Raw genomic sequence first — 90,781 nt, 5'->3', positions numbered from 1 at the left:
ATTTAAAAAAGATGACCCCTGTTCAATACAGAGATCATCTTCTAGAGGCAGCCTAACCTCTTTTTTTAAATGTCCTTTACAAAGGGGATAGATTAGGACTGTCCTTCGCCTTTTAATTTATCCATTATTGATTAGAGAACGCTTATCGTAAAGCTTCTGTAAGTGACTCTATCATTTTTTGATAATTTACTTTCTGACCCGTCCATTTTTCAATTGAAAGGGCATTTTGAGAGGCCAGCATTTTTATACCGTTCTGTGTATTCGCTCCATTTTTGCGAGCTTGTTTTAATATTTGCGTTTCTAGAGGGTTATAAATGATATCCGAAACAAATGCACCTTTTTTTAATTGAGTGATGTTAATAGGTGATTGATCTACGTCCGGCCACATCCCAATAGAGGTTGTTTGAATAATGATATCGTACTGATCCTGGTTAATTTCTGCTTCTTCAAGAGAGATAACTCTTGTATGTCTATGATTTGCCCCTAACTCTTTTAGTGCTTCAGCTTTCTCAAGCGTCCTATTAGCAAGATCTATATGTACATCTTCAAATTGAGATAGCGTATAAAAAATGGATTGGGCAGCACCGCCTGCGCCTAAAATAAGTATATGTTCCTTCTGTAAGCTTGGTCTGTTCATGTCTTCTAATAAAGCTTTAAGACAGGCTTCTCCATCAAAGTTGAACCCAACATATTTTCCGTCTATGAGTTGTACAACATTGACTGCCTTCTTTTTTTCGGCTATCGGGTCAACTTCATCGAGAAAAGGGATAACTTTTGCTTTAAAGGGTACCGTTACCATAAACCCTTTGATGCCAATCGCTTTCATGCCTTTAATAGCGGTCTCTAAATCTTCATGCTCTACGTGAAAAGCTTGAAAATGCGCATTGATTTCATGTAATGCATAAGCTTCATTTTGAATTAAGGGTGACAAAGAGTGCGCTATCGGATTTCCTATTACCCCAAATAATTCCTTCATTTATATCCCTCGCAATCAAAGTAATCGTTCCTTAAAATTCTTCTTGATTCCAAACAACCAATTTCATTTCCGTCATTTCTTCAATCGTATATTTTAACCCTTCACGTGCATTACCGCTTTCTTTCACTCCCCCATAGGGCATTTGATCTACTCGATATGTTGGAATATCATTAATCATAACCCCACCTACTTCAAGTCGCTTAGAAGCCTGCATGGCCGTATGGATATCCTTTGTAAAAATTCCCGCCTGTAGTCCAAATCTTGAATCATTGATGTAGTCGATTCCTTCAGATACATTTTTAATAGGATTAATCGTGACAATCGGCGCAAACACTTCTTGGCAGGATACTTTTGAATCGGATGCTACACCAACTATGGCAGTCGGTAACAAAACATTATTCTCAATCCGACCACCCGAAATGATCTGTCCACCATCACTAACCGCTTCATCAATCCAAGTTTTTGCTCGTTCCTGTTCTTTTCTGGAAATGAGAGATGATAAATCTGTGTTTTCATCTAACGGATCTCCCAATACAAGTTTCTCTGTCGCCGCTTTGAATTTTTCCGTGAATGCCTCAAATGAATTTTCATGAATATAAATCCTTTGAAGGGAGATACAAATTTGTCCTTGGTTAGAGAAAGCTCCTATTACGCATCTGGGAATTATTTCATCCAGATTCACTCCCTCATCGATTATAAGACCGGCATTAGAGCCCAGTTCTAATGCCACCTTCTTTAAACCAGCCTTCGTCCTGATACCAATTCCCACTTCTGGACTACCAGTAAAAGTAACCATATTGACCTTATCACTCGTTACTAATCTCTCTCCAACTAAACTTCCACTGCCACTCACCACATTAAAGGAACCCTTTGGTATGCCCGCTTCTTCCAATAACTCAGCAAGAAAATAAGCTGACAAAGGCGTTTGAGAAGCTGGCTTTAATACAATCGTATTACCAGCTGCAATGGCAGGGCCCACTTTATGAGCAACTAAATTCATCGGAAAATTGAATGGTGTAATGGCAGCGACGACACCGATAGGCACCCTTAATGTATATCCCAGTCTGTTTGCGCCATTTCTAGCAGCATCCAAAGGAATCATTTCACCATGAATGCGTTTGGCTTCTTCTGCTGCGAATTTATACGTTTCAATCGTTCTGTCTACTTCTCCTAAAGAGAATTTTAATGGTTTTGAAGATTCCAAGGAAATGATTTGAGCGGCCTTTAATCTATTTTCCTTCAACAAGCCAACTAATTTTTCTAGTATGTCAGCTTTTTCATAAGCTGTTAACTTTGCCATCACTTCTCGATTATTATAAGCAGCATCGATAGCTGCATCCACTTCTTTTTCTGATGCTTGAGGGATCTCGGCAATTTTCTCTTGTGAATAAGGAGAAACCAAATCTGCATATTGTTCAGATTCGATCCATTCACCATTGATAAATAGTTTCTTTTTCAATCCAGCTCACACTCCTTCTCTTTTTCACTTACCTTCCTAAAACCCCACCGTCTACAGGAATTAATGTGCCTGTCACATAATCAGAAGCAGGAGCCGCTAAAAATAAGGCTACACCAGCAACATCCTCAGGTGTTCCCCATCTTTTAGCAGGAATTCTTGCTTCTACTTGTGCCCCTCTCACTGGATCATTCATTAAATCCGTATTCATCGTAGTTAACATATAGCCAGGTGCGATGGCATTCACTTGAATCCCATACTCAGCCCACTCGTTTGATAGGGACTTTGTTAATTGTAAAACGGCACCCTTGCTAGTAGAATACGCAGCCGCATTAAAACCACCTATTACAGAAAGAATGGATCCCATATTAACGATTTTTCCTGAACCCTGCTTCTTCATTTCTAATGCAGCTAATCTAGATAATTCAAAAACGGCCGTTACATTCAGACCCAGAATTCTATTCCAACTTTCGAGCGAAAACTCAAAAGCGGGTTTTCTTTCAATTAATCCAGCACTGTTAATTAAAATATCAACTGTTCCGCCTAATTTCTCTAAGGCTTCTTTAAACGACTCTCTTAAACTTTCCAAGTCTAATAAATTCCCTTTAATAGCATGGATTTGACCTTGATTGGCTTCTAATTTGCTAGAAATAAGAGATAGCTCATCAGAAATATCTATTACTGCAATTTCTACACCCGCATTGTGAAAAGCTTCTACCATTGAAAATCCTAAGCCTTGAGCCCCACCAGTTATAATGGCTTTTTTACCCTTTAAATCAAACATATGCTCACCTTCCCATTAAGAATGAATTCCTTTTCCAATTAGTATATTTGCGGATTCCATTAATACCTCTGAGAGAGAGGGATGCGGTTGTACCATTTGTGCAAGTTCATCCACTGTTCCTTCTAAATACATAAAAGCTGATGATTGGCTAATCATTTCAGTGACATGAGCGCCTACCATAACAACGCCTACTATTTCCCCATATTTCTCATCAATCATCACTTTAGAAAATCCTTCTGTTTCACCCATTGCGAGAGCCTTTCCATTTCCTGAAAAGGAATATTTATTTACCTTATACGAGATATTTTTTTCTTTAAGTTCAACTTCACTCATTCCAACACTAGCTACTTGCGGGTTTGTATAAATACAACGAGGCATCACTTTATCATTCATTTTTACTTTTTCTTCATCTAAATTTTCAACAGCCGTTATTCCTTCAGCACTCGCTACATGCGCTAATTGCAGACCTCCGATAACATCTCCTACAGCAAAATAACCTTTTTTGCTCGTTTCCAGATAATCATTTACTGCGATATGTTCACCATTCATTGTAAGATTCAGTTCAGAAACACTTGAAAGATTAGGTTTACGGCCAACCGCTAGAAGTATTTCATCTGCTATTAAGGTCTCTGTTTTACCTTGTGGTGTGACAATGGATAATGTTTTTTGGTTAGTACTTTCTTTAATCGATGTCACTTGATATTTCGTTAAAACCTTAATGCCTTTCTTCTTTAAACTCTTGTGTAAAGTTTTCGCAGCATCTTCATCTTCTGTTGATATGATTCTTTCACCGAGTTCAACAATCGTGACCTTCGTTTTCAAACTAGCAAATATATTAGCAAACTCAACCCCTATGACACCTCCACCTACGATCACAATGGATTGAGGGATCTCTGTAATATCAAAAATAGTATCTGTTGTGTGAAAATCAACGGAATGAAGGCCATCAATTGGCGGTACGAAAGGATGGCTGCCTGTTGCAATAATGATTTTTTCCCCAGTAATTTGTTTCGTTTCATTTTCTGTTTGAATCGTTACTTTTTTTTCAGCGTGAATGGTCCCATATCCGTTGTATACATCGATTTTCCCCATACTTAATAAATGTTCGATTCCACTTCTCAGGGTTGTAATCACCTGATCTTTACGCGCAAACATTTCTTTCAATGAAAAGCTTACATTTTCCGTTTTAATTCCCCAGTTTTTTGCTTTTTCAATTTCTTCTATAATTTGTGCATGTTTTAATAAAGTTTTTGAAGGAATACAGCCTCTATTCAAACATGTACCACCTAAATGACCGGCTTCCACAAGTGCTGTCCGTTTACCCTTTTTGGCAGCTCTAATTGCGGCAACATATCCGCCTGGACCACCACCAACAATTACTACATCGTAAGAAGTCATTCTGACACCACCTTATATCATTAATTTGAATGGATTTTCTAGTACATCTTTTAAATCAGTCAAGAATGCTGCTGCAGGAGCGCCATCAATAATTCGGTGGTCAAAAGATAAGCTTAAGCTCATCATTGATCGAATGGCTATTTCCCCATTCACGATGACTGGCTTTTTCTGAATGCGCCCTACCCCTAGAATAGCTGCATTGGGACTATTAATAATCGGTGTGAATCCATCAACGGCATACATGCCTAAATTGCTGATTGTAAAAGTGCTACCTTGCATATCATCAAGAGAAAGTTGTCCCTCCCGGGCTTGTTTTCCAATACTTTTAGCTTCTTTTGTAAGAGTGGCTAGTCCTTTTTTATCAACATCTCTAAGAACGGGAACGACTAAACCATCTGGAACTGCCACAGCCATGCCGATATTTATATGTGAATGGTAGACAATCTCTTTTTCCTCTAAAGATATATTGATGCTTGGATTTTGTTTTAAAGCAAATGCTGTTGCTTTAATTAAGATTTCATTGAAAGATATTCTTAAACCTTCCGATTTTTCAATAACTGGCAATAAGTCTTGACGAAGAGATACACTATTACTCATATCAATTTCTGATAAGAGGGTTACATGTGGATATGTATAGGCACTTTCAGAAATTCTATCCGCTATGACTTTACGCATGCCTTTAAATGGCACTCGTTTATCGATCAGATTTGTATTCGAAATCTCAACCTTTTCACTTGCCCCATTTGATGAAACTAGATCTTCTTTGAGGATTTTTCCATGTAAACCTGATCCAGTCATATCGGTATAATTAATCCCCTGATCAATAGCGATTTTCTTCGCTAATGGTGTGATTTTCTTAGCCTGCTTCTCTATGAATCTTTCAACGTCCATTTTATGAATACGTCCAAGCTGACCTGATCCCACAATGTCCTTTAAATTTACTTGATGTTCGATCGCAAGCTTTCTTGCTGCAGGCGTTCTTCTGATTTTATTTTCATGGATGGACTGCTCTTCTTTAATCGTTTCTTTTTCAGGGGACATATGTTTCTCTTCTACAGGTTGATGAGAATCATGTGGCGACTGTTTTTCTAATCCTTCTACGCTCTCGCCTTCTTCACCTATATAAGAAATGATTTCATGTACCTTTACGACTGAGCCAGCATCATATAATGTTTTCAACAAAACACCCGTTGTCTCTGCTTCAATCTCCATCACTATTTTATCCGTTTGAATCTCAGCAATGGGATCTCCTTCTTCAATCATTTCTCCAATTTGGACTAACCAAGAGACAATTGTTCCTTCTTCCATTGTTGCGCCAAGTTTAGGCATGACTACTTCTGATGCCATCATGACACCTCCTTACTTATTCATTAATTTTCTGCACTCTTGAACAATGTCATTTACCTGTGGAACCGCTGCCTTTTCTAATTCTGGATTATATGGAATAGGCGTAGCAACACCACCTAAGCGTCTAATTGGAGCATCCAAGAAATCAAATGCATCACTTTCCGCAATCATACTCGCAATTTCCGCACCATATCCGCCTCTTTTTACCGCTTCATATACCACCAAGACTCGACTTGTTTTCTTAACGGAGTTTAAAATGGTTTCTGTGTCTAACGGCACTAAAGTACGAGGGTCAATCACTTCCACGTTAATCCCCTCTTTTTCAAGTTCTTCAGCTGCTTCAAGTGCTCGATTGACCATGATAGCTGTCGCTACGATTGTGATATCCGTACCTTCCTTTTTGATATCCGCTTGTCCTAATGGGATTTCATAGTTTTCTTCTGGCACGTCTCCTTTGGTATTGTAAAGAAGTTTATGCTCATAGAATAGAACGGGATTATCATCTTTAATCGCTGCCTTCATTAGCCCTTTTGCATCATAAGCATTTGAAGGCTGAACAACCTTTAAGCCGGGAACATGTGTCATCCACGCTTCTAAACTTTGTGAATGTTGTGCAGCAAATCCCGCACCAGAACCACCTGGGAGCCTAATAACCACAGGAACTTTAGCTTTTCCCCCAAACATATATCGCGTTTTAGCAGCTTGGTTAACAATATTATCAGTAGCTATCATAATGAAATCAGAAAACTGAAGTTCTAAAATAGGCCTCATTCCTGTCATAGCTGCACCAACCGCACATCCACTAATGGCGGCCTCAGAAATAGGGGTATTTCTTACCCGTTCCGGACCAAATTCCTCGATCATACCATTAGTCAATCCGAAAGCTCCTCCATAAATCCCGATATCTTCTCCCATAATAAAAACATCATTATCTTTGCGCATTTCTTGACTCATTGATTCTCTAATCGCTTCTAAATAAGTAATTTCTCTCACACTATTCATCACCTTTCTATTATGCATAAATGTCTGTTACTAACGTATCTAAACCTGGCTCCTTACTACTCTCAGCAAATTCAACCGCTTCATCCATTTCAGCTTGAACTTTTTTATCCAACTCGATAAATTCTTCTTCTGTCAGCATGTTTTCTTCGATTAATCGCTCTTTAAATAAAGCAATGGGATCTCTCGTTTTCTTCCATTCTTTTTCTTCGTCCCTTGTTCTATATTTCCTTGCATCACTTCGTGAATGACCTCTCCATCTATAAGTGTGGGCTTCAATTAACGTCGGACCTTCGCCCTTTCTTGCTCTTTCAACTGCTTTCTCTGTTGCTTTCACAACTTCTAATACATCGTTTCCATCAATCGTCTCGCTAGGGATTCCATAGGCTGTGCCTCGGTCTGCAATATTTTCAATATTCGTCATTTCTTTAATCGATCCTGACATACCATATAAGTTATTTTCACAGAAAAAAACAACGGGTAGGTTCCATATTGACGCTAGGTTAAGTGATTCATGGAACGCTCCTTCATTTGTCGAACCGTCTCCAAAGAAACACACGACCACATAGCCTAAATCTTTCATTTTTGAGGTTAACGCTGCACCTGTCGCTAAAGGTAGACCCGCTGCAACAATACCATTCGCACCTAAATTACCTACATCTAAGTCAGCAATGTGCATCGAACCTCCCTTTCCTTTACAATAGCCTGTTTCTTTTCCAAGTAATTCAGCCATCATTCCTTTGACTTTTGTTCCTTTTGCAATACTGTGGCCATGACCACGGTGAGTACTTGTGATTTTATCTTCGTCTGTCAACGGTACACATGCACCCACCGCTGTCGCTTCTTGCCCAATACATAAATGCATCGTTCCATGGATCTTTCCTTGTTGAAATAATTTTTCAACTGTTTCTTCAAAACTTCTTATTACCATCATGTCGTATAACATCGTTTTCAACTTAACTGGTGAAAAAGAAGTTTTCTCTATTAATTTAGACATATACTTACCTCCTAGATTTTTAAGAAAGTACTCTCACTATTATTAATGCAAGTTACGTGCCAACTTTAAAACGCTTTCTTTTTCATATTATTTCTATTTTTCTATTATAAAATGATGTATAATCGATTAAATCGATGCAATATGTCATCGTTTTAGTTGCTAACGATGCAAGGAGGTAGGTTTATGGAGAACATTCTGTCTAAAATCAACATCATCGGTGTCCTTATATTAAATAAACAAGGCGAAATATTATTTTCAAATTCAATAGCCAAAAAATACAACTACTATTTCGATACGATTATCGAGTCAACTTTGAAAGGTGCTGAATCCTTCAGCTTGATTCATTACCCAGCTGAAATTACTACTTTTATAAACAACAAACAACTTATTGTTTTAATTAATCCCATGAATGAGTTGGTGAGATTAAAAAAAGAAAAAGAATCTTTACAGGATTTAAGAAATGAATTAAATGAGGTTATTAATTCCTCTTTTGATGGGATAGTTATAAGCGATAAAGACGGAATCATCATTCATCAAAATCCCTCTTATGAACAAATTACAGGTTTATCCGCAAAAGATTGTATTGGTAGAAGTTTAAAAGAACTTGAAGATGAAGGAATCATCGATGTTTCTGCTTCTTTAAAAGCTTTAAGAGATGATAAAGAGGCCACCATTATCCAGAAAATCAGTACAGGAGCCACCGTTCTGGTGTCGGCGGCGCCGATTCGAAATCATAAAGGTGAAATTGAGAAAGTCGTCAACAATGTAAGAGACTTAACCCATCTAAATGCGCTTGAATCTGAAATCCAGCAATTAGAACAACAAAACCAGCAAATTCACGAAGAATTAGAGTTATTAAAAGAACAAAATGATCCGAAACTTTCCATTATTGCTCATTCAGATATCATGAAAGATGTATTAGATCGAGCATTAAGAGTCGCTCATATAGATTCCGGAGTTCTTATTCAAGGTGCCTCAGGGGTAGGTAAGGAGAAGGTCGTTGAATTAATCCATCGCCATAGTTTTAGAAAAGATTATCCTCTAATCAAAATTAATTGTGGGGCGCTACCAGAAGCATTATTAGAATCGGAATTGTTCGGCTATGAATCTGGTTCTTTCACAGGTGCCAACCAAAAAGGAAAAGCGGGGTTATTTGAAGCAGGTAATCACGGAACTATCTTTTTGGATGAGATCGGTGAAATGCCACTCCTATTACAGGTGAAATTATTACGAGTTTTACAAGAACATGAAATCACACGTGTAGGGGGAACAAAACCAATCCCTGTTGATATTCGAATTATTGCGGCAACACATCGTGATCTATCCAAAATGATAACTAATGGTCAATTTAGAGAAGATTTATATTATCGGTTAAATGTCATCCCTATTAAAATACCTTCTTTGAAAGAAAGAAAAGCAGACATTATTCCACTAATTTATCATTTCTTACATACCATTAACCATAAGTATGGCATTAACCGCAAATTCTCCAACGATACTTTAAATGCCTTCATAAATTATGACTGGCCAGGAAATGTACGTGAATTACAAAATTTAATCGAGAGAATTGCCTTAATGAGTATGAATCCCGAAATAACTATTGATGATTTACAAAAAGAATTACAGTTTAATGATGGTTTACAATTCAATGTAGATCCTGCACCTTTTGAGTCGACTTCGGACAGTCAAGATCAGGAGCCATTAAAGAATCGCTTAGAAGCCTATGAAACAGAGATCATTAGAAACGCCATCAATCGTTTCCCAAGCATTCGAAAAGCGGCAACCGCATTGAAAGTTGACCAATCAACGCTAGTAAGAAAAATGCAAAAATATAAGATTGATAAAACCGAATAGTTTGCATCCCTCTTCATTGAGCACCTAAAAAAACGAGAATCGTCATTAAGACGATTCTCGTTTTTTTAACCTCCTAATAAATTCGGAAGAAATAACGTAATGGAAGGCACGTAAGTAATGATCAGCAAGACAATGAGTAAGGCCCCAAAAATGGGTGCTACATATTTAAACGTTCTTTCAAATGGAACTTTAGCGATATTACTTCCTATGAACAAATTAATTCCTAATGGTGGTGTAATTAATCCTAAACTTAAATTCAAACATACAATCATACCAAAATGAATCGGATCAATACCTAAAGGAATGACAATTGGAAGCAATAATGGCACAAAAATTAATACAGCTGCTACTGTTTCCATAAACATACCAACAATAAGTAAGAAAATATTAATTAATAGTAAAATGATTAATGGACTCGTCGTCCAACTTGCTAATGTATCAGCTAAAAATTGCGGTATTCTCTCAATCGATAATATTTGGCCAAAAAATGATGCAGCACTTACAAAGATTAAAACGGAACCCGATGTATGAGCTGATTTTAAAAATATCCCAATAAAATCATTGAATTTTATTTCTTTATAGAAGAAAATACAGATAATCAAACTATAGACAACGGCAACAACCGCTGCTTCAGTAGGCGTTACTATCCCTCCGTAAATGCCACCCAATATTAAAATGGGTGCTAGCAGGGCCCACTTCGCTTCATTTAGTGCTTTCCAAAATCCTACCTTTTCTTTTGCCACTAAAGCAACTTTTAAAGAACCGAAACCTTCTTTTTTACAAATAAAATAGTTAACTATTAATAATGCAATCGCAACTAAAATACCAGGAACAATACCCGAAATAAATAGATCGCTTATTGAAGTATTCGACATGACTGCATAGAGAATGAAGACAATACTAGGTGGAACAATCGGCCCCAATGCGCCTGCACTTGCAGAAATAGAAGCTGCATACCCAGGTGCGTATCCGCTTTTTAACATATAAGGTATAAGAATGGCACCGATACTTGCTACAGTAGCCGCTCCAGATCCAGAAATAGCGGCAAATATAAAACTAGCGATTATTGTAATAATGCCTAAGCTCCCCGTTAATGATCCAACAATACTTTGAATGAAATCTACTAACCTTCTTGCCATGCCTCCCCTGCTCATAATATCACCTGCTAGAATGAAAAATGGGATGGCGATTAACGGAAATGAATCCATGGAACTAAACGAAGTCTGAATAAATAATGATAATGGAACAGACCCTTCAATTAATACGACCAAAAGACTTGCAGCCGCTAATGCGATTGCAATTGGCACATTAAATAAAACGAGAATCACCAATATGCCAAATAGCATTAATGTTACTGTACCCATCGAGCCCACCCCTTTCTACTGTTCAATATCTTGAACCTCTGGATTAGTAATCTCTTTAAATAACTGAATGATTAACCTTAGGCTCATGAGCAAATATCCTATTGGAATACCTAAATAGACAATCCCTTTCGCCAATCCCAATGAAGGTGAATTTCCGCCAACATCCAACATTGTAAAGGAATAGTTAAACCCTACATAGGTAATCACAATCGAGAATATTAACCAAATAAGCAGTCCGATTTTTTTAATCGTTGGTTGTGCCTTTTTAGGAAATATGGTTAATGCCACCTCAACCTTAATATGAGATTGGGTAGCCGTTACATAGGCTGCACTAATAAATGTAAGCCAAATAAATAAATATCTCGTTAATTCTTCTATCCAGATAAATGAAGAACCAAAAATGTATCTTGCCACAACTTCTGTAAACATCAGTACCGTCATAATGACCAGTAATAACACACAAAATAATCCCTCTAACGAATAATCCACTTTCTCTTCATTCATAATCTCACCTCAAATTTCTATTATTGAGTTCTACTATTAGTTGATAACTAATTTTTCCCCAAAATATTTCGAGCCATTTCATAGTTTTCAATACCGACTTTATCAATATTATTATCGATAGCTGGCTGAACAGCTTCTTTGAATGCTTCCAGCTCTTTTGGCGTCAACTCCACGACTTCAACACCATCTTCTTGCATCCCGATGATCGCATTCTTTTCAGCTTCCACAGCCAGTTCTCTCGCATATTTAATTTGCTCTTCTGCCGCTTTATTGACAACCGCCTTCATTTCATCAGTTAAGCCATCGTAAAACTCCTTATTCATCATCATGATATGTGGCAATGGGAAATGTCTTGTTAGGGTCAAATGATTCGCCACTTCATAAAACTTATCACCGTAAATTAAAGGTGTGGTAGTCTGCACACCATCAATCGTTCCTTGCTGCAAAGAAGTGAAGATTTCACCATATGAAATGGGTGTAGGGTTCGCTCCCATTGCTGCTATCGTTCCTGATTGAAGTGGCGTTGTTGTACTTCTGATTTTTAATCCCTTTAAATCTGAAGGTTTACGTACCTTATGGTTGTCATTTGCAATGGCAAATGAACCGATACTAAATGCACCCAGATAATAAGCATTTGAATTCTCTTCTAGACTGCTTTTTAAAATATCCCCATACTTACCATCTACTAACGTATACATTTCATCTTCATTAGAAAATAAGAATGGTACATCAAAAATATTATAGGCAGGTATTTGAGCATTGCTCGCTACTACGAACGCTGCATTTGTTACAATATCCAATACACCAGTTTGAAGCATTTCATACTCAATATCTTCTGAAGTCGTTAAGGTGCCACTGTTATAAATTTGAACTTCAATTTGCCCATTACTTTCTGCTTCAGCAACCTCTTTAAATTTTTCATAGCCAATATTCAAAAAATTGTCGGCTGCTACTAAATTCGCCATTCTGATCACTACTTTTTCGCCTTCAGAACCGACTGTCCCATCTACTGCCTGGGCGTTACATCCTGAAAGAATCAACATAATAGCAACCAACGATAGAAAGATTGATTTCACCTTCAAATTCATCACAATTACCTCCTTTATCTACCTAAAAATCCGCCATCAACCGGAATGATAACACCGTTAATATAATCTGATTTACTTGAAGCAAGAAATTGTACGATTCCTGCAAGTTCTTCTGGGTTGCCAAATCGACCTGCAGGAATACGACTTACTAATGATGCAAGTCTTTCTTCATCCTCCAGAATGAACTTATTTAATTCTGTATTGTAATAGCCCGGTGCAATGGCATTCACATTAATCCCCTCTTTTGCCCACTCATTTGATAAGGATTTAGTCATTTGTGCGACCGCTCCTTTACTAGTGGAATAAGCAGATGCATTAAAACCTCCTTGTGTTGCTAATACGGATGCTATATTGATGATTTTCCCTTTTCCTTTCTTTTTCATAATCTGACCTGAAAGTTTGCATAGTTGGAAGACAGCCGTTACGTTGACATCCATCACCCGCTGAAAATCTTCCACTAATAAGTCGGCTGCTGGCATTGGTTTATGAATGCCGGCATTATTGACTAAAATATCTAATTCTTCATCTAACCTTTCAATAGCTTGATTAAAAACATCAAGAATTTGATTTTGCTGAGATAAATCCACATGTAATCCTTCTACTTGATAGCCTTTCTGCCTCAAATCTTCTACCACTTGATTCAAATTCGGTGAAATATCCAAGATACATACTTTTACTCCATATTCACATAGCCCTTCAGCTATCGCTAAACCTAAACCTTGTGCTGCTCCCGTTACAATGGCCTTTTTATTGTTCAACCCTTTCATTGCTTTTTCCTCCCCTATGTATTCGCTTACAATTAAGACCTAACATCTCAGTTGCGTTTTTCCATTAACTCAATGATATAGCCATCTGGATCAAACATATAAACAGCCTTTGAGCCTTTATTTGCACCGGCTGTAATCGTAGCCACCTTTTTAGACTTGAATTTAATCCCTATCGCCTTCAATTCTTCAAACATCTCTTCCAAATTTTCAACACGTAAACAAATATGCCCTGTTCCATAATCACACGGTCGTGCACTGCCTGAATAAGTATCAATGCCCACATATTCTAAAATTTCAATGACTTGGCCTCCGGGAATTTGAACGAAAGCGATCTTAATCTCTTTTAATCCAGGAATTTCAACAATATCAAATATATAGTCACTATTCGCAACTTGAGTTGATAAAAGTTCAAAGCCTAATGTGTCCACATAAAAATCAAGAGCATTTTCTAAGTTTTTTACAGTGATACCACTATGAATAAATCCAACTATCTTACCTTTATTCATTTTCACCCTCCTCTTTATTCGTTTTCTAAATTATACATAATGCAAAATCCGTGCCAACTTTTCTCTATTGATAAAACACTATTAAAACACTTTCTTATATATTTTTTGATGCGTTTTTACAATAGTGATGCAATAATAACACGAAAAAACTGCTGAATTTTAATCATTTTGCAGTTTTTTCATTAGCGATAGACTTGTATGTACGAAATCCATTTCTGATGTTGGTACTAAAAAGCAAAGTAACGTTCTGCACTGTCACATTCTCAATAAATTTGATACTCTCAATACCATATCATTCCAAACATAGACCTTTCCTACCCATTACTTTCTATAAGACTCCCAATATATTTGAGAACAAATCTTTTTCCATACGTTGTATAAGGTGTAAAAGCTTTTACAAAAAAATAAGGGGAATCATTACATGAAGTCTACTGATGAAAATTTTATACAACGCCTGCAGCGACAAGAAGAAGAAGCATTAGAATTTATAATTGATACCTATTTGCCATTGATCAAGGGGGTCACATATAAAATTCTCTCCCCCCTCAAGAACGACGGAATTATTGAAGAATGTATCAATGATATTTTCCTTTCAATCTGGAATCATTCGAAAAAATTCCATGGAGATAAAACGGATTTCAGAAAATGGATTTGTGCGATTGCTAAGTTTAAATCGATTGATTACTACAGAAAAGCTACGAAGAAAATGGAGCATACATCAAGTTATACCGAAGTAGATTCAGAAAAATCTGCAGAAGACGAACTGATTATTTTGGAAGACAGAAAAGAACTACTTCAGTTAATCGATCTTTTAGAGCCTGTAGATCGGGATATTTTTATCATGAAGTACTTTCTAGGTTTGAAAAGTGAGGATATATCAATAAAACTCGGGTTGACCAAAGCCTCGATAGACAATCGAATTTATAGAGGGAAAAAGAAGCTGAGTCAAAAAGCTACGAATCTTAAAGTAGGAGGCAGCATAGTATGAAGGATATTTATGAACTGTTAAATGATATAGACATAGATGAAACAGAATTTGAGGAAATGGAAGTCACAGAGCTAGAAAAAGCTAAAGTTAAAAGAACTCTCAAAAAATCAATAAGCAAGAAGAAGAAAATGAAGGCTTGGCAAAAGAAAGTGGTTGCCGCTTCGATTATATTCGGATTATCCACCGCTACGATTGGATTCTCGTTCACAGCATCTGCTAAAGGCATTCCTTTGATAGGAGATATTTTTAGCTTCTTAAGTAATGGGAAAACTGGTCTCTATGATGAAATAGATACAAAGAATAGTGGAAAGGGTCTTTATGGAGATTATAAGGCCTACTCCACCGAAATTGGCCTTACCGAAGAAAGCAATGGCCTTACTTTCACGATAAATGACGCCATTTATGATGGAAAAACAGTAACCATCACTTATACTATTGAAAGCGAAGAAGATTTAGGTGACGGATCACTCTATATTCCCGGCCCGAATATAAAAGAAATGAAAGCCCAAGCAGGGTCGGATGGAATTACAAAAGTAGCTGATAAAAAATATGTAGGCTTATTAACGGCTAGTAACTTAGAAGATCTTAAAGAAGATAAGGTAAATATAGACTGGGATATAAACAGCATTAGTATTACCGACATGAATAAAGAGATAAAAGGAAATTGGAACTTTGCCTTCTCTTTACAGGCAACCGAAAGTAACGAGAAGGTTATCAATAAAAGTGTAGATCAATATGGAGTTAAGGTCTCCGTTGAAAAAATCGCGATATCACCGATGTCATTTGTCGTTCATTACAATCAAGAAGTTTCCGACTTGGTTAAAAACAAGTGGGATGAGGTTTATGTTGAATTGACCATTAAAGATGACTTAGGAAATGTGTATGCTGGTGAAGGCAACGGAGGAATGGGTTTCGGTTCTTATAATATGAGCTGGAGTAAAACCTTCCAAAAAATTGATCAGAACGCTACGAAACTGATTGCAACTCCTCATTTGTCGTTACGTAATTTCATTTCAGAGAACCATGGGGAAGTAACCATAACAGAAGATGGTGAAGAAAAGGTGTCATCCTTCCCATCAAAACCAAGTAGTGCTCCCAAAGAGTTGGTATTGGATGATATCGTGATTGATTTGAAGAAGTAATAATTTTATCTATGAGAGGCATACTTAACCCTTAATCCGAGAGTGGAGAAAGGTTATGTATACCTCTCTTTTTTGTGACCTCTTATTCAGGGCGTGAATATGGATAAATACATAATTCATTCTCCAAGTCAAAAATAAATAATTTTCTTCTGGTAAATTAATAAAAGATGAGGTATTATAATTTCAGATATCAATTAATCTTATTTGGTTAATCGGAATTAGGGAGGGAAATATATGATTGGTTATGTATTTTTAAATCTTGCCATTATGCTCGTTCTTTTAGGCGTTTTATTTTATATGAATAAGAAACATGTTTCTTTTACAAAAAGGGTCTTTACTGGACTTGGATTAGGGGTTGTATTCGGTCTTCTTTTGCAGTATTTTTATGAACCTCAGTCAGAAGCGATTATTAAATCAGTCGATTGGTTTAACATTGTAGGTTCAGGCTATGTTAAGTTTCTGCAAATGATTGTTATGCCGCTTGTTTTCATCTCTATCTTGTCCGCATTTACAAGATTGAAACTAACTAGCAATATTGGAAAAATCAGTGTCTTGATTATCGGAATCCTGCTTGGAACGACTGCGATTGCAGCAGCCGTGGGGATTACATCAGCAACTGTGTTCAATTTAGAAGCCGTTCAAATTGAGCAAGGAGATGCAGAGTTAAGCCGTGGGGATCAAATAACGGAAACATACGGTACCATTCAAGATAAAACGATGCCGCAACAAATCCTTGAATTGATTCCGTCAAATCCGTTTCTGGATTTAACGGGAGCCCGTCCGACTTCAACTATTTCTGTTGTGATTTTTGCTGCATTTCTTGGGATTGCCTATTTAGGGGTCAAAAGAAAGCAGCCTGAACATGCTGAATTTTTTGCTAAAATAGTAGATACATTGCACAGCATCATCATGCGCGTGGTAACGTTAATTCTACGTTTAACACCTTACGGAATCTTAGCGATCATGACTAAGACGGTAGCGACAAGTGATCTGGAGGCTATCCTGAAATTAGGGAAATTTGTAGGAGCCTCTTATGCCGCCCTAATTGTCATGTTCATTATTCATTTATTATTGCTGATGCTTGCCGGACTGAGTCCAGTGGTATATTTGAGAAAAGCTTTCCCAGTATTATCGTTTGCCTTTACTTCAAGAACAAGTGCAGGAGCTCTGCCATTGAACATCCAAACACAGAAACAATTAGGGGTGTCTGAAGGAATTGCCAACTTTGCTGGATCGTTCGGTTTGTCGATTGGTCAAAACGGCTGTGCCGGCATCTATCCGGCCATGTTAGCGGTCATGATCGCTCCGACAGTGGGAATCGACCCACTTACGCCATCCTTTATAGCCATGTTAATTGCCATTGTAGCTATCAGCTCTTTCGGGGTTGCAGGCGTAGGTGGAGGAGCAACCTTTGCTGCTATTCTAGTATTGTCAGCGATGAACTTGCCGATTGCCTTGGCGGGACTTTTGATTTCCGTTGAGCCATTGATCGATATGGGAAGAACTGCTGTGAATGTCAGCGGAAGCATGACTTCAGGTATACTGACAAGTAAAATAACGGGTGACCTGGATAAGGAAAAATTCAGCGAAGAATCGTTAAAAGTAGAAGCTGAAATGTAAAAGCCAAAGCATCAATCTTCCTATTACAGTGAAGATTGATGCTTTTTTCATTAGCTGTAAAATGATTTTACTTAAGAAGCCTATATAAAATGCCACTGTAAGATATACTCTCCTAAGAGCTGATATCTTACAGTGGCATTTTTCTTGTAAACGGATCAAGGTATTTTCTCAAAAGACCTATAAATCCGTATTTTTTATTTCTTTTTTTATTTGTCTCCCTGCATAATGATTATTTTGATAGGCTGATAGCGCTTGGAACATATACTGTATCGAAACATACACCCCACATGCAAGGAGTATTCCTGCTAGTACATCTAAAACAGCATGCTGTTTCGTAAATAGCGTGGATAAGATAATCAGTATTCCAAATGAAGTGACACTAGCATACTCCCATTTATGCTGGTCTTTCCGTTTATACACAACGATCATCATAATAACTGTTGTCAGTACATGAATACTTGGTAAACAGTTAACAGGTTGATCATGACTATAAACAAATCGAACTAAATTGGCAAAGATATCGTTCCCCACCACTTCTGGACGTGGTACGGTCGTTTGCCAAAAACAATATACAATAAAACAGAGAAGTTTTCCGCTAATCAAACTACCTAATGCAACAAAATATTGCTTGAGGTCAACAAAACAGTAATAAATCATCAATCCATATATATACGGTTGCCAAAGTAAATAAGGAACGACAAATTCTTTAATGAAGGGAATCTCCCCATCTATTAGAGTCGTAACTTCGACAGCATGACCTGTTGATTGATTGATGATCGAGTAAATAGAACTAGTAAGTACCAAAAGTAATAAATAACATAATGGGTGAATAGAGAAAATAGAATTGTTTTTCATGCCCGCTCCAGCTTTCAATATATTGGTTATTTCCCAAAGATTATTATACAACATATAGCACTCAATTGGACTCATAACATGCTAGATTTAATGATTCCCAGGAACTATTAAATGGATATCTTTTACTCCTTCTAATAATAGACCTTCTCAAGATAAAAAAAGCCATGGTATGTGAATATATACCACGGCTCAGTTTGTAGACAAAAGATGTTCTATCTAAATTTTATAACAAAGTTGATTGGAGCGGAAGGTGCGAGACTCCTGCGGGAAAAGCACGTCTAGGGGAGACCCCGCAGGCGCAAGCCGAGGAGGCTCCCGGACCGCCCGCGGAAAGCGAGTGCCCTACGTTCCAATCAACGTTCAAATTGTACAAGCCATAAAAAAACTGTAGGCAAACTCGATTTTCATCGAGTTTGCCTACAGTCTGAACCATGGTATATGAATATATACCACGGCTTAAAATTGCTTAATCCCACTCTCTCATTCGTTCGATAATACTTTTCTTGACCATATGAAACTGGAACTATACCTATGAGAGAAAGAGGGTTATCCCTCTTCCTTCTAGATTCTATTAAATCGTTTTTTCCATACATAGGTTAAGGTAATGAAAATGTAGATGCAAAGTGTAATGATCGTTACGATTATGGATGTCGTGAAAATGACTCCGATCAGGATCGTTATTAAAGCGATGATCGCAGCCCATGTTGTATACGGGAACCATTTAACCGAATAGGCACTTGTTTTTCCGGTCTGTTGTTTACGTGATTTCAAATGGGCGAATGCAATGATCAACCAGATGAATAATACGGTATATCCCAGCGATCCCATTAGGAAATCGAAGGTCTTGCTTCCAGCAAATAAGGAAATCAGTACTCCGCCGTATAAAGCGGACGTACACATTAATATTGCGAAAACAGGAACTTTTTTCTTGGATAAACGTGAAAAGATTTTCGGAATGCGACCGTCCACGGCTTGTGTATACAGAACGCGGGATGAACCATACAATCCAGAGTTCATCGATGAAATGATCGCCAGTAGAACGACAGCGTTCATAATATGGTCTGCACCTGGAATCCCGATCATTTGAAAGACCATCACAAACGGACTTTCCGGCACACCGTTTACTTCATTCCAAGGAATTAAGCTAACGATGATGAAAAATGGAATGATATAGAAAGAAATGATCCTTACCAATGTACTGCGAACGGCTTTTGGAACCACTTTTTCAGGATTTTTCGTTTCAGCCAATGTGACCCCGATAATTTCCGTTCCGCCATATGAATAGATTACCACCAGCATCGCCGTGATTAAACCTGTTGATCCATTTGGAAAGAAACCCCCATGCTCAGTCAAGTTAGAGAAACCGACGGCTGTATGATCACCAAAAGTCACGAGCAATAACAATAATCCAGCCATGATGAACACAATGATGACGGTAATTTTAATTAAAGCAAGCCAGTACTCCGTTTCAGCAAAAACCTTTACCGACAGCAGGTTAACTGCAGTAACTAACACCGAAACAGCTAATGCCAGTATCCAGATTGGGTATCCTGGCAGCCAATATTGTATGAAAATCGCTGCAACCACCGATTCGGCCGTTATGTTCAATACCCACATTTTCCAATAGATCCAATCCAGGAAATAGGCAGGATACTTTCCTAGGATCGACTGAACTAAGTCCCTGAATGTTCGTGCACCACTATTGCGGACCGCCATTTCAGCTAAACCTTGCATAATGAATAATAGGATGATGCCTCCTATCAAGTACGCAATGATTACGGATGGTCCTGCCATATCAATGGCTGAACTGCTTCCTTTAAATAAACCTGCCCCGATGGCACCGCCTAATGCCATCATCGTAATATGCCGTGAAGTCATTGTCCTCTGTAAATTCCGTTTGTCCGTTTCCATATCATTACCTCCCAAAAAATCAAAAAAGGCATATCGTCTCTTCCTTCATAATCAAATGAAGAAAGAGACGATATGCCTTAAGCTTACCGCGGTACCACTCTTATTGGTTCTTTTGAACCCTGCTTTAAAAACCTTGTAACGAAGGTTAATCGTTAAAACAAAGAGAATAGGTTTGATCTAATCTTTTGCTTTACCACTCCCAGGCAAGTTCAAAGTATTATTGGACTGCGTTACACCACCCCGCAGCTCTCTTTACCGAATAATGAGCTTTTACTACTCCTGATCTTTGCGTTTCGAAAATTATATCTGAATATTTTTAATAATATCCAATACTATACGGATTCGATGTGAATTTGTCAATAATTTTTTCAGAATAATATATTAATAGTAACAAAACTTAGTGAATTGTGGTGAGCTAGCTATATAAAATCAGTAAAATACTATTTAGAATAAAGTATGATTCGTGATCACGGAAACCTTTATAAATTTTGTTGCCCAAAGGATCGTATAAATGAAAGGGTCTCCGCTATAACTCAAGCACTGAACAATGAATTTGGTATACCAGTAGAAACGATCTCCTTATTCTCTAATCTTAAGTGTGAAGATATCGAAAAATTCATGAAAGAAAATGATTCTCTTTCAATCGAGAAAAGATACAAACTTGCAGTAACAGTCCTTTTTTTGCATTATATATTTAAATGATTTGTTCATAACTTTATCCTAATTCTTCCGAAAAGAGGATATACCGCCGAATAGTTAGGGGCACCCTCTTTTCTTTATTAAAATTAGCAAATCATTAGCTCATTTAGTAAGTATGATACTCAGAAACCAGTAAAGCCTCCAAATACATAATTTGTTAGGAAAGAAGTCATGTTAGTCATCCAATCAAAAAACAAGAAAACACCCATAACAATCGTGAAATACCCGCCAATTTTAGTGATACTATGATTATACTTTCTTATCCAGCCTGATTTCCCGATAAAAAATGACATGATAAAGAAAGGTATAGAAAATCCAAGGATATAAGCAATCATATATAATAAACCTTGTCCCGTATATAACCCAATGGCCATTACGGCACCTAATATCGGACCCACACAAGGAGTCCATCCAGCTGCATATCCTATTCCGATCAAAACAGAACCTAAATAGCCAGATGGACGGCTTTTAAAAGTTATTTTCCTATCCATCATTAAAAATTTCGGCTGAAAAACTCCGACAATGATTAGTCCAAACATAACGATTAAAATGGCTCCCGCTTGTCTAATAAAATCAATATATTCATAAAATAGTTCATAAAAAAACGATGTCGAAAGCCCTAGCACCACAAAAATGATGGAAAATCCGACCAAAAAGAAAAAGGTATGAAACAGTGCCTTACGATTTAATTTGTTACTTTCTTCTTTTAACTCACTAACCGAAAAACCTGTAATATAAGATAAAAAAGCAGGATATAAAGGCAAACAACATGGGGATATAAAAGAAAGTATTCCTGCGCTAAATGCTAAAAAGATATTTAAATCTACCAATCAAACTTCCCCCTTTTGCATGTTTCAAGACTCTCCATAACTCTTAAAACTCCATCCCTAACCATGATGCAACAACCATCAAAACCCCAACTACAATTACCACAACTGGTCCTACAACAATTAAGCCAAATAACAAAGATACTAATGCTTCAATGAAGGTTCGAATAGGTCCTGTTTTTTCCTTTTTATTCGCTTGCTCCGTTAATAAGTTCTCAAGATGACCGACTTTTTGCTTCAATTCCTGCAACTCTTGAATCACCTTTGTGTCTTGATCCATTATTCCCCTCTCCTTTACAATAAGTGTTAATTATATCATTCCCCACCATTTTTTGGAGGAGAGGAAAGTGACTATTTGCCTTCAATTACCCATAGTCTTGTGAATAACTCTACCTAAATAAAAATCTATTTTTTCAAAATCTGTCATCAATGTTACAATAACAAGGTTGAAATTAAACCATTCTATAGAACACGTGAGGTATCATACTTTTTATGAAAGCACTACGATTATTAAAAAGTTTTAACTTTTTATATTTTGGACTTCTTGCCATTTTCATTCCGTTTCTCCCAGTCTATCTGGCTGATCAAGGTTTGCGTCCAGCCCAAATTGGATTCATAATTGGTACAGGAGGATTTGTCACCCTCATTACCCAGCCTTTATGGGGAATGATCAGCGACAAAACCAGGACTATACGCAAAGTCCTGTTGTTACTCATTTTTTTCTCGAGCGTAATCGGTTATTTTCTATATGACTCAAGCAGCTATCTTCAACTCATTCTGTTCGCCATGCTGCTATATTTCTTCCTGATGCCGATTGATCCCCTGACGGAAAGCCTAAACTTTACGATTGCGGAGAAATCTGGGATCAGTTACGGGTCCATCCGAACATATGGTGCATTGGGTTATGCGGTCATATCTCTGATCACTGGCTATGTTATGTCATATTTCGGAGCAAACAGCCTGGCCTTCCTTTTTGCCGGCATTGGTTTGATCAGTTTCATTGTCAGCTGGATGATGCCTGATGCACCCGTATCGGGGAAACCTGTCACCTTAAGCAGCCTTAAGCATTTTTTCAGTAATAAAGAGACTCTTCTTTTCCTGTTATTGGTCTTTATCTGTGCTGTTCCAGCGAGGATGAATGACACTTTCCTCGGAGTGTATATCCGGGAACTTGGAGGAAGTGCCAAGCTTGTAGGCTTGACCTGGTTCTTAGCAGCAGGAAGTGAAATTGTTGTTTTCGCCTTAAGCTTCTGGTGGCTGCGCAAGGGTAAGGAAATCATCATCATTTCGTTCGCAGCTGGGTTTTTCTTTATTCGTTACTTCGTCTCTGCCTGGATTACCGATCCACATCTATTAGCTTATTTGCAAGTCATGCAGCTATTGACTTTCCCTATCTTCTACTCTGCTGCTATTCAGTACCTGTATCGGATTGTTCCGGTGGAGTGGCGTGCCACAGGCCAGACCGTACTGGCGCTGCTATTCTTCGGGGTTTCGGGAATCATTGCTTCTTATATAGGCGGAGCCATATATGGGACTTTCGGCGGCCAGACCCTTTACCTGTTCATCTCCTCCATCTCCTTTATCGGAATGGTATTTGCCTTGGTTCTTTATCGGATATATGGCAAAAGGCTCGATACTGCAGAGGAAGCTGTATAATCCAAAAAATCGTATAAAAAAGAGCATGTTTTGATCAAAACATGCTCTTTTTGTATTCAAATGAAGTTTCCGTTAGCGAAATAAAGGGGCAACCGTTAACATTAGCACAGAGAAACAAAGCAGGATTGCCGTTGTCCTGTTTGAGAGTTTTACTTGTCCGTCATTTTTATAGAACCCTGAAAATTGAAGCCGGTTTTTATAGAGTATATAGAGTAATGGAAAAATTGCCATACCAACAATCCATCCGCCCCTGGTATTCTCTACGGTTATTCCAAAAATCGCATAGATTGAATTAATGATGAACCCCATTATCATTCCAATAACAAAAATAATAGTGATTATACGAAATAATTCTAAGATAACTCTTAACATCATTTCACCTGCTTTCTGCCTACTTTCCCGTTTTCCGTAAAAAAAAGGCTGCAATCAGCAACCTTGAAAGAACTTTTACAGGATGGGATAATTCCCTAAATATAACAAACTTTCATCTTTTGGTAAATAGACGCTCCTTACTCTTCTTCTTGAACGAGCGAATGCTTAAATGCGTAAATCACTGCTTGCGTGCGGTCCTGCACAGCAAGCTTACTTAGTATATTGCTGACATGTACTTTGGCTGTTTTCAGGGCTATGTATAGTTCATCAGCAATTTCCTGATTCGATTTCCCCTGGGTCATCAATAGTAAAATTTCCATTTCACGGTTTGTCAATTGATCATGAAGCTGGGTAATCTTTGGGCGACGCAACTTTTCCATCATTTTTCCCTTCACTTCAGGTTCAAGTACGCTTTGACCCTGGAAAGTGGAACGGACGGCTCTCGCAATCTCGCTTGCCTTTGATGTTTTCAACATATAGCTCGTCGCTCCGGCTTCCAATGCCGGGTACACTTTTTCATCATCCAGGAAGCTTGTCACAATGATGATTTTTGCTTCAGGCCATTTTTCAATAATTCTTTTAGTAGCTTCTATGCCATCCATTTCCGGCATGACTAAATCCATCAAAATGATATCTGGACGTAACTCCATTGCCAGTTCGACAGCTTTCAAACCATTATCCGCTTCACCAATCACTTCGATATCTGCCTGCGCGGATAAATAGGCCGATACCCCGATCCTTACCATTTCATGGTCATCGACAAACAATACTTTAATCATCATGCTCACCTCCAGCATTTAATAATGGGATTTTCACCTCAAGTTTCGTTCCTTTATTCGGAACGCTTACAAGTTGCATCGTTCCGCCTAATTCCACAGCCCGTTCATGCATGTTTTGCAGACCATATGATCCCGTTTTCGACTCCTCGACGTTAAAACCGATGCCATCATCTGTTATCCGTAAAATGATCAGCCCATCACGAACGATCAATAGCACTTCAAGCGAGTCCGCTTTTGCATGTCTAAGTGTATTGGAAATCGATTCTTGTAAAATCCGAAACAGATGGTCTTCAACCCCCTTATCCAGAGTGGTCGACTCCATCTTCCACTTTATATCCATCGTCACTTTTTGGGACAATTCCTCAAGGAGCTCCTTCATTCCTTCCTGTAACGATTTCCCCTTTAACGCGACGGGTCTCAGGTGCAGCAATAAAGCCCTCATCTCAAGCTGTGATTGATGGATCATCTCTTCAACTAACTTAAATTGTTTCATTTCAGCTTTTTCCATATCGGATTGTGACTCGGTAATGGCCGACATGAACATCGAGGCGGCAAACAATTGCTGGCTCACCGAATCATGCAGTTCCCGCGCTAAACGGTTTCGTTCCTGGGAAACGATTTCCTGGATCTGTTTCTCCTGATCAATGGCCTTTTCATTCGCCATTTTTTGCGATAATTTGGTCTGCTCATTGATTTGCTTATGAATTAGATGCATCCGTTCCACCATTTTAGCCATCTCCTGGACCGGATATGACTCCTGTTGAGAAGGTAGGCGGCCCTGTTCAAGTAAAGAAAGCCCTTCATCGACCCTTTCCAGCTGCCTCTTCCAAAACAAACCCGAAACGACACCATAGAAAAGCCCTACCGTAATGACCAGACTTGGCAGGAATATGACGAAGGGTAACCCCATAACCACTTTCTCCCATAATACGCTCCAGTCGGATAAAGGAAAGATAAAGAAAACCGCCGCCGGTAAGGCAAGGGAAAGGACGAAAGAAACACCAAGGGCAGTCAATATCTGCCGTGTCATTATGCTCATACCCGCTTCACCTCTAAATCCCCAACTAAGATTGAAGTGATGATATGAACCTTATGATCCGTTTCATTGAACCCTTCCGTTTGGTAGGAATAAATTTGATTAAAGACCTTGGATTCAGGCTTATTTTCAAAGATCCGCGCTCTACCTGCAATGACAGAATGATGGACCTTGATTTCGATGCCATACGGTACAAGGACAGTGATATTGCCAATGATATTCCTGATGGAAATGACAGCGTCGCCTTTCGGTAAAATCGTTTTGCTTAAATCGATAACCGTATCACCGACCCCGCCCTGAACATTCACGGAATTCCATTCATATACATGTTCGGCCGTTTTTTGATGACCGAACAACCTATTTTGAAATAGATAATCGGTCTTAAGCAATCGTTCTTTATGGATCCGTTCTTCGTCCAAGTCCTCATTGGTTAAAATGGGATTAATCCAATCTGGGTTCTTTTTGGACTGATAATATAAAAGCAAAAGATAAATGAGGATCGCCATAAGGAAAAATCTAAAGACGTACATATTCAAGACAGTGATGATAAGGGAAATCAGCCCTATAAAAAATAGGACTTTCCCGATTGACCGTTTTGTGAATTTCCTGCCTAAATAGATCAATCCTATCGAAAAAGCGAGGGAGAAAAGAAGACCTCCACCCGTAAATGAAATCTCTAAAAAAAGCAGGACGACTCCGATGAGAAGTATCCATCCCATATAGTCCGTCTTCATCTTATTCAACATCGGTTCGCCTCCCCTGTATATGATCATGATATTCTTAAAAGGCACAGGAACCCGTGCCTTTTAAGAATACCATGAAATTATCACGTTCTGACAGACTGTTTTCCCCCGCCCTCATTTCTAGGAAGTCAGGGGATAACAGCAATGCTTTAAAATACCTTTACGCTTCTTTCTGTTCCAGCTCCTTTTCAAGCTGGACAATCCTAGCATCGATTGTATGCCGATTATAATCTGTATGGACTTGATGTTCGATACGATCGATATAATGCTCCATTTCTTCAAACATCGCTACCGGTTTGGCGTCGGAACTGCCCCCGTCTAAAACCCGATTGATCCGGTGGTTTGCCCGGGCAATATTCTCCCTGCCCATCAGTTCCATCCGCTTTAGATGCATATCCTTGAGCTTATGCTTCATTTCTTCATATTTCCGCTCCAGTTCAGCTAATTGAACTTCTGCACTTTTATGCGCCTCCTTCAAACTTAGCGCACGATCTTCATAGTGCAGGCTTTCCTTTAAAGCAAATTCCATTAAATCGGTTTCTCCTGACTGCTTAGCAATTTCAGCTTGATGCTTACGTTTTTCAGCCAGATTTTGCGCTTGATTATATTCACGCGTAAACTCTTCTTTCAAAAGATATTGACGTTCAAGCAGCTTACCGACCTTTTCTGTCTCCTGCTCGCATTGACGTAAATACTGATTTAACATTCCAATTGGATTTTTTTGCTCCTTTTTATCCAACAAGTCGTGAAAATCCGCTGAAATCGTTTGTTTCATTCTTGAAAATAAATTACCCATTCCAATTCCATCCCTTCTATTAGTTCTTATTCAACTCTTTCCACTCTCTTTCAAAATTTGAGAATGGGTCCGTTTCTTTCGATACATTTTCATCATTTTCATTCCATTTTTTATAGACAAGGTAAAGAACATAAGCTGCTACCAGTCCTAATATCGCTGGGATATGAGAAACAGCAACTACTAGCACGATAAGGGAGATTGATCCCCAGGCAATTTTGGCTCCTGTGGATTCGGACTTCATGAACTGTTTGAATCCAAAATATAGGATCGCCAAGCAAATCGCCAGGCTGATTAATGGACCAACATTCGCTAACAACATAAATAATGCGATCAGTCCTACAATAAATAAACCAAATTTCTTCATTGTTTTCGTCCTCCTTTCCATGTTTATATCTTATCTAGTTTTACGAGTCCGTATAATGAGCCTTAGCTATATTTTCTAGTAAGACTTAAGGCGTAGTTGCTATAAGCCCACACTAGCTTAGGGTGTTTTGTTCCTGAATTTGAGAGGTTTACTATGTTTGGGGCGTTTTACACATGAATTCAGCGGCTTACTCGTGAGTCTAGGCGGTTTACTCGTGAATTGAGCCGCTTTACTCGTGAATTTGGGCATTTTACTCGTGAATTGAGCCGCTTTACTCGTGAGTTCAGGCGGTTTACTCGTGAATTCAGCTTGTTTTGGTTATAAGTGGTTGAAATAAAATTAAACCTTCCGATTGTATTAAACCGGAAGATTGTTTGAACTGCCAAATATAGCATCATTAATATAATTACAAATACAAACCTTCGACGTAAACAGACGTGATGGTTTTAGCAATCTCTTCGACAGAACTCTGATGTTCGTTTCGGACAATTTCCCAAAGATACATTTCATTTGCGAAAAACCAACCTCTTGCAACAAGCTCATGGTTTAGTTCAGCTCTTGCCAGCCCATTTTGCTGTGCATAGGCGACGTCCTTTGAAATTCGCTGAATGAACTTCATACGGATCGCCTTCCATTTATCTGAGATGACAGTTGAAATACCAATGGCCTGTTCGAAAACTTGCATCATATTGCGTTCAGCCTCTGCCATTTTCAAAAAAGCATTAGCTTGTTTATTTATGATATGTTTTGCTTCGTCCTTCGATTTTGGAAAGAAAGAAGTCTCCGCAATTTCATAAAATTGCTCCATAACATTCTCCATTAATACAATTAAAAGATCCTCTTTCCCTTTAAAATGAACATAGGCAGTTCCGTACCCCACGTTTGCCTTCTTGATCATTTGGGAAATAACCGCAGCTTGAAAACCTTCTTCAAGAAATATCTCCTTTGCAGCTTCTAATAACTTTTGACGTGTCATAATTGAGCGCAAATGTCGTTTATCCCCTACATTACCATTATCCATTCCTATTCCTCCCCTTATCTTCTAGCATAAAGGATTTCTATAAAAATAAAAAACAATTGCTGGAAAATATTTTTTTCGAATAATTTAATGTTTATAATTTTCTGAATTAAGTTATTGACATCATGTCATATTCTTTGGTACGATTCTCCTAGAATTAAACTAATATAGGAGGATGATTATGAATTCAAAATACACGTTGGATTACGCAAAACAAATGGATGAGAAAGATTCCCTTAAAGGTTTTCGAGAAGAGTTTTATTTAAAACCGGATTCCATCTATATGGATGGAAACTCATTGGGGCTTCTTTCTAAAAGAGCTGAACGCACTCTTTTGGAATCTTTGGAAGATTGGAAGGAACATGGAATTGATGGATGGACACAAGGGAATCACCCATGGTTTTTCATGGCAGAGGAATTAGGCGCTAAGATTGCCCAATTAGTGGGAGCTTCTCCTGAGGAAGTTATTGTAACCGGCTCCACAACTGTAAACCTGCATCAACTTGTAACTACTTTTTATAAGCCGAAAGGAACACGCACAAAAATTTTAGCGGACGAACTAACCTTTCCGACTGATATTTATGCTCTTCAAAGTCAGCTGCGTACACATGGATACGATCCGCTAACACATCTCATCCGCGTAAAAAGTCGCGATGGAAGATTCCTTGAAGAGGATGATATTATCGAAGCAATGACGGATGACATCGCTTTGATCATCTTGCCAACAGTCCTGTATCGAAGCGGTCAAATATTGGATATGAAACGATTAACTGATGAAGCTCATAAAAGAGGAATTGTAATCGGATTTGACGGATGTCATTCCATTGGTTCTATCCCGCATTCATTCAGTGAATGGGGTGTGGACTTTGCGTATTGGTGCAATTATAAACATTTAAATGGCGGTCCTGGCGGTGTTGGCGGCTTATATGTAAATCAAAGACATTTTGGAACGATGCCTGGATTGGCTGGATGGTTCGGGTCCAGAAAAGATAAACAATTCGATATGGAACATACATTAACACCAGCTGAATCAGCAGGCGCGTATCAAATTGGAACGCCACATGTATTAAGTTGTGCACCATTGATTGGGTCTTTAGAAATGTTTATAGAAGCTGGCATTGAGAATATCAGGGAAAAATCCCTTAAAATTAATCAATATTTAATAGACTTAATTGAACACGAGTTGGAAGACATGGAATTTTTCATTGGAACTCCTAGAGAAGACGTACGTCGCGGGGGTCATGTAAGCCTAGAGCATAAAGAAGCTGCACGGATTTGTAAGGCATTGAAAGAAAACGGTGTCATTCCGGATTTCCGAGCACCAAACATCATTCGTCTTGCTCCAGTTGCACTATATACTTCCTACGCAGAAGTTTGGGAAGTGGTACAAACACTCAAGAAAATCATGTTGGAAAAACAATATGAAAAATTCAAGAATGAACGTGAAGTGGTTGCATAACGCGAAATTCCGCTTCCCTCGAATGGTTAGTTGAATCAGTCGGTTAATATGGGCGGTCAGTCTACACATAAAGAGATGGGAACTCAATGCCCATTATCTTAGGATAAAATCTTTTGAAAAAAAGGGGATGAACTATGGAGAATAAAAATACTCAATTGAACTTTAAAGATGAGCCTGAGAAAGGATTAAAACGTGAGCTGGAAACAAAACAGCTTTCCATGATCGCAATGGGCTGTGCCATCGGGACGGGGCTATTCCTTGGAAGCGGGCTTGCCATTCAAGCGGCAGGGCCAAGTGTATTGCTCAGTTATGCACTCGGGGCGTTCATTGTCTTACTATTGATGGGCTGTTTAGCCGAAATGACGGTTGCCCATCCTACTTCCGGATCTTTTGGAGCTATTGCTGAAAAGTACATGACTCCTATGGCAGGCTATCTTGTCCGCTATTCTTATTGGATGGGCAATGTTTTGGCTGTTGGGGTGGAAGTAAGTGCAGTCAGCGTGTATATGAATTATTGGTTTCCGACCGTGCCGGGAATCGTATGGATTTTGGTGTTTGCAGGTGCCCTGATTTATGTAAATGCTACTAGCGTGAATACATTCGCTACATTTGAGTATTGGTTCTCCTTCATTAAAATAAGTGCCATTGTTGGTTTTATCCTTCTTGGATCCTATGTACTATTGGGTTCATCCGAACAGTCAAATATAGGACCAGAAAACTTTGTAAATGAAGGCGGTTTTTTCCCATTTGGTATGAAGGGAATGTGGATAGCCGTATTTATTTCTTTATTCAGCTTTCTTGGAACTGAAATGATAGCGGTTACATCAGGGGAAGCAAAAGATCCAGATGAAGCTGTTCCAAGAGCATTAAAAGCGACTGTCTTCCGTTTATCCACCTTCTATGTGTTGACAATCGGCATCATGTTGATGATCGTTCCGTGGAAAACGGCTGGGATCGAGGAAAGTCCATTCGTCAAAGTAATGGAAATCTTGAACATTCCTGGTGCATCCGGGATCATGAACTTTATTATTTTAACGGCTGCAGTATCTGCCATGAATGCCCAGCTCTATGCTTCAACACGTATGATGTTTTCATTGGCTCGCGGAAAACATGCACCTAGCTTTTTAGGAAAGCTAAACAAAAGGGGCGTTCCGGGAAAAGCACTTGCTGTTTCTACAACTGGGATTTTCATTGCTGCAGGTGTTCATGCGTTACTTCCTGGTTCATCCTATGCATTCATGATGGGGATCTCCATGTTCGGTGCCATGTTCACATGGCTCATGATCTTCATTTCCCATTTGTTTTTCAGGGTGAAATGGGAGAAAACCGGCGGACGCAAGTTACCGGTAAGGATGATCGGTTTTCCCTATTTAACGATACTGGGAGCCGTTCTTCTATTCAGCTTAATGATTACAACATGGTTTACAGATTTCAAGATTATGCTTCAATTCGGGATACCTTGGTTACTATTTTTAACTGTTGCTTATTTTGTTTCAAAAAGAAGAAATATTAACCATAATGTAATGGAAGAATCCCTGGAAAAGAAGATAGAATAGAATGACGGAATAAATAGTTTTGCATATGGAGAAGTGAGGAGATTGCGGAATGAAGAATATGGATAACAATGAACAAACAATAACAGGTCTAGAGAAAGAAATTCAAACCGATTTTCAAAAATCGATGTCATACGGAGATTATCTCCACCTTGATAAGATTTTAACTAGTCAACATAGATGTTCCGATCATCATGATGAAATGCTTTTTATCATTATCCATCAAGCGAGTGAGTTATGGATGAAGCTCATTTTACATGAGTTGACAGCTGCTACTCAGTGTATACGTCAAAACAATTTGGAACCCTCGTTTAAAATGTTGTCGCGCGTTTCGAGAATTCAGCAGCAATTGATTCAGTCATGGAGTGTCCTTTCAACTTTGACACCGGCTGAGTATATGGAGTTTAGGGATAAACTAGGACAATCTTCTGGATTCCAATCTTATCAGAATCGCTTGATTGAATTTGCACTAGGAAACAAAAATGTTCATACGCTATCAGTCTATCAACATCAGACCGATCTATACGAGCAAATGCAGCAGGCTCTTCATGAGCCAAGTATTTATGACGCGGCGATTAATGCTCTTGTGGCACGTGGATTACCTATTGATCAAGAAGCTATCAGTAGGGATTGGTCACAAAAATATGAGCCAAACACAAGTGTAGAAGAGGCGTGGCTGACAGTTTACCGCGATGTCGAGCAATATTGGGACTTATATGAGTTGGCTGAGAAGTTAGTGGACATTGGCAATCAACAGCAATTATGGCGTTTTAATCATATGAGTACAGTAGAAAGAATTATTGGTCATAAACAAGGAACTGGTGGTTCATCAGGTGTTACGTATTTAAAAAGAGCTCTAGACCAACACTTTTTCCCAGAACTATGGAGCCTAAGAACGAAGCTATAAGAAGAAAATAAGTAGGTTATTCATAGAAAGTAACAGTCAGTAGAGATGGAGGTAAGATGCATGGGAACATGGATTGATATTTCACAACGTCTGGATGAAAACGTTGCAGTCTGGCCTGGAGATACCCCTTTCTCCTACAAAGTCAATTGGAGTAAAGAAGAGAGTGGATCTGTCAATGTAGGTCAAATCAATATGAGTGTACACACTGGTACTCATATTGATGCACCTTTTCATTTTGATAACGATGGAAAAAGAGTGATTGAACTGGATCTCGATTTATATATGGGAAATGCTCGAGTAATCCATTTACCAAACAAGTCAAGCATCGGAGTCAATGAATTATCCAATCTGGATCTGCAAGGCGTGACGCGACTGTTAATCCGGACTGACGCTTGGAAGGATAGACGTGTGTTTCCACAAACTATTCCTCATGTCCAACCAGAATTAGCTGCATATCTTTCAGAACTCGGCGTTCGTCTTATTGGTCTTGATTTACCATCAGTAGATCCATTAGATAGTAAAGAACTGTCTGCCCATCATGAGCTTGCCGGTCATGGAATTCACATTTTGGAGGGACTTGTATTACAGGATGTGTTACCAGGGGATTATGAATTGGCAGCCCTCCCACTTCCATTAGTTGAAGCAGATGGAAGTCCGGTACGTGCTGTATTGAAAAAATTACCCTAAAAAGAAATAGAACTTTAGATAATATTTACAGCGTTGTTATTGAATGAAAATTTTTTAAAAATAAAAAACAAGCCGAGTCACAAAAATGATTTGGCTTGTTTTATTTATCTTGTTCAATTAAACTGCCCACGTTGTCCCTGCATAGGGCATTGACCCTGTCAACTAAACTACCTCCCCCATCCTTATAGAAAATTACCCATAGCATTTTTATCTATCTTCCCTCTGCCTACTTCAAAATCATTCAAGCTCTTATTTATCTCCCCAAACTAAGTTTATTTATGTTAAATTAAATGTAACAATTTTCACAATTTTCATGTTTCTAATGGAGGTCTCTAAATGGAAAATTTTTATTTGTTTGTGCTTATGTGCATTCTTCTCATTATTCTACCTGGTCCAGATACAGCAATAACTACAAGGAATACCGTTACTGTTGGGACAACTGGAGGTTTAAAAACGATGTTTGGCACGTGTTGCGCACTTCTTATTCATACATCAGCTGCAGTGTTGGGCCTTTCAGCAATCATTGTAAAATCCGCTTTATTATTTTCTATTTTCAAATACGTTGGTGCCGTTTACTTGGTATATCTAGGAATTAAGACGTTATGGGGGTTAAGAAATAAGGAAGTGGCAGCAACTACTGAAACGATTGTCAAAAATAAGTATGAAAACCAGTCTTGCTTTAAGCAAGGGTTCCTTACCAACCTACTGAATCCTAAAGTGGCCGTTTTCTTCTTAACGTTCTTGCCACAGTTTGTGGATCATGGAACCAATACTTTTTTACCGTTTCTTATAATGGGCATAACTTATACCGTATTAACCGTAGTGTGGTTTGTATTTTATATCTATTTACTGAACCAGATTAGTGCTTTTATGAAAAAGCCTAGAACACAAGCGATATTTGAAGGAATAACGGGTGCGATACTGATAGGTTTTGGGATAAAACTAGCTCTGGAAAAAGCTCATAATTAGATGGATGTTTAAGACCCTTCGTTGATAAAACGAAGGGTCTTTTATTGAAGGATAATTACTTAGATAAACCGACTTCGAGTTCTCTATGAAAATTTCCTTCTAATCATTACAAAGTGCAAGTGGGCGTAACATCGGACAAAAGGGATTGTCTTGCCCTAGAAAATACTCAGCCGTGGATTTGAAATAAATTCGTACCGGTTATAAAAAAGTTGCACCGTTCTTAAAAAAAGTTTAACCGAAAGCATAGATAGATTTCGTTTTTTCTTATAATACGAAAGGGGCCTGTTAGTTCAAAAAAATTATGATAAGCTAGACTCAAAATCTAGGAGGCAGAAGGATGAACTTTTTTGATTGGCAAGACATAACCTGAAAATTCAGAGGCGAGACCATGTAATTCTGGGTGAAAACTGTCTTTTTTTTATGTTATTTTATACTTTTAAGGTATCCATATCCGCCATCTGATCTAGCTCCAAGGGCAAATAAGCATATTCTCCGTCCTTAATAATCTCACATTTACGAACTGGAATAGGATATTTAAAAATGGGCCCATCTATTACTGTGGTATGGAATTCTCCACCTTCTCCGCAGGGGTCAATACCACGAGCTTCAAGCTCCTTCACGTATTCATGGGTTAACGTTCGCCCTAAATCGTCCTCACGCATTCCAATTGATAAATTAACAGTTACAATGATCGTTACAAATCCTAGATTTATGAACTCTTCGACAGCTTCACGATGGTTCATTTCCCATAAAGGCATCCCAAGCTTTAATCCAGCATTCTTCGTAACCTTTTCGTGCCAACAGCCATGAGCAGGCATATCCAAGTCTCCAGTTACTAACACTTCTGCTCCTTGATTTTTAGCTTTTTCTAAAAGGCGCATAAATACTTTTTCATAATCTGTCCAACTTGCAGCTGCAGTATATACGGGCAAACCTATTGATTTAGCTTGGGCACGAATGAGTTCCGGAGGCAATCCATGGGATCTGGAACGTTTCCCTTCTTCCTCCAGCATGACGATCAGTCCAACCGCTTCTCCAACCTTCACTGCTTTATATAGAGCTAAGACACTATCCTTTCCTCCGCTAAAAGAAGCAATAAATTTATGTCCGCGAGCACTATTTTTCCAATCCATTAATTCTGCCATTCATATCTTTCCCCTTTATTCTAATGACTTTTTTCACGGCCAATTTCATATTTTATATATAAGGTTTCATAGCTCTATTTGTTTGATTTTATCATTATTGGACCTTACAGATAAGATATTATTGCACCCTGATACAAAAAAAACTTGAAATCTAAAGATGAAGAAAATTGAAGGTTATCTAAAAAGAAACTACTTCATTATCGACAGAGAAAAGATAAGTAATACCGCTAAAGGAGGCTTTTCTTGAAATACTACTGCAATAGTGATTTGGACGATTTTCCATTTAAAGGGCGCGATTCTTTAATAAGAATCGCTTTTCTTATAGAACTAACGGGTACGTTAGCTAGTTAAGGAACACAAAAATGATCAAACTTTTTTATAAAAGCAGAATCCTATTAAATATTATAAGGGCAGTGTTTTGATTAATCTATTTTCAAAACATGCCCTTTCTATTTATACATTTATCTGGGTTTCTTGTATTAATTTGATCAAAGCGACATCAGCACCATATATAGACGCTATTAGTCCTCGTAATTACTTAGCATACCCGTTTACAAAAAAACCAACTGTTTCGAGTTCACTTTCGGTCAAATTTCGGTTTAGCTGCTTGACCAATTCCTGCTCCATTAAATCGCGATTTCCCTGATGGTTAACAACAAGCCTAGCACAATCTTTGATTAGCTTTAGCTCGGTCTCCATTTCCTGCTTCGTGCAAGGCTGATCATGATGGGAGAGTATATATGTATCGGCATCATAGGCTTCTATCTTCTTAACGAGCAGCAAAGCTTGTTCAGCCGTATAATTCCATTTTTCTGCATAAAGATTGGCATAAAGACAATCTCCTAGAAATAATGTTTTTTCCTCCGGAACATAAATGATACAAGAGTCTGCTGCATGATCGCCGCCAACATGTTCAATTACACATGTTATATCGCCTAGATCAATGGTAAGCACTGTTTCAAAAATAATATCGGGCAACGGCAGGTCAATATTTCTCTTTGTCCCGAGTTCCAACTTGATTGCATCGGCACAAAATGGAATTTCAGTCCCTGCTTCGACCCGTTGATCAAGATCGTGATCTTCCCATGAAAGCTGCTGCATATCTTTAATATTGTTGTAAGTTTTCTCCTGACAAATTACCGGAATTCCTACATTCTCCAGTCCAAATACATGGTCCCAATGGGAATGGGTAAGAACAAGAAAATTCCCGCTCATATTAGCCTGAAGTAATTTGTCCTGAAAAAGCTGTGCGTGCTGGACAGAGTTACCGGCATCGATGATAAGAGTTTTCATAGCTCCAGAAACGGCGGCAAGAATGGGCCGATCAGTTTCTGCCACTGGAGTCAGGTAGACAATATGTTTCGATAGATGCTGTAAAGTTTGCATGTTTCTGTTCTCCTTCGGATAATGGATGATATCTCCAAGATTGATTAGCTTTCCTAAAGTATAGCAAATTACACATTTGTTAATTAGTCAATGATCCATTTTAAACGGATTTTCTCCGTAAAAAGACAACAATCACTGGATTGCTGTCTTTTCGTCATCATTCAAATGAACCTTTTCCAATATACCGTTATTTTCGAAAGGGCATTTAAAAAGGTCGCTTTAAAGAAAGATTCTTCCTTTTTCTGATCTTCAGGTGGTTCTATATATCTTTTATTGTCCGCGACAAGTGTACTATCTGAGATTTTCGACTCAATGGTCCCTATCAATTGCGCTGCAAATTCTTCACCATCGATTATCACTATCGATTCTGTATTTAAAAAGGCAGATCGCGAATCCAGATTGAAGGAACCAACTGCACTTAATCGCTGATCATAAACAGCCGATTTACCATGCAATGAATAAAGCTTTGAATATTCATAAAGCCTTGCCCCTGTCTCAACGATACTATCCCTAAGTGCCAAGTAACTGGAAAAAGCGATCACATTCGGGGTGGATGTCACCGAGTTGGTAAGTATGGTCCAATCAGCTTTTGAATCCATATTCTTTGGTACATATTCCTTCATGGCATCCGCAGGAACAATATAGGGACTCTGGATTAGTACCGACTTTTTGGCGTTCGCAGCAATATCCACTAGAGATCTCCACACAAAAGGGTGTTTATTGAAACGTTCGATTGGATTATTAATGAAGGACACTTTTTTAGTAGGTGTTGTAGTCTTGCTCCAATCGACGGCCGGATTAACGAAATCGGCATTATTTTGAATAGCTTTGCTGTATTGATTTAATAATGTATTTCTGACGCGTTTTCCTTTTTCCTTTTTCCTTTTCGAAAGGTCCGCAAAGACTTTGCTCGTATACGGATGAGTCCATAATTCATGTATATAGTCCTTCATTTCAACGATTACACTATCTTTCTCCTGTTCAGCATTGAAAATGAGTACATCCCGGTCGTAGACATAATTCTTGGGCGGATTGCCCGCTAAATACTTATCGGCGATATTCCTGCCTCCGATGATGCCTAACTTTCCATCTGCAGTGATTATCTTGTCATGAAGGCGGTTATGCCAGGTCCAGGGCTTAAATGGCTTAAAGGTTTCGTAGTACCTTAATTCAATGTTTTCATGCGATGCCAGTGCATAACGAACACTGCTTAATTGACCTCTGAGTCCATGAGAAATTCCATCCAGAAGGATTCTAACTTTGACACCGCGGTCAGCAGCTTCGAACAAGGCTCCAAGAATAAGTTCAGTTGATTTACCTTTTCCAAAAGCGTAGTAGGCAATATCGATTGAATGCTGGGCTTCCTGAATCATTCGCATTCGGGCTAGTCCCGATTCATAACCATCTTCAAGAAGCAGGACACGATCCACGGTGGATTCCTTCTCCCCCATATATGCACTTATATGTTTAATCGGCCTATCTTCTTCTTTTTCCTTGAGGAAGTAGAAAAGGACCACTGCCGTCACCACTACATACAGGAAATATAATAGAAGAACGAGCAGAAATCCTTTAATCATCGTTTGTGCAGTCATAGCGCTCTCCCCCTTTACCCGATATTCTATTACTATTCGTAATTAGTACGGGCTCTATACAATATCTTCAAGCTATATAAATTCTCATAAAAATAACCCCTCTGACTAATTAGCCAGAGGGGTTATTTCATTTCCTATAGTGACCATTTACCTATCTTAGGACCGAAGGCATGATCCTGGGTGGAACTTGGAACTTTTATTTTTTTTAAATGTGACAAAGTAGTGAACATGTAAGCAGTTGCATACTATTATATAGAAGGAGGGATTTCATGCTTAAACAACCTGATAAGATAAGTATTTTCAATTATTGTTTTGCATTAGCTGTGTCAGAGGTGTTCTTTTTATCCAGCTTTTATCTTTCCATTCTAGACGTTTCATTATTTGCTTTAGCTTTACCATTTTCCGCTTTATTTCTATTAGTCTCCTTGTACCTATTCCTTCGAACAAACAAAGCGGCATTACACAGTCAAGAAGATCGAAGAAGGGAAATTTATGCTTTCTATCATCAATCTTTCGGGATCTTCACAATCATTTTTTTCGTTTTGCTCTTTGTTGCTTTAGCGTATATCCCCTTGCTGCAAAACGGAGGACATGTCTATATACTTTATTGTTTACCCATGGCTCTATTTTGTTTGATTCCTTCGATTACATCGTACAAGGGAATGAAATTATACAAACTGGAATCTGACAAGAACTTAACGAAAATCTAATCTGGTTATACATGGCCCTAAAGTGGATCATCTTTGAATCCGAAAGCTTTAGTGCTTTTTTTATTTTCACTTCAGGCATTTTAACAAGCCTTCAAGTTCCTATATACTGCCTGGAAAACGGGCACCGGCGGCAAAGCCTTTCTGTGAGATCCTTTCGTTTCCCGCAAGATCTGCTTTGATATAACTTCAAGAATCAATGGAAATGAATTGATTTTCATATCCGTTAGGTCGAATTTCGTTTACGCTCTTTCTATGTTTTTTAGTTGAATGTATAGGTAAAATGAGGATATAATAAAGATAACTAACATATATAAAAAAAAGACACTGGTAAAAACCAGCGTCTTAATGAACAGCAAACTGCATAAAGAGCAGCGGCTTTCTGTGGTAAGTCAGTAGCTACTCGATCAAGAAAGTAACCCTTTTCCTACATACATCTGGCCGGATGGTATGGAGGGGGTTACTTTTTTAATGTAACCGCGATTACTGCGACGATTAAAGAGGCGAATGAGATCATAAGCATCAAACCGTCCATTATAGAAATCACCAGCGACACCCCCTTTCTGAAAGGAGTGACCGCTGCCCACTATACCAAATTGCTATCCATTTCCATTATAACTGTATTTACATGGTATTTATAGAAAAATATAGATACATTTAATTTCAGTATTACTATCCATGTTTTTTTAATAAAAAATCCCACTAGAGAACAAATTTTACGTGATTTCCCCCTTATTCTTCCACTACACGGCCAGCCTTATAAATGTGGAACCATCCAATCGTACCTGAACCACCTTGATCCATCCAATCTTTGCTGGAATAACGACCAATTGGTAAATAATATCCAGAAAGTATATTGCCGAAAAAAGGAGTTGTTGTCCCTCCTTTTTAACAGAGGATTCGTTAGTTTTGCTACTTTTATAAAGAACTCAAATCGATGTTATTAATGCTTATATGGAATCACCTCGCCCATGGTTTCTACATATAAGATATAGCATTACTTTATTTTTCCATATATCAATTGAATGTAATGTGAAAATTTGACCTTAAGGAGGACATTGATTGTGAATCCTGGTTTTGTTCCTGATAATAAAAACATAAAAAAAACGAGTGGGACTCCAAATCTCTTTTTTGACTCAAGAGATAATGTTTTTTTTGAACGGGACCCTAATAATAAAGCTTACGAGGTTACCTCAACCCAATTACCTGCAATGGTAGGCGGGGCTTTTGTAGATCTTTACCTAACAAAGGGACATATTCGGGAACCTCATTGGCATCCGAATGCATGGGAGTTGGATGTCGTTGTATCAGGTGAAGCCCTTATCTCAATTGTTGATCCAGACACTAAGAAGTTGCATAACTATATCGCTAAACCTGGTCAGGTTGTCTTTATTCCCATGGCTTGGTGGCATTGGATTAGACCGGAATCGGAAGAATTGCATCTCCACCTCTTTTTTAACAATGATCAATTCGAAACGGCAGAAGGTTCTGATATGTTACGTCTAACTCCACCAGAAGTTTTCCAACTTTCCTATGGTGTCGATTCAAAGAAAATAGCCGATTCATTATCGCCAGTTAAAGAGTCGGTCGTAATTGGTCCTCCTACAAAAAATCCCTCTAATAATAGAGATCATATCTCACAAAATACAAACCGTACCGAACCTGCTTACAATGAAAGGCAAAATGGGAAAGCTGAAAGAATATCCATAAATATTAATGAGAAACCAATTGATTTTTAATGTGGCTTTTTGTCGATGTCTTAATGTAACAAACCTGGTCCTTTCGTTACACAATAAAAAGGTTGCCGCAGCAACCCTGATTTTTGAAATGGTTCATTCAGAAACAGTGAAACCTATAACTCTTGAAGCTCATTAACAGTTACAAACTTATATCCTTCATTCGATAACAATTTTATTACCCCTTCAATCGCTTGAAGTTCTTTACCAGTATCATCATACATGGGATGCATCAAGATAATCGAACCTGGTTTAATATGATCCTTCACATAATTTACTTTGTCAGAAGCAGAAGTGTAATAGCTATCTGGCTCAATATTCCAGGTTATAGTGTCCCTATCATTTTTATTTAAGTAATAAGGCAAGCCAACAAGTTTTTTTCCGTTTGGTGGTCGAACATCAATTTCACCCTTATATCCGGAGTTTTGAATTAATTTATCCGTTTTCTCGATTTCCTCTTTGATATATGAGGACGATTTAAAAATCATTCGCTTGTGAGAATAGGTATGATTTCCAATCTGATGTCCTGCTTCTACAATTTTTTTAGCTTCCTCTGGGTATCCTTCTATTTCGTTACCAATTAGGAAGAATGTAGCCTTTACATTGTATTTATCTAATAATGGTAGAATCTGATTTACATTCTTCGATGGACCATCATCAAAAGTCAGAGCAACCACTTTTTGATTTGTCTCGACTTTTTCTGTTAATCCTCCGAATAACTGGTGTGTTCTAGAATTCATTAATTTATATGTACTAAATAATAGAATGAAAACTAACAGTATTCCGATTCCAATAAATATTAATTTCTTTTTCATAAATACAACCTTTCTTTCTAAAAGTTTTTTTAATTATTTATTATAACAAAAACCATTAACCCTTCTTAAACAGCTATTTTTAATATCTAACCTTCTTTAGTTCAAAAAGAAAAAGGTTGCCGCAGCAACCCCTCTTTTATTCTCAAGTACTCCTTAAATGACAAAGTACCTGAAATACAAACTATCACAATCTGGGATCCACAGGATCGGATTCCATGGCCAATGTTCCCAGAACACATTCATGGACTCTTTCAATCGATTCACCTTTTACATATCTTTGAATGCCTTCGATTCCCAGAGCAAATTCTCTCAGTGCCAGTTTTTGCTTTTTGCCTGTATTCCTGCTTTTAAGCCGCTCAAGATTTTTCGGAAGCAAGTAGTCCATTCCATAAATAATGTTAAGGTACTTTCTTCCCCTTACTTTTATTGCGGGCTGCAATAGCTTGCCTTTATTTCTTGAAATGTAGAATTCCGGCTTGATTACAATGCCTTCATGGCCTTCGCTTGTGATTTCCTGCCACCATTTAATGACCTCTTCTTCACTTGCTTCACCCGTAATTAGTTTGTATTCCGTTTCAACAAATAAACTAGACCGGATTGCAAACTCCCTGTTCATCTCCATATGCCATGTATGTGGCTGATCAAAAAAGGTTTCATTGCTATGAGCAAGTACGTGGAATGGAGCGATTTGAATGGAATTTATATCTTCAATCTCCCAGCAATACTTTTGAAAGACTTCTTTGAAAGTATAGGCGTTTTCCAGTTTTTGCTCATACTCTTCCAGCCATCCTTTTAAATCTTTATTTTCAAGGGCTGCTTCCGCTATTTTTTCCTTCAGCATCATTCGATCAAGAATCGCATTTTCGGAAACGTGGGCATATTGACTGCTGATGAGCTCTTTTGCCTTCAGGTTCCAGGGCATGATTTCAGCGTCCAGGAGTACATAGTCTGTATCGTACTTTTCAAAATAGCCGCTTTCATGCAAATCTTGATTGATTATTAAGACCAGTTCTTCCTCCGTCGCGACGTCAAAGAAACGTCTTCCCGTTCTAGTATAAATAACCCCCAATGATTCAATGCCTGTATGCTTCTTAGCAGCTTCAGTATTTTTAAATAGAAATAGAATCGCCCGGCTCCCCATATGTTTCTTTTCAGCAATCATGGTTTGAATCCCATGGCTTCTGTAATAGTTAATTGCCTCTTTGGGATGCTCTAAATAATTTTCCAATGAGGACGGACTTGGTGTTGGACTCATTGTAGGCGGGATGTAGATTAATTGTTCAATCGGTATCGTGAAATGTGATACCGTATCAATCGCAGGTTTTATAATATCCTGATGAATTTTAATCTCACCCATTTTTTCTGTCAATACAGAATAGCCATTGATGAATTTACCAATATTCGGCGGATTCAAACGGTTTTTCTCCCATTCTCTTAAAGGATTGTCATCGGCTCCTGAGAAATCTTGACTCGCTTGTACCGAAATAAATTCCCCCTCCGGATAGCGAAAAGCAGTTAATGCTCCGCCAAAGACAACACCTTGATCGATGTTGATGGTATTGTTGATTAGCAGCGGTTGTGGCTTTGGATCATGTCCCCAGACAATCAACGAGCTTTTCTTATGAGAAATAAACCAATCTTTACGTACTGGCTTTCCTTTTTCATCAAATCCATTCGTATCACCGTAACGGCAGAAGTCACGAACAGCTTCTGACTGCTTTCCGATGAATGCGTCTTTGATTCCGGCATGAACACAAACTAAAGTCTGCACACCATTCTTGGTAAATATATAATGGGAAGGAGCTTGAAGGAGGAATTCTTTAAGTGACTGTTTCGTTTCCTCTGCTTTTTCGCTTCCATACTCCTTTTCGTACGCTTTAAATTCTTCTTCCACTTTTTCATCGCCATGATTTAATGTTACGTCTCTTCCATCCAGCCATCTAGCAATTTTCCAGCCGTGATTGCTGTCAATCATATAGGCAACGTCCTTTTTAACATGTTCATAGAAAAAGAGCATCGTTTTAAGCGACTCTGGTCCTCTGCTCATGACATCCCCAACGGAAACAAACTTCCGGCCTTCGGGGTGAAGATAAAGTCCATCCTCATTTTTTTGATAGCCTAGTTTTTCAAGGACGAGGATCATTTCGTTATAGCAGCCATGAATATCCCCAATGATGTCTATCCCATTCTGAATATCCTTTTCAATTGGATTTGTACGTCTGCTAACCTGAATATCTTTTGCTTCCTTTATCGTATAAAGAGACGAATAGCCTTCTTTTTTTAGTGCGCGCTTTTCCCTTTTGAACGTCTGGTATTGCTGTTTGATACGTCTTTTTCCGCGTGGATTTTCTCTATGTACATCTCTGATCAACAGTTCATCTTCAGGTATATCCAGAACAATCGATAGAATTGGGACATTGTTCTTTTGAGCTATAGAGATATATCTTTTCCGATCATCTGGGTGAAGATTTGTCGCATCAATAAAGGTTAATTTATTTAAACGGCATCTTGATTCAATGACAGAATCCATCATGGAAAATGCTTCTCCTGATATGGCCTGGTATTCATCCATCAGATTGTCCGCTTCATCCTTTGGTCTGTCCCGCCAATCAATAAATTCCAGATCACTCACCAATACCCGAAAGGCATCTGAACTAACAACCTCTGAAGGTAGAATCACTTCTTTTTCGATCATGCTTTTTAACCATGTTGACTTGCCGCTGTTGGATGGTCCAATCAGCAAGACTACTCCTGCATGGGGCAATACGATTTGCATAGTTAGTCCTCCTTTCTTTCGAACACACACATTTGTGTCGGATAACCATATGTATTATGCTCTTCACCAATTCCTTCAAATTTAAGGCTATAGATATCGCGGTGATTTCGCTCTGTACACCACTGACGAAATTCAGCTCTTGTCCACTCAAAACGATGATCGTTGTGTCGAAGAACATCCTCCATATCGTATACCTCGTTATATTCACGATTTGGAGTTGTAATAATCAGGGCATTCGGTTGATATTCATGTAATATCGTATCCAGTACCTTAGGCAGACGGTACTCATCGATATGCTCGATGACTTCGCACAAGATAATAATATCCTTGTTCTTTAATCTTTCATCATAGTAGAAGAGTGAGCCCCATAGTGTTTCAGGAACCACAAATTTTTCTTTATTCTTTACTTTATCGAATCGCCCTAAGGCTTTGATGGTAGCAGTTTGGGACGGCTCAACAGCCAGAATTTCTTTTATCCCTTCCACAAAACCAAGGCGTACGGAAAGTTTCCCTTCACCTGAGCCGAAATCCACGATGGTGCTAGGGTTCATTTGACTAACGGTATCAACAATTTTTTCATATCGAAGATCATTCAACCGAACCTTGCTTTCTTTTTCTTCTTTCTTCTCTTCAGGTTTCTTGTTCTCAACGATGCTGTATACTTCCTTAAATCTAAGTGATTGCCGATAGATATAATCTCGCATCGGATGATCTTTCAGCCACCCGTCTCCATATCTCTCAAGCTTTTCAATTTCTTTTTCATCAATGTAGTAGTGCTTATAGTTATCGATGACCGGAATCAATACAAACAAATGCCTTAACCCATCTTGTAGTGTTTTCATTCCTTTTAAAGAAATATATCTTGCTGAGCTTTTATCTTTAATTTGGAAAGAGTACTCAATTTCCGGACGGGTAATCGTCACTTCATACCCAATCGGCTCAAATAAATCCTTTAATTGCTTATCAGAAAGAGAAGAAACCACAGGGCCAAACTCGAACTGAAACAAAAACGGATGATTCACCCACACTGTATGCTCTTCCTTCGGCTGACCATTCAAAGCCGTTCCCAGTGCAGACCTAATCAATGAACAAAAAATGCTGCTTACCGCAAACTCCCGATCATTTATATAATGAGTAATGTCATAGGAATTGGAATTGCCTTTTACCAATTCGATCGGGTCAGGTGTAACAAAAATCGTCGCTTCTAGCTCTGTTTCTGTAAACTTGCTATAAAAAAGGCGCACTAAATGGCCTTTATGATTTCTCTCATATAAATTACTTGGGTTCTTAGACAATAAATAAGATATAGCTTGTACATTGTCGCCCGAAGCCTGAATCGTTAACTGCATTTGGAACACTCCTTTCAAACACTTCATTTACTAAAAAGCTATCATATCAAACTGATCATCAATTTTCAGAAAAAAGCAGTCACTCTCTACCTACGTCCTTTACTTTGACAACCTTATATTACCACATACCGAAGGCTTTTCTGGTTCAACTGTCGAGATAACAAAACAAACAAACTGTCGTAAAGACGACAGCTCCGATTTTAAGGTAGGTGCAAAAGGCAGCACCTTATTTTTTCTCTGAAAATAACATATTCTCCGTTCCATCTGTTTTAATACGATAGATGTCTCCAAACTCATCATATTGATAGTAAATCCAATTCTCCAATATATTTATTTCTGACATTTCTTTTTCTAGTAATAAAGTGTTTTGGTCACCATTTTTCTTGATTTTATATAAATGATAGTGCTCACCTGCATTTAAATAATAAATCCAATTTTCATCTACAAACATTGATGAAAATTTCTGATCACTTATTTTTATTTCTTTACCATTTTTTTTATCCACTTTAAATAAGCTCTCTTCTTCATCTGTATAATACAGTGACTCCTCATCTTCCCCAGCAATTATCTGGAGATTCGAAAGTGTATCATTTAATTTTTTTAAGTTGTCACCGTTAAGTGACATTGAATATAGTTTCCCGTCATATCCATTTTCATCTATTGGTTTATAAAAATAAATCTGTTCATGATCAACCACGAAATTCATTGTCACTTCTGCTTTTGGTGAATAGATATGTACCTTATCTTTGCCATCCAAATTCATTTTATAAAGACCGTTCTTAATGACATCATAATAGTACACCTGTTCATCAACAACTTGGACATACCAGGCCCCTTCAACTAGCTTCTCCTTTCCGCTTCCATCCACATTTACCCTATATAATATTGGTGTATCAGAAAAAGGCATTACAGTATAATAAATCCATTCTCCCTTCACATTCAGATCCCCAAAACCTTTTGAAGTGATTTTCACATCGTTTGACGACTCTTCCTTTTTGGCCATAATACTATTCCTACTAAAAAACGGAATGCCGGAATTATTATATTTCATAAAAATGAAAAGATTGTCCTGTTTAGCAACAAATCCACCATTCATTACATTGCCATATGAATTCCCCTTTTGATTAGGTACTTCTTTCTCACCAAATTCTTTCCTTGATTTTTCTGAGCACCCGACTAATAATAAAATAACCATAAAAACCCATAAATTTCTTTTCATTTTCGCTTCCTTTATTCAAACTTTTTTCTCTAGATTGCTGCTTTCTCTCAAACCTTCCCAATAAAAAAACACTCCATATCAAATACACTTTGAAGTGAATAATTCTATTAAGATACTAACTGAAGGAATCTTGATTTTTTATTTATGACTATTCTCCACCGGGGAGTCTCCTTTCTCCCAATTTGTTGGTCCCTCTCCACTTGGTAAATATTTATTCCAATATTCACCTGATTGTTTATCAAAAATGATGATATTATTATCATTTGCTGGGACTAACTCATATCTGTATTCACTGTTATTGTTGCTTACATTTTCTGAATCTTTTTCGAATGTGACCTTTAGAAATAAACCCAAAATGGTGAATGCAATGATAATGGCTACACCTATAATGACTGATGAACTGTTTTTCATTTTCAACCTCCCCTATAAAGCCTTAGTTAGCTACCAGTTTTTGTTACTAATTTGACTTAAAATTTTTATCCTTGAGTTTCATAAAAAGCAGCGGGTTAAGTATAGACAACCCTACAATAACAAAAAACAGATCAAAGAATACAGGATCTCCTGCTAAGTTCAACTCATCCGCAATCATTCCTATTTGCCAAGTATTTATTACAGAAACCACTAAGCATATAATGGATATGCTGATAACAGAGAAGCCATTTAATACATAACTCTCTGAAAAATCACTAGTACAATAAAACCAACAAAATTATTATAAACGTAATAAAGACAGGTCCTAAATAATCAAAAGGCATATTTTCCTCCTACTAATTATGTTATGAATATGAACCATACCTTCCCCATAATTTAATAAAAATTGCTTATCTTAGGTCAAATATAAGAGGAAAAACCAAAGCAAAAGGAAGCAAATACAGAAAATCCAAATCAAATAGATAAGAATAAGAAGTGTTGAATATTTTCACACATACGTTACAAATGTTAATAAGGTACTTATTCTTATTTGCTTACTCTCTAAAAAAAACCTTTTTAAATAGCCACCAACAACATTCATCCATTTACCACCTTTGTAAAAAAATACTATGCCATTATATATTTTAGCGTTATTATTCAAACATACAAATCTCTTTAAGTACAAGTTACATAAATATTTTGACCGCCTGAGAATTATGATGTTTTTGAAATAATACGAAGTAGGAAAATTGATGAACGAAATCATATTCCAAAAGAAAAAATAGTACAAAGCAAGGATCATTATTAGGGCTTGTAAAACACACTAGAATGTCTGCTTGGTGACTTTCAAAAAATAAAGGCTGCCTGCAAATGGCAGCCTATACTATAGGTTTCTTTTTCCCTAAAACGGTTTTCAGTTTCTCGGGTTTTTCTGTTTCCCTTATGTATTCAAAAAAGCCAAGGCGGTTTCCCCAAGGGTCGGTAAAAGTTGCCCATTTGACAGGTACTTCTTCTCTTGAGCATATTTCAAAAAACTCGACTTGAAGTTCTTTACTAATCCGATCTCTTTCTTTTTCAATGTTTTCAACACCTAAACGCAGCGGGCCGCTTCCCTCTGATGGGATTCCTTCCACTACTTGCAGCCAACTCCCGGGAATAAGCTCCCACTCGCAAAAACCCTCATGAGGTATAAAATCAGGTTTACGATCTAATAATGTCTCATACCATCGTTGCCCTTCTACTATATCGGTAACACGAAATTGTATAGTCATTTCATATATCATCAATTGTCCCTCCGCCTCATTATCTTTCTAACACAAGGAATTTCAGCTATTTTTCACAAAGATGGAGTACTTTCTCGGATTGCCAAACCCTAGCTTTTCTGCCAGCTTCATCGAAGGTAGATTACTCACAGTGCAATCCCAGCAAGGAACGATCTTATTTTTTAAACAATGATCAATAAAGGCATGCGCTACACTCCTAGCTAAACCCATACCTCTATATTCCGTATTTGTTTCAATATCAATTTCAGCAAAAGCTTTCCCCCTAAAAATAGTCGTACACTCACTTGCGACTGTTTCATTATGTAAAACAGAAAAACCAAACGCCTTTTCAAGAAAATTCGAGACGGAGCCCCAATAATCCTCATAGTACTCCTTGTTATATACACTGTTTCTTATCGTATCTTCATCTATTCTTTGCAAGGTAAACTCTTTTTGCGGATTGAACTCTTCATAGAAGTATTTTTCAGGATGAAAGGTAAAAGAATATCTGCTGATTTGTTTGATTTCTTCTTTTAGTGTAGCTGCCAATAAACGATCCCATTTATCATTCGAGGAAAATAGAGTAAATCGTTTTTCGCCATCCCCCATCTTTGTTTTGCAAAACTCTAGTAAGGACATATTGAATTCATCGTTGGACTCCACACCACAAATAAAATAAATACCAGAGTTTGTTCCTAAAAGAATCGTTTTTGGAAAACTTGAATCATCCACAAAAACACATCCTGGAATGAAATGCTCCAAGACTGAATGAGCGAAAGTTGGAGTTGGACCTTCATTCATATATATAATGGGTGATACTTTTTCAAATTCGTTCTCGGTTAATTGCTTCAATCTACATCACCTTTCTCCTTCTCTTTAGCTTATATTTCTCCATCAACCTTTCAATCCCTTTATAATTCTCCCTATAGTGAATCCTTAAGCCTAGAGGAAATGGCCTTAGAAAAATAATCCATGACAAATAAACGAAATTGCTTGGCAACTGGTGTAAAGTATCGTTTTTCCGACCATCCCAATCCAATCGTCCTTTGGCACGCAGGCTCTGTTATTCGAATTTTATGTGACAACGAATCGGTTTGGTGCAGCCATGTTAATTCTGATACAAAAGCGACACCTAAGCCCTTTCTGACAAGATCTGAGATAACAGCCGGCTCATCGCCTTCAAATGCAATATGCTGAATAAATCCAGCTTCTTGGCAAAATTGATCCGTTAAATTGCGGAATCCAAAACCTGTGTTCATGCTAATGAACGCTTCGTCCTTCACTTCATTAAGATGAATGCTCTCCCTCCCTGCTAACCGATGATTGGGAGGCACAATCAGAAATATTTCTTCCGTTATCAGCGGTTCCCACCTAATATCGGGGCCTTCAATCGGAACGGACGAAATGCAATAATCAATTTCCCCTTCAATAAGCAATTGTTTCATGGAAGATACAGATTTAAGAAATTGTTGAAAACGAACATCTGGATATTCTGATAAAAATGTCCCTAGTAAATCAGGCAGCACTCTTGGAATGGTTACAGCCAACGTAATATTCTTTTGTTCTTGGCCCGCTAATTCAACAATCTCGCGCCTTCCCTCATTCAATTCCGCAAAAGCTCGTTCGACACGGTTCAAGAATATCCTTCCGGCTGCATTCAGCCTGATTTTTCGATGTTCCCGATCGAACAACGCCACTCCCAAATCTTCTTCAAGACGAGAAATGGTTTTGCTGAGAGACGGCTGGGCAATTTGAAGTTGCTCAGCAGCCTTCGTCATATGTTCTAAGCGTGCTACGGTTTGAAAATACTGCAGCTGTAATATTTCCATTTTATTCACTCGTTTCGGATAGTTTCAAATCTATTATTATATAACTAATTATGTATTATACAGTATTAAAAAAAGCCATTATCATGAAATAATCTCATTTAGTTAGAAAGGGCAGGCTCAGTAATGAAAGGATTACAACTCGTACTTCAAGACATAAAAGCAATGTGGAAACATAAACACGGAAGAATCGCCTTGATTTTTCTTTTAGTCGTTCCATTGATTTACTCAGGTTTCTTTTTAGCAGGATATTGGAACCCTTACGGACAGCTGGATCAGCTCCCTGTAGCAGTGGTCAACCTCGATACAGGTTCCGAAATGGACGATAAGCCAATCGAGGCAGGAGATGACTTTGTTAAACAATTGAAGAAGCAGAAAGAATTGGACTTTCACTTTGTATCGGCAAAGGCGGCTGATACAGGGCTTAAAGAGGGTACCTACTATATGGTTGTCACGATTCCAGATGATTTTTCTAAAAATGTCACCACCTTAATGGAAGAAAAACCGGAAGCCGCTAAACTTTTGTATAAAATTAATCCGGGTAAAAACTTCGTTGCCTCACAAATTAGTACAACTGCTGTTGAAAAAATGACCACCAAAATCAATGCCAGCATCACGAAAGTCTATTCAGAGGGCATCCTTTCCAAATTCCAAGATGTTTCTAAAGGCTTAGCAGATGCCGGAAATGGAGCCGAGGAGCTTCATCAAGGAACTGTCGATGCGAAAAGCGGCAGTGAAAAATTAACAGAAGGAGCTCGAAGTTTGAATGATGGTGCCCAGAAGCTACGTACTGGAAGCACCAAGCTTTTGGACGGACAAGAAGCGTTATCTACTGGCGCGGAAGGTCTAACATCAGGTTCCCAGACCTTGTATTCCGGCATGAAACAGCTAACAAATGGGCAACAAACACTAGAAAATGGTATGAACAAGGTGAGCAAGGGAGTTAAAGACTTGTCAGCCGGCAATGCAAAATTGGTTCAGGGACAGGAACAGGCGGAGAGTACAGCTAATATTCTTAAGAAGCAATTGGATGCTTATGTCCAAAGTCATCCTGAAGCAAAACAAGATCAAGACTTCAAGCAAATCCTTGCCTTATCTGATGGATTATCCAATGCGGCCACTACTTTAACCGCGGGGCAAAAGCAACTGGGACAAGGGACGGAAAAAGTGGCAGATGGGCAAGTCGCCCTTCAATCTGGTATGAAAACGTTTGGTGATAAAATGGCGCAAGCTACCTCGGGTGCTAAGCAATTAAACGAGGGAGCAAGCCTTTTCACAAACGGATTTTCAAAATGGACAAGTGGTTTTTCCACTTTAAACACCGGAATCACTTCACTTGCCGGCGGAAGCAGTCAACTAACCAGAGGATCAACGGAACTTCAGGATGGACTTGCTTCACTAGAAACAGGCTCAAACAGGTTATCTTCCAAACTTAATGATGCCGCGGATAAAACATCCAGCCTTCAGTACAGTGATTCCACTACTTCGATGTTCTCTGAACCTGTGCAATTGGTTCAATCCAATCTTTCGGAAGTTCCAAACTATGGAACCGGAATCGCTCCTTACTTTTTGTCTCTTGCCTTTTATGTAGGTGGCATTATGGCTTCCAATATCCTGCCGCTTGGTCGCAGACAGAATATTAAGGTTACCGGAACCGTTCATTTTACAAATAAATTAGGGTTAGTTTATGTAATCGGCTTGATTCAGGCACTTCTCGTGGATGCAGTTGTGCTCCTTGGATTCCATTTACATGTGGCTAGCGTTCCTATATTTATTCTATCAAGCATTATCGTTTCCTTTACCTTCATGACCTTCATTCTTATGCTGGTAACCGTATTCGGTATCGTCGGAAAATTCGCAGCCGTGACCCTTCTTGTATTTCAATTAGCCACTTGCGGCGGAACATTCCCGGCGGAACTCGGAATGTCGCTATTAACCCAACTCGGTCAATTTTTACCGATGGCTCATTCCCTTCAGGAGCTTCAAGAAGTAATTTCATTAGGCGGCTGGGCAAACTTACAGACGCAGATTTGGATTTTACTCGCTTATCTCGTTTCTGCAGCAGTAATTGGCTGGATTACGAGTCATATCCAGCATGCAAAGGTGAATTCAGAGGATGTAGCTTCATAACCTAAAACGCAGTGCCATTCGATTAGAAATGGCACTGCGTTTTTATCTCTCCGCTTTTACTCGCAAAAAAAAGCATGATCACAAGCATTTCCTGAAAAGGAAACACCCATGACCATACTTAATCTTTACCCTATTTTAACATTACTATCTGTATGATTATTACTATTTAGTCATTCAGACATGACTTGTGATTAAGCGGTCTGATATTAAGCGGTCTGATCAGCCTTTTCAGCTGGCTTATCTTTTGCCGGCCATGCACGCTTAATGAATAATGACAAAATCAGCGCCACAGCTGCGATAAAGGTAGACACAAAGAACGAAAAGTTAATTCCATCCAACATGGCCTGCATCCCGATTTGGGCCTGCATTTGATCCATCATCTCAGTAGTAGGCTGGCTTGTTAATTTGCTCATCGCTTTAGTCATTAGATCCTCACCAATCGAAGCTGACCGGTTAGACATAACCGTAACAAGCAATGCTGTACCGATTGCTCCGGAAACTTGGTTCAGTGTATTATTCATCGCTGTACCATGTGGGTTCATACGGGCTGGGAGCGAGTTTAAACCATTTGTCATAATAGGCATCATTGCCATCGACATCCCGAATGACCGGATTGAAAACAATAGTACTATGTGTGTATATGATGTATCCATTGTCAGCTTACTGAAGAAATACGTCGTAATCACCGTGATAAGCAAACCAAGAGAAGCAAGAATACGTGCTCCGAACTTATCAAAGAGTTTACCGGTTATTGGTGACATAAGTGCCATTAAAAGAGCACCTGGGAGCATCAATAATCCCGAATCGAACGGGGAAATGCCTCGGACCGTTTGAGTGTACAACGGCATTAAGATCATCGCTGAAAACATTGCCATATTCAGTACGATCGAAATCGTTGCAGATAAAGCAAACATTGGATGTTTAAAAATCTTGAACTCAAGCATCGGTGTTTCCATTTTAAGCTGGCGTGTAATGAAAAGGACCAGTGAAATGGCACCAACAATTATTGTTAGGTATACCAAAGGACTATCCCAGCCTTTGCTGCCTGCTGAGCTAAAGCCGTACAACAAGCCACCAAAACCTAAGCTTGACAGAATGACTGATATTATATCAATTTTGATATCAACTTTTTCTTTCTTGTCTTTAAGTTTAAAGAACCCCAAAATTAGTACCAGTAAAGCAAGAGGAGTAATAAAGTGGAAAAGCATTCTCCAATCATAATGTTCGATAATCCAGCCTGAAAGCGTCGGCCCGATAGCAGGAGCAAACATCATGACTAAACCAAATAACCCCATCGCGGAGCCCCGTTTTTCAACAGGGAAGGCAGTTAAAAGAACGTTCATTAATAAAGGCATCATAATCGCCGAACCAGCAGCCTGAACCATACGCGCGCCTAATAACAGCGGGAATACATGTGCTACACCTGCAACAATCGTCCCGATTGAAAATAACAGCATAGCTGTCAAGAACAGATTACGCACCGAATATTTTCTTATTAAAAAGGCGGTTGTAGGAATCATGATTCCGTTCACAAGCATGTACCCTGTTGTCAACCATTGGACCGTAGACGTCTCAATGTTCAGGTCTGTTTTAATTGATGGCAGTGCAATATTCAAAAGGGTTGAATTCAGTATGGATATAAATGCCCCGACCATTAAAACAGCTAGGATACCATACGAGCCCTTTTTTTCAGTATTTTGAGCAGTACTCACTTTTTATCTATTCCTCCATTCAAACTAATAGTTCATTTTATTGTACGATAGGTATAACCCAATCTGCATAAAATCTATAATATACCTCTAGTTCATTTTTTGCAATAAAAATTTACTGGTTTAAATAAGGGTTTGTACTGTAATAGAAAATAGAGTACGATTACATTTATACAGGCAGTATAATGAAAATTAGGTGATTTGATGAATAGTCGAAGGCAGAATGTCATCGATACGGCTCATAAGCTGTTTATTGAAAAAGGATATCAAGCCACGTCCATCCAGGACATTTTAGACGGCAGCGGCATTTCTAAGGGTACATTTTATAATTATTTCCCTTCGAAGGGTGAATTATTTATAGCTATTTTCCGTTCCTACTATAAGAAGATTCGCCAAGCCCGTGAAGAACTATTAATTGGTCAAGATTTAGCAGATATTGAAATTTTTATTAAGCAGCTGGAACTGGAAATGGTGGTGAATAAACAAAGTAAATTACTCATCCTGGTTGAAGAAGTACGTGTGTCTAACGACGATGAATTAAAACAATTTATCAACCGAATCCTATTATTAAGCATACGCTGGGTGTATAGTCGGTTAATCGATATATTTGGGGAAAGCAAAAAACCGTATCTGTTAGATAGCGCCATTCTCTTTCATGCGATGATGACCCACATGAATCATTTTAATCATAAAGCCGAAACAATCAGTTTACCGGAAATAAAAGTCATCCGATACTGCATGAACCGAATCGTCAATATAGTCAATGAGGTGGCTGTAAGCGGGGAGCAGATTCTTGACCCAGAGCTAATCGATACATGGATTCCTAATTTCAGGAGCAATCTTCATTCTTGCCACACTGATCTGCTGCAATCCACCTTGGCATTGAAAAAAGCAACAAACAAAGCTCTACCTTACAGCGAAGATCGAGCCAAAGCAATTGAACTGATTGATTTCATCCATGAAGAGCTTACTCAAACCAGCAAACCACGCCTATTTTTGATAGAAAGTTTGCTGAACACCCTAAAAACCCAATACACATCAAATGCCCAGCAATATGTTGAAAATTTCGAAGAAAATATCAACTCCTGCTTGAGCCAATTAGAAAAAGAAATATAAAAGTAGGCTTCTGATGAAAAGGAATGGGCTAACCTAAAAACTAAAGACAAAAAACAGTATGTTATTGAACACATACTGTTTTTTCCAATTTATGAAATGATGGCAGGTCGATTTATTTGTAACGAAGGACGAATTATCTCTCTGAAGGTCGAATTATTCCTGGTCACGGTCGAAAAATCGGCATTGCAGGCTCACTATGGTATTTCTAGCCTAGGCATAACAGGAAAGATCTTCATAATTGAAGGTCTTTCCTACCCTGAGATTCAAGTGAATTAATCAGTCCATTTCTCCTCGTCAGTAACCCACTCTTTATTATTTAAATCGAAGGATTCATAATCGTCATGGATAGAAAAGTAGGCTGACAATGTGATTGCTTGTCCATCTGCTTTTTTCCAGCAATCTGCGACCCAAGTAGCAAACGCTTGTTTTTCAGCAAGGTTAAGTTCTTCTTCATTTTTTTCGTAGAATTCCCAAAAGTCATCTGTTTGATTACCCAAAAGGTGGGTGTATTTTACATTTTCAATTATACCCAGACTACCTGCAAAGATAGTAGAATCCGTACCCTCGTAAAAGACTTCATTAGCTTGTCTATCCATAGAGAACATAGTAATGGATAGGTCAAACCCTGAAGGATCATCTACAAATGCTACAAAATCCAATAATTCCACTTTAGAGTATATGGTATAGTTATGTAACTTCTGAATGTTCTTGATTAATGTTTCGGATCTTGCTTCTAGGTTTTCTTCTACTGACTTCATATAACTATCTACCGTATAAAGTGATTTTACTTCTTCATTTTCTTTGATTGATTTATCCTCAACTTCTTTGCCCGTTTTTTCTTCCGAATTGGCTTTCTTGGTCTCCATATTTGGTTCACAACCCAATAACCCCAACAATAATAAAATAGAAAATAAAACAAATGATGCCTTTTTCAAATTTTTTCCTCATCTCTATAACTTTTCCATCAAATTCTACTTATTATAACAAAACTCGTATCCATAATGGCTCTTTTATTTTGCATACGAAAAAAAGTTGCCGCAGCAACCAAGATTTTTTCCGTACTTCGAGTTTATGTTCTTAAAAAGGCCACTTCTGCTTTACTTGCTAAATTCAAAATAATTATTTGCTAGTCCATATTGAATGAGTTCAGATTTCTTTTTCAAATCAAGTTTTTGCATGATATTTGCTTTATGGTTTTCAACGGTTTTACCGCTAATACTTAACTTTCCTGCAATCTGTATATTCGTATAACCTAATATGATTAGTCGGACGATTTCCTGTTCACGAATAGTGAGGATCGAAGGTTTATCCTTTCCCTTGTTTTTGAATAACTTTTCAACCCGCTCTTTTGGTAGGCCAACCTTGTAATATTTCTTTCCATTATAGACAGTCTTAATGGCCTCGTAGAGCTCGCCTCCTTGGCTATTTTTTAATAGATAGCCCTGAGCACTGATTTCAATCGCTTTCTGAATGTAAATAATTTCGTTGTGCATCGTTAATAGAATCACTTTAACATGCTTCAATTGCTTCAATATTTCTTGAGCAGCAGTAAATCCATCCAGACCGTTCGGGATAGAAATATCCATTAAAATGACATCAGGCTGCATCCTAGCTGCATATATAATGGCTTCCTCGCCATCACCCGCTTCACCGACGATCTCAATATCGGGATAACTTTCTAATAGAAGAACAATACCTTTTCGGATGAGAACATGATCATCGACAATTAGCACTTTGATCATTCAGTTCCTTCCTCCCACTTTGGAATTGTGATTTTGATTTTCGTTCCTTTATCGTTTGCCGTCTCAATGAAAAATTCACCACCTAATTGATCGATTCGCTCTTCAATATGCTTTAGGCCCAATCCTTCATTTTTGATTTCAGCTTTGTTGAATCCCATTCCATCATCTTCAATAATGAGAGATAAGTGATCTGTATATTTACAAAGACAAATGATGACCTTTTTAGCCTGAGCATATTTTAAGATATTGTGAAGTGCTTCTTGGATAACACGATATAGGTTTATTTCAACTGTGGAGTGGCAGCGTTCTTCGACATTTGTCTCAAATGTGATATTTAGATCATTATGGGTTTTCTCAACAGACTCAATCAACGTTTTAATAGTAGGTACAATACCGAGCTGGTCTAAACTATGTGGACGTAATTGAGACGAATACACTTTAATGTCATGCATGACTTTTTCCAGCTCTTTCCTCACTTCTTTGATATAGGAATTTAGGCGTTTATCATCCATGATGTAAGATTCGATTGCTTGAAGTGCTACAGATACCGTGTACAAAGATTGCCCTACTCCATCATGAAGGTCTTGGGCCAACCTTTTGTGCTCTGATTCCTTTGCTTCAATTAGCTTTTTAATCATTAATTTTGATACTCTCATCTCTTCTTCTTTTAATTGAACGGTTTGATCACGTAAAACCAAAAGGTACTCCTTTTGACCATTCCGAGTATCTGTATACATCAGAGCCGTACTCATTTCTACATCTATTTTCTTTCCATGATAAATTGGCATTTTAGATAAAAAATAAGGGACTTCATTATTTTCAATTAAATAGCATTTATGCCCATTCTTCTTCATTTTTCTTTGCTCACAAAATGTACAAAAAGGAACGCTATCATGTAACCCCCAGCCTGTTAATCTTCTAGCCGATTGATTCATCATAAGGATTTTTCGTTCTTGATTCATGATAATAATGCCATCTTGTATGTTTTGAAAGATTTGCTGTAAATACTCATTGTCAATTTGACCAATATCTAGCATAAACCAGTACTCCTTGTTTTTAAATTAGACGTTATGACCATTTTGATTGTTCTACCATTCCAAACGATTTGAACACTTATAAAAACGCATTCTTTCATAAATACAATTTACGAAAAGCTGATTCTAAAAAGAATCAGCTTCAGACTGTAGACAAACTCGATGAAAATCGAGTTTGTCTACAGTTTTTTTATGGCTTGTATTGAACGTTGATTGGAACGTAGGGCACTCGCTTTCCGCGGGCGGTCCGGGGAGCCTCCTCGACTTGCGCCTGCGGGGTCTCCCTTAGACGCGCTTTTCCCGCAGGAGTCTCGCACCTTCCGCTCCAATCAACTTTGTTATAAAATTTAGATAGAACCTTTTTTGCCTACAGTCATTTTTGTTTTAAAATGGAAGTATTTTGAGGTGATAAGGATGCTTTCTAAACATGATTCTATTCAGCGAGATCAACTTGAAATGATTACTTTAGATCAGCTGGTGCCAGCGATCCATTTGGTTCGAAAAATTATTCAGAGGTAGGACGCCCAAGTATTGATCCAGTTATTTTAGTTAAACTGACATTCATTCAATATACCCTCGGTATTCGTTCAATGCGTAAAACGATTGAAGAAGTTGAAACAAATATGGCTTGCCGTTGGTTCTTAGGCTATGGTTTCCATGATAAAGTGCCTCATTTTTCAACGTTCGGAAGCTGATTCTAAAAAGAATCAGCTTTTATACCGTTGATCATTCTGTTTTAGTTACGCACTTCTTTTGCCCATGTTGAATAACCGCCTGTCATATTGACAATATTACTAATTCCTTTTGCTTGCAGAATACTCATTGCGATAGCAGAGCGAACCCCTGATTGACAATGTACTACTATTTTCTTATCTTTTTTCACTTCATCGATTCGTTTTAGTAAATTTCCAATCATGATGTGCTGTGCTTGTTCCATATGTCCTTCATTCCACTCTGTTTCATTTCGGACATCCAGTACATGGACTTCATTATTATCGATTAACGGTTGTGCTTCTAGCGGTGTAATGCTTTCATACATTTCTAATGAAGATGACGGAGCACCTTTAAGGATTTCTTCAACATCCCCAAACCCTGCTACATCATCAATTCCAATAGAACGAAGGGCTATTAACATTTCTTGAACAATTTCCGGATCGACAAGTACATAAAGCGGTCTTGTATAATCGACAAGCCATCCAGCCCAGGTTGTGAAAGATTTATTAAATGGGATGTTGAGAGTTCCAGAGATATGTTCCTCTGCAAAAGCTTCAGCCGTCCGTGTATCTACTATTTGATGACCTTCAGCCATGACCTTCTGCATTTCTTCAAAAGAAGAAATCACTTTTAATTCTTGTAAATTTTTGATTAATTCAATGCCTACTTTGTTAACATGCTTCATCACAGCAAAATAGTAAGGAGGTTCTGGCTGACCTTCGAGCAATGCACGACTAAATGATTGCTCATCATTAAATTTCATAGCCCAGTTGAACTGTTTTTCATAACCTACTGTAGAAGAAGGAACAGCACCAAGTGCCTTTCCACATGCACTTCCTGCTCCGTGAGCTGGCCATAATTGTAAATAGTCAGGTAGTTCTTTAAATCTTTCAATCGATTTATACATCGCTTTAGCACCTGATTCAGAAGTACCTTGGATCCCTGCTGCTTTTTCCAATAAATCAGGACGTCCAATATCACCAACAAAAACAAAGTCTCCTGTAAAGATACCCATTGGTTTATCAGCACCACCACCGTGGTCCGTTAGCAAAAAGGATATACTCTCAGGGGTATGTCCAGGAGTATGCATAGTTTCAAAAACTAAGTTTCCAATTGTAAACTTGTCGCCGTCTTTTAACAATTGGTGTGGTACATTTTCAAGGTTTTGATATTTCCAATCTTTATCTCCTTCATCAGAGATGTACATTTTTGTATCAAACCGATCTGCCAATTCCCTGGAACCTGATACAAAGTCAGCGTGAATATGGGTTTCTAAAGCTCCGACGATATTCAGATTCTCTTTCTCAGCCGTTTGAATATAAGGAGTGATATTGCGCATTGGGTCCACAACTACCGCTTCTCCTGTTGCCTGACAACCAACTAAATAAGATGCATGTGCCAATTTCTCATCATAAAAGTAACGTATTAACATAGATCATTTTCCCCTTTCAAATCTTTCTGGATCTTTTTCATTTATTATTTCTAATGCTGCTTGTACATAGCATAATCCCCTTTTTACAGTAGGATCCTTCATCCATTTCATGACAGAGAAAAATGTAACGTTTTGGGGATTACAATCGGCTCTTTCTTTGACTCTCTTAATAAGAGACAGACCATCTTTCCCTTCCTTGAGAATAGGCTCTGTATATTCCTTTAGGTTTGACAATAAATAATCCGTAGACTGTTTGTCCTTAATAATATCTGTGACAAAGTCCATTATATTTTCTACCTGCTCAATCATACTCACAAGTTTTGGAACTTTCTCTATTAAAGTAATCAGCGCTACAACCGTTTCACCGTTAATGTTCAATGTAGAAAGGGTTTGTTCATATTTATTGATGGATTCCTTATCTTGGACAACTGATTTTCCAAAGTCCATAATATTTTCAGCAGATTCCAACGTTTTCTGAATATCAGGTAACTTCCCTAGTAGTGCCGTTAATGATTCTTGAACTTCAGGTTTCTCTAGCTCATTGATCAATTGTATCATGTCTTTATTTGTATTCGTCTCAGAATACCCCATACCTGCATCCTCCCCTCTGTTCACGTATTTTTACATAGTGCCTTTTAGCATGCCATTCCAATACATGATCGGGAGCAAGTCCTTCTTCATGACGTACATGCTCGTACGCTCAACAGCCTGATTGAATGGCATAGATTCACAAGGTTCTTTGTTGTAATCAAATTCAGCTAAAACGAGTTTATTATAACCAGTCACAATCGGACATGAAGAATAACCATCATAACTAGCCTTCATAGGCATATCACGCATCAAGGCCATTATATTCTCGGCTACTACTGGAGCCTGTTTACGGATGGCCGCTCCTGTTTTGGAAGTTGGTAAGTTAGCGTTATCACCTAAACCAAAAACATTTTTAAAGTAATTATGTTGTAAAGTGTGTTGCTGTACATCGACCCATCCGTTTTCATCTGATAACGGGCTGTTTTTAATAAAAGCGGGAGCTTGCATTAAAGGCGTTACATGAATCATATCGTAAGCAATCTCTTCTATCTCATTAGTATCCAAGTTTTCAAAAATAGCGATTTTCTCATCTGCTTTAATCTCAATCAGATTTCTGCGGAAACGAGCATCAATATTTTTTCTTTCTACTACCTTCTCAAGTGCAAGTCGATACTTTTCCACATCGAAAATAGCAGGATTTGCGGAACCAAATATGACTTTTGAGCGATTACGAATATGTGAACGATTAAAATGATCTTCTGCTAAATACATAATTTTTTGTGGAGCGCCACCACATTTAACAGGTGAAGCTGGATGTGTAAACAACGCCGTTCCACCTTTAAATGAACGGATTGTTTCCCATGTGTAATCCACATGTTCATAGGAATAGTTGCTGCATACGCCCTTTGTCCCTAAATTTTCTTGTAGTCCTTTAATTCCTTTCCAATTGATTTCTATACCACTGGCAACAACCAGATAATCATATGAGATGGTTTGTCCTTGATTTGTTGAAAGACTATTTGTTTCAGGAGAAAACGCCGTAACCGCTGCTTGAATCCATACAGCTCCCTCCGGAATAACACTTTGCATGCCTCTCTCTGAGGTCTCTTTCTTAGCGGCCCCTCCACCTACTAATGTCCATAATGGTTGATAATAATGTTTGACTGCTGGATCTAAGATGGCGATTTCACCTGAAAGTGAATGAGATTGACGTAATAATCGTGCTGCTACAGAAATACCTGCAGAACCCCCTCCAACAATGACTACTTTGTATGAACTTTTCATTTGAACATCCCCCTTTACAACTTTAATCATAGTTGAAATATTTTTCATAAAATATAGGGGATTTCCCCTAATTTTGAATAAACTTTCAATATGAGGAAAGGCCATGTGTACGGAACCCTCAGCATGATAGAGAATAATCCATAATTACTTTCACAAAATATCCATCCAAATTTTAATTGCTGTCGCTAAAATAAGGATAGACAATATCCATTGTAAAACCTTTGTATTCATTTTTTGTCCCGCTTTTGCTCCCAGAGGAGAAGCGATTAAACTAGCAACAATCATGACCAATGCTGGTACTAAAAGCACCTGACCGGTAGCAACTTTTCCGATAGTCGATCCGATAGATGAAATAAACGTAATCGCAAGAGAAGTGGCAATCGTCATCCTTGTCGGAATTTTAAGAACCACAAGTAGAATCGGAACTAAAATAAAGGCACCTGCCGCACCGACAATTCCAGAAGCTCCGCCCACAATAAAAGCTAAAATGGTTGCTAACCACTTATTAAAAACCACTTCATGTTCGGGCTTATCATCATTGTTCTTCTTTGGAATGAACATCATAATGACGGCAATTGTTGCAAGGACTGCATAAACAATATTGATTGTAAACTCTTCCATATATTTAGAACCGAAACCGCCAATCAATCCACCAAGTAAAATCCCTGAACCCATGTAAATGATCAAATCTTTATTTAACAAACCACTTTTCCGGTATGCCCAAACACCGCCAATAGTGGCAAAGAACACTTGGACAGCGCTGATTCCTGAAACTTCATGAGCATTAAAAGCGGCAAATCCTAATAATGGCGGTATATAAAGAAGCATCGGATACTTAATAATCGAACCGCCTATCCCCACCATTCCTGAAAGATAGGATCCGATAAATCCTAACAAGAAAATCAAAAAGATAAATGAAACATCCATAAAATGTTTTCCTCCCCTTTGTACCCATCTGTCTTTTCATCTATAAGTATAGAACGCTTAACTTTTGGAACCTATAGGGGGTTTCCCCTATAAAACTGGATTGATTGGTTGAAATGACAAAATTCTAAACTATATAGGAAGGTAGACAACTTATGATATAGTTCTTAAATCCCAAGTTAAAAAGCTTCAAATGTGAAACTTCATTTAATGGGTATAATAATAGTACTGATTTATAAAATTTGGAGGTGCTTGGCTTAATGAGTGAACTGCTCCATTTAGAGGTGACCTATTTAAAACGGATTTTTGAGAGCATTCAGGATGGGATCATCATCATGGACCAACAACGTCATATTATTATGATGAATCCATCCGCAGAGCATTTAACAGGTTGGAAACTTAATGGAACGGTTCCCTTTTGTACCTATTGTGAAAACAGGAATGTACAACCTGGAGAGAATACCTGTTATTTACTGCAAAATGATGAAGTTCCCTATTTCCTTTCCAAAATGCCTACCTATCATGGAGAGAAAATCGATGTGGAAATGAGTACGGCGCTTGTCTATCATGACAGGAAAAGTAGCCGGAAAGAATATTTATTGGTGCTGCGCGATCAAAGTGCCAAGAAACGCGAAGAAGAAGCAAGGATCTCTAAGTTAATGATCAAAAAGTTAATTGATGCAAAAGAGTCGGAACATAAGAGGCTTGCCAAGGAGCTTCATGATGGAGTTGGTCAATCTTTATTTAGTATCTCGGTTGCCCTTCAAGCCATTGAATCGTATATCAATGATGCTCGGTTAAATACATACATAGGCGAAGTACGAAAAGAATTAGAGAAAGTGATGAATGATGTAAAAGACTATTCGCAACAATTAAGACCGCATAGCTTAGATCAGTTAGGAATCGTCGCCGCTATTCATACGTTGATTGCTTCTGTGGAAAGAAACAACGCTAAGCTTTCGATCTCATTTGTGACAAATGTTGAAGAGCGCTGTCAATCTCCGGTGGAAATAAATTTATACAGAGTGATTCAGGAGGCTCTTCATAATACACTCAAATACGCCCAGGCTTCCAAGATATCTATCCGACTATTCCGTACTGAAGCTGGATTGACCTTGACTATTAATGACAATGGCAAGGGCTTTAATCCAGCTGAGCTCGGAAACCCAGGCCTCGGACTCAAGCATATGGATGAAAGAGTGGACCAGCTAGGGGGAACATTCGAGCTTGAGTCTATTCCTACTAAAGGCACAAACATCAAGATTTTCATTCCACAATGGATGGAGGATCAGCATGATTAATATATTGGTTGTTGATGATCATATTCTGATCCGGAAAGGCATTGTCTTATTATTGGAAAGCTATCCTGACCTGCACATTGTCGGAGAGGCTGGTGATGGAGAAAGCGCCATACTTTTAGCAAACCGGGAAAAACCGGATGTGGTTTTAATGGATATCTCGATACCTAATGGATTGGACGGTTTTACCGCTACTCAGGAAATCTTAAAACAGGTAGAAAGGGTAAAAGTGATTCTGCTTACCATGCACAATGAAGAGGTATATATTCAAAAAGCGGTGCAGATTGGAGCCCATGGTTACTTATTAAAAAGCAGTCAGGGTGGAGAGTTATATGAAGCGATTACAGCTGTAATGAAGGGAAAAAAACATTATCATGTCGGATTGCCGCCTGAGCAATTGGAAAAAATCTTTCAAAGCACAGGAAAAGCGGAGCCTTCGATCTTAAGCGTTAGAGAAAAAGAAGTTGTGCGTTTTACGATTCTAGGATTCACAAACAAGGAAATTGCCACAAAGCTACAAATTAGCGTGAAGACCGTTGAAAACCATAAAGCGAACATTATGCAAAAATTACAGCTGAAAAATAAGTCGGAACTAATTCAATATGGCTTGAAAAATAATTATTTGGATTTACATAGCTAATCAACAAACTGTTTCTTTCGGGAAGCAGTTTTTTTATGTCTTTATGAACGTTTGTTCAAAAAATGTCCATTTTTAAGTCATGGATAGGGGAAAACACCTATGTGTTCACTTCTTCCACACTCCTATACTTTAGGTAAGTTAAATAGAGAAAGAAGTTGACAGTTATGGGTAAAAAACATGAAAAAAGATTAGCTACACTCGCGATTGGTGTGTCCATTATTATGTTTCTTTCATTGCTTTCAAAATTTTTCTCGTAAATAAAATGAAAAAGGAAGCGGGGTCACAACGATGTTTGAAAACAATATGGCCATGTACAGCCGATATTTAACCGAATTAACATTAGCATTTCATATTATCTTTGCGACCATCGGGGTCGGTGTCCCGATGATGATCGCCTTGGCTCAATGGATTGGCTTGAAGAAGAAAGACCCACATCTTCTGTTATTGGCTAGACGCTGGGCACGTGGGTTTGTCATTACCGTTGCCGTTGGAGTCGTGACAGGAACAGCGATCGGCCTGCAATTAAGTTTGCTTTGGCCGAATTTCATGGAATTGGCTGGGCAAGTAATCAGTCTCCCATTATTCATGGAAACATTCGCATTCTTCATTGAAGCCATCTTCTTAGGTATTTATTTGTATACATGGGATCGATTTAAGAATCCTTATCGTCATCTACTTTTATTAATTCCAGTTGTCATTGGATCTTCCATGTCTGCTGTTTTTATAACGATTGTGAATGCATTTATGAATGCTCCACAAGGATTTGAATTAACCAACGGAGTAATTACAGCAATTGATCCATTGAAGGCGATGTTTAACCCAGCCACACCAACGAAAGTGGCTCACGTTCTCTCATCCGCTTATATGACATCTGCCTTTATTCTGGCTTCGATTGCCGCCTTCCGTATATTGAGAGGCAGCAAGCATGCGTATCATAAGAAAGCTCTTCATTTGACACTTGGCGCAGCCTTCATCTTTTCCATCACTACTGCGCTGATTGGCGACTTCTCAGGGAAGTACTTGGCTGAGTATCAGCCTGAAAAATTGGCCGCTGCCGAATGGCATTTTGAAACAGACACGGAAGTGCCGCTCGTATTATTCGGTTATTTGAACGATGACAAAGTAGTGAAAAACGCGATTTCCATTCCTTATGGTTTAAGTATTTTGTCCAATAACCTACCCAGCACGGAAGTCATCGGGCTAAATGAGTTTCCAGTGGATGAACAACCGCCGCTTTATATCCATTACCTATTTGATTTAATGGTAACAATCGGCATGGGCCTTACCTTTTTATCCACACTATATTTGGTACTTGTTAAATGGAAACAACAATGGATCTACAAAAAGTGGCTAATGATTACTACCTCTTTATCTGGTATCGCAGCCGTTCTAGCCATTGAACTAGGTTGGATTTTTGCTGAAGTAGGACGCCAGCCTTGGATTTTAAGAGGATATATGAAAACCATTGATGGAGCAACCGCTTCACCTCACGTGGATGTCTTACTTGTGGTCTTTGCGGTCTTGTATTTGGCCCTAGGCATTGGCAGCATAATCGTCTTACGTAAAATGTTCAAACAAAACACAGCAGAAACTGAACTGAAAGAGCTTGGGTTATAGGAGAAAGGAGGATTTGCAATGTCATTAGAATTGCTTGGCATCACCGTCTTATGGATCTTTTTATTTGGCTACCTCATTGTTGCTTCCATTGACTTTGGAGCTGGATTCTTCAGTGCATACAGTGACTTCTCTGGAAGAAAGCATTTGATTCATACCATCATCCAGCGATATTTATCTCCTGTATGGGAAGTGACCAATGTGTTCCTGGTATTCTTCTTTGTCGGGATAATCGGATTCTTTCCGAAAACCGCGTATTATTTTGGATCGGCCCTGTTAATTCCGGCAAGTATTTCCATTATCTTGCTAGCAATCCGCGGTGCCTATTATGCCTTTGGGACTTATGGAATGAAAAACAACCGTATTTTAACCTTTTTATATGGAATGACAGGAATTCTAATCCCTGCATCTTTAACAACGGTGCTAACGATTTCCGAAGGAGGATTCATTTCTGTCAAAAACAATGAAGTACAGCTTTTGCTCGGAGAACTGCTGAAAAGTCCGTACTCCTGGAGCGTTGTCTTACTGTCCATCGTCAGTGTTTTGTTTATTTCAGCAAGCTTTCTGACATGGTACGCCTACAAAGCGCATGACTTTCAAGCACATGCCTTGCTTAGAAAATACACATTGGCTTGGAGCTTCCCTTCGATTTTGGCGGCCATCACCACATTTTACAGTCTGAAGCTTCATAATGGTGTTCATTTTGAAGCGATGATGGACCAAGCCTGGATGTTCCTTATATCAATTGTATTTTTCATGACCGCAGTCTACTTTTTTTATAAAAAGAAACGTTACGGAATGGCTTTCATAAGCGTTGTACTTCAGTATGGATTCGCCTTCTTCGCTTATGGATCCTCACACTATCCGTACCTGCTTTATCCGTATTTAACCATATATGATGGATTTACCAACCAAACGATGGCCATCGCCCTTGTCGTCGTATTTATACTGGGCTTACTGATTCTTGTGCCATCTTTGTACCTGGTGCTCAAACTATTTCTTTTCAACAAAAAATACGTTCAGGGAGAACGATAGGAGGAAAAAAACATGCATCACTTTCTTATCACCTACGCACCGCTCTTAGCCGTCGCCGCTTCTATAGCTGGAGTATTTATTTGGGGAACAAAAAGCAAATTCTTGGAGAAACAAGATTTTTGATGATCCAAAACAAGCGGAAACAATTTAAGGGTTCACAATACACACAAAAAAGCAGCTGTTCAAGCTGCTTTTTTGTGTGTATTGTTGAACGATAATGGAAAAATGCAAAAGCATTGATTGTCAGGCTGCCCGACTATTATGGGGCCACTTCACAGAACTCCTATCTTCAGCCTACATTGAATGGATTGGCAGCAAATAAAATGACCGTTTTTATTGGGGACTTAAAAACGCCAAGAGAATATGTCTACTTACCGGATCAAAAATGATCGTGGAAATAGCAGAAAAAGACGACTCCTATGGAGAAGATTGGAACATCCCTGGGCCTAGGCTAATTTCCGGAAACGAAATCATTCAAATTGCCCGTCAGGTAACAGGACAGAAAAGGATGGTCCTTCCCCTAACAAAAAAAATCATTCAGATACTCGGCTTGTTTAACCCATTCATGAAAGAAGTAATGGAAATCATGTATTTAACCAAAGAAGGGTTCATTCTGAATGGCGAAAAATATGAAAACCTCATCGGCCCCATCCCTAAAACCCCATACAAAGAAGGAATGGAAGAAACACTCCGACTTTTAATGATGGAAAACTGAATTCTTTACTTTCGAAGATATAATTGCGGTTTTCGTCGATATATTCTTACTTTCGAAGATATAACTGAGGTTTTCGTCGATATATTCTTACTTTCGGAGATATAACTGAGGTTTTCGTCCAATATGTAACATATCCATTCTATTAAAACGCTGTTTTTTGGTAAAAAACAGCGTTACTTCTCATTAAGTCCCTCTTTTCATCGAATCTAATTCATTTTCTGTTTTCAATATCTAATTGATTACTATTTTTTTTGTTAGAATTCCACAAACAAAAATAGCATCATGAATGATAACATTCACAATGCTCGTTAAGAAACTGACTTTGAAATCCTACAGCAATTGAATCATTAGCTCGACATTGGGCATCTTGTGAGAATACTTTTACCAATTCTAGAGATTTGGCTATCTCCAAGCACACACCCTCGTTTTTCTCTCCCTGACAAACTGGAATTAGTTTGCCTTGATATTAATAGATTTTTCCACTTCTGCTGCTTGATAGGGGAGTGGTTTTTCAAATTGACAATCTTTCAATGAAATTACCTTTGTCTTATTAAAAACCTTGTACCCTAACCATATCACTAGAAATATTGGTAAACCAATATAGGAGACTGCGACCCCATACCAGTCAATACTGCCGCTTAGAAACGCCTCGTAATTCTGCCCTGCAATGACAACTATACAAAGAAAAAATGAAAGAATCGGACCGAATGGGAACCATTTTGCTTTGTATTTTAACTCGTTTAAGTCACCGCCCTGTGCTACGTACGCACGTCTAAAACGATAATGGCTTACGGCAATTCCAATCCAAGCGATAAATCCCGTTAATCCTGAAGCATTTAATAGCCATGTAAATACATGATCCCCAAAAACAGATGTTAAAAAAGCTAGTCCTCCAATTATTGCCGTGAGAATCAAGGCATTCATTGGGATTCCCCTTCTGTTAACTTTAGCTAGAAACTTTGGAGCCTGATTATCTTTTGCCATCGACCATAACATTCGAGTTGATGCATAAAGCCCCGAGTTCCCTGCAGAAAGTAATGATGTCAAAACAACAGCATTCATGACAGAAGCAGCAAACGCAAATCCTGCCCGTTCAAAAACAAGCGTGAAAGGGCTTACAGAAATATTATCTACATCCCCACCTAATAAACTTGGACTTGTATATGGAATTAACAGCCCGAGTATCAAAATGGCTCCGATGTAAAACAATAAAATGCGCCAAAATACTTGTCGAATCGCATTCGGAACATTTTTTTCAGGATTCTCACTTTCGCCAGCAGCAATACCAACTAGTTCTGTACCTTGAAAAGAAAATCCAGCGATTAGAAAAATACTAATGATCGATAAAAATCCGCCCTTGAAAGGAGCCTCGCCCATGGTGAAGTTTTCAAATCCAATCACCTCTCCACCAAAAACCCCTAAGATTGTCAATAATCCAATTATGATAAAGAAAATAATGGCCACAACTTTTATTAGGGAAAACCAATATTCTGATTCACCATAACTTTTAATGGATAAAGCATTTAGCATAAAGACGAGTCCAAGAAACAAGGCACTCCATATTATGCTTGGCACTTCAGGCAGCCAGAATTTCATGATGATGGCTGCCGCAGCTATTTCCACAGCAAGGGTAACCGCCCAGTTAAACCAATAATTCCAGCCAAGTGCAAAACCAAATGCTGGATCTACAAAGCGTGTCGCATAGGAAGAAAATGAACCCGATACAGGCATGTATGTAGCCATTTCTCCCAAGCTTGTCATAAGGAAATAAACCATGATCCCAATGCATGCATATGCAGCGAGAGCACCACCAGGTCCTGCACTTTGGATAGTCGCACCACTTGCCAAAAATAAGCCAGTTCCGATAGAACCTCCAATTGCGATCATGGTCATATGCCTTGCTTTTAAGTTTCTTTTAACTGTCGGTTCTTGATTTTCAATGAGATTCATGTCCATATGGTTTCTACCTCATTTTCTATTAAAATTAAAACTTTAAGAAATATTATAAGAGATTTGTCTTAACAGCCGTATTGTTGGTAATAGTAGAGTTCAATAGATATGAATAGTCTCCCACAACCTTGAGGAAGACTATATATTTATCCTTTTCTAACTGAAGGTAAAAACCTTATATGTTCACTACCAAGGAAACTTCTTTGAAGCTTCACTTTACTGGCTAAAAACAAAATAATTTCTTTTAAGTAAACGGGGCTTAGACATCAATTCATCATGACTTAATTGTTTCTCTATTTCGTGTGTTATCTTTAATTTCCTTCACTTTCTCTTCCAATTAGTAACACATTGAATGGATGGAGCCCTGTTAATTTTAAATAGACCTTGTTCCATCAGGTAACTCCCAATATACGTTATCATTTGTCTTCGTTACTTGCCAAGGCCACATAAGGCTCATCCTGCAATTGTTCAATTCCACACCATTGAATTAAAGTAAGGGCAATAATTTCCGCTGTCGCGAACACATTGTCCAGTAAGATATATTCATTTGGATAATGGGCAACCTCTGTTACTCCAGGACCAAAAACGATTGCAGGCGTTTCACCGACATGAGTCAGCAATCCTCCATCAGTCCCCCATGGAGAGGCTTCAATGACCGGATCTTGTCCAGCAACTTGCCTAAATTGATTGACGAGCGTATTCATTAGTTCATGTTCTACATCAATTGCCCCTGGAACCCAGCGCGCTCCGAACCATTCTAAAACGGGCGGATTATCCTTGAACCATTCATCAACTTCTTTGATCTGTAACAGCCAATTAGCCATTTCGTTTTTGGCCTGCTCCATCGTTTCCTCTGGCGCAACACCCATCCTACCTTCAATTTTCACGAGGTCCGGAACGGAGGAAGGCCAATTACCGCCTTCAATGACACCTAAATTGATTGGAATTGGGATAGGTGTGTTCTGATAAAGCGGATCACTGATACGTGCATTTCGCTTTTCTTCCAGAGCACGAATATGATTTATAACGGTCATACTTTTTTCAATGGCACTAACACCTTCATACCTGGTTCCGCCATGAGCTGACCGGCCTTTTACCAGAACTCGGAACCACATCGACCCCTGCTGTTTGGGAAAAATCCTCATATTCGTTGGTTCAGGGATAAGGGCAGCATCTGCTTTGTATCCTCTCAAGACGGCTGCTAACGTTCCGGCTCCGCCGCTTTCTTCTTCAATCACACTTTGAAATATGACATCTCCCTTTAAATGGATGCCATTGTCCTTTAAAGCCTGCATAGCAAGGATAAGGGATACATTGCCTCCTTTCATATCGGTTACGCCACGTCCAAACATTTTCCCATTCTTTATGGCTCCACTATATGGATCGTCATCCCACTGATCCCGATCACCATCTGGAACCACATCGATGTGTCCGTTCAAGATAATGGAGCGGCCGCCTCCAGTTCCCTTCATAATTCCCACCACATTAGGACTGTTGGAAAATTCGCTGCGAGGAGAATAGAAATAGGAATGCTTTTTCAGCTCCCCACCGTTAGGCTCCCAAATATCAACCTTCAGGCCCATTTCCTCTAATTTTTGGGCTACGATAGCCTGCGCGTCTGCTTCATTTCCTTGGGTACTCGGCGCTTGTACCAATCTTTGCAAAAAGTCTGTTCCTTCTTCCCGATGATCCTTAATCCATTGGTTAATCCGTTTTTTTAAATCTGGCACTTTTATCCTCCTTGTATAGACATATTCTGATAGATTACTGAAAGTCCCATTCCACCCGCCATACATAACGTTACCATTCCGTACTTAACTTGAGAACGCAACATTTCATGCATCAGTGTAACTGTCAATTTTGCACCTGTTGCTCCTACAGGGTGACCAAGTGCAATTGCCCCTCCATTGACATTGACGATATCCGGATTCAAATCTAACTCCTTGATCACTGCAAGTGCTTGGGCAGCAAAGGCTTCATTAAGTTCAATCAGTCCAATATCCTCTAAAGATAGACCTGCTTTTGCCAATGCCTTCCGAGTCGCTGGTACTGGTCCAATCCCCATAACTCCAGGTTCAACACCTGCACTGGCGAAAGCCTTAATTTTCAAAAGCGGTTTTAAACCCTTTTCTTCTGCCTGCTGCTTGGACATTAATAGTACAGCTGCTGCTCCATCATTCATGGGACAGGCATTTCCTGCCGTTATAGTTCCTTCATTTTTGAATACCGCTGGAAGACTGGCTAGTTGATCCAGATGAATGTCCTCACGAACTCCTTCGTCTTGGTTGAAGATTTGAAGTCCTTTTCGATCCTTGATTTTAAGCGGAATAATTTCTTGGTTAAAGCGACCTTGTTCCACAGCTTTCAAAGCCTTCTTATGGCTTTGAAAAGCAAATTGATCCTGTTCTTTACGACTGATACCGTATTGTTCAGCCAGGCGCTCAGCTGTTATTCCCATATGCTCATTTCCCAACGAGCAAATTAATCCATCTGCCAGCAAGGCATCTTCCATTGTTACGTTTCCAAATTTACCGCCCCATCTATTTTTCACGATATAAGGCACATTGCTCATGCTCTCCACTCCGCCGGCAATGATTACGTCTTCTTGACCAGCAGCGATTGTTAAAGCAGCATTGGTAATAGCCTTTAAACCTGATCCACATGCCTTGATTACAATGTGGCCTGGGACACTGTGCGGGAAACTTGCCATCTGTGATGAAATTCGGGCCGAGTTAAGTCCGCCTCCGTGGACATAGCCATGTCCAAAAATGACTTCATTGACCTTTTCTTTGCCTAAGCCAGACTTTTCCATTAAGCCTTCTAATACTTGACGGCCCAATTCGGTAGCTTTAACATTCCGGAGTGATTTTCCAAAGGATCCAACTGCCGTTCGTGCTCCAGCAACGATGACAACCTCATTCATGCCTCTTCCTCCTCTTACCTATTCAATGCTGTTGACAGTAGCCCCGATTTTCAACGTCGCCTCTGTATTCGCAATCACATCATCAACTGTATAAGGTGCCATAACTTCCTTCAACACCAATCCCTCTTTTGTAACTTCCATGACAGCCATTTCTGTAATGATTAAATCTACACTTCGTTGTGCAGTTAAAGGAAGCGTGCATTTCTTTAATATCTTCGATTCACCCTGCTTATTCACATGATTCATCAAGACAATCACTTTTTTGGCTTTTTGGGCCAGCTCCATTGCTCCGCCCATCCCCGGAACCCGTTTGCCTGGAACAATCCAGTTGGCCAAATCCCCTGTTTCACTAACTTCTAATGCCCCAAGGATGGTAATGTCGATGTATCCTCGACGAATCATGCCAAATGCAGTTGCACTGTCAAAGTAAGAAGCCCCCATTACAGTCGTAATCGGAAAACCTCCTGCGTTACAGAGAGCAGGATCTTCTTCCCCTGGATTCGGACTGGGACCTGTTCCAAGAACACCGTTTTCCGCATGGAACAGCACATGGATATCTTGAGGTAAATGTTCGGCCACTAAGGTAGGGATGCCAATACCTAAATTGACGATTAATCCGTCATGGATTTCCTTGGCAGCGCGTTTGGCGATGCGATTTCGTACATCTACTCCCATGCCCATTTCCAATTCACCCCTTTTGTCGGAATCACCATATCTACATAAATACCTGGCGTGGCAATACACTCCGGATCCAATTCGCCTACCGGAACAATTTCTTCAACTTCTGCTATCGTAAAGGCTCCTGCCATCGCTACCAGCGGATTAAAGTTGCGGGCACTCTTGTCATATACTAAATTCCCCATCGGGTCTGCCTTTTTGGCATAGACGATACTCACTTCCGAGGTCAAAGCGGTTTCGATCAAATACTCCTTACCGTCGATTACCATTTTGTCCTTGCCTTCTTCAGCTATCGTTCCAATCCCGACATCAACAAAAATCCCGCCCAAGCCTACTCCGCCTGCACGAATCCTTTCAGCTAATGTCCCTTGCGGAGAAAACTCCACTTGCAGCTTTCCATCAGTCATGAGCCGACCGGCATTAGGGTTGGATCCGATATGAGAGGCAATGACCTTTTTGGCCCTTTCAAGGGTCACTAGCCTACCAATTCCAATATCAGGGAATCCTGTATCGTTGCCAATCAATGTTAAATCCTTAACACCCTTGTCAATGATGCCCTGTATGAGTGTTGGCGGAGTCCCCACTCCCCCAAACCCACCGTACATAAGAGTACATCCATCGGTGATATGCTTGAGTGCTTCTTCCATGGTCACAATTTTGTTTTTTTTCGAAATGACCTGCTTCATATGGTTCCTCCTAAATAGCCTGCTTGTTCTCTATCAGACCTTCCGAGTGTAATTCATGCTGCAATTCCTCAACTGAAGCTTCCAGTATCTCTACAAGGCTATCAATTTCTTCATTTGTAATAACAAGCGGAGGAGATATAATAACTGCATCACCCGCGATTCCATCGATTGCCCCTGAAGCAGGGTAGATCAACAATCCCTTCTCAAATGCCTTATTGACAATTCTTGAGGTTATGCCATTTTGCAAGTCGAATGGAGTTTTTGAAATCTTATTGGAAACAAACTCAAGTCCCAAGAGAAGCCCTTTTCCTCGTACATCACCAATGATGTCAGATCTCTTAGCCAGGCCATGTAATTTCTCCAATAGATACTGTCCTTTCTCTTCCGCTGCCTGAACAAGATCCATTCGTTCAATAAAGGCAAGTACTTCTAAAGAAACCGCAGCAGATAGAGGATTTGCACTATATGTGTGTCCACCCATGATTGAATTTGACCCTTTTAAAATGGGTTCCATAACCCGATCACTAACCAAAGTGGCGGCAATTGGAGTATAGCCAGCACTCATACCTTTCCCCAATGCGATGATATCTGGGGTAACTCCCCAGTGTTCCACGGCGAACATTTTTCCTGTACGGCCGATTCCAGTCATAACTTCATCAGCGATAAAGAGAATGTCATAGCGTTCGCATATTTCCATAATTCTTTGATAGTAACCATCCGGTGGAGTAACAGCACCAGCTGATGCCCCGATAATTGGTTCAGCGATGAATGCGGCAATATTCTCAGAACCAATTCTTTGAATGGACGTCTCTAATTCATTTGCACACTGCAGTTTGCAGCCGGATGTTTCACTATTATAAGGGCATCGATAACAATACGGAGCAGATATACTAGGAAAATCCTCTAATAATGGTGCAAAACGTTTTCTTCTTGACACATGACCGGACATCGATAAAGCACCCATCGTAATCCCGTGATAACTCGTCCAGCGGGAGATGATACGATTTTTTCGCTCATATCCTTTTTCTTGCCAATGTTGAATAGCTATCTTCATCGCCGTTTCAGTTGCTTCTGATCCACTGTTCACAAAAAATGACCAATTTATATCTCCTGGAGCTAACTCACTTAGCTTTTCGGCTAAAGTCTCTGCGGCTTCACTTGTAAAATGAGATCTGTATGCAAAAGAAACTTTACTCGCCTGCTCTGTCATTGCCTCAACAACATCTAATACTCCATGACCAATACTCGCCGTAACCGCACCTGATGATCCGTCGATGTATTGTTTTCCATCCGTGTCATAAAGATATATTCCCTTACCATGAGAGACAGTCGGGTAATTATGATCTAGAATGGGCTTAATCAAATGATTGCGCTTCATTTCATCTCTCCTTTTTTACATTTTTTTACCGACTATATATTTATTCTATGAAGTTCAAGTCCGCTAAAACCCTTAAACTATTGGAAAAATTCTATTAATGATAGAGTTTAGATTGAAATATGAATCCATAAAACCTAGTTTACAAACTAAAAGGTTCATCCTGAATCAGGATTGATTCTGTAGGGCAGCCTTCCATAGCATCATGCATGTCATCATGCAGAATCTCAGGAACTACGGCAATCCCCTGATTATCATCCAAGATAACGAAAGCGATCCCTTGATCGTCATAGTCATAAATTTCAGGACCTGTTGAACCGCATGCCCCGCACGCAATACAGGTATCTTTATCAACCCATGTGTATTTAGCCATTAAAAACTCCTCCTATTTGAAAGGTCCATTTAAAGAAGATAAATCTTTACCCCAAATATTCATGTCCTCATACTTATCCCAAATATTGCAATTCTTCGTAAATCTTCCTCCATATTCATATCCCAGCTGGTGAAAAACAGCGTTCATGCCCATTGATAGAGATCTTGCTAAAGAATAGGCACAATAAATATTTTTCCTAATAAGTTCTTGTTCTAATTCTGAGATAAGCACCTTCATAAAACCATGTTTTCGATGTTGAGGGATTGTTGCACAGTCTGTTAGTTCAGCATTATGATACATATCATTTACTTCCGCGGATGCGGCACTAACGATAGTTCCTTCATATTCGATAACACTAAAGATCGTACCTTCTTCCATCACTTTTTTTATATATTGCTCATCATTCATTGGTGTTGGATAGGTTTCAAAAATTGCACCGTATAAATTTGCCAGCTCTTGTGCATCTTTAACCTCAGCAAATCGAAGGGAATAATTTTCAGGTATTTGTTGCTTTTCTATTATTCTAGGAATATCAATGACATCTTGGATAATTTTATCTTCCTTCATCCAATAGTCACTTGTTCGTCTTTCATTGGTAAAATAAAATGCCATGCAATAAGCATCATTCCCATTAAAATACTTACTCAATATTCCTTCCAGCATAAATCCATGGACCAATGTCGCAGATAAATCTTCTTGTCTAGCTTTAAGTATCAATTTTGTAAAGCCATGCTCCTGAGCGATGGCTAGAGCTCTTGTAATCGCTTTTTTGATATTTCCCCGATAATCATCAATGCGTAAGCGATGATTTGCATGATCAAGATAGAGTTCCATTGTAAAACCGTCCCCAGTCTCAATTCGGGTGTAAAAAGGCAGATTTTGAACAGACATTATGTACCCTCCTTAACTAAAATTCGGGAGAAGCGATGTATCATCTACTTCTCCCGGCATTCTATTTCCAATTAAACAATTTCTTTACAGGTGCCTGAAGAAGCTGTTCATACGTAAACTCATCAGGATACTCACTCACGTCATATATAGATAAGGATTCATCCACCTTCTGATTCATCGAATCAGACACATAGATTCCACAATTTGGACAGTTCAGGGCTGGAACCTGAAGAACTTTTATTGATCGTTTACCATCAGGCATAATCCAGTAACAATCCTTCTTTTCACTTTCCTCAACGTTGGGGGCATTACACCACAAGCATTCCATCCTTATTCCCCCTTGCCTTCAGAACTTCCGACCAAGGCGTTCTTTTTTTCTTGGGCTAACCTTAATTTTTCCTTCATTTCATCACGTTTATCACGGCGATCCTTCAAAGAAGCATGTTCATCAGTAGTTTCATACGCTTTTCTCTTATCAAGGCGACGTAGGCCTTCTGGTACCAAATTGAATTTTTCATCTGTCATCAGAGCAGAAATCCCCACAGCTCCTTTTCTTTCTTCTGTACCATACACTTCATCAAAGTAAGCATCTGCACTTCCAGAAACATAGTTCTTCGGCTCCGGATAGCTCGTGATAACACCTTCAAAGTTCCGTAAAACCACTTTATCCGGACTTTGCGAAAGGAGGTAATTGGGAGTCAAAGCAATTTTCCCTCCTCCGCCAGGAGCGTCAACAACAAAGGTTGGCACCGCATATCCTGATGTATGGCCACGTAACGCTTCAATGATTTCCAGTCCTTTTGAAACAGGGGCACGGAAATGGCCGATACCTTCAGATAAATCACATTGATAAATGTAATAAGGTCTTACCCTTGCTTTAACACAGTCATGCATAAGCTTTTTCATAATATGAACACTATCGTTAATACCAGCAAGTATAACAGCCTGATTACCAAGTGGTACTCCAGCCATCGACAACATATCACATGCCTTTTTCGCTTCTTCCGTCAATTCAAGTGAATGGTTGAAATGCGTATTTAACCAAATTGGATGATACTTTTTCAGAATATTGCATAAATTTTCTGTAATCCGCTGCGGGAAAACGACCGGTGCACGAGTACCGATCCGAATGATTTCCACATGTGGGATCGCACGTAAATTACTCAATACGTATTCGAGAATCTTATCATTGATTAACAGGCCATCTCCCCCAGAAATCAAAACGTCTCTCACTTCCGGAGTATTACGAATATATTCAATCGCCCCGTCTAATTGCTTCTTAGGAACGCCCATGCCAACCTGACCTGAAAAACGACGACGAGTACAATAACGGCAGTACATAGAGCATTGGTTCGTGACAAGAAATAGAACGCGATCCGGGTAACGATGCGTTAGACCTGGAACAGGAGAATCTTCATCCTCATGCAGCGGATCTTCCAAATCATATCTAGTCTTGTTCATTTCTGCCGAAAGCGGTACAGACTGCAAACGAATCGGACAGCGAGGATCATCAGGATTCATCAATGATGCATAGTAAGGTGTAATATTTAAAGGAATTGTTTGAGTTGAAATCCGAACCCCTTCTTCTTCTTCCGGTGTCAGGTTCACAACTTTTTTCAAATCATCCAAAGTTTTAATTGTATTGGTTAATTGCCAGAGCCAATCATTCCATTGCTCTTCCGTTACATCTTTCCACAATTCAATCTCATTATAATGTCTACGTCCACCAAGGTATTCCTCATGTTTTACTTCCATTCCCATCAAACTCATTAAAATTCCCTCCCTCTTTATCTTAAGAAACTATATATATATCTACTTGCAAGAATGATGCCAACATCCAAAACAAGAAAAACATAGAAAAAGAGAGCGGATCGTCCCCATAAACCGCAAGATATTTTTCGTTACGCCTAATATTTTGCAGCCAATTTCTTTGCGCCAAGCTGATATGGAATTAATGCTTATCCTTTTGAGATTGAAAAAAGAGGGTCTCTATACGCAAGAGCCCTCTTCAAGTTACATACTTATTCTATTGAACAACCATTCGCTAAAAGTATAAGTGAATGATAGCGTTTTCAATTATTCTCCATTCATTTTGATTCCTTCGATCCTGCGGCATAAACTTTTTCTATACCGTACTTGTTTAACTTATATTGTAATCCTTGTCTTTTAATAGTAAGGGCCTCAGCTGTTTTACTGATATTCCCGTTATATTTCTCAAACATATTTATAATCATTTCCCTTTCCATTTCTTCAAGAACGACAGGTAAATCAATCTTATTTTTTAATGGAGGATGATAGCTCTGCGCATTTGATGCGGCATATTTTTCTGAAGAAGGGAATAAATAAGCAGGAAGATGATGTTCATCAATCATAACTTCCCCTGCGTCCATGACATTAAATGCTAACTCGATGGCATGTCCCAGTTCACGAATGTTCCCCGGCCACGAGTATTGAAACAGCCGTTGCATCGCCTTTTGGCTGATCCCGCCTACATCCGAAAAGAATGATTTATTGAATTTTTGAATAAAGTGATTTACTATTTCCGGAATATCCGTTTTACGTTCCAGAAGAGAGGGCATTTGAATGGTTACGACATTCAAACGAAAAAACAAATCCGAGCGAATAATTCCTCGCTCTAACGCCTCATCTGGAGAAATGTTCATCGCAGCGATGATTTTCACATTAATTTTTTGCTCCTTCGATCCTCCAACACGGCGTACCTCGCCTTCTTGCAGCACTCGCAGCAATTTTGCCTGCAGACCAAGGTCGAGGCTATTCAATTCATCAAGAAACAGGGTACCGCCATTTGCCTGTTCAAAAATCCCCAGTCGGTCCATCGCTCCGGTAAAAGCCCCTTTCGTTGTACCAAACAGCAGCCCCTCCATTAATTCCTTTGGAACAGCCGCACAATTTTGCGCAATGAATGGTTGATTTCGCTGAGCACTTACATTATGTATACTTTGAGCAATAAGTTCTTTTCCTGTCCCTGTAGGTCCATAAATCATGACTGGAGAATGCGTACGAGCCGCTTTCTTTGCTAATGAAATAGCTTCTTGAAAAGCAGGACTACTCCCAATTAAATCACTAAAATGATAGGTGGCTGTCCCTTCAGAGAACTTACTTTTCTTATGGGTCTCGGCCAGCTGGGAACGCAAATCAACAATTTGATCGTACATGTTCATGACCTTGGTAATATCCTTTGCGATTTCTACTGCCCCAATAATTTCACCGTCCTCGTATAAAGGATACGTGCTATTAATAGAAGTTATTTTTTTCTCTTTTAAATTGACATATGTTTGAATGGACTCAATCGTTTCGATGCCTTTTTCCAATGCTACATGCAGCGTACTGGATTCATCAGTCAATGAAGGATACAGCTGAAAGATATTTTCTCCTAACACCTGCTCACGATCCAGCCCATCGATGTGAGCCATCATTTTATTATAGAATACGGTATCTCCATCCTTATTAACTATATGGACACCAACATTAATCACATTCAATATCCATTCAAATTGAGTGGAAAACTGATTTACAGAAGTTTTCATTTCATCATCTCCGCCCTGTCATTGATAGTATTACTTGTAAATTATAGCATTTGATAGGAGATATTTATCTACATAATCTGAAAACTCACAATTCTCTCCATCCGACTATCATTGTTTCTAGGTTTTTCAGGCAGATTAATAAAATAATAAGTTATCATATAAATAAAGGAAACTCACTCTCAGCAAAGAAAGTATTGATAAAGAGTATAATATGATGTCAGGGGTGAGCGGAATTTCAGAACGAAGCAAAGAAAAAGGGTTACAGATTAAACCATGGGAAGATAGAGACCTTGATTTACTTTTTCAACTAAATGCCCCAGAAATGATGGAACATCTCGGAGGACCAGAGAGTAAAGAACAAATTTTGAAACGCCACAAACGTTATCTTGAGATAGGAAGTAAGGGGTGTATGTTTAGCATCATCCTGTTTCCAGAGGAAGAAGCAGTTGGCTCCGTTGGCTACTGGAGAACCATGTGGAATGATGAAAGTGTGTACGAAATTGGGTGGAGTGTCCTCCCTTCATTTCAGGGGAAAGGGATTGCGTCCGATGCAGTGAGGGCTGTAATAGCAAAAGTCACAGCCGAACGGAAATACAAGTATATTCACGCATTCCCATCAATCCATAATGATGCGTCAAATGCAATTTGTCGCAAGCTTGACTTCAATCTTACCTCCGAATGTGAATTCGAATACCCTCCAGGTAGCTTTATGCGTTGCAATAGTTGGCGTTTGGAACTTATCTAACAATGGACTCATTACCATTAGAATAGTAGTAAATGAAAGAGGAATTTGGATAGTATTGGATTAAAGGCAACCAGCTAAAAGTTTGTCAACATTTAGAAGTCCGTTCAATGGAGTGGATTTATTGGCTTGAGTAGCAATTACAAAAGCTGTTCCACCAACAATTATCATAGCTCCTGTATGAAACAGCAGTAAGAACAGCAGGTGACATATAGAAATGGGAATAGTTGAATGACAGTATCTGAGATAAAAAGATTTGGTAAATTTTAGTGGTATGGGAAATTCCTCCATGTTACAGTAGTAAATAGGGATATTCCCCATTTTAAAGGAGGCCTCGCCATGATTATTAAATGGGTTAGACTGCGATAATTAAAGGGGCAGGCCAAACAAGCTCCGGAAAGAATTTATTGATCTGCGCCTTAGTAACGGCTATTAGATAATATTTAATACGGAGGTAAAAAACATGAGTGAACAGATACTGAAAATAAATAAAGTGGATATATGTACAGAAAGTTTTGGAAACTCTAAGGACCCTGCTGTCCTTTTGATCATGGGAGCGATGTCTTCATTAGACTGGTGGGATGAGGACTTCTGTCTCCGCCTCGCTGGTCAGGGGAGGTTTGTCATTCGGTATGATCATCGGGATCTGGGACGATCGACCATTTATGAACCCGGTACTTCTAATTATTCAATAACCGACATGGCTGACGATGCCGCGGGTGTCCTGGACGCTTATTCCATAGAGCAGGCTCATATCGTTGGAATGTCCCTAGGGGGTATGATCGGCCAAATTCTTGCCTTGAGATATCCGGAACGCGTATTTACGCTTACGTTAATTGCATCAAGTGTGTTCGGAACTGTGATGGAAAAACTGCCTCCAATGGACCAGAGCATATTGGATCACCATGCGAAGAGTGCTTCCATAGATTGGTCAAATCGGGAGGCGGTCATCCCCTATCTTGCGGATGGATGGAAAACTTTAGCCGGTTCCAAACCTTATGAGCAGGAAAGAATATATAAACTGGCGGAAAAAGAAGCGGACCGCGCCAAACAGCTCCCGAGCAGATTTAATCATGCTATGCTGCAAGGCGGAGACGTGTATTTCGATAGAATGGGTGAGATCAGGGTACCTGTCCTCATTATTCATGGCACAGAAGATCCAGCCCTGCCATACGAGCACGGACTTGCTCTTGCGAAAGCCATCCCTCATGCTGAATTAGTGACACTTGATGGATCAGGGCATGAGATTCATAGTGAAGACTGGGACGAAATTATAGATTCAGTTATAAAGCTTAGTTCGCGATAAAAGAATAAGTCGAAAGATTTAGCCATTATGTAAGACGGCTGCCTTTTTATACTTTGGAAGATGAATAATCCTAAAGGGGTTAGCATAAGGAATATGTTGATTTACACCGTTATGGATATCCCTATATTAAAGGCCCAATTTCTCAGTGTTACAAACGAGAAATTGGGCTTCCTTTACTTGAAAAATCAAAGTATTAAAATCTGTTTAAAGATTAAAGGAGAAATAATTTCTATAAAGTTGTTATATAGCGCGCACACATAAATTAATTCAAATGCGTGGTACTATTTAAAAACTAATAAGTTTATATGGATGTTCGGTATACTCAAAAAGATGTATCACCATTTCAACTTCTACTATCCTACCCCCGAAAGTTTTATAAGAAAGAGCTGCCTTAAGACAGCTCTTCGGATAAAACTTTCGCCTATGCTTACTTTTTCAAAACGGGGATCCATATTTCACTTCTAAATGTTGGTGAGGTTACATCTTTTTTTTCGTTCCAAAGGATTTCTGGCCCTTCTATTTGTTCATAGTTAGAGGATTGAAACCATTCGGAATAAATACGTCCCCATACATTTTGCAGTGTTTCAGGAAAAGGTCCGACTGCTTCGAAAACCGCCCATGTAGATGCATCAACTTCAAGCAGTGTTAAGTTATCTGGACATTCCCTTGTTGTTGCTACGCCGATATAATGATCAAGCTCCCCTTTTTCCTCCAACCTGCCTTCGGAAAAGTTCGCAGATGCACTAAGCAGGCCTAATGGCTCGACATTCGATAGGTTTTTAAGTTCATTTATCGTTTTCTCGTCTAAACTTTCCCACATAGATGCAATCTCTGGATTAATCCCGTTAAAAATGATTGGAACTCTTTTTTTAATTCCAATAATGTGAAATGCCTCTTTTTCTTCAATTCGATAGTTCATTTCACTGCCTCCTTTAATGGATAATTGGAAGGACATCGGTGGATAGGCTTTAAGTGAATGGCCATTACTTCTCGCTTCTGATGGTGTGATACCATGCAAATGTTGAAACGCTCTTGCAAAAGAGTCTGGTGAGCTGTACCCGAACTTTATCGCTATATCAATGACCTTTATGTTGTTATCTTTTAGCTCAAACGCTGCAAGCGTAAGTCGTCTTCGGCGGATATACTCGGATAGTGAAATACCTGCAAGGAAGGAAAACATCCTTTTAAAATGATATTCCGAGCAATAAGCTAACTTTGCGACTTCTTTAAAGTCAATATCGTTCGTAAGATTTTCTTCAATGAATTTAATGGCGCCATTCATATTTTTGAGCAAATCCAATTCAATGACCTCCTTATCTCAATAGAATAGCAGGAGTTGAATCTAATCATCCGACAATTCGTGCACGATTATGTAGGGTCTATTCCTACTTCAGCTAAACTTCTCCGTTAGGTCTGGAAGGAAGAACGAAAAGCATTAACCATTTCCTGATAACATAACTAAGTCATTACCCATTCTCCAAGTACTTGCTGAAATAATTGCAATAACTGCTAAACTCACAACTTTTATTAACTCTAATTTGCCTTATTCACTCATATGGGTATATATTCTTCAACGATAATAAATAAGCCTTCTTCAACACCCCGCCCACTCTGTTAGAGCTTTATTATAAGACGCCCTTAATAAAAAAACAGGTAAAACCCCAAGCAATTCCATACGTTTTCGCCTTACCAAAACGGGTAGTGTATTATAGAAGCATGAGTATGATAAACGTCTCTCTTTAGGAGGAATGTTCATGAATCCGGTCATTTTATTTGATGGTGAATGCAATTTTTGTGATTCGAGTGTTCAGTTCATTATAAAGCGTGATCCGAAGGGAGTTTTTCATTACGCCTCCCTTCAAAGTGAAGCTGGACAAGAGTTGCTGAAAAAGTACGATGTTCCTGCAGATATAGATAGTATGGTACTGATTGAAAAAGATAAGGCCTATTTTAAATCGTCTGCAGCCCTTAGGATTTGCCGACGCTTACAAGGGGCATGGAAACTGTTTTACGGTTTTACCATCGTTCCAAGCTTCATTCGGAATATTGCTTATGACTTTATTGCCAAGAACCGTTACAAATGGTTTGGGAAAAAAGAAGAAAGCTGTATGCTGCCATCGCCAAGTGTTCGAAAGCGGTTTTTATAAAAAAATAAAAAAAGGACGATAAGCTATCATGGCTTTTCGTCCTTTTCATTGTGTAAAAGTAGAATACCTCCATAAATGATTGGCCGTAGGATGCGCCATCATTTCGAGCCCTTTGTTTTTTGCGTAAGCGTCAAATATTCCCCACCTACAATTTGTAAAAAACGCATGAGATAATCTCCTTACATCCTATATGTGGAGGTTTTTTTATGACAAAACAACTTATAAAGAAAGAATGGGAAGCCCACATCCAAGATTTTAAAGAAAGTGGATTATCCAAAGCTGCTTGGTATCAAAAACAGAATCTACCGGTTCATCGGCTCTATACTGGCTCAAGAAATTATCACCTCAAGTGAAAGAGCCGAATGAAAGTAAACATACAAATTGGATATCTATGAATGTCCCTCTCATAGAAGAAAAAATACATACCACCATCCGCATTCATTTTAAAGGAGCTACAATTGAAATAGATGCACCTTTTACTCCCCATATGCTTCTACAGCTATGATGCCAGAAGAAACAGCCATTGGAAGGGTCTGTATCGCCGCAATGAGTTACAGACTTACGTAAATCCATTGATGGACTGGCAGCCATTGTGAAGGAAGAGTTTGACTTAGATCCCTTTTCCTCTTGTTTATTTGTCTTTTGCAATCGCTCACGCGAAACTAAAGATTCTCGTGTGTAACCACTTAAAAGGAATCTGCCAATTTGCAGTAGGTTGTTTTTAAAGTTGATTTTTGAATTGCTGTAAGGAGAAAGTCATTTTATAAAAAGAGTTGGTTTTATAAGAGAGGCCTAAGGAAAGACTATCCTTATTATAATAAATGGAGGTCTAACTATTTGAGTGTGAATGAAAATGCTTTGTCCATTCTGGCTCTAGGCGGAGTGAATGAAATCGGTAAAAACATGTATGTGGTTCAATATTCAAACGATATCGTCATTATCGACTGTGGTGCAAAGTTTCCTGATGAAAGTTTATTAGGAGTCGACTTGATCATTCCTGATATTTCCTTTCTACAGGAAAATAAGGAGAAGATCCGGGCTTTAATCGTGACTCATGGGCATGAAGATCATATAGGCGGTATCCCCTATTTTTTAAAAAAATTAAATGTACCCATTTATGCCACACGTTTAACACTTGGGTTGATTGAATTGAAATTAAAAGAACATAACCTTTTGGGTGATACTGAATTAATCCAGATCGACTCGGATTCAACGTTGGAATTTGGGGAGATGAGTCTGGATTTTTTCAAAACGAATCACAGTATCCCCGATTGTCTTGGAGTCACCATGCATACACCTGAAGGCACGGTCGTACATACAGGAGACTTTAAATTTGACTTAACTCCCATGAATGATCAGTATCCCGATATTCATAAAATGGCCAAAATCGGGAGTGAAGGTGTCTTGGTTTTATTATCTGAGAGCACTAACGCTGAACGTCCCGGATCCAGTCCCTCGGAGCACCTGGTTGGCAGCCATATTGAAGAGGCGTTTATGCAGGCTAAACATAAAGTCATTCTTTCAACCTTCGCTTCAAACGTCAATCGCGTTCAACAAGTGGTGAACGCTGCTCAGAAGACAAACCGAAAACTCGCCTTACTGGGACGAAGCATGGTGAATGTCGTATCTGTTGCCATCGAGCGCGGCTACCTCGAGGTTCCTGATGGGATGCTGATTCAAGCACATGAAGTCGATAATTATGCTCCTGAAAGAGTAGCGGTTTTATGTACGGGAAGTCAAGGAGAGCCGTTTGCTGCCCTGTCTCGCCTTTCTAGTTCGAATTATCGGGATATGAGCATATTATCGGGTGATACAGTGATTCTTGCCTCCACTCCAATACCCGGAAATGAACGGGATGTTTCCCGTATCATCGACAACCTGTTTCAATTGGGGGCCAAAGTCATTTACGGTTCTGGGACTGTAACAGGCATGCATGTTTCTGGACATGCCTATCAGGAAGAGTTAAAGCTCATGCTTACCCTGATGAAACCTAAGTATTTCATTCCCATTCACGGTGAATATAGGATGTTGCACCAACATCGACTACTAGCTGAGTCTGTAGGGGTGGAAAAGGAAAATACTTTCATCATCAATAATGGCGATGTCGTTGATATTGAAAACTCGGTCGCCCGTCAAACCAGAAAGGTTGCTGCCGGCAATACCTTTGTTGACGGTATGGGCGTTGGTGATGTTGGAGAAGTCGTACTGCGCGACCGTAAACAGCTTTCCGAAGATGGGATGCTCGTAATTGTCATAACACTAAGCAAGACAGAAAGAAAAATAGTATCAGGACCCGATACCATTTCCCGTGGATTTGTATACGTTCAAAATTCCGATGAGCTCCTTAGACATGTAAATCGTCTTGTCACGAAAACGGTCAACGACTTACAAAGTGAAAAAATATACCGATGGAATATCATTAAACAAACCATAAAGAAGGAACTAGGGCAATATCTCTATAACCAAACTAAGAAAAAACCAATGATCCTTCCGTTAATCATTGAGATTTAGCATCAAATCCAAAGCCCACAAAAAGGGAGCTCGACTGCAATAGTCGAGTTCCCTTTTTTCAATCAAGTTCTGATTTACTTGCTTTTTCCCGCCATCGCTTTGTTCTTATTCCAAACCTTGAACTTCATGAAAATGGCAGCAAGCCCGATAAACACTATGAACCTTAATTGCATCTTCTTTCCGTTCAATCTTACACATCAAGAAGTCGTTTTGACCACCGCCTGATTCTTCCTCTTGCTTGAAAAGAGATAAGCGATGCCTGCAATCCCCTTAAAAAATGATAAATAATTACTAAAGTGCCTAAGACTATTAAACTGATTACAAAACTGATTGCAACGCTTTTAAAAAATGAAGTTATATTATTATTCATTCAAATGTTTACTCAATTCTTTAAGTTTATTGATAATCTTAAAAAAATAATCGTGTTAATTATATTTATTAGAGTTGCTTGTACCTCTCCTACAAGTTCTTGTTGTGCACTATAAACTTCTGCCCCTTCACTGCTGGCATTTAATGAATTTGGCATTGATGAAATAATTATAGTTAGTGCTAAAAATGATGATAGTATTTCTAAAGTAGAGTCCTCCTAGTGTGTGTAATCAATTTAATTTGCGAATCAAGCTTCGTTTATTTTTTAAATATTCAGTCTTTATAAGTCATGAAAATTATTGAAATGCATCCCCCCATATATTCTTTAAAATATGTTATTTACAAAATACCCCTTTTAGTAAACAATGTTCAAATAAAACCGATAATATACCGTATATTCTCGTTATTATTATAAATTAAAATGTTCTCAAGATAATTTTACATATAGTATTTTACCTCGTTAGCTTGATGTGTATCTGGTAAGATCCCTTTTGCAAAATAAAAAAAGCACTATGAATGATATCATCCATAATGCTTCCGACCTATCCTCTAAACTGACTTTGGAATCCCTCATGCAACCGATCAGGCAGCTCGACAAGGGTTTCGTTCAATGTATCCAATTTTGTTTCAATCCGATGAAGCAAATAAAGGGTAACAATAATCGGAAACCCGATATCACTGAAAAATGGCAGGATTTGATCCACTTTTGTTCACCTCTCTTCTGGTATGGTGAAAAACAGGCTCACCTATTTCAGGACACGACCTTCAAAGATGAGCCTGCCTGCTTACAGTTAGATAAGTTCAACATCCTCGACATTACGCTCGACAAGGCGTGCTCCTTTAATACTGACAAAGTCGCCCGATGATGCAACGAAGGCATTCCCAATAATCATTTGCTTCATTGCCGATTTGACTGTATTCGCATCAACCGGCTCCTTTGGATTTTCAACGGAAATCGTCGCTGACTTTCCTTCCTCTGTTACGAATATCATTTCCAATACTCTAGCCATTTTGTATCACCTCCTGTTTTTTCAACCTTTTGCTAAAAGCCGATTAGCCAATCAATGAATTCGTATCCACTCGGGTCACTTCACCCATTGGATAATTCTGCACGCTTGCAATTGCTGTTGCTGCCGAAAACAACTGATCCGCCGTCGCCTCAACCTTGATGTTCGAAAATGATCTACGCTTGAAAACGATAGCCCCCTTTTCATTTAACCCCGTCTCAAAATCAATCCGTAATGTACTTGATACTGGAATTTGGTTTGCCATGTCGCTCACCCCCTTTCACACTCCATATAAACTTTTACGAGATGAAAGTAGCATGGTGGTGAAAGTTTTTTCATTTTCTTTGGTAAACGCAAAAAAACTGCCCAAGTATCTGTACTTGAACAGGTTATTCAATATTCTTGAGTTGACATAAAAAAACCCTTTAACAATCCTGTTGTTAAAGGGGACAAAAGTTTATTTAAATGAACCAAATATTTCTTCTGCCAATTTACGACCCGTCGGAGTTGCAGCCAGTCCGCCTTCAGCTGTTTCACGAAGCGCAACTGGCATGGTCAATCCGATTTTATACATAGCATCGATAACTTCGTCACATGGAATTCGGCTCCTAATACCTGCAAGAGCCATATCAGCCGCCGTTATCGCATTAGATGCCCCCATTGCGTTACGCTTCACACAAGGAACTTCAACCAAACCTGCCACAGGATCACAAACTAAACCAAGCATATTTTTCAATGTGATTGCCATCGCTTCTGCAGCTTGACTTGGTGTACCGCCGGCCAATTCTACAATGGCAGCTGCTGCCATTCCACTTGCTGATCCCACTTCGGCTTGACAACCTCCAGCTGCTCCAGAAATGGAAGCATTGTTAGCCACAACAAAACCGAATGCAGCAGAAGTGAAAAGAAAATCAATCATCTCAGCTCGGGTTGGGTGTAATTTTTCTTTCACGGCAAATAACGTACCGGGAACTACTCCAGCAGAACCTGCAGTTGGAGTGGCACAAATCACTCCCATTGCTGCATTGACTTCGTTTGTCGCAACCGCTTTACTAACGGCATCCAATAGCAAATTGCCTCCTAGTGCCTTACCTGTTTTGATATAATTTTGCAACAAAACTGCATCTCCACCCGTTAGACCTGTAACGGATTGTACACCTTTAAGACCTCTTTCAACTGCTTGTTCCATAACAGTCAAATTCCTGTCCATTTTTTCAATAATCTGTTCTCTCGACAAACCTGAGAACTCCATTTCTTGTAAAATCATGATTTCCGCGATTTTTACATTTTTACTTTCAGCAAGTTCAACCAACTCTGCTACATTTCGGAACATGTTTTTACCTCCATATCTATATCAACACGTTTAGTGATTCTTATTCAACCATTTTAATAACTTGCGAAACGTTTTCCAATTCCTCAAGTTCTTTCATGACATTCTCATTGATTTTTTGATCAACTTCAATCACCATTAGAGCCATTTGACCTTTTTCTTTTCGCGATACTTCCATGTGGCCAACGTTAATTTCATGATTCGCTAAAACCGTTGAAACGGAAGATATAATTCCATAAACATCGTTATGTACCACTAAAATAGCTGGGTTTTCACCTGATAATTTTAGCTTAAACGAGTTCAACTCTATTATTTCTATCGTTCCGCCACCAATGGAGATTCCAACAAGCTCTAGTTCTTTATCTTCACCAAACAGTCTAAT

General features: G+C 38.8%; 85 protein-coding genes, 3 pseudogenes and 1 other annotated feature. Of the genes and pseudogenes, 28 read left to right on the top strand and 60 right to left on the bottom strand.

Annotated elements, in window-relative coordinates:
* Positions 1–142: 142 nt before the first annotated feature.
* Genes aroE through ACQKMR_RS21115 form a run of 7 tightly spaced genes read right to left on the bottom strand, consistent with a single transcriptional unit; the run spans position 143 to position 7,957 of the window.
* On the bottom strand, positions 143–976 hold the full coding sequence (gene aroE, locus ACQKMR_RS21145; RefSeq protein ID WP_427699083.1) for a shikimate dehydrogenase: 834 nt from the start codon (positions 974–976) through the stop codon (positions 143–145).
* Positions 977–1,007: 31 nt separating this feature from the next.
* Positions 1,008–2,435, bottom strand: a complete 1,428-nt coding sequence (locus tag ACQKMR_RS21140; RefSeq protein WP_427699082.1) for an aldehyde dehydrogenase family protein — start codon at positions 2,433–2,435, stop codon at positions 1,008–1,010.
* A 28-nt stretch (positions 2,436–2,463) separates the two neighbouring features.
* A complete protein-coding gene (locus ACQKMR_RS21135) occupies positions 2,464–3,216 on the bottom strand; it encodes an SDR family NAD(P)-dependent oxidoreductase (protein WP_427699081.1) in 753 nt (250 codons plus the stop codon).
* A gap of 15 nt (positions 3,217–3,231) precedes the next feature.
* Positions 3,232–4,614, bottom strand: coding sequence for a dihydrolipoyl dehydrogenase (gene lpdA / locus ACQKMR_RS21130; protein ID WP_427699080.1), 1,383 nt, complete (start codon positions 4,612–4,614; stop codon positions 3,232–3,234).
* A gap of 12 nt (positions 4,615–4,626) precedes the next feature.
* The gene (locus tag ACQKMR_RS21125) at positions 4,627–5,961 is read right to left on the bottom strand and encodes a dihydrolipoamide acetyltransferase family protein (protein WP_427699079.1); all 1,335 of its coding nucleotides are present in this window, start codon (positions 5,959–5,961) and stop codon (positions 4,627–4,629) included.
* A gap of 12 nt (positions 5,962–5,973) precedes the next feature.
* The gene (locus ACQKMR_RS21120) at positions 5,974–6,954 is read right to left on the bottom strand and encodes an alpha-ketoacid dehydrogenase subunit beta (RefSeq protein ID WP_427699078.1); all 981 of its coding nucleotides are present in this window, start codon (positions 6,952–6,954) and stop codon (positions 5,974–5,976) included.
* 19 nt (positions 6,955–6,973) lie between these two features.
* Positions 6,974–7,957 (bottom strand): thiamine pyrophosphate-dependent dehydrogenase E1 component subunit alpha, encoded by a 984-nt coding sequence (locus ACQKMR_RS21115; protein ID WP_427699077.1) that lies wholly within the window; start codon positions 7,955–7,957, stop codon positions 6,974–6,976.
* A 183-nt stretch (positions 7,958–8,140) separates the two neighbouring features.
* Between ACQKMR_RS21115 and ACQKMR_RS21110 the strand changes: the two genes are divergently transcribed.
* A complete protein-coding gene (locus ACQKMR_RS21110; protein WP_427699076.1) occupies positions 8,141–9,811 on the top strand; it encodes a sigma-54 interaction domain-containing protein in 1,671 nt (556 codons plus the stop codon).
* A 65-nt stretch (positions 9,812–9,876) separates the two neighbouring features.
* Here the strand turns inward: ACQKMR_RS21110 and ACQKMR_RS21105 are convergent, their stop codons facing one another.
* Genes ACQKMR_RS21105 through ACQKMR_RS21085 form a run of 5 tightly spaced genes read right to left on the bottom strand, consistent with a single transcriptional unit; the run spans position 9,877 to position 14,040 of the window.
* A complete protein-coding gene (locus tag ACQKMR_RS21105; protein WP_427699075.1) occupies positions 9,877–11,175 on the bottom strand; it encodes a TRAP transporter large permease in 1,299 nt (432 codons plus the stop codon).
* 15 nt (positions 11,176–11,190) lie between these two features.
* Positions 11,191–11,679, bottom strand: coding sequence for a TRAP transporter small permease (locus tag ACQKMR_RS21100; RefSeq protein WP_427699074.1), 489 nt, complete (start codon positions 11,677–11,679; stop codon positions 11,191–11,193).
* A gap of 47 nt (positions 11,680–11,726) precedes the next feature.
* Positions 11,727–12,767, bottom strand: a complete 1,041-nt coding sequence (locus ACQKMR_RS21095) for a TRAP transporter substrate-binding protein (protein ID WP_427699073.1) — start codon at positions 12,765–12,767, stop codon at positions 11,727–11,729.
* A gap of 14 nt (positions 12,768–12,781) precedes the next feature.
* Positions 12,782–13,534, bottom strand: coding sequence for an SDR family NAD(P)-dependent oxidoreductase (locus ACQKMR_RS21090; protein ID WP_427699072.1), 753 nt, complete (start codon positions 13,532–13,534; stop codon positions 12,782–12,784).
* Positions 13,535–13,581: 47 nt separating this feature from the next.
* The gene (locus ACQKMR_RS21085; protein WP_427699071.1) at positions 13,582–14,040 is read right to left on the bottom strand and encodes a VOC family protein; all 459 of its coding nucleotides are present in this window, start codon (positions 14,038–14,040) and stop codon (positions 13,582–13,584) included.
* Positions 14,041–14,461: 421 nt separating this feature from the next.
* On the opposite strand from ACQKMR_RS21085, the gene ACQKMR_RS21080 reads away from it, so the two are divergent.
* From ACQKMR_RS21080 to ACQKMR_RS21070, 3 genes are all read left to right on the top strand, one after another.
* Positions 14,462–15,028, top strand: coding sequence for a sigma-70 family RNA polymerase sigma factor (locus ACQKMR_RS21080; protein WP_427699070.1), 567 nt, complete (start codon positions 14,462–14,464; stop codon positions 15,026–15,028).
* Positions 15,025–16,170 carry a DUF4179 domain-containing protein gene (locus tag ACQKMR_RS21075; protein ID WP_427699069.1) on the top strand — a complete coding sequence of 382 codons (1,146 nt, stop codon included), beginning with the start codon at positions 15,025–15,027 and terminating at the stop codon, positions 16,168–16,170. The genes ACQKMR_RS21080 and ACQKMR_RS21075 overlap by 4 nt, the downstream gene beginning before the upstream one ends.
* Before the next feature lie 234 nt (positions 16,171–16,404).
* The gene (locus ACQKMR_RS21070) at positions 16,405–17,790 is read left to right on the top strand and encodes an L-cystine transporter (protein WP_427699068.1); all 1,386 of its coding nucleotides are present in this window, start codon (positions 16,405–16,407) and stop codon (positions 17,788–17,790) included.
* A gap of 177 nt (positions 17,791–17,967) precedes the next feature.
* Here the strand turns inward: ACQKMR_RS21070 and ACQKMR_RS21065 are convergent, their stop codons facing one another.
* The gene (locus ACQKMR_RS21065) at positions 17,968–18,645 is read right to left on the bottom strand and encodes a phosphatase PAP2 family protein (protein ID WP_427699067.1); all 678 of its coding nucleotides are present in this window, start codon (positions 18,643–18,645) and stop codon (positions 17,968–17,970) included.
* Positions 18,646–19,206: 561 nt separating this feature from the next.
* Positions 19,207–20,556 carry an amino acid permease gene (locus ACQKMR_RS21060; protein WP_427699066.1) on the bottom strand — a complete coding sequence of 450 codons (1,350 nt, stop codon included), beginning with the start codon at positions 20,554–20,556 and terminating at the stop codon, positions 19,207–19,209.
* Between the two features lie 60 nt (positions 20,557–20,616).
* Positions 20,617–20,852: a binding site (T-box leader), on the bottom strand.
* A gap of 160 nt (positions 20,853–21,012) precedes the next feature.
* On the opposite strand from ACQKMR_RS21060, the gene ACQKMR_RS21055 reads away from it, so the two are divergent.
* Positions 21,013–21,258, top strand: a complete 246-nt coding sequence (locus ACQKMR_RS21055) for an HTH domain-containing protein (protein ID WP_427699065.1) — start codon at positions 21,013–21,015, stop codon at positions 21,256–21,258.
* Positions 21,259–21,377: 119 nt separating this feature from the next.
* Here the strand turns inward: ACQKMR_RS21055 and ACQKMR_RS21050 are convergent, their stop codons facing one another.
* Positions 21,378–22,085, bottom strand: coding sequence for a cytochrome c biogenesis CcdA family protein (locus tag ACQKMR_RS21050; protein ID WP_427699064.1), 708 nt, complete (start codon positions 22,083–22,085; stop codon positions 21,378–21,380).
* A gap of 43 nt (positions 22,086–22,128) precedes the next feature.
* Positions 22,129–22,362, bottom strand: a complete 234-nt coding sequence (locus tag ACQKMR_RS21045) for a hypothetical protein (protein WP_427699063.1) — start codon at positions 22,360–22,362, stop codon at positions 22,129–22,131.
* A 212-nt stretch (positions 22,363–22,574) separates the two neighbouring features.
* Here ACQKMR_RS21045 and ACQKMR_RS21040 point away from each other — a divergent pair, with 212 nt between their 5' ends.
* A complete protein-coding gene (locus tag ACQKMR_RS21040) occupies positions 22,575–23,738 on the top strand; it encodes an MFS transporter (RefSeq protein ID WP_427699062.1) in 1,164 nt (387 codons plus the stop codon).
* A gap of 72 nt (positions 23,739–23,810) precedes the next feature.
* Here ACQKMR_RS21040 and ACQKMR_RS21035 read toward each other — a convergent pair whose 3' ends face one another.
* From ACQKMR_RS21035 to ACQKMR_RS21005, 7 genes are all read right to left on the bottom strand, one after another.
* Positions 23,811–24,110, bottom strand: a complete 300-nt coding sequence (locus tag ACQKMR_RS21035) for a hypothetical protein (RefSeq protein ID WP_427699061.1) — start codon at positions 24,108–24,110, stop codon at positions 23,811–23,813.
* Positions 24,111–24,247: 137 nt separating this feature from the next.
* Positions 24,248–24,889 carry a response regulator gene (locus ACQKMR_RS21030; protein ID WP_427699060.1) on the bottom strand — a complete coding sequence of 214 codons (642 nt, stop codon included), beginning with the start codon at positions 24,887–24,889 and terminating at the stop codon, positions 24,248–24,250.
* Complete coding sequence (locus ACQKMR_RS21025; protein ID WP_427699059.1) at positions 24,882–25,928, bottom strand: histidine kinase; 1,047 nt, start codon at positions 25,926–25,928, stop codon at positions 24,882–24,884. Before ACQKMR_RS21025 ends, ACQKMR_RS21030 begins: the two co-directional genes overlap by 8 nt.
* Complete coding sequence (liaF, locus tag ACQKMR_RS21020; protein ID WP_427699058.1) at positions 25,925–26,671, bottom strand: cell wall-active antibiotics response protein LiaF; 747 nt, start codon at positions 26,669–26,671, stop codon at positions 25,925–25,927. Before liaF ends, ACQKMR_RS21025 begins: the two co-directional genes overlap by 4 nt.
* A gap of 157 nt (positions 26,672–26,828) precedes the next feature.
* The gene (locus ACQKMR_RS21015) at positions 26,829–27,464 is read right to left on the bottom strand and encodes a PspA/IM30 family protein (RefSeq protein ID WP_427699057.1); all 636 of its coding nucleotides are present in this window, start codon (positions 27,462–27,464) and stop codon (positions 26,829–26,831) included.
* 19 nt (positions 27,465–27,483) lie between these two features.
* The gene (locus ACQKMR_RS21010; RefSeq protein WP_427699056.1) at positions 27,484–27,828 is read right to left on the bottom strand and encodes a flagellar basal body rod protein; all 345 of its coding nucleotides are present in this window, start codon (positions 27,826–27,828) and stop codon (positions 27,484–27,486) included.
* A 406-nt stretch (positions 27,829–28,234) separates the two neighbouring features.
* Complete coding sequence (locus ACQKMR_RS21005) at positions 28,235–28,849, bottom strand: TetR/AcrR family transcriptional regulator (protein WP_427699055.1); 615 nt, start codon at positions 28,847–28,849, stop codon at positions 28,235–28,237.
* Between the two features lie 214 nt (positions 28,850–29,063).
* On the opposite strand from ACQKMR_RS21005, the gene kynU reads away from it, so the two are divergent.
* From kynU to ACQKMR_RS20980, 5 genes are all read left to right on the top strand, one after another.
* Positions 29,064–30,305 carry a kynureninase gene (gene kynU, locus ACQKMR_RS21000; RefSeq protein WP_427699089.1) on the top strand — a complete coding sequence of 414 codons (1,242 nt, stop codon included), beginning with the start codon at positions 29,064–29,066 and terminating at the stop codon, positions 30,303–30,305.
* A 134-nt stretch (positions 30,306–30,439) separates the two neighbouring features.
* A complete protein-coding gene (locus tag ACQKMR_RS20995; RefSeq protein WP_427699054.1) occupies positions 30,440–31,861 on the top strand; it encodes an amino acid permease in 1,422 nt (473 codons plus the stop codon).
* A 58-nt stretch (positions 31,862–31,919) separates the two neighbouring features.
* On the top strand, positions 31,920–32,765 hold the full coding sequence (gene kynA / locus ACQKMR_RS20990; protein WP_427699088.1) for a tryptophan 2,3-dioxygenase: 846 nt from the start codon (positions 31,920–31,922) through the stop codon (positions 32,763–32,765).
* A 60-nt stretch (positions 32,766–32,825) separates the two neighbouring features.
* On the top strand, positions 32,826–33,452 hold the full coding sequence (gene kynB, locus ACQKMR_RS20985; protein WP_427699053.1) for an arylformamidase: 627 nt from the start codon (positions 32,826–32,828) through the stop codon (positions 33,450–33,452).
* Positions 33,453–33,788: 336 nt separating this feature from the next.
* The gene (locus ACQKMR_RS20980) at positions 33,789–34,421 is read left to right on the top strand and encodes a LysE family translocator (RefSeq protein WP_427699052.1); all 633 of its coding nucleotides are present in this window, start codon (positions 33,789–33,791) and stop codon (positions 34,419–34,421) included.
* 428 nt (positions 34,422–34,849) lie between these two features.
* Here the strand turns inward: ACQKMR_RS20980 and ACQKMR_RS20975 are convergent, their stop codons facing one another.
* From ACQKMR_RS20975 to ACQKMR_RS20965, 3 genes are all read right to left on the bottom strand, one after another.
* On the bottom strand, positions 34,850–35,566 hold the full coding sequence (locus ACQKMR_RS20975) for a diphthine--ammonia ligase (RefSeq protein ID WP_427699051.1): 717 nt from the start codon (positions 35,564–35,566) through the stop codon (positions 34,850–34,852).
* A 534-nt stretch (positions 35,567–36,100) separates the two neighbouring features.
* Positions 36,101–36,952 carry an MBL fold metallo-hydrolase gene (locus ACQKMR_RS20970; RefSeq protein ID WP_427699050.1) on the bottom strand — a complete coding sequence of 284 codons (852 nt, stop codon included), beginning with the start codon at positions 36,950–36,952 and terminating at the stop codon, positions 36,101–36,103.
* Between the two features lie 161 nt (positions 36,953–37,113).
* On the bottom strand, positions 37,114–38,544 hold the full coding sequence (locus tag ACQKMR_RS20965; protein ID WP_427699049.1) for a phospholipase D-like domain-containing protein: 1,431 nt from the start codon (positions 38,542–38,544) through the stop codon (positions 37,114–37,116).
* Between the two features lie 269 nt (positions 38,545–38,813).
* On the opposite strand from ACQKMR_RS20965, the gene ACQKMR_RS20960 reads away from it, so the two are divergent.
* Positions 38,814–39,254 carry a hypothetical protein gene (locus ACQKMR_RS20960; protein ID WP_427699048.1) on the top strand — a complete coding sequence of 147 codons (441 nt, stop codon included), beginning with the start codon at positions 38,814–38,816 and terminating at the stop codon, positions 39,252–39,254.
* Between the two features lie 1,058 nt (positions 39,255–40,312).
* Positions 40,313–40,990, top strand: coding sequence for a cupin domain-containing protein (locus tag ACQKMR_RS20955; RefSeq protein ID WP_427699087.1), 678 nt, complete (start codon positions 40,313–40,315; stop codon positions 40,988–40,990).
* A gap of 113 nt (positions 40,991–41,103) precedes the next feature.
* On the opposite strand, the gene ACQKMR_RS20950 is transcribed toward ACQKMR_RS20955, so the two are convergent.
* The 8 genes from ACQKMR_RS20950 to ACQKMR_RS20915 form a co-directional block, all read right to left on the bottom strand.
* Complete coding sequence (locus ACQKMR_RS20950) at positions 41,104–41,802, bottom strand: polysaccharide deacetylase family protein (protein ID WP_427699047.1); 699 nt, start codon at positions 41,800–41,802, stop codon at positions 41,104–41,106.
* A gap of 184 nt (positions 41,803–41,986) precedes the next feature.
* The gene (locus ACQKMR_RS20945; protein WP_427699046.1) at positions 41,987–44,578 is read right to left on the bottom strand and encodes a polynucleotide kinase-phosphatase; all 2,592 of its coding nucleotides are present in this window, start codon (positions 44,576–44,578) and stop codon (positions 41,987–41,989) included.
* 2 nt (positions 44,579–44,580) lie between these two features.
* Positions 44,581–45,927 carry a 3' terminal RNA ribose 2'-O-methyltransferase Hen1 gene (locus ACQKMR_RS20940; RefSeq protein ID WP_427699045.1) on the bottom strand — a complete coding sequence of 449 codons (1,347 nt, stop codon included), beginning with the start codon at positions 45,925–45,927 and terminating at the stop codon, positions 44,581–44,583.
* A 226-nt stretch (positions 45,928–46,153) separates the two neighbouring features.
* A complete protein-coding gene (locus ACQKMR_RS20935; protein ID WP_427699044.1) occupies positions 46,154–47,146 on the bottom strand; it encodes a DUF5050 domain-containing protein in 993 nt (330 codons plus the stop codon).
* Between the two features lie 138 nt (positions 47,147–47,284).
* On the bottom strand, positions 47,285–47,557 hold the full coding sequence (locus ACQKMR_RS20930) for a hypothetical protein (RefSeq protein WP_427699043.1): 273 nt from the start codon (positions 47,555–47,557) through the stop codon (positions 47,285–47,287).
* An 878-nt stretch (positions 47,558–48,435) separates the two neighbouring features.
* Positions 48,436–48,840 (bottom strand): VOC family protein, encoded by a 405-nt coding sequence (locus ACQKMR_RS20925; protein ID WP_427699042.1) that lies wholly within the window; start codon positions 48,838–48,840, stop codon positions 48,436–48,438.
* A 42-nt stretch (positions 48,841–48,882) separates the two neighbouring features.
* Positions 48,883–49,671, bottom strand: a complete 789-nt coding sequence (locus tag ACQKMR_RS20920; RefSeq protein WP_427699041.1) for a GNAT family N-acetyltransferase — start codon at positions 49,669–49,671, stop codon at positions 48,883–48,885.
* Positions 49,672–49,742: 71 nt separating this feature from the next.
* Positions 49,743–50,648 (bottom strand): LysR family transcriptional regulator, encoded by a 906-nt coding sequence (locus ACQKMR_RS20915; protein ID WP_427699040.1) that lies wholly within the window; start codon positions 50,646–50,648, stop codon positions 49,743–49,745.
* A 123-nt stretch (positions 50,649–50,771) separates the two neighbouring features.
* On the opposite strand from ACQKMR_RS20915, the gene ACQKMR_RS20910 reads away from it, so the two are divergent.
* Positions 50,772–52,775, top strand: coding sequence for a YhgE/Pip family protein (locus ACQKMR_RS20910; RefSeq protein WP_427699039.1), 2,004 nt, complete (start codon positions 50,772–50,774; stop codon positions 52,773–52,775).
* Positions 52,776–52,981: 206 nt separating this feature from the next.
* On the opposite strand, the gene ACQKMR_RS20905 is transcribed toward ACQKMR_RS20910, so the two are convergent.
* Positions 52,982–54,430, bottom strand: a complete 1,449-nt coding sequence (locus tag ACQKMR_RS20905; protein WP_427699086.1) for a DHA2 family efflux MFS transporter permease subunit — start codon at positions 54,428–54,430, stop codon at positions 52,982–52,984.
* A 258-nt stretch (positions 54,431–54,688) separates the two neighbouring features.
* Here ACQKMR_RS20905 and ACQKMR_RS20900 point away from each other — a divergent pair, with 258 nt between their 5' ends.
* Positions 54,689–55,600, top strand: coding sequence for a TetR/AcrR family transcriptional regulator (locus ACQKMR_RS20900; RefSeq protein ID WP_427699038.1), 912 nt, complete (start codon positions 54,689–54,691; stop codon positions 55,598–55,600).
* A 272-nt stretch (positions 55,601–55,872) separates the two neighbouring features.
* On the opposite strand, the gene ACQKMR_RS20895 is transcribed toward ACQKMR_RS20900, so the two are convergent.
* The 3 genes from ACQKMR_RS20895 to ACQKMR_RS20885 all read right to left on the bottom strand — a co-directional run bounded on the left by ACQKMR_RS20895 (position 55,873) and on the right by ACQKMR_RS20885 (position 58,379).
* Entirely contained in the window at positions 55,873–56,535 is a 663-nt protein-coding gene (locus ACQKMR_RS20895) for a hypothetical protein (RefSeq protein WP_427699037.1), read from the bottom strand.
* 162 nt (positions 56,536–56,697) lie between these two features.
* A complete protein-coding gene (locus ACQKMR_RS20890) occupies positions 56,698–57,342 on the bottom strand; it encodes a response regulator (RefSeq protein ID WP_427699036.1) in 645 nt (214 codons plus the stop codon).
* Complete coding sequence (locus ACQKMR_RS20885) at positions 57,339–58,379, bottom strand: ATP-binding protein (protein ID WP_427699035.1); 1,041 nt, start codon at positions 58,377–58,379, stop codon at positions 57,339–57,341. The genes ACQKMR_RS20890 and ACQKMR_RS20885 overlap by 4 nt, the downstream gene beginning before the upstream one ends.
* Before the next feature lie 411 nt (positions 58,380–58,790).
* Here ACQKMR_RS20885 and ACQKMR_RS20880 point away from each other — a divergent pair.
* Positions 58,791–59,065, top strand: a pseudogene (locus ACQKMR_RS20880) (transposase); the annotation flags it as partial.
* A 47-nt stretch (positions 59,066–59,112) separates the two neighbouring features.
* On the opposite strand, the gene ACQKMR_RS20875 reads toward ACQKMR_RS20880, so the two are convergent.
* The 4 genes from ACQKMR_RS20875 to ACQKMR_RS20860 all read right to left on the bottom strand — a co-directional run bounded on the left by ACQKMR_RS20875 (position 59,113) and on the right by ACQKMR_RS20860 (position 63,264).
* Positions 59,113–60,522 carry an MBL fold metallo-hydrolase gene (locus ACQKMR_RS20875; protein WP_427699034.1) on the bottom strand — a complete coding sequence of 470 codons (1,410 nt, stop codon included), beginning with the start codon at positions 60,520–60,522 and terminating at the stop codon, positions 59,113–59,115.
* A 3-nt stretch (positions 60,523–60,525) separates the two neighbouring features.
* Entirely contained in the window at positions 60,526–61,113 is a 588-nt protein-coding gene (locus ACQKMR_RS20870) for a hypothetical protein (protein ID WP_427699033.1), read from the bottom strand.
* A gap of 30 nt (positions 61,114–61,143) precedes the next feature.
* Positions 61,144–62,337, bottom strand: a complete 1,194-nt coding sequence (locus tag ACQKMR_RS20865; protein WP_427699032.1) for an FAD-dependent oxidoreductase — start codon at positions 62,335–62,337, stop codon at positions 61,144–61,146.
* Between the two features lie 150 nt (positions 62,338–62,487).
* On the bottom strand, positions 62,488–63,264 hold the full coding sequence (locus ACQKMR_RS20860) for a sulfite exporter TauE/SafE family protein (protein WP_427699031.1): 777 nt from the start codon (positions 63,262–63,264) through the stop codon (positions 62,488–62,490).
* Positions 63,265–63,521: 257 nt separating this feature from the next.
* On the opposite strand from ACQKMR_RS20860, the gene ACQKMR_RS20855 reads away from it, so the two are divergent.
* From ACQKMR_RS20855 to ACQKMR_RS20830, 6 genes and pseudogenes are all read left to right on the top strand, one after another.
* Positions 63,522–64,562, top strand: a complete 1,041-nt coding sequence (locus tag ACQKMR_RS20855) for a PAS domain-containing sensor histidine kinase (protein ID WP_427699030.1) — start codon at positions 63,522–63,524, stop codon at positions 64,560–64,562.
* Positions 64,555–65,199, top strand: a complete 645-nt coding sequence (locus tag ACQKMR_RS20850) for a response regulator (RefSeq protein WP_427699029.1) — start codon at positions 64,555–64,557, stop codon at positions 65,197–65,199. The genes ACQKMR_RS20855 and ACQKMR_RS20850 overlap by 8 nt, the downstream gene beginning before the upstream one ends.
* Before the next feature lie 288 nt (positions 65,200–65,487).
* The gene (locus tag ACQKMR_RS20845; RefSeq protein ID WP_427699028.1) at positions 65,488–66,816 is read left to right on the top strand and encodes a cytochrome ubiquinol oxidase subunit I; all 1,329 of its coding nucleotides are present in this window, start codon (positions 65,488–65,490) and stop codon (positions 66,814–66,816) included.
* A gap of 18 nt (positions 66,817–66,834) precedes the next feature.
* On the top strand, positions 66,835–67,848 hold the full coding sequence (locus tag ACQKMR_RS20840; protein ID WP_427699027.1) for a cytochrome d ubiquinol oxidase subunit II: 1,014 nt from the start codon (positions 66,835–66,837) through the stop codon (positions 67,846–67,848).
* Between the two features lie 12 nt (positions 67,849–67,860).
* A complete protein-coding gene (cydS, locus tag ACQKMR_RS20835) occupies positions 67,861–67,971 on the top strand; it encodes a cytochrome bd oxidase small subunit CydS (protein WP_427615371.1) in 111 nt (36 codons plus the stop codon).
* Positions 67,972–68,066: 95 nt separating this feature from the next.
* A pseudogene (locus tag ACQKMR_RS20830) lies at positions 68,067–68,563 on the top strand (epimerase); the annotation flags it as partial.
* Positions 68,564–69,013: 450 nt separating this feature from the next.
* Here the strand turns inward: ACQKMR_RS20830 and ACQKMR_RS20825 are convergent.
* The 12 genes from ACQKMR_RS20825 to ACQKMR_RS20770 form a co-directional block, all read right to left on the bottom strand.
* Complete coding sequence (locus ACQKMR_RS20825; RefSeq protein WP_427699026.1) at positions 69,014–70,519, bottom strand: amino acid permease; 1,506 nt, start codon at positions 70,517–70,519, stop codon at positions 69,014–69,016.
* A 210-nt stretch (positions 70,520–70,729) separates the two neighbouring features.
* Positions 70,730–70,810 (bottom strand): hypothetical protein, encoded by an 81-nt coding sequence (locus tag ACQKMR_RS20820; protein WP_427699085.1) that lies wholly within the window; start codon positions 70,808–70,810, stop codon positions 70,730–70,732.
* Positions 70,811–70,929: 119 nt separating this feature from the next.
* Positions 70,930–72,243, bottom strand: a complete 1,314-nt coding sequence (locus ACQKMR_RS20815; RefSeq protein ID WP_427699025.1) for a peptidase — start codon at positions 72,241–72,243, stop codon at positions 70,930–70,932.
* A 2-nt stretch (positions 72,244–72,245) separates the two neighbouring features.
* Positions 72,246–73,436 carry a thiolase family protein gene (locus ACQKMR_RS20810; protein ID WP_427699024.1) on the bottom strand — a complete coding sequence of 397 codons (1,191 nt, stop codon included), beginning with the start codon at positions 73,434–73,436 and terminating at the stop codon, positions 72,246–72,248.
* 18 nt (positions 73,437–73,454) lie between these two features.
* On the bottom strand, positions 73,455–74,117 hold the full coding sequence (locus tag ACQKMR_RS20805) for a 3-oxoacid CoA-transferase subunit B (protein ID WP_427699023.1): 663 nt from the start codon (positions 74,115–74,117) through the stop codon (positions 73,455–73,457).
* Positions 74,102–74,800: a CoA transferase subunit A gene (locus ACQKMR_RS20800; protein WP_427699022.1), complete on the bottom strand. Its 699-nt coding sequence runs from the start codon at positions 74,798–74,800 to the stop codon at positions 74,102–74,104. The genes ACQKMR_RS20805 and ACQKMR_RS20800 overlap by 16 nt, the downstream gene beginning before the upstream one ends.
* A 10-nt stretch (positions 74,801–74,810) precedes the next feature.
* Positions 74,811–76,178, bottom strand: coding sequence for an aspartate aminotransferase family protein (locus tag ACQKMR_RS20795; RefSeq protein WP_427699021.1), 1,368 nt, complete (start codon positions 76,176–76,178; stop codon positions 74,811–74,813).
* A 139-nt stretch (positions 76,179–76,317) separates the two neighbouring features.
* Entirely contained in the window at positions 76,318–76,548 is a 231-nt protein-coding gene (locus tag ACQKMR_RS20790) for a ferredoxin (protein ID WP_427699020.1), read from the bottom strand.
* Positions 76,549–76,560: 12 nt separating this feature from the next.
* Positions 76,561–77,439: a putative beta-lysine N-acetyltransferase gene (gene ablB / locus ACQKMR_RS20785; protein WP_427699019.1), complete on the bottom strand. Its 879-nt coding sequence runs from the start codon at positions 77,437–77,439 to the stop codon at positions 76,561–76,563.
* 61 nt (positions 77,440–77,500) lie between these two features.
* Positions 77,501–77,767 carry a YokU family protein gene (locus ACQKMR_RS20780; RefSeq protein WP_053347558.1) on the bottom strand — a complete coding sequence of 89 codons (267 nt, stop codon included), beginning with the start codon at positions 77,765–77,767 and terminating at the stop codon, positions 77,501–77,503.
* A gap of 2 nt (positions 77,768–77,769) precedes the next feature.
* A complete protein-coding gene (ablA, locus tag ACQKMR_RS20775; protein ID WP_427699084.1) occupies positions 77,770–79,194 on the bottom strand; it encodes a lysine 2,3-aminomutase in 1,425 nt (474 codons plus the stop codon).
* 332 nt (positions 79,195–79,526) lie between these two features.
* Positions 79,527–80,987 (bottom strand): sigma-54 interaction domain-containing protein, encoded by a 1,461-nt coding sequence (locus ACQKMR_RS20770; RefSeq protein ID WP_427699018.1) that lies wholly within the window; start codon positions 80,985–80,987, stop codon positions 79,527–79,529.
* A gap of 211 nt (positions 80,988–81,198) precedes the next feature.
* Between ACQKMR_RS20770 and ACQKMR_RS20765 the strand changes: the two genes are divergently transcribed.
* Both ACQKMR_RS20765 and ACQKMR_RS20760 read left to right on the top strand, forming a co-directional pair.
* Positions 81,199–81,732: a GNAT family N-acetyltransferase gene (locus tag ACQKMR_RS20765; protein ID WP_427699017.1), complete on the top strand. Its 534-nt coding sequence runs from the start codon at positions 81,199–81,201 to the stop codon at positions 81,730–81,732.
* Between the two features lie 460 nt (positions 81,733–82,192).
* Positions 82,193–83,035 (top strand): alpha/beta fold hydrolase, encoded by an 843-nt coding sequence (locus ACQKMR_RS20760; RefSeq protein WP_427699016.1) that lies wholly within the window; start codon positions 82,193–82,195, stop codon positions 83,033–83,035.
* A 427-nt stretch (positions 83,036–83,462) separates the two neighbouring features.
* Here ACQKMR_RS20760 and ACQKMR_RS20755 read toward each other — a convergent pair whose 3' ends face one another.
* The gene (locus ACQKMR_RS20755; protein ID WP_427699015.1) at positions 83,463–84,335 is read right to left on the bottom strand and encodes an AraC family transcriptional regulator; all 873 of its coding nucleotides are present in this window, start codon (positions 84,333–84,335) and stop codon (positions 83,463–83,465) included.
* Positions 84,336–84,789: 454 nt separating this feature from the next.
* On the opposite strand from ACQKMR_RS20755, the gene ACQKMR_RS20750 reads away from it, so the two are divergent.
* From ACQKMR_RS20750 to ACQKMR_RS20735, 4 genes and pseudogenes are all read left to right on the top strand, one after another.
* Positions 84,790–85,182 carry a thiol-disulfide oxidoreductase DCC family protein gene (locus ACQKMR_RS20750; protein ID WP_427699014.1) on the top strand — a complete coding sequence of 131 codons (393 nt, stop codon included), beginning with the start codon at positions 84,790–84,792 and terminating at the stop codon, positions 85,180–85,182.
* Between the two features lie 206 nt (positions 85,183–85,388).
* Complete coding sequence (gene tnpA, locus ACQKMR_RS20745; protein WP_427699013.1) at positions 85,389–85,535, top strand: IS66 family insertion sequence element accessory protein TnpA; 147 nt, start codon at positions 85,389–85,391, stop codon at positions 85,533–85,535.
* A gap of 212 nt (positions 85,536–85,747) precedes the next feature.
* Positions 85,748–85,864: pseudogene (gene tnpB / locus ACQKMR_RS20740) on the top strand (IS66 family insertion sequence element accessory protein TnpB); the annotation flags it as partial.
* 155 nt (positions 85,865–86,019) lie between these two features.
* A complete protein-coding gene (locus tag ACQKMR_RS20735; protein WP_427699012.1) occupies positions 86,020–87,693 on the top strand; it encodes a ribonuclease J in 1,674 nt (557 codons plus the stop codon).
* Between the two features lie 911 nt (positions 87,694–88,604).
* Here ACQKMR_RS20735 and ACQKMR_RS20730 read toward each other — a convergent pair.
* From ACQKMR_RS20730 to ACQKMR_RS20710, 5 genes are all read right to left on the bottom strand, one after another.
* Positions 88,605–88,766, bottom strand: a complete 162-nt coding sequence (locus ACQKMR_RS20730) for a YvrJ family protein (RefSeq protein ID WP_427699011.1) — start codon at positions 88,764–88,766, stop codon at positions 88,605–88,607.
* A gap of 87 nt (positions 88,767–88,853) precedes the next feature.
* Entirely contained in the window at positions 88,854–89,072 is a 219-nt protein-coding gene (locus ACQKMR_RS20725; RefSeq protein ID WP_427699010.1) for a DUF2922 domain-containing protein, read from the bottom strand.
* Between the two features lie 43 nt (positions 89,073–89,115).
* Positions 89,116–89,334 carry a DUF1659 domain-containing protein gene (locus ACQKMR_RS20720; protein ID WP_056530283.1) on the bottom strand — a complete coding sequence of 73 codons (219 nt, stop codon included), beginning with the start codon at positions 89,332–89,334 and terminating at the stop codon, positions 89,116–89,118.
* 192 nt (positions 89,335–89,526) lie between these two features.
* Positions 89,527–90,402, bottom strand: coding sequence for an L-serine ammonia-lyase, iron-sulfur-dependent, subunit alpha (gene sdaAA / locus ACQKMR_RS20715; RefSeq protein ID WP_427699009.1), 876 nt, complete (start codon positions 90,400–90,402; stop codon positions 89,527–89,529).
* A 40-nt stretch (positions 90,403–90,442) separates the two neighbouring features.
* Positions 90,443–90,781 (bottom strand): ACT domain-containing protein (locus ACQKMR_RS20710; protein WP_427699008.1); only part of this gene is annotated, 339 nt, incomplete at its 5' end.

The organism is Peribacillus sp. NPDC096540 (assembly GCF_050278525.1).
Taxonomy (GTDB): Bacteria; Bacillota; Bacilli; order Bacillales; family DSM-1321; genus Peribacillus.
This window is presented reverse-complemented; position numbering and strand designations above follow the sequence as displayed.

What these genes read in the sequence shown, in the direction of transcription:
- aroE (WP_427699083.1), bottom strand. Translation starts at nt 976, where the DNA reads ATGAAGGAATTATTTGGGGTAATAGGAAATCCGATAGCGCACTCTTTG.
- ACQKMR_RS21135 (WP_427699081.1), bottom strand. Translation starts at nt 3,216, where the DNA reads ATGTTTGATTTAAAGGGTAAAAAAGCCATTATAACTGGTGGGGCTCAA.
- lpdA (WP_427699080.1), bottom strand. Translation starts at nt 4,614, where the DNA reads ATGACTTCTTACGATGTAGTAATTGTTGGTGGTGGTCCAGGCGGATAT.
- ACQKMR_RS21125 (WP_427699079.1), bottom strand. Translation starts at nt 5,961, where the DNA reads ATGGCATCAGAAGTAGTCATGCCTAAACTTGGCGCAACAATGGAAGAA.
- ACQKMR_RS21115 (WP_427699077.1), bottom strand. Translation starts at nt 7,957, where the DNA reads ATGTCTAAATTAATAGAGAAAACTTCTTTTTCACCAGTTAAGTTGAAA.
- ACQKMR_RS21110 (WP_427699076.1), top strand. Translation starts at nt 8,141, where the DNA reads ATGGAGAACATTCTGTCTAAAATCAACATCATCGGTGTCCTTATATTA.
- ACQKMR_RS21105 (WP_427699075.1), bottom strand. Translation starts at nt 11,175, where the DNA reads ATGGGTACAGTAACATTAATGCTATTTGGCATATTGGTGATTCTCGTT.
- ACQKMR_RS21100 (WP_427699074.1), bottom strand. Translation starts at nt 11,679, where the DNA reads ATGAATGAAGAGAAAGTGGATTATTCGTTAGAGGGATTATTTTGTGTG.
- ACQKMR_RS21095 (WP_427699073.1), bottom strand. Translation starts at nt 12,767, where the DNA reads ATGAATTTGAAGGTGAAATCAATCTTTCTATCGTTGGTTGCTATTATG.
- ACQKMR_RS21090 (WP_427699072.1), bottom strand. Translation starts at nt 13,534, where the DNA reads ATGAAAGGGTTGAACAATAAAAAGGCCATTGTAACGGGAGCAGCACAA.
- ACQKMR_RS21085 (WP_427699071.1), bottom strand. Translation starts at nt 14,040, where the DNA reads ATGAATAAAGGTAAGATAGTTGGATTTATTCATAGTGGTATCACTGTA.
- ACQKMR_RS21080 (WP_427699070.1), top strand. Translation starts at nt 14,462, where the DNA reads ATGAAGTCTACTGATGAAAATTTTATACAACGCCTGCAGCGACAAGAA.
- ACQKMR_RS21075 (WP_427699069.1), top strand. Translation starts at nt 15,025, where the DNA reads ATGAAGGATATTTATGAACTGTTAAATGATATAGACATAGATGAAACA.
- ACQKMR_RS21070 (WP_427699068.1), top strand. Translation starts at nt 16,405, where the DNA reads ATGATTGGTTATGTATTTTTAAATCTTGCCATTATGCTCGTTCTTTTA.
- ACQKMR_RS21065 (WP_427699067.1), bottom strand. Translation starts at nt 18,645, where the DNA reads ATGAAAAACAATTCTATTTTCTCTATTCACCCATTATGTTATTTATTA.
- ACQKMR_RS21060 (WP_427699066.1), bottom strand. Translation starts at nt 20,556, where the DNA reads ATGGAAACGGACAAACGGAATTTACAGAGGACAATGACTTCACGGCAT.
- ACQKMR_RS21055 (WP_427699065.1), top strand. Translation starts at nt 21,013, where the DNA reads ATGATTCGTGATCACGGAAACCTTTATAAATTTTGTTGCCCAAAGGAT.
- ACQKMR_RS21045 (WP_427699063.1), bottom strand. Translation starts at nt 22,362, where the DNA reads ATGGATCAAGACACAAAGGTGATTCAAGAGTTGCAGGAATTGAAGCAA.
- ACQKMR_RS21040 (WP_427699062.1), top strand. Translation starts at nt 22,575, where the DNA reads ATGAAAGCACTACGATTATTAAAAAGTTTTAACTTTTTATATTTTGGA.
- ACQKMR_RS21035 (WP_427699061.1), bottom strand. Translation starts at nt 24,110, where the DNA reads ATGTTAAGAGTTATCTTAGAATTATTTCGTATAATCACTATTATTTTT.
- ACQKMR_RS21030 (WP_427699060.1), bottom strand. Translation starts at nt 24,889, where the DNA reads ATGATTAAAGTATTGTTTGTCGATGACCATGAAATGGTAAGGATCGGG.
- ACQKMR_RS21025 (WP_427699059.1), bottom strand. Translation starts at nt 25,928, where the DNA reads ATGAGCATAATGACACGGCAGATATTGACTGCCCTTGGTGTTTCTTTC.
- liaF (WP_427699058.1), bottom strand. Translation starts at nt 26,671, where the DNA reads ATGTTGAATAAGATGAAGACGGACTATATGGGATGGATACTTCTCATC.
- ACQKMR_RS21015 (WP_427699057.1), bottom strand. Translation starts at nt 27,464, where the DNA reads ATGGGTAATTTATTTTCAAGAATGAAACAAACGATTTCAGCGGATTTT.
- ACQKMR_RS21010 (WP_427699056.1), bottom strand. Translation starts at nt 27,828, where the DNA reads ATGAAGAAATTTGGTTTATTTATTGTAGGACTGATCGCATTATTTATG.
- ACQKMR_RS21005 (WP_427699055.1), bottom strand. Translation starts at nt 28,849, where the DNA reads ATGGATAATGGTAATGTAGGGGATAAACGACATTTGCGCTCAATTATG.
- kynU (WP_427699089.1), top strand. Translation starts at nt 29,064, where the DNA reads ATGGATGAGAAAGATTCCCTTAAAGGTTTTCGAGAAGAGTTTTATTTA.
- ACQKMR_RS20995 (WP_427699054.1), top strand. Translation starts at nt 30,440, where the DNA reads ATGGAGAATAAAAATACTCAATTGAACTTTAAAGATGAGCCTGAGAAA.
- kynA (WP_427699088.1), top strand. Translation starts at nt 31,920, where the DNA reads ATGGATAACAATGAACAAACAATAACAGGTCTAGAGAAAGAAATTCAA.
- kynB (WP_427699053.1), top strand. Translation starts at nt 32,826, where the DNA reads ATGGGAACATGGATTGATATTTCACAACGTCTGGATGAAAACGTTGCA.
- ACQKMR_RS20980 (WP_427699052.1), top strand. Translation starts at nt 33,789, where the DNA reads ATGGAAAATTTTTATTTGTTTGTGCTTATGTGCATTCTTCTCATTATT.
- ACQKMR_RS20975 (WP_427699051.1), bottom strand. Translation starts at nt 35,566, where the DNA reads ATGGCAGAATTAATGGATTGGAAAAATAGTGCTCGCGGACATAAATTT.
- ACQKMR_RS20970 (WP_427699050.1), bottom strand. Translation starts at nt 36,952, where the DNA reads ATGCAAACTTTACAGCATCTATCGAAACATATTGTCTACCTGACTCCA.
- ACQKMR_RS20965 (WP_427699049.1), bottom strand. Translation starts at nt 38,544, where the DNA reads ATGACTGCACAAACGATGATTAAAGGATTTCTGCTCGTTCTTCTATTA.
- ACQKMR_RS20960 (WP_427699048.1), top strand. Translation starts at nt 38,814, where the DNA reads ATGCTTAAACAACCTGATAAGATAAGTATTTTCAATTATTGTTTTGCA.
- ACQKMR_RS20950 (WP_427699047.1), bottom strand. Translation starts at nt 41,802, where the DNA reads ATGAAAAAGAAATTAATATTTATTGGAATCGGAATACTGTTAGTTTTC.
- ACQKMR_RS20945 (WP_427699046.1), bottom strand. Translation starts at nt 44,578, where the DNA reads ATGCAAATCGTATTGCCCCATGCAGGAGTAGTCTTGCTGATTGGACCA.
- ACQKMR_RS20940 (WP_427699045.1), bottom strand. Translation starts at nt 45,927, where the DNA reads ATGCAGTTAACGATTCAGGCTTCGGGCGACAATGTACAAGCTATATCT.
- ACQKMR_RS20935 (WP_427699044.1), bottom strand. Translation starts at nt 47,146, where the DNA reads ATGAAAAGAAATTTATGGGTTTTTATGGTTATTTTATTATTAGTCGGG.
- ACQKMR_RS20930 (WP_427699043.1), bottom strand. Translation starts at nt 47,557, where the DNA reads ATGAAAAACAGTTCATCAGTCATTATAGGTGTAGCCATTATCATTGCA.
- ACQKMR_RS20925 (WP_427699042.1), bottom strand. Translation starts at nt 48,840, where the DNA reads ATGATATATGAAATGACTATACAATTTCGTGTTACCGATATAGTAGAA.
- ACQKMR_RS20915 (WP_427699040.1), bottom strand. Translation starts at nt 50,648, where the DNA reads ATGGAAATATTACAGCTGCAGTATTTTCAAACCGTAGCACGCTTAGAA.
- ACQKMR_RS20910 (WP_427699039.1), top strand. Translation starts at nt 50,772, where the DNA reads ATGAAAGGATTACAACTCGTACTTCAAGACATAAAAGCAATGTGGAAA.
- ACQKMR_RS20905 (WP_427699086.1), bottom strand. Translation starts at nt 54,430, where the DNA reads ATGGTCGGGGCATTTATATCCATACTGAATTCAACCCTTTTGAATATT.
- ACQKMR_RS20900 (WP_427699038.1), top strand. Translation starts at nt 54,689, where the DNA reads ATGAATAGTCGAAGGCAGAATGTCATCGATACGGCTCATAAGCTGTTT.
- ACQKMR_RS20890 (WP_427699036.1), bottom strand. Translation starts at nt 57,342, where the DNA reads ATGATCAAAGTGCTAATTGTCGATGATCATGTTCTCATCCGAAAAGGT.
- ACQKMR_RS20885 (WP_427699035.1), bottom strand. Translation starts at nt 58,379, where the DNA reads ATGCTAGATATTGGTCAAATTGACAATGAGTATTTACAGCAAATCTTT.
- ACQKMR_RS20875 (WP_427699034.1), bottom strand. Translation starts at nt 60,522, where the DNA reads ATGTTAATACGTTACTTTTATGATGAGAAATTGGCACATGCATCTTAT.
- ACQKMR_RS20870 (WP_427699033.1), bottom strand. Translation starts at nt 61,113, where the DNA reads ATGGGGTATTCTGAGACGAATACAAATAAAGACATGATACAATTGATC.
- ACQKMR_RS20865 (WP_427699032.1), bottom strand. Translation starts at nt 62,337, where the DNA reads ATGAAAAGTTCATACAAAGTAGTCATTGTTGGAGGGGGTTCTGCAGGT.
- ACQKMR_RS20860 (WP_427699031.1), bottom strand. Translation starts at nt 63,264, where the DNA reads ATGGATGTTTCATTTATCTTTTTGATTTTCTTGTTAGGATTTATCGGA.
- ACQKMR_RS20855 (WP_427699030.1), top strand. Translation starts at nt 63,522, where the DNA reads ATGAGTGAACTGCTCCATTTAGAGGTGACCTATTTAAAACGGATTTTT.
- ACQKMR_RS20850 (WP_427699029.1), top strand. Translation starts at nt 64,555, where the DNA reads ATGATTAATATATTGGTTGTTGATGATCATATTCTGATCCGGAAAGGC.
- ACQKMR_RS20845 (WP_427699028.1), top strand. Translation starts at nt 65,488, where the DNA reads ATGTTTGAAAACAATATGGCCATGTACAGCCGATATTTAACCGAATTA.
- ACQKMR_RS20840 (WP_427699027.1), top strand. Translation starts at nt 66,835, where the DNA reads ATGTCATTAGAATTGCTTGGCATCACCGTCTTATGGATCTTTTTATTT.
- cydS (WP_427615371.1), top strand. Translation starts at nt 67,861, where the DNA reads ATGCATCACTTTCTTATCACCTACGCACCGCTCTTAGCCGTCGCCGCT.
- ACQKMR_RS20825 (WP_427699026.1), bottom strand. Translation starts at nt 70,519, where the DNA reads ATGGACATGAATCTCATTGAAAATCAAGAACCGACAGTTAAAAGAAAC.
- ACQKMR_RS20810 (WP_427699024.1), bottom strand. Translation starts at nt 73,436, where the DNA reads ATGAATGAGGTTGTCATCGTTGCTGGAGCACGAACGGCAGTTGGATCC.
- ACQKMR_RS20805 (WP_427699023.1), bottom strand. Translation starts at nt 74,117, where the DNA reads ATGGGCATGGGAGTAGATGTACGAAATCGCATCGCCAAACGCGCTGCC.
- ACQKMR_RS20800 (WP_427699022.1), bottom strand. Translation starts at nt 74,800, where the DNA reads ATGAAGCAGGTCATTTCGAAAAAAAACAAAATTGTGACCATGGAAGAA.
- ACQKMR_RS20795 (WP_427699021.1), bottom strand. Translation starts at nt 76,178, where the DNA reads ATGAAGCGCAATCATTTGATTAAGCCCATTCTAGATCATAATTACCCG.
- ACQKMR_RS20790 (WP_427699020.1), bottom strand. Translation starts at nt 76,548, where the DNA reads ATGGCTAAATACACATGGGTTGATAAAGATACCTGTATTGCGTGCGGG.
- ablB (WP_427699019.1), bottom strand. Translation starts at nt 77,439, where the DNA reads ATGTCTGTTCAAAATCTGCCTTTTTACACCCGAATTGAGACTGGGGAC.
- ACQKMR_RS20780 (WP_053347558.1), bottom strand. Translation starts at nt 77,767, where the DNA reads ATGGAATGCTTGTGGTGTAATGCCCCCAACGTTGAGGAAAGTGAAAAG.
- ablA (WP_427699084.1), bottom strand. Translation starts at nt 79,194, where the DNA reads ATGGAAGTAAAACATGAGGAATACCTTGGTGGACGTAGACATTATAAT.
- ACQKMR_RS20770 (WP_427699018.1), bottom strand. Translation starts at nt 80,987, where the DNA reads ATGAAAACTTCTGTAAATCAGTTTTCCACTCAATTTGAATGGATATTG.
- ACQKMR_RS20765 (WP_427699017.1), top strand. Translation starts at nt 81,199, where the DNA reads ATGATGTCAGGGGTGAGCGGAATTTCAGAACGAAGCAAAGAAAAAGGG.
- ACQKMR_RS20760 (WP_427699016.1), top strand. Translation starts at nt 82,193, where the DNA reads ATGAGTGAACAGATACTGAAAATAAATAAAGTGGATATATGTACAGAA.
- ACQKMR_RS20750 (WP_427699014.1), top strand. Translation starts at nt 84,790, where the DNA reads ATGAATCCGGTCATTTTATTTGATGGTGAATGCAATTTTTGTGATTCG.
- tnpA (WP_427699013.1), top strand. Translation starts at nt 85,389, where the DNA reads ATGACAAAACAACTTATAAAGAAAGAATGGGAAGCCCACATCCAAGAT.
- ACQKMR_RS20725 (WP_427699010.1), bottom strand. Translation starts at nt 89,072, where the DNA reads ATGGCTAGAGTATTGGAAATGATATTCGTAACAGAGGAAGGAAAGTCA.
- ACQKMR_RS20720 (WP_056530283.1), bottom strand. Translation starts at nt 89,334, where the DNA reads ATGGCAAACCAAATTCCAGTATCAAGTACATTACGGATTGATTTTGAG.
- sdaAA (WP_427699009.1), bottom strand. Translation starts at nt 90,402, where the DNA reads ATGTTCCGAAATGTAGCAGAGTTGGTTGAACTTGCTGAAAGTAAAAAT.